Raw genomic sequence first — 115,343 nt, forward strand, 5'->3', positions numbered from 1 at the left:
GCGGGGGTGGGTTGTTGTTGTGTTTTGGCGGGGGCCCCCCGCCCACGGGGGGGGGGCGCGCGCCACCCACCCCGGTTCCTACCCCCCGGGGGGGGGCCCCCCGGGGGGGGCCCCCCCCGACACTCCGGAAAGCCACCGGGGAGACAGGTCCGCCCCCTGTCTCCCCGGTTCTCGTGTCTTGGCCGCCGGGTTCCGTGACGGCACGGAGCGTCCCGGCCGATACGGAACGTCCGGCGCGGCCGGGCCGGCCGGACCCACCCGCACCGACCGCACACCGCGTATCGGTCGCATGTGAAGGGGCGCCCCCTCTCGGAGGGGGCGCCCCTTCACGTCCGACAGATCCGAAGCTATGCCACGTTGACCCGCTGGCCGGGCGGAGCCGCCTCCAGCCAGGCGAGAAACCCGGTCAGCGCGTCCTCGCTCATGGCCAGCTCCAGACGGGTCCCGCGGTGGAGACAGCCGAGCACCACGGCATCGGACAGGAGCGCCAGCTCCTCTTCGCCCTCGGGCATCCGGCGGGCGATCACCTCGATCGCGGAACGCTCCAGGATCCGGCGCGGACGGAGCGCGTACGAGAAGACCCGGAACCAGTCGACCTGGTCACCGCTGTACCGGGCGACCCCGTACACCCAGCCCTTGCCCGAGAGGTCGGGCTCCTCCGGTACGTTCCACCGCAGGCTGCAGTCGAAGGTCCCACCGGAGCGCTGGATCAGCCTCCGGCGCAGACCGAAGACGAAGAGTCCCAACAGGACCAGGGCGACGACCACTCCGCCCACCCACAACGCGAGGAACATCTCCACCGACCTCCTCGCGTCGTCGAGTAACGGATACACCAGAACTTCACAGGCATCTGCATCGCCTCAGCCGCGGCACGGTCCGGAGGGGTCTCCAGGCCGTGCCGCGGCTGAGGGTAAAGCTACGTCGTCGCGGTGCGCTAGCGCACCGCCACCGCGCGCAGTCGCACTTCGGCGCGCCGCTCGGCAGCGGCGTCCGTCGCCTCCTTCGCGCGCTCCAGCGCACGCTCGGCGCGCTGGACATCGATCTCGTCCGCCAGCTCCGCGATCTCCGCGAGCAGCGACAGCTTGTCGTCCGCGAACGAGAGGAAACCGCCGTGCACCGCGGCGATCACGGTTCCGCCGTCGCTCGTGCGGATCGTCACCGGGCCCGATTCCAGCACACCCAGAAGCGGCTGGTGACCGGGCATGACGCCGATGTCGCCGGACGTGGTGCGCGCGACGACCAGGGTGGCCTCGCCGGACCAGACACTGCGGTCCGCCGCGACCAGCTCGACGTGCAGCTCAGCAGCCAAGGGTGGCTCCTCGGGTCACCACCCGGCCGCGCCGGCCGGGTGTTGGGTCAATTCTAAGGGGCGTGGTGAGGGGGACGGGACGTGCCCGTCCCCCTCGGTGAGCCGTCGGCTCAGGAAACGCCGAGCTCCTTGGCGTTGGCCTTGAGGTCCTCCAGGCCACCGCACATGAAGAACGCCTGCTCCGGGAAGTGGTCGTACTCGCCGTCGCAGATCGCGTTGAACGCGGCGATCGACTCGTCGAGCGGGACGTCCGAACCGTCCACGCCGGTGAACTGCTTGGCGACGTGGGTGTTCTGCGACAGGAAGCGCTCGACGCGACGGGCACGGTGGACGACCAGCTTGTCCTCCTCGCCCAGCTCGTCGATACCGAGGATCGCGATGATGTCCTGGAGGTCCTTGTACTTCTGGAGGATCCCCTTGACGCGCATGGCGGCGTTGTAGTGGTCCTCGGCGATGTAACGCGGGTCCAGGATCCGGGACGTGGAGTCCAGCGGGTCCACGGCCGGGTAGATGCCCTTCTCGGAGATCGGACGGGAGAGAACCGTCGTCGCGTCGAGGTGGGCGAAGGTGGTGGCCGGGGCCGGGTCGGTCAGGTCGTCCGCGGGGACGTAGATCGCCTGCATCGAGGTGATCGAGTGACCACGCGTCGAGGTGATGCGCTCCTGCAGCAGACCCATCTCGTCGGCCAGGTTCGGCTGGTAACCCACCGCGGACGGCATACGGCCGAGCAGGGTGGACACCTCGGAGCCGGCCTGGGTGTACCGGAAGATGTTGTCGATGAAGAAGAGCACGTCCTGCTTCTGCACATCGCGGAAGTACTCCGCCATGGTCAGACCGGCCAGCGCCACACGAAGACGCGTGCCCGGCGGCTCGTCCATCTGACCGAAGACGAGCGCCGTCTTGTCGATGACGCCGGAGTCGGTCATCTCCTCGATGAGGTCGTTGCCCTCACGGGTACGCTCACCGACGCCCGCGAACACCGACACACCGTCGTGGTTGTTGGCGACGCGGTAGATCATCTCCTGGATCAGAACGGTCTTGCCGACACCGGCACCACCGAACAGACCGATCTTTCCACCCTTGACGTACGGGGTGAGGAGGTCGATGACCTTGACGCCGGTCTCGAACATCTCGGTCTTGGACTCGAGCTGGTCGAAGTTGGGCGCCTTGCGGTGGATCGCCCAGCGCTCGGTGACCTCGGTCTCGGCCTCGGGCTTGTTCAGGATCTCACCGAGGGTGTTGAAGACCTTGCCCTTGGTGATGTCGCCGACCGGGACGGTGATGCCGTCGCGGGTGTCCGTCACCGGGGCCTGGCGGACCAGGCCGTCGGTGGGCTGCATGGAGATGGCACGGACCATGCCGTCACCGAGGTGCTGCGCGACCTCGAGGGTCAGCGTCTTGAGCTTGCCCTCCTCGGCCGGGTCGGCGACCTGGACGGTCAGCGCGTTGTAGATGTCCGGCATCGCGTCGACGGGGAACTCCACGTCGACGACCGGGCCGATGACCCGGGCGACGCGGCCCGTGGCAACGGCCGTCTCAACTGTCGTCGTCATTACTTGTCACTCCCCGCGGTCGCGTCGGCCAGCGCGCTGGCACCACCGACGATCTCGCTGATTTCCTGGGTGATTTCGGCCTGGCGGGCCGCGTTGGCGAGCCGGGAGAGCGTCTTGATCAGCTCTCCGGCGTTGTCGGTCGCCGACTTCATCGCGCGGCGGCGGGCGGCGTGCTCGGAAGCAGCGGCCTGGAGCAGCGCGTTGTAGATGCGGCTCTCGACGTACCGCGGAAGCAGGGCGTCGAGGACGTCCTCCGCCGACGGCTCGAACTCGAAGAGCGGCAGGATCTCGGCCTTGCCGTCCTTCTCCTTCTCGGCACCGAGGCTGAGCGGCAGCATCCGGTCCTCGACCGGGTTCTGCGTCATCATCGACACGAACTCCGTGAAGACGATGTGCAGCTCGTCGACGCCGCCCTCGGCGGTGTCCTTGGTGACCGCCTCGATGAGCGGGGCGGCAGCACGCTTGGCATCCGCATAGGTCGGGCTGTCGGTGAAGCCCGTCCACGAATCCTCGATCTTGCGCTCGCGGAATCCGTAGTAGGCGACACCCTTGCGGCCGATCACGTACGTGACGACCTCCTTGCCCTCACCGCGCAGCCGCTCGGTCAGCCGCTCCGCGGCCTTGATGGCGTTGGAGGAGTAACCGCCTGCCAGACCGCGGTCGCTCGTGATGAGCAGGACCGCGGCCCGCGCCGGGTTCTCGGACTCGGTGGTCAGCGGGTGCTTGGTGGTGGAGCCGGTCGCCACCGCCGTCACCGCGCGGGTGAGCTCGGTGGCGTACGGCGTCGACGCCGCCACCTGACGCTGCGCCTTGACGATGCGCGAGGCGGCGATCATCTCCATCGCCTTGGTGATCTTCTTGGTGGCGGTGACGGAGCGGATGCGGCGCTTGTAAACGCGAAGCTGAGCGCCCATCGATCAGCCCTCGCCCAGGAGCTTGCCGTCCGAGGTCTCGAACTGCTGCTTGAACGCGGCGACGGCGTCGGCGATCGCCTGCAGCGTGTCGTCGGACATCTTGGCGCCCTCGCGGATGCTGGTCAGCAGGTCCTTGCGCTCGCGGCGCAGGTAATCCAGCAGCTCGGTCTCGAAGCGGCGGATGTCCTCGACCGGGACGTCGTCCATCTTGCCGTTGGTGCCGGCCCAGATGGAGACGACCTGCTCCTCGACCGGGAACGGGCTGTACTGCGGCTGCTTCAGCAGCTCGACCATGCGCTTACCGCGCTCCAGCGACGCCTTCGAGGCCGCGTCCAGGTCGGAACCGAAGGCGGCGAACGCCTCCAGCTCGCGGTACTGGGCGAGGTCGACGCGGAGACGGCCGGAGACCTGGCGCATCGCCTTGTGCTGGGCGGAACCACCGACGCGGGAGACGGAGATACCGACGTTCAGGGCCGGACGCTGACCGGCGTTGAACAGGTCGGACTCCAGGAAGCACTGGCCGTCGGTGATGGAGATGACGTTGGTCGGGATGAACGCCGACACGTCGTTCGCCTTGGTCTCGACGATCGGGAGACCCGTCATCGAACCGGCGCCCATGTCGTCGGAGAGCTTCGCGCAACGCTCCAGCAGACGCGAGTGGAGGTAGAAGACGTCGCCCGGGTAGGCCTCGCGGCCCGGCGGACGGCGCAGCAGAAGCGACACGGCGCGGTAGGCGTCGGCCTGCTTCGAGAGGTCGTCGAAGATGATCAGGACGTGCTTGCCCTGGTACATCCAGTGCTGACCGATGGCCGAACCGGTGTACGGCGCGAGGTACTTGAAGCCGGCCGGGTCGGACGCCGGGGCGGCGACGATGGTCGTGTACTCGAGCGCTCCGGCCTCTTCGAGGGCACCGCGCACGGAGGCGATGGTGGAGCCCTTCTGACCGATGGCGACGTAGATGCAGCGGACCTGCTTGTTCACGTCGCCCGAGCGCCAGTTGTCGCGCTGGTTGATGATCGTGTCGACGGCCAGCGCGGTCTTGCCGGTCTGGCGGTCGCCGATGATCAGCTGACGCTGGCCGCGGCCGATCGGCACCATGGCGTCGACGGCCTTGTAGCCGGTCTGCATCGGCTCGTGCACCGACTTGCGGACCATGACGCCAGGGGCCTGCAGTTCGAGGGCGCGGCGGCCGTCGGTCGCGATCTCGCCGAGACCGTCGATCGGGTTGCCGAGGGGGTCGACGACGCGGCCGAGGTAGCCCTCGCCGACGCCGACGGAGAGCACCTCGCCGGTGCGCTGCACCGACTGGCCCTCCTCGATCCCGTCGAACTCGCCGAGGATGATCGCACCGATCTCGCGCTCCTCGAGGTTGAGGGCGAGACCGAGGGTGCCGTCCTCGAACTTCAGCAGCTCGTTCGCCATGGCCGAGGGAAGACCCTCGACCTTCGCGATGCCGTCGCCGGCAACGCTGACCGTACCGACCTCCTCGCGCGAGGCCGCGTCCGGCTTGTACGACTGGACGAAGTTCTCCAGTGCGTCCCGGATCTCCTCCGGCCGGATCGTGAGCTCCGCCATCTGGGTTCCCTGCTCTCCTTGTTGGGCCCGAAGTTTCTTAAGGGGGTCTGGGGGCCGACCCCCAGGAATCTTCTGCAGTTTCTGCACGGCCCAACCGGGCCGCTGGTCTTGCTCTGGTTCTTCTGTTGCGTCGGCTCGTCAGCCGGCCATGCGACGGCTCGCCTCTGCAAGGCGGTCCGCGATGGTGCCGTTGATGATCTCCTCACCGACCCGCACCTCGATCCCGCCGAGGACCTCGGGGTCCACGTCGAGGTTCAGGTGCATGGGCCGACCGTAGATCTTCGTCAGTGCCGCACCGAGACGCTGCTTCTGCCGGTCGCTGAGCGGCACCGCCGAGGTGACCACGGCGACCATGCGGTCCCGACGCTCCGCGGCGAGCTTGGAGAGGGACTCGAGTCCCGCTTCCAGGCTACGTCCCCGCGGCTGGGTGACGAGGCGCGTGATCACGCGCTCGGTGGCCGGCCGGGTCCTGCCGCCGAGCAGGCTGCGCAGCAGCTGGCTCTTGGCGGTGGCGGACGCGGACCGGTCGGTGAGCGCGGCACGCAGCTCCTTGTCGGAGGCGACGATCCGGCCGAACCGGAACAGCTCGTCCTCGACGTCGTCGAGGTCTCCGCCGCGCTGAGCGGCGGTGAGGTCCGCGATGTTCGCCAGTTCCTCGACCGCGTCGACCAGGTCGCGCGACTGCGACCAGCGGGAGCGGACCATGCCGGAGACCAGGTCGACGGTCTCGCCGCCCACCTGACCGCTCAGCAGTCGTCCGACCAGCTCAGCCTTGGCCTCGCCGGCCTGCGACGGGTCGGTGAGGACCCGTCGCAGGGAGACCTCGCGCTGGAGCAGCGCCGTCACGGCGGCCAGCTCGTCGGCGAGCTTCGCCGCGTCGACCGACGTGTTGTCGGTCAGCGCGTCGAGACGCTCACGTGCCGCAGCCAGTGCCTCGCGGCTCGCGCCGTTCATCGGACGGCCTCGGCCTTCGCGTCGGCCTTCGCCTCGAGCTCGTCGAGGAAGCGGTCGACGGTGCCGCTCTGCCGGGCGTGGTCCTCCAGGGACTCCCCGACGAGCTTGCCGGCCAGCTCGACGGCGAGCGTGCCGACGTCCTGGCGCAGCGCCGCGGCCGCGGCCTTGCGGTCGGCCTCGATCTGGGCGTGCCCGGCAGCGATGATCTCCTCACGCTGCCGCTGGCCCTCGGCCCGCATCTCCTGCAGGATCACGGCGCCCTGCTCCTGCGCCTCCTGGCGCATACGAGCGGCTTCGTGGCGGGCCTCGGCGAGCTGAGCCTTGTACTGCTCAAGCACGCTCTGGGCCTCGGTCTGGGCCGCATCGGCCTTTTCGATACCGCCTTCGATGGCCTCGCGGCGCTCTTCCAGAACCTTGTTGATGTTCGGGAGGAGCTTCTTGGCGAGGAGACCGAAGACGATGAGGAAGGCGATGAGGCCGATGACGAGCTCGGGGATCGGCGGGATGAGAGGGTTTTCCATCTCGGCCGCGACCGTAAGCATCTGGCTCACGTCATTGCCTTTCGTCTAGTGGACTGATCGTGGATCCGAAGATCACTGGCCGTAGACGAACGGCATGACCAGACCGATGAGGGCGAGCGCCTCACAGAAGGCGAAGCCGAGGATCTGGTTGGCGCGAATGAGACCGGCCGCCTCGGGCTGACGGGCCAGGGCCTGGGTGCCGTTACCGAAGATGATGCCGACGCCGACGCCGGGACCGATGGCGGCGAGGCCGTAACCGATGGAGCCGAGGGAGCCGGTGACGGCAGCAAGGGTCTGGGACATGCCAGTTCTTCCTTCTCTTTCACGGACCGGTGGGGGTTGGCCACCGGACGACTAAGGGTCGGGTGCGGGGGGCTCAGTGGTGCTCGGCGAGCGCACCCTGGATGAAGGTGCAGGTCAGGAGCACGAAGACGTACGCCTGAAGTGCCTGGATGAAGAGCTCGAAGGCGGTCATCACGATGACCATCACGAAGGAGACGCCCGCGTAGGCGATCCCGATGCCGTTGAGCAGGTACCAGCTGGCGATCGTGAACAGCAGCAGCAGGGTGTGGCCTGCGAACATGTTCGCGAAGAGTCGCACTGCGTGGGTGAAGGGCCGGACCAGCAGGTTCGAGAAGAACTCGATGAGCATGGCCAACGGAAGCACCGGGCCGAGCGACTTGTCGTACCCGGTGAAGTTCTTGAAGGCGCCGACGAAACCGTGACGCTTGAAGGTCAGGCTGACCCACAGGATGTAGACGATCGCCGCCAGCACGATGGGGTAGGCGATGATCGACGTCACCGGGAACTGTGCCACCGGGATGATCGACCAGAGGTTCATCATCCAGACGAAGAAGAACAGCGAGACGATGAGCGGAACGTACTTCTCGCCCTCGCGCTTGCCCAGCGTCTCGTAGACGATGCCGCGACGGATGAAGTCGTAGCCGGCCTCGGCGACCATCTGCAGCTTGCCGGGAACGACCTTGGGCTTGCGGAAGGCGGCCCAGAAGAAGCCGACGACGATGATCGAGCCGAGCAGGGCCAGCAGCATCGGCTTGTTGAAGTACAGGTTGCTGTCCGCGTCGCCCCAGAGGGGCTCGAACAGGAACGAGTGCAAGCCGGGTGCCGGGAAACCACAACCATCGAAGATGTGGCAATCGGTCTCGAAGGCGAGCACCTGTGTCGGGTCAGCACTCACCGCGGGCTCCTTCAGCGTGGCGCATAGGTACGGCAACCTCGTTGTGTCGGCGCGGCGCGCAGCCGCGGTTCGGCACTGGACTGGTGTTACGGATGTGTGAGCGGCAGTCAGGCATTGAGCCTCGCGATCGAGCAGGCGTCAGCTCACATGCCCGCGCCCGCAATGCCGCAGTTGGAACCGGACGATAGCAGGGTCTTGAACCCACGCTTATCCCGCCCCTACCCTTCACGACTTCGACCCGGCGTTCTCGGGCTTCTCGCTCTTGTCGGACTCGGGTTCGACGTAGAGGATCTTGGCCTTCATGTGCGCACGCGCCTGTGCGCCGATCCACACCAGAGTCGCCGCGACCAGGGTGATCGCGAAGGACTTCGGATTGAACACCGTGGTGTTCTTGAATGCGGCGACGAAGATGAACAGCAGGAGAAGCTGAGCCGTGTAAAGCATCAGCCCCATCGCCTGGAAGAGCTGAGGCAGGGACCGGGCGGTCCGCTGCAGGACCACGAGCCCGATCCCCATGAAGAGGATCACCACGAGCGTCCCCACGACCGCACCGAGGGCTCCCTTGCCACCCGCGACAACGCCGCTGATCGCGGCGGCGACGGCGCCGGCGGCAGCGGTGGGTACGGCGGTCTGGAGGAGAGTCCGGGCGTCGTTGGACGGCATGGGGCAGCTCCGCTTGCAGGGGATGGGTCGGTGTGTCGTCACGGACGAGCGTAGGGCCCGGTCCGAGTCGACGACTCGGGCCGTCGGACCGTGGTACTCAAGTCCTTCAACTCCGCCACCGGGCTTAGTGAACGGTATCACAAACTATTTGATGAGGTCTTTACTAAGGCCTGTGCTTGCTGTCACACGTGAGAGTGAAATCGCGCGTGTGAGCGCCACTGGCGCCAAATCATCCTGTAATGAGCAGGTTCACGCCCGCACTCAAAAGCAACATTCCTACCATCAATCGCGGGACGGCTACTTTCAGTCAACCTCAACGTGCCCCGATCCCCATCGGCACCCCGTCGCCGCACCGACGGCCGCCCCGATCTCACGCAGCTGCTTCACTGACGCAAATAAGCCTGGTAGGAGACTCCCGGGGAGAGGACGGTCGGTGCGCCCTGGTGCACACAGGGCCACATTCAGCCGTTCCAAGTCAATGCCTGGTCGACGCCCGCGACTCCTGATGCGGCTGTGGCACGTCGCCCCTCAGCGGGAGCGCTCCTCCATGCGCTGGGGCGAAGGGCACGAACGAGCGCCGAGCGCGGTCGCCCCGTTGACGCCGGACACCCCTGTGGCGACGGTGGCGGGCCGCTCCCGGCCACATCGGTCCGTCTCCCCCATCTGCCCTTCCGAGGGCCGCTGTTGGGCCTTCCCGGCCGCTGTGGCCGCTTCGTGCGACGCCTTCTCCGCGCGACCATGGCGGTGCCGACGGTAGCGGGGCGGCAGGAAGCGCTCCGCCCAGTACGGCGCCCGGGGCGTGAAGCGCGGCATCAGCAGCAGGACGAGGCCCAGCGTGCTCAGTCCCATGATCACCAGCACGATCCACAGGGACGCCGAATGCACGGAATAGCCGACCGCCCCGAAAGCGATCAGCGCCGACCAGAAATACATGATCAGCACGGACCGGCTGTGCGAATGACCGATCTCCAGCAGCCGGTGGTGCAGATGCCCGCGGTCCGCGGCGAACGGCGACTGGCCGTTCCAGGTGCGCCGCACGATCGCCAGCACCAGGTCCGCGGCCGGGATCGCGATAATGGTCAGCGGCAGCAGCAGGGGAATGAAGACCGGCAGCATCGCGTGGGTGGCCTCGCGCTCGCTGCCCGCGAAGAGCGTCATCGTGTCCGGGTCGACCTGACCGGTGACGGAGATCGCCCCGGCCGCCAGCACCAGCCCGATCAGCATCGATCCCGAGTCGCCCATGAAGACCCGGGCCGGGTGCATGTTGTGCGGCAGGAAACCCAGGCACATGCCCATCAGGATCACGGTGAACAGCGTCGCGGGGGCCGCCGCCTCGATCATGTGCCCGTACCAGAGCCGGTACGTGTACAGGAAGAACGCGGCCGAGGCGATGCACACCATGCCCGCCGCGAGCCCGTCCAGGCCGTCGACGAAGTTGACCGCGTTGATGGTGATGACGACCAGGGCGACCGTGAGCAGCGTGCCCTGCCACTGGGTGAGCGCGACCGTGCCGATGCCGGGGATCGGCAGCCACAGGATCGTCAGGCCCTGGAGCACCATCACGGCGGCGGCGATCATCTGGGCGCCCAGCTTGATCAGCGCGTCGATCTCGAACTTGTCGTCCAGGACACCGATCAGCCAGATCAGCGCCGCCCCGGAGAGCAGCGCCCGCGGCTCGTCGGACTGCTGGAAGACCCAGTCGAGGTTGTGGAGATGGGCCGCGACGATCAGGCCCGCGCACAGTCCGCCGAACATGGCGATGCCGCCGAGCCGCGGTGTCGGTTCCCGGTGCACGTCGCGCGCGCGGATCGCGGGCATCGCCCCGGCCGCGATGGCGAACTTGCGCACCGGGCCGGTCAGCAGATAGGTCACCGCAGCCGTGACGCAGAGCGTCAGCAGGTAATCACGCACGGGCTGCCCCACAGATTTCTACGGCCATCTCAGCCCACACCTTAGACGGTCCGGAAGATCCGATTCCTGGTCGAGGACATCTCGGGCTCATGGTCGAGGACACCCCCGGACGGGCCGATGGTTCCTCGTTCCGCCCCCGTCGCCGGGCCCGCCCGGGCCGGACCGGACGCTTCCCGGTCAGGCCGGACCGGCCGGTCCGGAGGGTCCGGGGCCGGGGCCGGCGGCCCGCGTGCCGGACGGGTAGGGCGGGTGCGCGCGGGCCAGCTCCCGGACCTCCGCGCGGACGTCCGCCGCCGCGCCCTCCTCGCGCACCGCCGCCCCGAACAGGGCCGCCAGCCGTGCCATGTCGGCGTCGTCCATGCCCTGGCTGGTCACCGCCGCCGTGCCGAGCCGGATACCGCGGGCATCCCCGTACGGGAGCGCGCAGACGTCCAGGACCAGGCCCCCCGCCGCGAGCCGGTCCCGGGCGAGCCGCCCGTCGACGCCCAGCGGGGCCGGGTCCGCGACGATCAGATGGGTGTCCGTGCCGCCCGTGGTGACCTCGAAGCCCTCGGCCTCCAGACCGGCGGCCAGCACCCGGGCGTGCGCGACCACCCGGCGGGCGTACGCGGCGAACGCCGAAGTGGCCGCCTCCCCGAACGCGACGGCCTTCGCGGCGATCGTGTGCATCTGCGCGCCGCCCTGGGTGAACGGGAACACCGCCCGGTCGACCCGCTCGGCCAGCTCCGCGCCGCACAGGATCATCCCGCCGCGCGGGCCGCGCAGCACCTTGTGCGTGGTCGCGCAGACCACGTCGGCGTACGGCACCGGGCTCGGCGCCGCTCCCCCGGCGATCAGCCCCATCGGGTGCGCGGCGTCGGCGATCAGGTAGGCGCCCACCTCGTCGGCGATGTCCCGGAAGAGTTCGTAGTCCGGGTGTCGGGGGTACGCGATCGAGCCGCTGACGATCGCCTTCGGGCGGTGTGCGCGGGCCAGGGCGCGCACCTGCGCGTAGTCGATCAGGCCGCTCTCGGAGTCCACCCCGTAGCCGACGAACTCGAACCAGCGGCCGGAGAAGTTGGCGGGCGAGCCGTGCGTGAGGTGGCCGCCGTACGGGAGCCCCATCGCGAGCACCGTGTCGCCGGGGCGCAGCAGGGCGGCGTAGGCGGCGAGAACGGCGGAGGAACCGGAGTGGGGCTGGACGTTGGCGTGTTCGGCGCCGAAGAGGGCGGTGGCGCGGTGGCGGGCGACGCGCTCGGCGGCATCGGCGTGCTCGCAGCCGCCGTGGTGGCGGGCGTCGGGGTAGCCCTCGGCGTACTTGTTGGCGAGCGGTGAGCCGAGGGCGGCGAGGACCGCCGGGGAGGTGAAGTTCTCGGCGGCGATCAGCTGCAGGGTGCTGGACTGCCGGTCCAGCTCCGCGAGCAGCACGGCGGCGATCTCCGGGTCCTCCCGGAGCAGGGCGCCGAAGTCCTGCGGCAGGACCGCGTCGGCGGACGTGGGGTGTGCGGCGGGGGTGGTGACCGGCATCGAGGAGCTCCGGGCCTGGAGGGGGTGCGCTGGCGTCAGCTCCAATGTAGGTCCGTCACGGGCCCTCCGCCCGCTGTGCGGCGCCGCCGTGCGCCCGCCCGACCTCCCTGCGCATGTTCTCGCGTGCGGCCGTCGGAGCGGCGACCAGCGGCATCCGGAAGCAGGTGCGCACGGTACGTACGGCTCCCCACGGCGGGGCGGTGCGCCGGGGTCGTCGGTGCGTGGGTCAGTGCGCGGCCGGTACGCCGGTCAGCGCGGTGACGACCGGGTCCAGCGCCTGGTTGATCTCGTCGCCGATGGACCGGAAGAACGTGATCGGCGCACCGTACGGGTCGTTCACCTCGTCCGCCTCGACGGTGGGCGCCAGCAGCCAGCCGCGCAGCGCGGCGGCGGCGCGCACCAGTGCGCGGGCGCGCTCGACGACGCCCTCGTCGCGCGGGTCGGGCAGGGTGGCCGGATCTATGGCGCGGACCAGCCGGGTGAACTCCTTGAGCGTGAAGGTCCGCAGCCCGGCCGAGTGCCCCATCGAGATGACCTGCGCCCGGTGGTCGCGGGTGGCGGTGAGCACCAGGTCGGCGCGGATCACGTGCTCGTCCAGGAGCTCCCGGCCGACGAAGCCCGTGGGATCGGCGCCGAAGTCGGCGAGGACGATCTCGGCGTTGGCCTCCATGGGGGCGCCTTCGTGGCCCCAGGTGCCCGCGCTCTCCACGATCAGCCCGCCCAGCAGCGGATCGCCGAGGCGGTCCACCAGGGCGTGCCGGGTCAGCCGCTCGGTGATCGGCGAGCGGCAGACGTTGCCGGTGCTGACGTGGAGGATGCGGAAAGTGTCGGCCCGCCCCGCTATGCCACGCCCCTCAGGGGCGGTCAATTCGCCACCTCGAGGTCGGGTACCACCTTGCGGAGTTCCTCGACGGAGACCGCGCCGGCGCGCAGCAGTACGGGGACCTTGCCGGTCACGTCGACGATCGACGACGGCACGATGCCGGGTGTCGGTCCCCCGTCGAGGTAGACGGAGACGGAGTCGCCGAGCATCTCCTGGGCGGCGTCGCAGTTCTCGGGGGCGGGGTGGCCGGTGAGGTTGGCGCTGGAGACGGCCATCGGGCCGAACTCGGTGAGCAGCTCGATGGCGACGGGGTGCAGCGGCATCCGGATGGCGACGGTGCCGCGGGTGTCCCCGAGGTCCCACTGCAACGACGGCTGGTGCCGGGCGACGAGCGTGAGGGCGCCCGGCCAGAAGGCGTCGACGAGCTCCCACGCCTGCTCGGAGAAGTCGGTGACGAGACCGTGCAGCGTGTTCGGGGAGCCGATCAGCACGGGGGTGGGCATGTTGCGCCCGCGGCCCTTGGCGGCGAGCAGATCGGCGACGCCCTCGGAACTGAAGGCGTCCGCGCCGACGCCGTACACGGTGTCGGTGGGCAGCACGACCAGTTCGCCGCGGCGGACGGCCGACACGGCCTCGCGCAGCCCCGTCGTACGGTCGGTCGCGTCGTTGCAGTCGTATCGCCGTGCCATCAGCCGGCCTCCTCAAGCATGTACGGATATGGCGGGTGCGGGGCGTGCGTGCGGGCGCCGCCGGTCGCGGCCCGGCCGCGGGTGCGGGTGGCGCCGGTCACGGCATGGCCTTGCGGGCGGTGGCGAAGCGCGGACGGTTGTTGAGGTCGGGGTGGTCGGCCGCGTCGGCCCAGCCGCGCTCCTCGGCGAAGATCCACGGCACCTGGCCGCCCTGGGTGTCGGCGTGCTCGACGACGACGAGGCCGCCCGGGCGCAGCAGGCGGTGCGCGGTGCGCTCGATGCCGCGGATGGTGTCGAGGCCGTCCTCGCCGGAGAACAGGGCCATCTCCGGGTCGTGGTCGCGGGCCTCGGGGGCCACGTACTCCCATTCGGTGAGCGGGATGTACGGCGGGTTGGAGATGACCAGGTCGACCTGGCCGTCGAGTTCGGGGAGGGCGGTGAGGGCGTCGCCGTGGTGGACGGTCACCCTGGACCCCTCGGCGTTCTTCCGGGTCCACTTGAGGGCGTCGTCGGAGAGTTCCACGGCGTGCACCCGGGAACGCGGCACCTCCTGGGCGATGGCCAGGGCGATGGCGCCCGAGCCGCTGCACAGGTCGACGACGGTCGGCTCGACGACGTCCATCGCGCGCACGGCGTCTATCGCCCAGCCGACGACGGACTCGGTCTCCGGGCGGGGGACGAAGACGCCGGGCCCGACCTGGAGCTCCAGATAGCGGAAGAAGGCGCGGCCGGTGATGTGCTGGAGCGGTTCGCGGGCCTCGCGGCGGGCGATCGCCTCCCAGTAGCGGGCGTCGAAGTCCGCGTCCGGCACACGGTGCAACTCGCCCCGCTTGACGCCGTGCACGAAGGCGGCGAGCTCCTCCGCGTCGAATCTCGGTGAGGGCACACCGGCGTCGGCCAGCCGCTGGGTGGCCTGGGCCACCTCGGCGAGCAGCAGGTTCATCGCGGTACTCCGTACGGGGTCACGGGCGGGGCGGGCTTTGCTGGGGCCGGCCGACGCGTCGGGAGGTCGACGTGTGCGGCCGGTCCTATGCTGCGGCGAGCTTCGCGGCGGAGTCGGCGTCGACACACGCCTGGATCACCGCGTCCAGGTCGCCGTCGAGCACCTGGTCCAGGTTGTACGCCTTGAAGCCGACGCGGTGGTCCGAGATCCGGTTCTCCGGGAAGTTGTACGTGCGGATCTTCTCGGATCGGTCGACGGTGCGGACCTGGCTGCGGCGCGCGTCGGCGGCCTCGGCCTCGGCCTTCTCCTGGGCGGCGGCCAGCAGGCGCGAGCGCAGGATGCGCATGGCCTGTTCCTTGTTCTGGAGCTGGCTCTTCTCGTTCTGGCAGGAGGCGACGACACCGGTCGGCAGGTGCGTGATGCGGACCGCGGAGTCCGTGGTGTTGACGGACTGGCCGCCGGGTCCGGAGGAGCGGTAGACGTCGATGCGCAGGTCGTTGGCGTGGATCTCGATGTCGACCTCCTCGGCCTCGGGGGTGACGAGCACCCCGGCGGCGGAGGTGTGGATGCGGCCCTGGGACTCGGTGGAGGGCACGCGCTGCACCCGGTGCACGCCGCCCTCGTACTTCAGACGGGCCCAGACGCCCTGGCCGGGCTCGGTGGCGCCGTTGCCGCCCTTGGTCTTCACCGCGACCTGGACGTCCTTGTAGCCGCCGAGCTCGGACTCCGTGGAGTCGATGATCTCGGTCTTCCAGCCGACGCGCTCGGCATAGCGCAGGTACATCCGCAGCAGGTCACCGGCGAACAGGGCGGACTCGTCGCCCCCGGCGCCCGCCTTGATCTCCAGGAGCACGTCCTTGTCGTCGCTGGGGTCGCGCGGGACCAGCAGGAGGCGGAGCTTCTCGGTGAGCTCCTCGCGCTGCTGCTCCAGCTCCTTGACCTCGGCGGCGAAGTCGGGGTCGTCGGCGGCCAGTTCGCGGGCCGTCTCGATGTCGTCGCCGGCCTGCTTCCAGGAGCGGTACGTGGCGACGATCGGAGTCAACTCGGCGTAGCGCTTGTTCAGCTTGCGCGCGTTGGCCTGGTCGGCGTGGACCGCCGGGTCCGCGAGCTTCTTCTCCAGATCGGTCTGCTCACCGATCAGTTCCTCGACGGCCTCGAACATCTTCGGGCTCCTGGTTCCTTCACTCGGACGTGCCTGCTGGACGGCGTGCCGCCGTCCGGGCGGGGGTACGGGGACGTGTCGTACCCCGAGCCGGAAAACGCCGGTCTCGGCGCCCCCGGGAAGAGGGCGCCGAGAACCGGCGCAGTGGCTCGCTACTTGCTGGCGGAGCCGGCAGCCTTGCCGAAGCGGGCCTCGAAGCGGGCCACGCGGCCACCGGTGTCGAGGATCTTCTGCTTGCCCGTGTAGAACGGGTGGCACTCGGAGCAGACTTCGGCGCGGATGGTGCCGCCGTCGATGGTGCTCCGGGTGGTGAACGACGCGCCGCAGGTGCAGCTGACCTGCGTCTCGGCGTACGCGGGGTGGATGTCGCGCTTCAAGGGATTCTCCTAGGTTCGGGAGGGCACCGGGTCGGACGCACGGGATGCGTGTCCGTGAACCGGGGCCGACGGTCCAGTCTGCCAGGACCGGCCGCATCTCCCAAAACCGGGGGCGGCCCGCACCTATTCCCGGGCCCGTTCCCGCACCGGGGACGGGCCCGCGCGCCACCGACCGTCACACCGCATCACGACGCGTCACCGGTTCCGGCCCGCGGCGCGGCCGGGATCAGCGGACGACGTCGCCCGCGGTCCCCTTGTCACCGGCCGACTTCTCGGTGGCCGAGGCCGGGATCGGCCTGTCGCCCTTGAGCGCGTCCCAGACCTGCCGGGCGGACTCCTCCAGCGGTACGACGCGGTTCGGATCGGCCGGGTCGTACTGGACGGGCAGGGTCACCATGTGGACGTTCTTCGCGCCGAGCCCCTTGAGGCCGTTCGCGAAGGAGGCCAGTTCCTTGACCGATCCCAGGTCCGAGTCGGTCGTGACGGCCTTGGTGGCGGCGTCCGCGAGGTCGTACAGCTTCGTCGGGCTGGAGAACACCCCGACGCTCCTGACCTGTTCCATCAGCGCCTTGATGAACGCCTGCTGGAGCTGGATGCGGCCGAGGTCGCTGCCGTCGCCGACGCTCTTGCGGGTGCGGACGAGACCCAGCGACTGCTCGCCGTTCAGAACGTGGGTGCCGGGAGGGAGGTCGAGATGGCTCTTGGGGTCGTGGATCGCCGTGGTCGTGGTGATCTTCACGCCGCCCAGCTCGTCGATGAGCTTCTTGAACCCGGTGAAGTCGACTTCCAGGTAGTGGTCCATGCGGATGCCGGACATGGCCTCGACGGTCTTGACCGCGCAGGCCGGCCCGCCGACCTCGTACGCCGTGTTGAACATCGCGCGCCGCTCCCCCGCGACGAGCTGCCCGGAGGTGTCGCCGACGCAGTCGGGGCGGGTAACGAGGGTGTCGCGCGGGATGGAGACGACGGAGGCCGTCCGGTGGCCCTTGTCGATGTGCACGACCATCGCGGTGTCGGAACGGGCCGTGCCCTCGTCGGTGCCGTACGCGGCGTTCGCTCCGGAGCGGGAGTCGGAGCCGAGCACGAGGATGTCTTGGGAGCCGTTGTCGACGTTGTCGGGGCGGTCCTTGCCGAGCGCCGCGTTGATGTCGACGGCCTTGAGGTTGCCGTTGAGATCGAAGTAGGCGAGGGCGAGCCCGCCCCCGCCCAGGGCCAGGGCCCCCACCAGGGTCCAGGCGGCGATCACCGCCGTCCGGTGGCGGCGGGAAGGCTTCTTGCGGCGTCTGCCGGTGGCGCGTATTCGGATGCCGCTCCCGTTCTGCCCGCTCATCCTTCTCCTTCTGTTCCCGGCTCCTCGCGGCCACCCCCGGCAGCGGTGCGTGCGCACTGATTCGTTCTGCTGTGACGACTTGTCGCCACTTCACGTGACTCGTACGACGTCGCGGTACTTCGTACGACGTCGCGGCATGAAGAAGGGTTGCACAGCGGTTCGTCACATCCACGTGAGGAACAAGTCGGCACAAAGGCCACGCCCCACGTCGGCGAACGGCTGGTGATCCGGCGCTCACCTGCGGTTTCTCGCCCCGTGCAGCCGTCGTCGCGAACCCGGCCGTCACGTCCGTCGTGTGGCGAAGGTCTCGGACCGGCCGAAAGGACCGGATCGCGCACGGAGCGACGAACCGCGATCCGCGCGGCCGCGCGAAACAGGGCCGCCCCCGTCACCTCGGCGGTGACGGGGGCGGCCCTGTGAGCCTGCCGGTACGGTACGACGTCAGTCGTTGCCGTTGCCCGGAGCGGGCGTCGTCTTCTGGATCTGGAGCAGGAACTCCGCGTTGGACTGGGTCTTCTTCATCCGGTCCAGGAGGAGCTCGATCGCCTGCTGCTGGTCGAGCGCGTGCAGCACCCGGCGCAGCTTCCAGACGATGGCCAACTCCTCGCTGCCGAGCAGGATCTCCTCCTTGCGGGTGCTGGACGCGTCGACGTCCACCGCCGGGAAGATGCGCTTGTCCGAGAGCTTCCGGTCGAGCTTGAGCTCCATGTTGCCGGTGCCCTTGAACTCCTCGAAGATCACCTCGTCCATGCGCGAGCCGGTCTCGACGAGCGCGGTGGCCAGGATGGTCAGCGAACCGCCGTCCTCGATGTTGCGCGCGGCACCGAAGAAGCGCTTCGGCGGGTACAGCGCGGTCGAGTCGACACCACCGGACAGGATGCGTCCGGAGGCGGGGGCCGCGAGGTTGTACGCGCGGCCGAGGCGGGTGATGGAGTCCAGCAGCACGACCACGTCGTGACCCAGTTCGACGAGACGCTTGGCACGCTCGATGGCCAGCTCGGCGACGGTGGTGTGGTCCTCGGCCGGGCGGTCGAAGGTCGAGGAGATGACCTCGCCCTTCACCGACCGCTGCATGTCGGTGACCTCTTCCGGACGCTCGTCGACCAGGACGACCATCAGGTGGCACTCGGGGCTGTTGACGGTGATCGCGTTCGCGATCGCCTGCAGGATCATGGTCTTGCCGGTCTTCGGCGGGGCCACGATCAGCCCGCGCTGGCCCTTGCCGATCGGTGCGACCAGGTCGATGATCCGCGTCGTCAGGACGTTGGAGTCGGTCTCCAGGCGGAGCCGGTCCTGCGGGTAGAGCGGGGTCAGCTTCTGGAACTCCGGTCGGCCGCGGCCGGTTTCGGGCGCCATGCCGTTCACCGAGTCGAGGCGGACCAGCGCGTTGAACTTCTCGCGCCGCTCGCCGTCCTTGGGCTGCCGCACCGCACCGGTGACGTGGTCACCCTTGCGCAGGCCGTTCTTGCGGACCTGGGCGAGCGAGACGTACACGTCGTTCGGGCCGGGCAGGTAGCCGGAGGTCCGGATGAACGCGTAGTTGTCGAGGATGTCCAGGATGCCCGCGACGGGGATCAGGACATCGTCCTCGGAGACCTGGACCTCGCCCGCGAAGTCGTCGCGGCCGCGGCGGCCACGACGGTCGCGGTAACGGCCCCGACGGCCGCGGCGGCCGCCCGCCTCGTCGTCGTATCCGTCGTCCTGCTGGCCGCCCTGGCGCTGCTGGCGCTGGCCGCCCTGCTGTGCCTGGCCACCGCCCTGTCCCTGGTCGTCGGCCTTGCCGCGGCGGTCGCGCTGCCGGTCGCGGCGGTCCCCGCGCTCCTGGCGGTCGCCCCGCTCGCCGCGCTGGCCGCGGTCCTGTCGCTCGCCCCGACGGCCCTCGGCCGTGTCGGCGGCGGCCTCGGCGCGGTCCTCGTTCTTCGGCTCGGCGCTCTTGGGCTCGGCCTGCGTCTGGGCCTTGGCCTCGACGGCCGGCTTGCTCTCCGCCTTGGGCTCCGGGCTGCCCGCCTGGGCGGTGGCACGGCGCCGACGGCGCTCGCCCGCGGGCTGCTCGTCGCTGGCCGGCTGACCGGGGATGTCGATCTGCTGCTGGGTGGCGGCCTTCTCGGCGGGCGCGGCGTCCTCGCCGGTGCGGGCCTTGGACGTGGCACGGCGCTTCGGCTTGGTCTCGGCGTCGGCGGCGGGCGCGGCGGCCTTGGGCGCGGCGGCGGCTGCCTGCGCCTCCTTGATGACCTCGATCAGCTGGCCCTTGCGCATCCGCGCGGTGCCCTTGATGCCGAGGCCGGACGCGACCTGCTGCAGCTCGGCCAGGACCATGCCCTCAAGGCCGGTGCCGGAGCGGCGGCGCCGTGTGGTGGTGCCAGTGGCAGCACCTTCGGCGGGCGCGGCGCTGTCGACGCTCTTGTCGGCAGTCACGCCCATCAGATCGGTGGTGTCGCTCACGAAGGGTCCTTCCCTGGAGCGGACGTCGGCCTTCTGGCTCGGCGACCGGTTGTGCTGTCCGGCTGCGGTCTCTTCTGCTTGCGGACCGTGCCGGGGCGGTGGTCCGCCGGGGTACGGCGGAGAAATGAAGGTGTGCGGGGGTCCGGCGCGGGCATCCCCCTGCTCGGCCCACTCCTGGACGAGCGAGGGGTGTGTCGTGCCGGTTCCGGAGCGTGCACGAAACTGCTCAGGCAGGCTGCTCAGGCAGTTTGGGGAGGCTCCCGGAGAAAAGGTGGTCCCGGAAAGGGACACGGAGCAACGCGCCTCATGGACGTCGATTGCAGACTTGAGGTTAACACTACCGGCTCCAACAAACATTCCCCCTCTCACTCACCGGCAATCACTTCTCGGCCACCCGGCCCTCACCTCGCGGCTACGGGGCGAGTGGAAGCACACTCGCGCCAGGGGTGTCGAGCGTGAGCCGATTGGCGGCCCAGCCCTCGCCCGCCAGCCGTGCGACCTTGTCGGCCGCACCGTCCTCGACCAGTGCGAGCACGGTCGGCCCGGCACCGGAGATGACCGCGGGCACGCCGTCGGCGCGCAGTCGGTGCACGAGCTCCGCGCTCTGCGGCATCGCCGGGGCGCGGTACTCCTGGTGCAGCCGGTCCTCGGTGGCGGTGAACAGCAGCTCGGGGCGCCTGGTCAGCGCCTCGACGAGCAGCGCGGCACGCCCGGCGTTGAAGGCGGCGTCGATGTGCGGGACCGTGCGCGGCAGCAGTCCGCGGGCGGTCTCGGTCAGCACCGGCCGGTCGGGGACGAAAACCACCGGAACGATGGAATCCGCGGGATCCATCCTGATCGCTTGGGCCGATCCGCCGTCCGTCCACGCGAGGGTGAAGCCGCCGAGCAGGCAGGCCGCGACGTTGTCCGGATGTCCCTCGATCTCGGTGGCGAGATCGAGCAGCGCGGCGTCGTCGAGCCGGGTGTCGCCGCCGGTCGTCACCGCGCGGGCGGCGACGATGCCGGCGCAGATGGCCGCCGAGGAGGAGCCGAGGCCGCGCCCGTGCGGGATGCGGTTGGCGCAGACGATCTCCAGGCCGTGCGGCTGCCCGCCGAGCAGGTCGAAGGCCGTGCGCAGGGAGCGCACGAGGAGGTGCCTCTCGTCGCGCGGCAGGGTCTCGGCGCCCTCGCCCGCGATGTCGATGTGCAGTCCGGAGTCGGCCACGCGGACGACGACGTCGTCGTACAGCCCCAGCGAGAGGCCGAAGGCGTCGAAACCCGGGCCCAGGTTGGCGCTGGTCGCGGGGACGCGCACCCGGACGGCGGCGGCTCGGAAGGCGGGACCGGCCATCGGTTGGACGACTCTCCTTGTGAGGCGGCGGGGGGTGGTGAAGCGATTTCTCGGCGACGGCGGATGTCGTGGCGGCGGGGATGGGTTCCGGGGAGTGGATTCCGGGAGACCGACGGCCACAACGACCCCTGCACCGCGGCATATGCGGCGGGCGGGTTGACTACAGCTTATCGAAGGAAGGTTCTGTGGCGACATAGGGCGCACAGGAGGCGCACGATGCGTGTCGCCCATCTCCTGCGCGCTCTCGCCCTCGGAAAGGGACGGTTGGGCCGAATTCCCTCTCTGCGGCGACCGTCCCTCGCGTCGACGGCGCCCCGCACCGGGCCGTGCTCCCGCCCCGGGTGACCGGCGACCGGCCCGGCCGGAGGAGGCGGGCCGGTACCGGCGGGAGCGGCCGGGAGGCGGACCGACGGCCGGGAGAACGGGCCGGGCCCGTCGACCACCCGGCCCCGGCCCGCCCCCGGGTTCGTGCGGCGGCTCCAGGGCGTGTTGCGAAAGTCCCGTCCGGCCCGCGACGTCCTTCGGGCGGACGACGCCACTTCCGCAACCCGCCCTAGGCTAGGCCCAGCTTCTCGGCGGCGGTGGCCGCGTCGACCGGGACCGTGACCGGCTGCGGGGCGCCCGCGACGGCCCAGTCGGGGTCCTTGAGGCCGTTGCCGGTGACCGTGCAGACGATCTTCTGGCCGGGGTCGACCTTGCCCTGCTCCGCGGCCTTCAGCAGACCGGCGACCGACGCGGCCGAGGCGGGCTCCACGAAGACGCCCTCCTGGGAGGCCAGCAGCCGGTACGCGGACAGGATCTGGCGATCCGTCACCTCATCGATGAAACCACCCGATTCGTCCCGGGCGTTCAGCGCGAACTGCCAGGAGGCGGGATTGCCGATCCGGATCGCGGTGGCGACGGTCGACGGGTCCTTGACGACCTCGCCGCGGACGATGGGCGCGGAACCCGACGCCTGGAAGCCCCACATGCGCGGGGTGTGCGAGGCCATGCCGTCTGCGGCGTACTCCTTGTAGCCCTTCCAGTACGCGGTGATGTTGCCCGCGTTGCCGACCGGGAGGACGTGGATGTCGGGAGCGTCGCCGAGGGCGTCGACGATCTCGAACGCGGCGGTCTTCTGGCCCTCGATGCGGACCGGGTTGACCGAATTGACCAGCGCCACCGGGTAGTTGTCCGAAAGTGAGCGGGCCAGCGTCAGGCAGTCGTCGAAATTGCCGTCCACCTGGAGGATCTTGGCGCCGTGCACCAGCGCCTGCCCCATCTTGCCGAGCGCGATCTTGCCCTGCGGTACGAGGACGGCGCAGACCATGCCGGCCCGGACCGCGTACGCGGCGGCGGAGGCGGAGGTGTTCCCGGTGGAGGCGCAGATGACGGCACGCGCGCCCTCCTCCTTGGCGCGGGTGATCGCCATCGTCATCCCGCGGTCCTTGAACGAACCGGTGGGGTTGGCGCCCTCGACCTTGAGGTGTACCTCGCAGCCCGTACGCTCGGAGAGGACCTGGGCGGGAACGAGCGGCGTGCCGCCCTCACGAAGCGTGACGACCGGCGTCGTGTCCGTGACCGGGAGCCGGTCCCGGTACTCCTCGATGATGCCGCGCCACTGGTGGGTGCCCTTGCTGGTCATGGGTCCTTACTCCCCTTCAACACGCATGATGCTGGCGACACCGCGCACGGTGTCGAGCTTGCGCAGCGCCTCGACGGTCGCCGAGAGGGCGGCGTCGGGCGCGCGGTGGGTGACGACGACGAGGGACGCCTCGCCGCCGTCCTGTGCGGCGACGGCCGCGTCGACGCCGCTCGCGCTCCTGCCCTGCTGGCGGACGGTGTCGATCGACACGCCCTGCTCGGCGAAGACCGTCGCGACCTGGGCGAGCACGCCCGGCCGGTCGGCCACGTCGAGGCTGATGTGGTACCGCGTGACGACGTCGCCCATGGGGCTGACCGGCAGCCGCGTGTAGGCGGACTCGCCGGGGCCGGTGGTCTCTCCCAGCTTGTTGCGGCAGACCGCGACCAGGTCGCCGAGGACCGCGGACGCGGTCGGCGAACCGCCCGCGCCGGGGCCGTAGAACATGAGCTGCCCGGCCGCCTCGGCCTCGACGAAGACCGCGTTGTACGCCTCGCGGACGGAGGCCAGGGGGTGACTCAACGGGATCATCGCGGGGTGCACCCGCGCGGTGACGGAGTTCCCGTCGGCGGCGCGCTCGCAGATCGCGAGGAGCTTGACGGTGCAGCCCATGCGGCGGGCGGAGGCCATGTCGGCGGCCGTGACCTCGGTGATGCCCTCGCGGTGCACGTCACCGATCCTGACCCGGGTGTGGAAGGCGATACCGGCCAGGATCGCGGCCTTGGCGGCGGCGTCGAAGCCCTCCACGTCGGCGGTCGGGTCGGCCTCCGCGTAGCCGAGCGCGGTGGCCTCGTCGAGCGCCTCGGAGTATCCGGCGCCACTGGTGTCCATCCGGTCGAGGATGAAGTTGGTGGTGCCGTTCACGATGCCGAGGACCCGGTTCACCTTGTCGCCCGCGAGGGACTCGCGCAGTGGCCGCACCAGCGGGATCGCCCCGGCCACGGCAGCCTCGTAGTAGAGGTCCCTGCCGTGCTTCTCGGCGGCGGCGTGCAGTGCCGCGCCGTCCTCGGCCAGCAGCGCCTTGTTCGCGGAGACGACGCTCGCCCCGTGCTCGAAGGCGGTGGTGATGAGCGTACGGGCGGGCTCGATGCCTCCGATGACCTCGATGGCGACGTCGATGTCGCCCCGTTTCACCAGGGCCGTCGCATCGGTGGTGATCAGTGCGGCGTCGATGCCCTCACGCACCCTGGAGGGACGGCGGACGGCGACACCGGCGAGCTCGACCGGCGCGCCGATGCGCGCGGCGAGGTCGTCGGCGTGCGTCGTCATGAGGCGCGCCACCTCTGAGCCGACCACTCCACAGCCCAGCAGCGCCACCTTCAGCGGACGCGTACGCATCATCCGACCTCGATTCCTCAACCTCTGATATCTGGACCAGTCTCACTCAACGGACGGGAGTTTCTGTCATACGTCCGGATCCTGAGACATCTATTTCATCAGCCGACATCGAGACGCAGGAGATCTTCCTCCGTCTCACGCCTGACGATCACACGCGCCTGCCCGTCGCGCACGGCGACGACGGGCGGACGCAGGGCATGGTTGTAGTTGCTCGCCATGGAACGGCAGTACGCGCCGGTGGCGGGCACGGCGATCAGGTCGCCGGGCGCCAGGTCGGACGGCAGGAAGGCGTCCCTGACCACGATGTCGCCGCTCTCGCAGTGCTTGCCGACGACGCGGACGAGCATCGGTTCGGCCTCGGAGACACGGGAGACGAGCGCCACGCTGTACTCGGCGTCGTACAGAGCGGTGCGGATGTTGTCCGACATGCCGCCGTCCACGCTGACATACGTACGCAGCCCCTCCAGGGGCTTGATGGTGCCGACCTCGTACAGCGTGAACGCGGAGGGGCCGACGATGGCGCGCCCCGGCTCGACGGAGATCCTCGGGGTGGCGAGGCCGGCCGCCTCGCACTCGCGGGTCACGATGTCGCCGAGCGTCTTGGCGATCTCGTGCGGCTCGCGCGGGTCGTCGTCGGAGGTGTACGCGATGCCCAGCCCGCCGCCCAGGTCGATCTCGGGCAGTTCGACACCGTGCTCGTCGCGCACCTCGGCGAGCAGCCCCACCACGCGCCGGGCGGAGACCTCGAAGCCGGCCATGTCGAAGATCTGCGAGCCGATGTGCGAGTGGATGCCGATGAGTTCGAGCCCGTCGAGGGCGAGCGCCCGTCGCACCGCCTCGGCGGCCTCTCCCCCGGCCAGCGCGATCCCGAACTTCTGGTCCTCGTGCGCGGTCGCGATGAACTCGTGCGTGTGCGCCTCGACACCCACGGTCACCCGGATCTGTACGCGCTGCCGCTTGCCGAGCCGCTGAGCCACGTGGGCGACGCGGGCGATCTCCTGGAACGAGTCGAGCACGATCCGCCCGACACCGACGGTGACCGCCCGCTCGATCTCCGCGACGGTCTTGTTGTTGCCGTGGAAGGCGATGCGCTCGGCGGGCATCCCCGCGTCCAGCGCACAGGTCAGCTCGCCGCCGGAGCAGACGTCGAGGTTGAGGCCCTCCTCCTCGAGCCAGCGCACAACGGCCCGCGACAGGAACGCCTTCCCCGCGTAGAACACATCGGCGTCCGGCCCGAAGGCATGGGCCCAGGCCCGGCAGCGGGCCCGGAAGTCGCTCTCGTCGAGGATGTAGGCGGGGGTGCCGAACTCCTCGGCCAGCCGCGCCACTTCGATCCCGCCGACGGTGACGGTGCCGTCCGCGTTCCGGGCGACGGTACGGGACCAGACCTTGGCGTCCAGGGCGTTGAGGTCGGTGGGCGGGGCGGTGTAGTGCCCCTCCGGCAGGACATCGGCGTGGCGGGGCCCGGCGGGGTGTGCGGAACGGCTCATGGTGCTTGCTCTGCTCTCTCGGGTCTCTCAGAGGACTTCGGGTGCGCTGATGCCGAGCAGGGACAGGCCGCCTGCCAGCACCGTCCCGGCGGCCTCGGCGAGGGCGAGCCGGGAACGGTGGGCGGCCGAGGGTTTCTCGTCACCGGCGGGGAGCGGCGGGGCGCCGTCGTGGAAGTCGAAGAACGCCCGCGCGATCGCCTCCAGCTGCCGGGCGACCCGGTCGGGCTCCCGGTGCCGAGCGGCGGCGGCGAGCACGTCGGGATGGTCGGCGAGGAGCGCCGCGAGCGCGTCCGTCACGGCCTCCGCACGCTCCGCGCCCCCTGGCCGGGCGCCACCCCCGAGACCCTCGTACGCGGCGGTGAACCCCAGCTGCCGGGCGTTGCGACTAAGGGCCCGGGTGCGCGCGTACGCGTACCGCACCCGGAACAGTGGATTGCCCTCCCGCTGCGCGAGGAGCGCCTCGTCGCCGGTGTCCTGGGGCCGGTCGTGCGGGGCGGCCCGCAGCAGCGCCCAGCGCGCGGCGTCGTTCCCGAGCCGCGCGAAGAGATCGCGGTCGGCGGCGGGCACCGGCATCACGTGCAGCGCCTCCCCGCCCGCGGCCCGCGCGCCCACGGTCGCTCCCTGGGCCCGGAGCAGCCGCTCGACGACCTCGGTGACGACCAGGGCGCGCGCCTCCTCGACGGGCGCGAAGGACACGGTCGTACCGGCGAGGGCGTGCCCGTGCCCGTACTCCCGGCCGCTCCTCGCGATGTCCAGGACGAGGGCGCCGATCCGGTCGGCACCGTCCAGCAGGCTGAAGTTCAGGAAGCCGGGCCCCGTGACCTCGACCATGCCGATCCCCGGCACGCCCCGCACCCGCTCCCGGATGATCTCGGCGACGTCCCTGGCCGGCAGCGCGGCGGGCCGGGCCAGCTGGAGGGCGACGGCACAGGCGTAGTCCCCACGCCCACCGGGCCTGGTCCGCTCCACCCGCACGCGCGCGGGCACGGGCGCGCGCAAGGCGTCCTCGTCGACCGCGCGACGCACGGCGTGCAGCACGGCCCTGGAGAGATCGGCGGGGGTCACAGGACAAGCGTATGGGAGGAAGGGGGCCACCCCGCGACCCGGTTTCGCCATGCGGTCACCCGGCGGCGCTCTCCGCCCTCCCCGCCCCCTGTCTGCCGTCGGCCGCGGGCGGCTCCGCCCGGTCCGCCAACTCCGCCACGAGCCGAACCAGTTCGCTGGGCTCGAAGGGCTTCGCCAGGAACGCGTCCACCCCTGCGGCGACCCCGGTGTCCACCTCGCAGGGGGTGCAGGCACTGATGATCGCCAGGGGCAGATGTCTGGTCCGCGGATCGGAACGCAATCTGGTGGCGGTCTGCAGACCGTCCAGCCGGGGCATGACGACATCGAGAGTGATCACATCGGGACAGACCTGATGCACCAGATCCAGACACTCGACACCATCGGACGCGGTCACGACCTCGAAGCCCTCAAGCTCGAGATTGACCCTGATCAACTGCCGGATGACCTTGTTGTCGTCGACAACAAGCACGCGGCCACACGCGCCTGACACACTCCGAGAGTAGGTGCGGCGTAGGGGCTGCGTCCGGGTTTTGCCCATTTCCGCCCCCGGACGAGTGGTGCGAGCGTGGCCGGATGTGCGCCACCCCAGCCCCCTCCCCGCCTGCCGACCTGCACGGGCCCTCCTCAGAGCACGGAAATAGCTGTTCACGGACACCCCGTAGAAGCTGGTAGTGTTTCTCCCGTCGCCGAACAACACGGCGAAACGCCCCCGTAGCTCAGGGGATAGAGCAACGGCCTCCGGAGCCGTGTGCGCAGGTTCGAATCCTGCCGGGGGCACTTCGCAGGAAGTGCCGAAAGACCCCGTGATCAGCGGAAAAGCTGAGCGCGGGGTCTTGTTGTATGTGCAGGCGTGTGCCGTGCTCAGCGACCTTATGACAGGGGCCGCCGCCTGTTCGCGGCCTGGACCGTGGGGCATCGTCCCAGGTGGGAGCACGGAAGCGACGGACGACGAACGACGAAGTCCCTGGGACCGGTCCGTGAGCGACCTCGGTGGCGTCCACGCCCGCGTTGAGCCACGTGGAGAGCACGGGGTGCCGGAGGCCGTACGGAACGGTGGGTACTGTGCCCGGCCGGTGCGGTGTCCTGGCCCGTCACGTGACAGCCGCTTTCCCGACCGCGTGTCAGAGGTCGCGCAGGCGACTGGTCCGCGCCGACGCGGTGGGAGCAGTCGCCGGTGTGGAAAGGGCATCGACCTCTGTGTCGATGTCAACATCGGTCTGGACTCTACGGAACTGCTCGAAGGTCTCGATTTCCTGCTTCGTGAAGCCGTCCTCGCTCAGGCGAACCCCCAACGCGAGCAGTCGCATGGTCCGCTGGATGCGTACGGCATCCTGCGCGGCACCCCGATGGAGGGCCCGGTATGCCTTGGCGGCGGGACCACGCCAGCCGACCTCGATGGCGTCGACGATCTCGTCCATGCGTGTGACCTGTCGGCCAAGATACTCCTGCATATCATCCAGATCGTCCGCAAGTTTCTTCAGCTGCGACGACGTGTATGCGAGCTCGGGCTCACCACCATGCCGCCCCCTGCTCTCGAATCCTGTGCGGTGATCCGCGAACTCACCCTAGTGCCTCCCAGCACTGGCAACACGGTCACGTGCACCGTTCCACCCTGCTCACCCGGCCCCGGGGCCGCAGAAGCAGATGAGTACCGGTGCGTCCACCCGAAGCGCCATGGGGGCGACAGCCGCCTTCCTCGGCAAGGCGGATCCTGCGGGTCGGGCCACCAGGACCGCCCGCGCCCTCGCCGGGGCGGCGACATCGGAGCATCGTTCGTGCTTCGGGCCTCGCGGCCGGTCCCGCAGGAGACCTGTCGCGATTCGGCCGAATCCCGTGGCTCCATGCCCCATGCCCCAACCGGTGAGAAGGCCGTGCGATCCGTCGGACAGCGCCTAGTGGCTCGTCTCGCAGCGTTGGCCGGGTAATCGATGTGCCGCCCGGCGGTCAGCGGACTGTCTCCAGGACCTGCTTGGCGTTGGTCGTGGGACGTCGCCCGGGTTTGTTCGTCGGCCAGTCAGCATGGAGGAAAGCTGCCGCTTGCAGCGGATCAGCCGGACGACGGAGGATAGCTGCGGCGGGCGATCGTGGTGCTGATGTTCGCTCAGGGCAGCAGAGCGTCAAGGTCACTCCCCTGCTGAGGCAGGGGCGTTGAGCTGCCAGTTGCTTGATCGAGGCTGTCGTCGGGTGGCCGCCCTGCTCATCCGAGTTCAAAGGAGTGTTGCAACGCGGACCAGGTCAGCAACTGCACGAAGGCGGCTGTGCTGCGGCCAGGCGATCACCGTTGTCACAGGCGGAGCGTCCAGGACCGGCACCGCGGCGAGGTCCCGGCGCAGGTCGGTACTGGCTGACTCGGGAATGACCACGGTGGTACGGCCGAGCGCGATCAGCTGGAAGAGCTGTGTCAGGTTCCGTATCTCCGCGCCCGGTCCTTCGGGGTAGCTGCCGCCGGGACCGGGCCAGCGGGCCATCGGGAGCTCCGGCAGTCTGGTGACGTCGGCCATCCGGATCTGGGAGCGGATGGCGAGCGGGTGTGAGGCCGGCAGGATCGCGACCTGTCCCTCGGTGTACAGGGTTTCGGTGTCGAGCCCGGCTGCTGAGTCGAAGGGCAGGTGCAGCAGAGCCACGTCGGCTTGTTCCTCCTCCAGCAGCTGCCGGTGCTGGTGTGCCTCGCAGATCAGCAGATCGACGGTGGCTGCGCCGGGTTCCGTGGCGTAGGCGTCGAGCAGTTTCGTCAGCAGCTCGCCACCGGTGCCGGATTTGACGGCGAGGACGAGGCTGGGGTGTGCCTTGGCGGCCCGTTGGGTACGCCGCTCAGCCGCGGTCACTGCGCTGAGGATCTCGCGTCCTTCGGCCAGCAGCACGGTTCCGGCCTCGGTGAGCGTGACCTTGCGGCTGTTGCGTTCCAGCAGTGCGGTTCCGAGCCGCCGCTCGAGCTGGGTGATCGTGCGGGACAGTGGCGGCTGGGCTATCCCAAGGCGCTGGGCGGCCTTGCCGAAGTGCAACTCCTCGGCGACGGCGACGAAGTACCGCAGCTCGCGTATTTCCATGAGTCCAGGCTAAGGAGGCAGGCGGCTGATCGATACCGCTCGGGTATCGCTGCACTACCGAGAGGGTGTTGGTGCCCGGCTGCAGCGCAGGCATGCTCGTTTTCATGAGCGAGAAGACGATCGCGCTGGTCACTGGCGCGAACAAGGGAATCGGGTATGAGATCGCGGCCGGGCTGGGTGCGCGGGGCTGGAGTGTCGGTGTCGGCGCCCGGGACGAGCAGCGCCGGAAGGACGCTGTGGCGAAGTTGCGTGCGGCTGGTGCTGACGCGTTCGGCGTGCCTTTGGACGTGACCGACGCCGGGAGCGTGGCCGCCGCAGTCCAACTGATCGAGGAGCGGGCAGGACGGCTGGACGTACTGGTCAACAACGCTGGCGTTGCCGGCGGCTGGCCGGAGGAACCGACGACCATCGACCTGGAGACCGTGCGGCGACTGCTGGAGACCAACGTCCTCGGCGTCATCAGGGTCACCAACGCGATGCTGCCCCTGCTGCTCCGTTCGGCGCACCCGCGGATCGTCAACCAGTCCAGCCACGTCGGCTCCCTGACACTGCAGACCACGCCCGGCGTGGACCTCGGGGGGATCAGCGGGGCGTACGCGCCGACGAAGACCTACCTCAACGCCGTCACCATCCAGTACGCCAAGGAGCTGAGCGGCACCAACGTCCTGATCAACAACGCCTGCCCCGGTTATGTGGCCACCGACCTCAACGGATTCAGCGGGACGCAGAGCCCCGAGCAGGGCGCGGCGATCGCCATCCGGCTGGCGACCTTGTCGGACGACGGCCCGACCGGCCAGCTGTTCGACGACAGCGGCGTCGTACCCTGGTGACCTGACCTTGGATGCGTTCCTCGTCGATCAGGCCGTGGCCGCCCGTCCGCCACGTGCATCCAGCAAAGATCGCTGTCGGTGGGCATTGTCACGCAGCCTTGGCCGGGTAATCGGTCCACTGGCGGATCGGTGACTCGGGCGCGAAACGGATCTTCGGTTCGGCGTGGGCGTTGCGCCAGCGGATGTAGGCGGCGATGGCGGCGTTCTGTTCGGCGTGGGTGCGGTGGTCGGTACCGTTGAGGGCGAAGTAGCGCAGGGCGGCGAACTCGGACTCGATCCAGTTCAGCCAGGAGCCGTAGGTCGGCAGGAAGATCAGTTCGACGTCGTGGTCGGCGGCCCAGGTGCGGACTTCGGCGTGCTTGTGCGGGGAGAAGTTGTCCAGCACGACGTACAGCTTCTCCCCGGGCCGGCGTTGCCGCAGGGTCTTGAGCAGGCCGAGGAACTCGCGCCACCGTTTGCGTGTGCGGATCCGGTAGGAGATCTTGCCGGTGGCCAGATCGAGGGCGGCGAGCATGTGCATCACGCCGCCGTAGCGGTTGTAGGTGGCCCGCAGCCGACGGGGTCTGCCGGCCGGACGCCAGGCCTTGCCCTTGCGCGGCATCAGGTTGAGCGGGCCGAACTCGTCGACGCAGATCACCCGCCCGTCGGCCGGCGGGGTGTCGTACTAACGCCAGGATCCGGTGCATCTTGGTGATGAAGTCCGGGTCGGTGGAGGCCTTCCAGGTGGTCGTGGTCTGCCAGGAGACCTTGCCCTCGCGCAGGATGCGCCGCAGGGTCTCCCGGCTGATCCGCGGCACGCTGTGCCGGCCGACGAGGTGGTCGGCGAGCTTACGACCTCGTCCACGATGGGCAGCGGCATCGCGGTGTCCGGGACCTCCGCCTCCGGCGTTGTCGTCAGTCACCGACGCTCCGCGTCGACTCCCTCCTCCGCCTTGGATTCGAAGGCCCCAGACGCCGCTCCTTCCTCCACTGCCCATCGTGGACGAGGTCGTTAGTCAGGCTTCAGGTGGCGAAGCCCGTGATGCCCCAGTCGGCGGGGGACGTCCGGGCGATCAGGCGGATGTGCTCACGTACCCGCTCACTGATCACCGGTCGGCGTCCCCCGCTCCATTTTGGGTCCAGAGCATCGAACCCGCGCTCGTTGAAGGCGTGGATCACGTCGCGGACGTAGTCCTCGCCGACCTGCATCAGCGAAGTGATGTCCTTGACCGTCTGGCCCTGGGCGGACATCAGCACCACGATCGCCCGCCGCAGCCGTATCGGATCCTTCGACGACCGGCTGATCCGCTGCAGCCTGCGGCCCTCCTCCATGCTGACCGCCCGGACGAACACACTCGGTCGACGCCCCACGCCCACCTCCAAGATCAGGTCCTGGAGACAGTCTGCCGACCGCCGGACAACACGTCGATTACCCGGCCAACGCTGCGAGACGAGCCACTAGAGTGAACGCCCGTACGCGGAGAGACGCGGACGAACGGCGCGACGAGCGGGGCTCAGGTTGGGGAACGCCGATCCGGACGTCCCGGAGGACGACCTCACACGGACCGACGAACGACCTCGACGGGATGGAAAGGCCAGCAACACGTGTCCGTCGACCAAACGTCCTGGGACGCCGCGGTACGCCACCTGTACGAGGACGCGTACGCGTACATCGTCACGGGCCCTCGTCGCCACGAGGACTGGACGTTCGATGTCCTCGCAGTGACGGCCCGGGTCCCAGACCCCCGGGGGTGGGCCCGGGTCGACGACGCGGAGCACAACCCGGAGCGCGAAGGATTCCCCACCTACCCTTTCGCCGTCCACCCCCGGAGTACGTCGCACAGCGCCTCCACGAGATCGACCGGGACAGTGCCGAGAACCTACTCCTGGCCCTCACGGAAGAAGGCTGCACCCTGTCCAACCTCAGGTACTTCACCGAATCCCCCGACGAACTGCGGGCGATGGCGCGCACGGTCCTCGCGCGGTATGGGGACGAGGCCACCTATCACACCAACGTCTACAAGCCCGACACCGCGCGCGGCACCCTGGATTTCACGACGTCGGGCCGGTCGTACAACCCTCTGAGCGTCTACACGGAGGACTGCGGTCTGATCACCGTCTCGGACACCGAGGTGGGCCTGTTCTGGAATTTCGCCGACTACTGATCCCGTACGAGCGCAGCTCCTGAACCAGGTGACTTCGAGAGGATGCCCCCGTGCTCACCCGTTCCGCCTCCTACCCCGACCGGGAAACCGCCCAATGGGCCACCCAGCAGGTGGTGACCGCCAACGAGCAGGCCGTCCACCGCTGGCTCGCCCAGGGCACCCGGGCCCGCCTCACCATCGAGGCCGCCTGGCCCTCACGCGAGGAACCCGTGGGCCGGGTCCAGCTGGAGGCCGAGCTGCTGGCGGGCCGCGGGCCCGTCGACGTCCGCGCGGCGCGCGTGGTGCTGCGCCGCGAGCCGTCCAGCCCGCACGGCTTCGTCGTCCACACGACCGTCCCGTTCTACCTGTAGGGGCCGCACGCACATGTCCATGAAGCCTCTCGAACACGACCGTCGGTACGGCGAACTGGACCAGGTGATGCGCGCGTACCTGGGGCAGCCGACCGACGACACCCCGGAGCGGCGCAGCCGCGCGCTGGACGCGTACCTCCGTCACACCTGGCACACCCACCCCTCGGCCATCGCGGAGGCGGAGCGCCAGCTGCGCGAGTACAGCCGCAACCCGCCGGGCCGTATCCGGCACAGCCTGGGCGAGTTCTACGCGATCCCGGACACCGGGATGGCCCAGTCGGAGATCGGCGACTGGCTGATGGTGCTGGCCGACCATCTGAAGAAGAGCATCGAGGAAGGCGACGTCCCGGAACCGTCGTCGCCGCAGACTCACTGGGAGTGGCATGCGCGGTTCCCGGAGACCGCGCAACTGCTCGGCGGCTGCTTCTCGCAGGACATCGTCGACGAGTTCCCCGACCACGACGCCGCCCTCGCCGACTACGCGCACCTTCGGCGCGTTCGTCCAGGCCCTACGGGAACACGCGGGCCTGAGCCGCGAGGAGTTCGGCCGCCTGGTGCGATTCTCGAAGCACACGGTCGCCTCGATCGAGCAGGGCAGGCGCATGCCGGACGACGACTTCGTGGAGCGGGCCGAGGCGGCGCTTGGCAACACGGGGGCGCTGCGGAAGGCTGCGCCGCATCTGTCGCGGCAGGCGGGGCTGGCGAGTTGGTTCCGGCAGTGGGCGCGTTGGGAGAAACAGGCCGTGACCCTGTGGACCTACGAGTGTCGAGTGATCCCAGGTCTGCTCCAGACGGAGCGCTACGCCCGAGCCGTCACGCAAAGCGTGCCCCCTGTGAAAGACGAGGAGCAGGTGGCCAAGCAGGTAGCAGCCAGACAGGAACGCCAGCACCTCTTCGACCGAAGGCCCCCAATCTCCTTCAGTTTCATCATGGAACAGGCCCTCATCGAGCGTGGCACCGGTGGTCCCGAAGTGATGCGAGAGATGCTTGACCACCTACTTGAGTGTTCGTCGCAGTTCAACGTCGAGTTGCAGATCATGCCGCGCTATCAGCCCGACCACGCGGGCTTCGACGGGCCGTTGATGCTTCTTGAGAAACAAAACCACAAGTGGTGTGGCTATGCGGAGGGGCAGCGAAGCGGATTTCTCATCACTGACCCCAAGGAGGTCAGCATCACGCTCCAGCGGTATGCGAAACTGCGCTCGCAGGCTCTAACCCCCGAAGACTCCAGGAGCCTGCTGAGGCAAGTGCGAGGAGCGCTATGAGCAGCATCCGTGAACGAGTGTGGTTCAAGAGCAGCTACAGCGGATCTGACGGAGACGCCTGCATCGAGGTGGCGATGTCCTGGCACAAGTCGAGCCACAGCGGCTCCGAAGGCGATGCATGCGTCGAAGTTGCGGCCTGCCCTTCCGCCGTCCACGTCCGTGACTCCAAGGATCTGAGCGTCCCCGAGCTTGTCCTGTCCCCCATGGCTTGGGAGAACTTCGTCGCGTACGCGGTCCGGGCCTGACCGTCGAGCAAACGACAGAACGCCCCACGCCGGTCGGTATCCGGCGCGGGGCGTTCTGTCGTTTGCTCGGTGGTAGGCGACGCCCACCCATCCTGCGGTTCCTCGTCGGCTTCGTCGTCCTGGTGCCGGTCACGGCACTGGAGCGCCTGCCCTGGTGGTCCGGCTCCTCGTCCTCGTGCGCTGCCGGGTCGACCAGTGCGGGCGTCTGAGCGGGGTCCCCACGCCGGGCGCGGTGGCTAGGACGGGTACGGGGAGCTGCGGCCCGACCGAGCCCGGTTCAGAGCCCGTGTTCGTCCATCAGCCGCATCAGGTTGCGCTTGCGCCTGTGGGCGGTGCGCAGGGCGGTCACGTACGCGGCGAACTCGTCCGGTGTGTCCAGGCGGCGGTGGCAGTCGCGCATGCTCAGCAGCAGGCCGACGAGCCGTTCGTAGATCGCGTTGCCCGTCTGCCGGGTGAGCGGTTCGGCCAGGCGCAGGTAGACGTCGAGGGCGTCGGAGGGGCGGTCGGGGCGGGCGTGGTCGGCGAGGGCGAGCCACTGGTGGTCATGGGCGCCGGTTTCGGTGGCGGCCTGCCAGGCGGCGTCGATGTCCTTGTCGTCGAGCAGCGCGTCGACCAGGAGGGAACCGCTGTGACGCCCCGGCCGTCGTTCGGCGTCCGCGCGCAGCAGGGCCAGTGCGCGCTCGCGCTCGGCCGGCCAGCCGTCGGCGGTCCGGGCGGCGGCGCGCAGGTGCTGGTAGGCCCGCAGGGTGCGGTGGGCGTCGAAGTGGTCTCGGCGCAGGGCGACGGCGTCGGCGAGCCGGTCCGCCTGTGTGTAGCGGGCGGCGAGATAGTCGACGAGGGCGGTGTCCAGGTCCGCGGCGTACCCGGTGTCGCGGATGCCGCGTTCCGCCCACTCCAGGGCCTCGGCGGGCCGTCCCGCGGTGTCCAGTTCCCGGGCGATGGTCAGGTGGGTGGAGCCGTCCGGGGCGAGGTCGGCCGCGTGCACGGCGATCACCATGTCAGCGTCGCCTCCCGCCTTGGCCAGACGTTCCATCAGGTACTTCTCCGCCCAGCCGGTGCGGTTGGACCGCCAGGCCTCCACCGCGTGTCTCCGCAGGGCCGTCATCCCCTGTTCACCGAGGACGTCCTCGTAGTCGAGCGGATCGATGTCCGTGAAGCCGCCGTCGTCGTGGAGCGCGTGCTCGACGAGCCAGTGCGCGAGTTCCTCCGGGTCGGGGTCGGCCGCGCGGCATGCGTCGTGGTGGGCGTCGGCAAGGGCTGCGCCGACCTGCCCGAGCCATCCGTCGGAGTCGTCGACGTTCTCCGCCGCCCCGGCCAGCAGCCGGATCGCCTCCCCCGCCAGGGTGATCGCGTCGGCGGCCCGGCCGGAGCCGGAGAGTTCCCTGATCGCGGACGCCGCCTGTCCGGCCTGATCGGCGTAGGCACGGGCGGCGGCGTACTCGACATAGCCGTACTGTGCGAACGGACCGATGTCGAGCAGCTCACGGATCCGGGACCGGGCCCAGGCCAGGTCCCCTCGGCTGCTCGCGACCCGCAGTTCCAGACGGCGCCGGAACTGCCGGTCCTCGGCGATCCGGTCGCGTACGAGTTCGAGCAGTTCTTCCCTGGACAGGTCGGACAGCCAGCCGTCCAGGGTCTGCGCCCGGCTCCGGGCTGTCTTCCGCTGCTTCGGCAGGCTCGCCGACCGGGCGAGCAGGCTCAGGCCGAGTGCGACCAGGTGTTTGCAGAAGTTGCCTTCCAGGCCGTACGGGCAGTCGCACTCACCGGCCAGGCCGCGAGGTCCGTCCAGCGTCAGTTCCACCTCGTACCGCTCCGTGCCGTGGACGGTCGCGGTGGCCGAGACCTCACCGACCTCGATCCCGGACACCGAGTCGAGATATCCGGTCCCGCGCTCGAAGGAACGGGCGCCTGCCAGCGCCCTGAGGTTCGCCTCGGTAAGACTCTTCGCAACTCTTCCCACGTCTGCTCCGGTCCTGGTGCTCGTCCTGGGTGTCAGCCTACGAAGGGCAGGGACGCAGAGGGGTGCCTTTGGCCCCACAAGTAAAGCGGACCCGAGGGACACCGCGACTTCATGTCCGGGGTGCGACGGACAGGGTTCCTCGACGGGCCCGGCCCCGGGCCGACCGGGCTACGCGTCCGTGCCCTCCGGGCCGCCGTTGCCGATCTGTTCGGCCCGCAGCGCGAGGTCCTGGAGCACGTCGGCGGAGGTCACGTCCGTCTGTCCGGAGTCGTGCACCTGGGCGAGCATCGCGAAGGCCAGGGTGAACGCGCCGACCAGCTGTTCCACCGCGCCACCGACCTCGCGGCCGACGAGGGTCGCGACCTCTTCGATGGTGGCGTCCTCGGGGATCGTGATCCGGGGCATCGTCTCGTTCAGAAGCGCGGTCACCACGGTCGAATCGGCTTCCACGTCGTCGCGGTCCCCACTCTCCTCGAGCAGCCGGCGGATCTCGCCCGCCTCCGTGAGGATGCCCACCACGCGCTTCACCACTTCGCTCTGCTCCATGCCGTGAGCATAGGCGCGGGGGCACGCTGTGCGGGGGCGCTCGCCTGTATGCCGTACGGGAAGTCGGGTGCGCGGCGTCGTTCGTGACCGCGTTCGGCGTATCGCACCTGAAGGGGCGTCGGCGTGTCATGGGTGTTCCGTGGCTCCAGGTGGGCGGGAGCGCCCGGACCCGGTCACGCTTCCCCGGGCCGGTCCCGGGGAAGGTCCGGCCTCCGCCCTGTCCGGTCCCGTCGCCGTCCCGGCCCGTCTGTTTCCGTCTCGGTCCCGGCCTCCGTCCAGTCGTGTCCCGTCCGGTCCCGGGCCGGTCGCGCCCGGGATTCGTGGGCGGCCTATCGTGACGGCCATGTCTGGAACACACGTGGCACGGCGGGTCGGCAAGGCATTGATGGTGACGGTGCTCACGACCGCCCTGTCCCATCTGTTGTTGTCCGACGGGCTGTCACTTTCCCAGTGGCAGCAGGCCGCCGCGAGCGTCGGCGGGGATCTCGGGGGTTCGGGCGACACCGCGTTCTCGGCGGCCGTGGTCAACACGCTGCTGGCCATGCCGGCCGTGCTGTGGCTGGGGATGCGGCTGTTGCGGGAGCGTCGCGTCTATCTGACCGTGATCGTCGGGGCGGTCGGGTGGTTCTTCACCGTCGGCCAGTACATCGACAGTCTGAGCGAGCGGCCGAGCATGGTGATGCCACTCGGAATGCTGGCCGTGTTCGTCGCGGTGACCGCGCTGTCTTCCGTAATCCTGCGCCCGCGGGGCGAGTGAGGCCGGACGGCGTCGGCACACACTTTTTGCTGGTACGTCCGGCTTCTTCCCGTCCGCTGCGGCGGGCTCCCCCGCCGCAGCGCCGGTCGCCCCTGACATCCGCACGGGCGGACGGAGAAAGGCGGCGGCCTTCACACCGGTCTTCGTGACGGCCTTCGGCTCACGCCGAAGCACGTTTGCGCGCAGTCGTGCTCTTCGCCGCCGACTTGGTGCCGGACTTCGCGGTGGACTTCGTCGTCGGTGTCTTGGCGGTCGTCGACTTCTTCGCCGTCGACCGTGAGGCGGTCTTCTTGGCGGGTGCCCTGCCCGTCGTGGACTTGGGCTTCTTCGCGGCCGCCTTCTTGGGGGGTGCCGCGGCCTTCTTCCTCGCTCCGGTGCCGCCCGACTTCTTGCGGCCGGTGAGCGAGGTGACCTCGGCCATGGAGCCCTCCGCCGACTCCTCGCCCGGTTCGCGTTCCTCGGCCGGCGTCGCCTCCCCGCGGGCCTCCTTGGCCTCCCGGACGCTCTTCTCCAGTGCGGCGACCAGGTCGACGACCTTGCCGCCGGAGGCCTCGGCCTTCGCGGGCTCCAGGGTCCGGCCCTCGGCCTTCGCCGCGATGAGTTCCTCGACGGCCTCCCGGTAGTCGTCGTGGAGCGATTCCATGTCGACCTCGCCGAGGGTGTCCATCAGCGCGTCGGCCAGGTCGAGCTCGGCGTCGCGCACCGTGACGTCGGCCTCGGGGGCAGCCCCCTCGGGACTGCGGATCTCGTCCGGCCATAGCAGGCCGTGCATGGCGATCACGTCGTCGACCACCCGCAGCATGCCGAGCCGTTCCCGCCCGCGCAGCGCGTACTTCGCCACGGCCACCTTCCGGCTCCTCTTCAACGCCTCCCGGAGCAGGGTGTACGGCTTGGCCGCCGGGACGCCGTTGGCGGAGAGGTAGTACGCCGCGTCCATCTGGAGCGGGTCGATCGAGGTCGCGGGCACGAAGGCGACGATCTCGATCGTCTTGGCGGTGGGGAGCGGGAGCGAGCCGAGCTCCTCGTCGGTGATCGGGATCATCGAGCCGTCGGCGTCCTCGTACGCCTTGCCGATCTCGGCGGCGCCGACCTCCTCCCCGTCGATCTCGCAGACCTTCCGGTACCGGATCCGCCCGCCGTCGGAGAGGTGGACCTGGCGGAACGAGATCGAGTGGCTCTCGGTCGCGTTGACCAGCTTGATCGGGATGCTGACCAGCCCGAAGGAGATGGCGCCGTTCCATATGGATCTCACTGTTCGCCCCTTGTGTGCGCATGAGGTCTGGATGGATGCGTTGAATACGTACGAGCCCCGCTCGATGCCCGCCCTGTGCCTGTATGCACGGAAACCATGTGACTCTTATCGTATGACGCCGATCACAGAGGTGGAGGGGCGACGGCTGGCGCTCAGCAATCTCGACAAGGTGCTGTATCCGGCCACCGGCACCACCAAGGGCGAGGTGCTCCACTACTACGCGACCGCGGTGGCGCACCCCCTGCTGGCCCATCTGCGCGACCGGCCCGTGTCCTTCCTGCGCTATCCGGACGGGCCCGACGGGCAGTGCTTCTTCACCAAGAATCCGCCGCCCGGTACGCCGTCCTGGGTACGGACCACTCCGGTGCCGCACCGCGAGGACGAGCAGGCCAGGCAGGTGGTCGTGGACGACCTGGCCTCGCTGATGTGGGCGGCCAACCTCGTGGTGGAGTTCCACACCCCGCAGTGGCGCGCCGGGGCGCCCGGGACCGCCGACCGGATGGTGTTCGATCTGGACCCGGGGGCGCCCGCGACCGTGGTGGAGTGCTGCGCGGTGGCGCGGTGGCTGCGCGACCGGCTGGCCTCGGACGGGCTCCTCGCCTGCGGGAAGACCTCCGGGTCGAAGGGGCTGCATCTGCTCGTGGCGGTGGAGCCGACCCCCGCCGAGCAGGTGTCGGCCTACGCGAAGAAACTGGCCGTCGAGGCCCAGGAGGCGCTTCCGGACCTGGTGGTCCACCGGATGACCCGCGCGTTGCGGCCGGGAAAGGTGTTCATCGACTTCAGCCAGAACGCGGCGGCGAAGACGACCGCCACCCCCTACACCTTGCGCGCCCGCCCCGAGCCGACCGTCTCCGCACCCGTCACCTGGGAGGAGATCGAGGAGTGCCGGGCGCCCGGAGAACTGGTCTTCCTGGCAGGTGACATGGCGGCCCGGCTGGCACGGCACGGCGATCTGCTCGGGCCGCTCAACGACCCCGGACGGGCTCGGCCGCTGCCGACGAGGGGCTGAGGGCGCTCTCCGGCCCCGGCGGCTGTCGCCATGCCGCTGCCCGCCATGTCCGTGCTCGTGTCCCCGCCCGTGTCCGTGCTCGTGTCCGCGCCCACGTTCACGCTCGTGTCCGCGCCCACGTTCACGCTCGTGTCCGCGCCCACGTTCACGCTCGTGTCCGCGCCCACGTTCACGCTCGTGTCCGCGCCCATGTTCGCGCCCGTGCCCACACCCCTGTCCTTGCCCCTGTCCTTGCCCGTGTCCATGTCCGCGACCGTGCCCGTGCCCCGCTTCTCCCGTCCCCCAGCCTCTCCCGCCCCGACTCGTTGTGGTTTTCTTGACCAGCCACGATCAAGCGTGTGCGACGGCGGCGGAACGGAGACCCGCTGCGGACGCGCACACCACCGGGCCCGGTGGCAGCCGTACCGACCGTTCGGCACGACCACAGGAACGGAAGTGATCACGCGCGTGCGCATTCCCCGTCCGCGGACCGGCCGACGGGGGGCGGACGGCCGGTGGCAGCCGTTCGCGGCCGGCGTCCGACGGGCAGCCGGCCATGGTCCCGCGACCGGCGGGGCCGGACACCGGAGGAGAACGTTCCGCCCGGCGGTCCGATAGCGCATGACGAGAACTTTGTCATGTCCGTCAGGAAAAGAACGCATGCAGAGGGCACACGGTCGGACCGTGGTGCACACTCTGGCAGACACTGCTTCGTGTGAATCGCGTGGGGAGGCGAGGGCGTGTTCGCAGGGATCGACGAGGTCGACTGGGCCTCGATGGAGCATGCCTACGGGCCTGCCGATGACGTACCGGCGATGCTGCGGGGGCTCGCCTCCGACGATCCGGTGGTACGCGAGACGGCACTGGACGGCATGTACGGGGCCGTGCACCACCAGGGCGAGGTGTACGCCTGCACCCTGGCCTGCATTCCGTTCCTCTTCGAGCTGATCGTGGATCCGGACGTCCAGGACCGGGGCAGCGTCGTGGAGCTGCTCACCAGCATCGGCGGCATCGATCTGGGCGAGGACGACGAGGACGAGATCGCCGAGGAGGAGATCGAGGGGGCGGCGAACTACGCGATGGCGGCGACCGCCGTCACCGCGGGGTCCGGGGTGTTCTGCGAGCTGATGGCGGACGAGGACCCCGGGGTGCGGCTCGCCGCGCCGCTGGCGCTCGCCGGGCTCCACAGCCACCCGTCGCGGGTGCTCGCGCTGCTGCGGGAGCGGCTGCCGGTGGAGCCGTCCGAGGAGGTACGGCTCGCGCTGGTCGAGGCGGCCGGGCGGGTCGCGCTGCGGCACCGTTCGCTGGCCGGGGAGGCTTCGGTCTGGCTGACCCGGCTGACCGGCGAGGGGTTCTCGCCCGGGCTGCGCCTCGCCGCGCTGGCCCAGTTGGCGCGGTGCGCGCCGGACGCGCTGCCGGGCGATGTCGTACGGGTGGTGACGGGCCTGCTGCGGCAGCTGCGCCAGGCCCCCGCACGGCGCTCGGCCCCGAGCGCCTACGGCACGGGTGAGCCCCGGCCCGGCCCGGCCGCCGATGTGATCGCGGCCCTCGACGCACACCCCGAGGTGTCCGGCGCCGGGGAGCCGCCGACGGAGGAACGGGCCGCGCCCGCGGCCCGGCTGGGCCAGGCCCGGGCGCTGTCCGGCGAGGAGGTCCCGGCCCGCTCCGCGCCCTGGACCGCGGATCTGCTGCGTACGCTCCACACCGGCCTCGACGACCGGGTCGCCGAGCGGACGGCGCTGCTGACCGATCAGCTGCGCAGCCCCGACCACCAGCAGCGGATCGACGCGCTCCGGATGAGCAGTGCGCTGATCCGGGTCTGGCGGGGGTCCTACGACGAGCTGGTCCGGCTGGTCGGCGAACAGCTCGCCACGCCCGAGCCCCGGCTGGCCGGCGCCGCGGCCCAGGTGCTGGAGGACCTCTTCGGGCTGGCCGCGCCCGCCTCGGACGCGCTGGCGGCGCGGGTCGCGGCGGATCCCGCCTCGTGGGTACGGGACTGGCCCAGCGGTCCCCCGGCGCTCGGCAGCGCGGTGAAGTCGCTGGCCCGCCTCGGCGACCCCCGTGCCGTACCGGCGCTGGCCGCGGCCCTGGAGCGGCGCGAGATACCCCACGACGTGGGGTTCGTCATCGGCTTCCTGGGGCCGGCGGCGGCCCCGCTGGCGGGGGTGCTGCGCCGCAGGCTGGGCGAGGTCCGGCTGGACGAGGCGGCGTACGACCGGGCGAGCCCGCTGCTGATGGCCCTGACCGCGATACCCGCCGACGAGGCGGTGCCGGAGGTGCTGCGGGTGCTGCGCGGCGCCCCGGCCTACCGGGGCGAGTGGCTGCGCACGGCGGCGCTGCGGGCGCTCGGTTCGTTCGGGCCCGCCGCGCGTGCCGCCGTACCGGATCTGCGCGTGCTGCTGCGCGACCCCGGGGCGGTCTCGGCGGTGGAGGCCGTCGAGGCGGCCCAGGCCCTGTGGGCGGTCGACGGGGACACCGACGCCGTACTGCCGGTGCTGACCGAGGGGCTGCGGGCGGGACGTGTCCACGAGATGCGCGCCGCCGTCAATGCCCTGGCCGGACTCGGGGCGCGGGCGGCGACGGCCGCGCCCCGGCTCCGTGCGCTGCTCCACCACGAGGAGTTGTGGCTGCGGGTGGACGCGGCGGCCGCGCTGTGGGAGGTTTCGGGGCGGCCCGAGGAATCCGTTCCGGTGCTGCTGGCGGCCTGGGAACGAAGCCGTCAGTCCCGGGTCCGCGTGGCGCGGTGCCTGGCGCGGATGGGGGCCGCCGGTGCCGGGCCGGACGCGGCGGGGATGCTGCGCGCCGAACTCGCCTCCGTACGCCGCCACAACGCGATGGACGGCGCCTTCGGCAGCCACGACACATACGACGACGAACAGCTGCTGACGTTCTGTCGGCAGGCGCTTTTGGGCGACACGGGGAAGGGACCCACGAAGTGATCATCTTCGGTACGCGGGGATATCTGTACCAGCTGGCCGTGCTGACGCTGGTCTGCGGCTGGTGCGGCAATCCGGCCGCGCACACGCTGCGCAAGCGGGTCACCAAGTTCACGCTGTTCTTCGTGCCGCTGTTCCCCTTCTCGACGAAGTTCGCGACGCAGTGCACGTTCTGCGGCGGGGAGCAGCAGATACCGAAGGAGCAGGCGGAGCAGCTGCTGGCACAGCACGCGGCCGCGCAGCAGGGCAACCCGTTCGGGCAGGCGCAGGGGTGGGGGCAGGCGCAGGGGCAGGGACACCCGGGGTACGCGCCGGGCGGGCCCGAACAGAACCCGTACCAGAACTGAGACCGACCACCTGCCGTACCGGCGGCCTCGGTGATCAACACGTCACGGTCCGCGTTCCACGGCCCGGATTCCGTTCATGGAACACCGACTTCCGGTCACAATCCGGTCAAGCCCGCTTCACCGTCACTTACTCCGCCGCATCCGGTCTGACAACATCACCGGAAGGTCTGAGGCGAGGGTGACAGCAGAGGCTTGGGGGAAGCCGAGTGACGACGTATGGGGGGCGTTTCGCGGCGCGTTCGGGGCATTCGGGGCGTGCCGCGCTCGTCCTGGCGAGGGCGCGCGCGCATCGCCCGTTGATCATCGCTGCGCTCGTCACCGTCCTGCTGACCACGTCCGTGCTGGCGGCCCTGGCCGCCTACTCGACCGCGATCGGCGACGCGGCCCTGCGCCACTCGCTGGCCGAGCCGCGCAACGCCGCCGATGCCGCGCTGGTCGTCAAGGCCGAGGTGGCGGCCGATCGTCGCCGGGCCGCCGACACCGCCGTACGCGACGGAGCCCGCCGGATCTTCGACGGGCTGCCGGTGACCGTGCGGACGCTGGTGCGCTCCGGCCCGTACGCCCTGCCCGCAACCACCCGGCCCGGCGACAGGCCCGACCTCACGCACTTCGCGGCGCTCGACTCCACGCAGGTGCGGATCAGCGAGGGGCGCCTGCCACGCGCGGGCGCGCCGGAGGTCGAGGTGGCGATGCCCGAGACCGCCGCGCGGCGGCTGCGACTGGCGCCGGGCGCCCGCCTCACCGTCACCGACCGGCTCGACGGGCCGCCCGTGCGGATCCTCGTCACCGGCGTGTACCGGCCCGTCGACCCGGCCTCCCCCTACTGGCTGCTGGACGAACTCGGCGGTCGGGGCGTACGGACGTCCACCTTCACCACCTACGGCCCCCTGCTAACGACGCCCTCCGTCGTCACCGGCGACCGGGTGAGCGCCGGAGGGTCGGCGTGGCTCGCCTCCGCCGACTTCGCCCGCCTCACCGCCGACCGCATCGGCGCCCTGCGCACTTCCGCGCGCACCGGCCCGGCCACCCTGCTCGAACTGCCCACCGGAGACGACAGCAAGGGCGGTACGGTCGGCGGGACGACCACGAGCACCGCCCTCCCCGAGGTCCTCGACCGCGTCGAGCGCTCCCTGCTCGTCTCCCGCTCCACCCTCCTGATCGTCGCCCTCCAGCTCGCCCTGCTCGCGATCTGCACGCTGCTGCTCGTGGCCCGGCTGCTCGCCGCCGAACGCACCGGCGAGACCCGACTGCTGCGCGCCCGCGGCGCCTCCCGTGCCACCCTCGCCGGCCTCGCCGCCCGGGAGGCACTGCTGCTGGCCGGGCCCGCGCTGCTGATCGCCCCGCTGCTGGCGGGCCCGCTGATCCGGCTGCTGGCCGGGCAGGGGGCGCTGGCCCGGCTCGGGCTGGAGCTGGAGGTGCCGGCCGACGGACGGCTCGGGGTATGGCTGACGGCGGCCGGCGTGGCGCTGGGGTGCGCGCTCGCGGTGACCCTGCCGGCGGTCGCGGCGACCGGCTTCCGCGCGTCCCGCGCCCGCGCCCTGCCCGCTCCGCTGCGGGCCGGGGCGGACCTGGGGCTGGTGGCGGTGGCCGGGGTCGCCTACTGGCAGCTGGCCCGCCGCACCTCGGGCGCGGTGAGCGCGGACACGACCGGCGCCCTGGGCATCGACCCGCTGCTGGTCGCCGCGCCCGCCCTCGCGCTGCTGGCCGGCGCGGTCCTGACGCTGCGTCTGCTGCCGTTGGCCGCCCGGCTCGCCGAGCGCCGGGCGACGGGCGGGCGGGGGCTGGCCGCGGCGCTGGCCGGCTGGCAGCTCAGCCGCCGCCCGGGGCGCGGCGCCGGTCCCGTGCTGCTGCTCGTCCTGGCCGTGGCACTCGGCGTACTGGCGATCGGCCAGGGCTCCTCGTGGGAGCGCTCGCAGGACGACCAGGCCGACTTCGCGGCGGGCGCTCCGGTGCGGGTCCTGGGCACCGACGGCGGCGAGCTCGGCCGTACGCAGGATTACGCGGCCGTGCCCCATGTGCGCGAGGCCGTCCCCACCGCGCGGACGACCCTGCCGCTGTCCGGGCGCCGCACGGCGACGGTGCTGGCGCTGGACACCGCGCGTGCGGCGGACACCGTCCTGCTGCGCCCCGACCTGGCGCCCGCCCCGATGAAGCGGCTGCTGGCGGGGATGGGTCCCGGTGAGTCGGCGGGCGCGCGCGTGCCCGCCGGGGCGACCCGACTGACGCTGACGGCGACCCTGGCCGGTTCGGCACGGGGCACGAAGAGCACGGCGACCGTGACCCAGACGCTGGAGGACGAGCACGGCGTCCCCTACCCGTTGCCGTCCGGCGAACTCCCCGCCGACGGGCGCCCCCACCCGCTGTCCGTCGAACTACCGAGCAACCACGGGCCGTTGACGCTCACCGGGGTGGAGCTCGTGCTGCCCGTGCCGCCCCTCCGAGCCGAACAGCAGACCCTGACCCTCGACGCCCTGACCGCGACAACCGCCGCCGGCACGGAACGGCGAGTGCCCCTGCCGGCGTCCTGGACGGCGGCCTCCGGCACCCACGGGCCGGGCTCGTCCGGCTCCAAAACCGCGCCGACCCGCCCGCGCGTCCGCCCCGCCGCGCACCCGACCGTGGTGTACGACACGGGCTACGTCCCGTCCTACCAGCCCTGGCTCAGGCCGTCACTGACACTGCGCATGCAGGTGACACAGCCCAGGACCACCGCGGTGGCCGCCCTCGCCACCGACCGCTTCCTCGCCTCCACCGGCGCCCGGCCCGGTCAGACGATGGACATCGCCTTCGACGGGCAGAACGTGCCCGTGCGGATCGTGCGCGCCCTGCGGCAGCTGCCGACGACCCAGGGCAGGGAGCAGGACGGCGACGGCGGCGCCGTGCTCCTCGATCTGCGCGCCGTGAACCGGGTCCTCCAGGCGCGCTACGGGGCCGCCGTCACGCCCACCGAGTGGTGGCTGCGGCCGGACTCGCCGTCGGACGGCGCGGGCATCGCCACCGCTCTGCGCGCCCGGCCCGACCTCGATCCCGGGCAGATCGTCGTGCGCGACGAGATAGCCGCCGAGCTGCGCGACGACCCGTTCGGGGCGGGACCGGAGGCCGCGTTCACCGCGGCGGCCGGGGCGGCGGCGGTCCTGGCCGCGCTCGGGTTCGCGGTGAGCGCGGCAGGGGCACTGCGGGAGCGGAACGCCGAGTTCGCGGTCCTGCGTGCGCTGGGCGCCCCACGCCGCCGGCTGGCCCGCGCCGTCGCGGCCGAGCAGGGCGTCCTGGTCGCACTGGCGCTGGCCGTGGGCACCGGCCTGGGCATCGCCCTGACCCGCGCAGTGCTGCCGCTCATCGTCCTGACCGGCGAGGCCGCCCGCCCGGTGCCGGATCTGCTGGTGGCACTGCCGCCGCTGCGGGTGGCCGCCCTGCTGGCGGCCGTGGCCGCCGTCCCGGTCGTCGTCGTGGCGCTGCTGGCGGTGCGCCAGGCCGATCCGGTGCGGGTGCTGCGGGAGGGGGAGTGACATGGTGATCCCGTTCAGGCGTGCGGAACGTGCCGCCGCCCCCTGGGTCCGCACCCGTCTGCGGTCGGCTCCCGGTGCCGCGCTCGCCCTCGCGCTGCTGGTGGCGGTGACCGCCTGCCTGGCCGCCGCGTTCCCGCGCGCGCTGGAGCGGTACGAGGACGCGGGCCTGCGCCGCTCCGTCGAACAGACGCCCGCCTCCCAGCGCGTGGTCCATCTGTCCGCCCCGGCGCCCCTGACGGTGGAACTGTCGCAGGAACAGCGCGAGCAACTCATGCGCCCCGACACCATGAAGCACGACTACGACAGCATCCTCGGCACGGTCCGGCGCCCCTTCGTCCCCGACCTCGGCCAGTCGTCGTACGGCGTGACCACTTCCGTGAACCACGAGGTGCCCGACCCCTGGCTGCCCCGGCCTAGCGGGCTGCCCGCCCGGGTCGCCCTCGTCGCGCAGGCGGGCCTGGCCGACCACGCCCGGCTGCGCGAGGGCCGTATGCCCCGCGCGTCCGGCACGGTCACCGCGACGACGCCCGAGGTGGAGGCGGCGGTCAGCACGGACACCGCCAAGAGCCTGCGCATCGAGGTCGGGTCGGTCCTGCACGTCCCCGGCGCGGACCAGAGCACGCTCACCGTCCGGGTCACCGGCATCGTCGCCCCGCGCGACCGGGACGGCGCCTACTGGGCGGCGGACCCCCTGCTGCGCACGCCCGCGCTGACGCGGATTTCGCCCGCCGACCCCGACTCGCCCCGGTACTGGCTCGGCACCCTGCTGCTGGCGCCCGAGGCCGCCCCCGTGCTCCTGGGCGTCGAGGAGCTGCCCAAGCGCTACTGGCGGCTGGCCCCCGCCCCGAACACCCTGAACCAGCGCGACCTGGGCGCCCTCGAATCCGCGGTCGCCTCCCTGGAGTCGGGCCCCAGTCTCCAGCAGGTGCGCGAGCGCGCCGACCTCCTCACGGGGGCCTCCACCGACCTCGACGACGTGCTCGCCTCCTACTCCCGCCTGCGCTCCGGTGTCTCCACACTGATCTCGATCGCGGCGTTCGGCAGCGGTACGGTCGCTGTCGTCGTCCTGGCGATGGCGGGCGGACTGGCCGCCGACCGCCGCCGCACCGAACTGGCCCTGCTGCGCGCCCGCGGCGCCTCGTTGCCGGGTCTCGCCACCCGTCTGCTCGCGGAGACGGCGGTGGTCGCCGTCCCGGCCGGGGCGCTCGGCCTGGCCGTGGCGATGTGGGTCCTCCCCGGCGCCCGGGCCCTGCCCGCGGTCCTGGCCGCCCTCGCGGTCACGGTCGTCGCCTGCGCCGCCCTCCCGCTGCGCGCGGCCGCCGTCCACCGGCATGTCCACGTCCCCGCGGTCCGCCAGGACGTGACGTCCATGCGGCCGTCCCGGCGACGTACGGTCGCGGAGCTGACGCTGGTGACGGTGGCCGTCGGCGCGGTGGTGACCCTGCGGCGGGAGGGCACGTCCGGCGGGTCCGGCGATCAGCTGATCTCGGCGGCGCCCGTGCTGGTGGGGATGATCACTGCGCTGCTGCTGGTCCGCCTCTATCCCCTCCCCCTGCGTGGCCTGGCCGGTCGGGCCGGGCGGCTGCGCGGGGTGGTGAGCCATCTGTCCCTGGCCCGGGCCGCCCGCGGTTCCGCGTCCGCGGTGCTGCCGCTGCTCGCCCTGCTCACCGCCCTCACCACGGCCGCGTTCGGCGGCTCGGTCCTGGCGGGCATCGGCGAGGCCCGGGACCACGCGGCGCTCCTCGCCGTCGGGGCCGACGCCCGACTGGAGTCGGCGGTGCGTTCCCTGCCCGCGGGGCTGCCCGACCGGGTGCGCCGGGTTCCCGGCGTGCGGGCGGCGACGGCGGTGAGCGTCGCGTACCGGACGAAGCCGAACGACGGGCGTCAGGCGGTGCCGGTGGTGGGCGTGGATCCCGGCGGCTACGCGGAGCTGACGAGACGGACGGGGCTCGGTGCCTTCTCCGAAGAAGTGCTGAGGAAGGACCGGGGCGGCCCGGGGACCGACGCCGCGCTGCCCGCCGTGGCCTCCCCGGGCATGGCGGACGCCCACGGCTCGGATCCGTTCCCCGTCAGCACGGAGGACGGCAGCACCGTCACCGTCCGTATTGTCCTCGTCCGGGACATCACTCCGGCCGTGCTGGGCGCCGACTTCCTGGTGGTGGACCGCTCCGGCCTCGGCGCCACGGCGGCCACGCCGACGACGCTGCTGGTGACGGGCCCGGACGTGGACGGCCGTGCCCTGCGCGAGACGGCCGGGGACGCGGTGTCGGTCCACCTCCGCGCCGACGAGAGAGCCCGGTACGTGGACTCCCCGCTCCAGTCCGGTGTGGAGCGCCTCTACACGGCGGCGGTGGCGGCAGGCGCCGGCTACGCCGTGCTCGCACTGCTCCTGTCACTCCTGCGCGCCGCTCCCGAGCGCCTCGCCCTGCTCGCCCGCCTCCGGACCATGGGCCTCACCCGTTCGCAGGGCCGCCGCCTGCTCGTCCTGGAGTCCCTGCCCCAGGCCGTGCTCGCCGCGGCGGGCGGCGTCCTGACCGGTTGGGCAACGATCCGTCTGCTTTCCCCCGGCATGAACCTGACCGCAGTGGCCCTACCGCTCTGGGCCGCGCCCCTGGAACAGACCCCGCTGCGCACCGACGCCTGGTCGCTGACGGTGCCGGCGCTGGTCGTGGTGGCGGTGACGGTGGGGATCGCCGGCGTACAGGCGTGGTGGGCGGGGAGGCGAGGAGCGGTGCGGGAGTTGAGAGCGGGTGACACGAAGTGAGAAGGGCGGCGCGCCCCGTCCCCGGCGGCCTCGGTGCCAGGTCCTGGGGGCTCCGGCTGTCCCGGCCCCCGACCCCGGCGGACCCGGCTGTCCCGGCCCCCGACCCCGGCGGACCCGGCCTCCGTTCCGGCGGCCTCACCCGCACGCCGCGGCCCCGGCGCGCCCCCGGCCGGCCGCGGCCCCCCATCGACCAAGGAGCCCGATGACGACGAACCCCACCCTCGCCGAACTGGCCGACAAGGCGACCGCCACCCGCGACCGGCCCGCCTACGGCCACGACGCCCTCATCACCTGCGACCGTCTGGTCCGCATCTTCTCGGTGGAAGGCGTGGAGGTGCAGGCCCTCCAGGGACTCGACCTGCTCGTCCGCGAGGGCGAACTCATGGCCCTGGTGGGCGCCTCGGGCAGCGGCAAGTCCACCCTGATGAACATCCTCTCCGGCCTGGACACCCCCACCGCCGGGGCGGCCCAGGTGGCCGGCCACAACCTGCTGGCCATGACCGCGAAGGACCGCCTGTACTACCGGCGCAAGGTGGTCGGCTTCATCTGGCAGCAGACCTCCCGCAACCTGCTGCCGTATCTCACCGCGGCCCAGAACGTCGCCCTGCCCCTCCAGCTGGCCGGCGGGCGTCGGCGCTCCCGGGCCCGCGCCGAACGTGCCCTGGAACTGCTGGAGTTGCTCCAGGTCGCCGACTGCCGAGGCCGCCGCCCGCACGAGATGTCCGGCGGTCAGCAGCAGCGGGTCGCGATCGCCGTGGCCCTCGCCTGCGATCCGGCGGTGCTGCTCGCCGACGAACCCACCGGCGAGCTCGACTCCCACACCGCCGAGCAGATCTTCGCCGCCTTCCGCACGGCGAACGAGGAGCTGGGCACCACGATCGTCATCGTCACCCATGACCGCGCCGTGGCCACCGAGGTCCGCCGCACGGTCGCCATCCGCGACGGCCGCACCTCCACGGAGGTCCTGCGCCGCAGCGAGGTCGACGAGACCACCGGCAACGAGACGCTGGTGGCCCGCGAGTACGCCATGCTCGACCGGGCGGGCCGCCTCCAGCTGCCCGCCGAGTACACGAGTGCGCTCGGCATGCGCGACCGGGTGGCGCTGGATCTGGAGCAGGACCACATCACCGTATGGCCGGACGACAGCGGGCACAGCTGATCGTCGGCCGTGACCGGACAGCGGTGCACGGGCCGCCGACGACCCCGGCCCCGGCCCCGGCCCCGGGTGACGAGGAGCAGGTCGGGGGAGGCCGTCGACGCAGTCCTGACAGGCGATGGCTCGGCCTACTCCCCCGTCTCGTCCCGTATCTCCCCGTCGCGCAGTTCCAGCACCCGGTCGGCCAGGTCGAGCAGCGTCGCGTCGTGCGTGGCCACCAGCGCGGTGACCTGTTCGCTGCGCACGACCGCACGCAGCAGTTCCATCACGGCATGGCCGGTCTCCGCGTCCAGCTGCCCGGTGGGCTCGTCGGCGATCAGCAACGAGGGGTTGTTGGCCAGGGCGCGGGCGATGGCGACCCGCTGCTGCTGGCCGCCGGAGAGCTCGCCGGGCCGCTGGGCCGCGTGGTCGGCGAGGCCCACCAGGGACAGCAGCAGCTCGACCCGCTCCTCGCGCTCCCGTACGCCGGCACGGCGCATGCGCATCGGCACGCCCACGTTCTCCGCGGCCGTCAGGATCGGGATGAGGCCGAAGGACTGGAAGACGAAGCCGATCCGGTCCCGGCGCAGCGCCAGCAGGCCGTCCTCGCCGAGCTCCGACAGGTCCAGACCGTCCACGGTGACCCGGCCCCGGTCCGGTGCGTCGAGCCCTCCGACGACGTTCAGCAGGGTGGTCTTCCCGGAACCCGAGCGCCCCTTGAGCGCGACGAGCTCACCGCGGGGGATGTCGAAGGAGACGCCGCGCAGGGCATGGACGGCGGCGGCTCCCTGGCCGTACGACTTGTGGACGTCCTCGACGCGCACCATGGTCCCCGCGACAACCTGGCTCATGTGTCCTCCCTTGATCCCCCGTGGGCCGGTCGTCAGTATCGCGGCCTTCCGCCCGGCCCTCAATGCTTCTACGGCCCTTCACCCGCCGCGGGACCGATCCCCGAGGGGAGACGCATCGGCCGAGGTCGCGGAGTTCCTTCGGTGCCCCATGTCCTCCGGAGGGCCCATGCCGCGGGCGAGCTGTCGGTCCATGTGCCGAACCTTCCGGGCGAGGACCCGGGAGCCCACGCGCGACCGGCCGGACCCCGCACCCGTCCGTGCGAACCCGCCACCGTACGCGTCGCGAACTCGTCACCGTCCGTACGGAAAACGGGGGTCGCCGTGCGCGCGACGGCATCGATCGGAACCCCCTGTACCGCACCCGTACACAGCCAGTACTAAATAGGAATAAACGACTTCCCTCCGCATAAGGTCTAGTGCTGTGGCCGGAAAGGTTTGCCGGGTGGCTCGCGGCGTCCGGTGCGGTGCGTCGCAAGGCGGAGGATCGCCCTCGTACGGGACGTACTCGGGTGATGCGACAACGCGGCGAGGTGCCGTGCCGGGCGTCGCAAGCCGGTGGACCTTTCCGGTCGCAGCACTAGGGGCATGGGCCAAGGGAAGGGAGCGTGACATGCGTCCGCGTCGCCGCGTGCGGTGCCGTACGGCGTCGGCCCTCGGGGCCGCCGCCGGTGCCGTGCTGCTGGCCGGCTGCGGTGCGGGGGGCGGGCTGCGGAGCAACGGACCGGCCCCGCAGGCCGTCGGGCCCGCCCGGCTCTGGCCCGAGCTGCCGCCCGCCTCCGCCGCCCCGTACGACTACGGCGAGGGCGAGACCGCGCGCATCCCGGGGATCGAGGTGCCGGACGGCGACGTGCACCGGCTGGACCCGGTCGCGGTGGTGCGGGCCGGGCTGAAGGCGCGCTCCGAGCGGTCCGGCGGCGCGAAGGACCTCCCCGCCGAAACCGTCCGCCGCCTCGACACGTGCCGCGAGGAACCGGCCTCCTGTCCGGTGCTGCGCCCCTACTTCCGCGATCTGACCGGGGACGGCAAGGACGAGATGGTGCTGGGCATCCGGTTGCCCGACCAGCAGATCTCCGTACGCGTCTACAAGCCGGAGGCGGGCGGTCTGACCCGGATCCTGTCCACCGCGGACGCCGTGATCAGCATCGAGCTGGCCGGGCGGGACCTGATCACGCGGGTGCCGTCGGCCATCCGGGGGTACGAGTACCGCACCGCCTGGTCCTGGGACGACCGGCAGCGCGCCATGCTGCCCACACGGGACGAGATCCTGCGGATGCCCTCGCCCCGTGCGCCGCGGACCCCCGTCGAGACCGGCCCGCCGAGCCCGGTCCCGGACACCACCGCCACCCCGTCGGCCGGCGCCACCGCGGAGCGGCGATGAGACCGTACGGCCTCCGGCGGGGTGCGGCGGCCCGGCGTCATGGATCCGGCGGACGGACCGGTACGGGGCCGCGGCGCCTGCGGATCCCGGCCTGGACGGCGACGCTCACTTGGAAGTCGGCCGTCTTCATCACGGTGATGTGCTGCGCCCTCGCCGCCCTGCTCAGCGTGCTGGTGCACGGGGAGGTGACCCGCACGACCGTTGCCGAGGCCCGCGAGAAGGCGCTGTTCCGGCTTTCGGAGGTCACGACCGCGTACGAGGCGGGCGAGGCGCTGCCGCCGGGCTCGGGGATCGATCCGCCGGGGCTGCCCCCCGCCCTGCGCACGCTGGCCGCCCGGGGCGAGCGCGGCACGCTGGTCGCCGACCGCGACGGGCGTCCGGCCATGTGGGCGGCCGCCCCGGCCGACGGCGGGACACTGGCCACGACGGTCGACTACGGCCAGAGCGTCCGCACGATCAACGCGCTCGACCGGGCGATCGTCGGCTCCTCGCTGCTCGCCACGGGCGCCACCCTGCTCGTCGGCGCGTTCGCCGTCACCCGGGTCACCCGGCGGCTGCACCAGACGGCCCGGGTGGCCGGCCGGATCAGCGCGGGCGACCTCGACGCCCGGGTCGACGACCCGCGCACGGCGCACCCCTCGCGTCCGCAGGACGAGGTGGCGATCGTCGCGGGCGCGCTGGACACCATGGCCTCCACCCTCCAGCGCAAGCTGCTGGCCGAGCAGCGTTTCACCGCCGATGTGGCGCACGAACTGCGCACCCCGCTCACCGGTCTGACGGCCGCCGCCGAACTGCTGCCGCCCGGACGGCCGTCCGAGATGGTGCGCGACCGGGTCAGCGCGATGCGGGCCCTGACGGAGGACCTGCTGGAGATCTCACGGCTCGACGCCCGTACGGAACAGGTCGAACTCGACGTGTTCGAACTCGCGCCGCTCATCGAGCGCGTGGTGCGCGCGTCCGGGACGAAGACCGAGGTCCGCCACGGGAAGACCGCGACGGGGGCGGGCGCCGGTACGGCGGCCGGGGCCGCGCGGCGGCGGGAGCACACGCCCGCGCGGCTGCCCGTGCCGGTACGGGTCGAGACCGACAGACGGCGGGTCGAGCGGGTGCTGGGCAACCTGATCGCCAACGCGCACAAGCACGGCCGGCCCCCGGTGCTGCTGACGGTGGACGGGCCCACGGTGACCGTACGTGATCACGGGCCCGGCTTCCCGGAGTACCTGCTGGACGGCGGCCCGCAGCGGTTCCGTACCGAGAGCGGCGGCAAGGGGCACGGCCTGGGGCTGACCATCGCCGTCGGGCAGGCCGCGGCGATCGGCGCGGAGCTGACCTTCGCCAACGCCCCGGACGGCGGCGGCGCGGTGGCACGCCTGACGCTCCCGGAGTACGCACGGCCGGACGACGACGGGACGTGTGCCCGAGCGTCGGAGAGGGAAACGGCGGACCGCGTACGGCGGCCGGACGGCGACGAAGCCGCGCGCGCACGGCGGCCCGACGAGGCGACGGCACGGGACGGGAACGCGAGAGCGCAGGACGGGAACCCCGGCTGACGCGCCCTGGTGGACGGGCTTCGCACGCCGGGCCCGACCGCCGGGCCCGGCTGCCATGCCCGACCGACGCGCACGGCCGACCCGCACGCCCGACGATCCCGGCCGCCGTGCCCGGTCGGCGTCCCCGGTCGGCGTCCCCGGCTGACATTCCCGCTATGACATAAGGGAAATAGCCCCCGCATCTTGCTACGTTGCGTGGCATGACCGTAACGACGGCGGACACACCCCCGCCCGCTCTGCGTCTGCCCAAGCGGCGCGGGGTCGAGTTACTGCTCCTCGTCGGTGCCGTCCTCGTCCCGGTCTACGGCTACGCGGCCGTCGGGCTGGCCAGGAACGGTGCCGTCCCGCCCGACGTGGCAGGATACGGCGGCGGGCTCGGCCTGCTCGCCCTCCTCGCCCATCTCGCGGTCCGCTTCCGCGCCCCGTACGCCGATCCGCTGCTCCTGCCCATCGCCGTACTGCTCAACGGGCTGGGGCTGGTGCTGATCTACCGGCTCGACCTGGAGACCCCGAAGGACCAGGCCGCACCCACCCAGCTGGTCTGGTCGACGCTCGGCGTGGCGCTGTTCATCGCCGTGGTCGTCTTCCTGCGCGACCACCGGGTGCTCCAGCGCTACGCCTATCTCTCGGTCGCCACCGCGCTGGTCCTGCTGATCCTGCCGATCTTCTTCCCCCCGGTGAACGGGGCCAAGATCTGGATCCGGGTCGGCGGACTCTCCTTCCAGCCCGGCGAGTTCGCCAAGATCCTGCTCGCCGTGTTCTTCGCCGCGTACCTCGCCGCGAACCGCAACGCCCTCGCCTTCACCGGCCGCCGCATCTGGAGGCTCCAGTTCCCCACCGGCCGGGTGCTCGGCCCGATCGTGGCGATCTGGGTGCTCAGTGTCGGCGTACTGGTCCTGGAGCGCGATCTCGGCACCTCGCTGCTCTTCTTCGGCCTGTTCGTGATCATGCTGTACGTGGCGACCGGCCGGACCGGCTGGATCGCGGTGGGCCTGCTGCTGGCCGCGGTGGGCGCGTTCGTCGTCGGCTCCCTCGAACCGCATGTGCACAGCCGGGTCCAGGACTGGCTCGACCCGTTCGCCACCATCGCCGCCGGACGGGGACCCAGCCAGCTGGCCCAGTCGCTGTTCGCTTTCGCCGCGGGCGGGATGCTCGGCACCGGGCTCGGGCTCGGCCACTCCATCCTCATCGGCTTCGCCACCAAGTCGGACTTCATCCTGGCGACCGCGGGCGAGGAACTGGGCCTGACCGGGCTGACCGCGATCTTCCTGCTGTACGCGCTGCTCGTGGCCCGCGGCTACCGCGCCGGGCTGGCCCTGCGCGACCCGTTCGGGCGGCTGCTGTCGATCGGTCTCGCCTCGATCCTGGCCCTCCAGGTGTTCGTGATCGCGGGCGGGGTGATGGGGCTGATCCCGCTGACCGGCATGGCGATGCCCTTCCTCGCGCAGGGCGGATCGTCCGTCGTGACCAACTGGATCATCGTGGCGCTGCTGATCCGGCTCAGTGACCAGGCCCGCCGCCCTCAGCCCGCCCACGCGGAGACCGGGGTCATCGCGGCGGAACCGAAGGACCCGGCACCCGGGCCGAAGGGCACCGGGCCGGGGCCGAAGGGCGGGGGCGCGGCGCCGGGACCGAAGGGCACGACACCCGGACCGAAGGACGTACCGTGATCCGCTGCATCCGCCGTGCCGCCGCCCTCTGTCTCCTGCTGCTGGTGGCCCTGCTGCTGAACGCGGCGCGCATCCAGGTCTTCGAGGCCGACAGCCTCGACGAGAACCCCGCCAACCGCCGCCTCACGATCACCCGTTACAGCCAGGCGCGCGGCGACATCCTGGTCGGCGGGACGTCCGTCACCGGCTCCAGGAACACCGGCGAGCAGCTCGCGTACGAACGCACGTACCGCGACGGCCCCGTGTACGCGCCGGTGACCGGCTACGCCTCGCAGACGTACGGCACCACCCTGATCGAACACGCCGAGGACGGTGTCCTGTCCGGCACCGACTCGGCGCTCGCCCCGTTCCCGTTGTGGAACGAGATCACCCGGAGCCGGCAGCCCGGCGGCGACGTGGTCACCACGATCGACGCCACGATGCAGCGCGCCGCCTACGAGGGGCTCGACGGGCGACGGGGGGCGGTCGCCGCCGTCGAGCCCTCGACCGGCAGGATCCTGGCCCTGGTCTCGACCCCTTCGTACGATCCGGGGCTGATCTCCGGCACCGGTCCGTCCGTCACCGACGCCTGGCGGCGGCTGAACGCGGACAAGGGCCTGCCGATGCTCAACCGGGCGATCCGGCAGACCTATCCGCCGGGTTCCACCTTCAAGATCGTGACCGCGGCGGCGGCGCTCGACGCGAACGTGGTCGTCGATCCCGACGCCGGGACCGACACCCCGTCGCCGTACGTGCTGCCCGGTACCCGGACCACGCTCCCCAACGAGGCGGAGGACTGCGAGAACGCCTCGCTGGCCGAGGCGATCCGGGTCTCCTGCAACACCGTGATGGCCGAACTGGGGGTACGGGTCGGTCTGGACGGCATGGTCGACGCGGCACGGCGGTTCGGCTTCGACGACACCGGGCTGCGGATCCCGTCCGGGGTGGTCAAGAGCAACTTCGACACCGAGATGAGCGACGACCAGCTGGCGCTGTCGTCGATCGGGCAGTTCGACACGACGGCGACCCCGCTCCAGATGGCGATGGTCGCCTCGGCCGTGGCGAACGGCGGCGACCTCAAGTACCCGTATCTCGTGGACCGTACGACCACGAAGAACGGCTCGGTGGTCCGCCGGTACGACCCGCGCACCTACCGGCGGGCGATGAACCCGCGTACGGCGATGCTGCTGCGCGAGATGATGGTCGACGTCGTGGAACGCGGCACCGGCTCCAACGCCGCGATCGACGGCGTGACCGTGGGCGGCAAGACCGGCACCGCGCAGCACGGCATCGACAACTCGGGCCTGCCGTATGCCTGGTTCATCTCCTGGGCGCAGTCGCCGGACTCGGGCCGCCCGGCCGTCGCGGTCGCCGTGGTCGTGGAGGACGCCGCCGCCCACCGGGCCGACATCAGCGGCGGCGGCAGCGCCGCCCCGATCGCGCGTTCCGTGATGGAAGCCGCCCTGGGCATCCTGCGAGACTGACCGCGCGGCGAATACGGGGACCGCGCGGCGAATACGGTCCGCGTGGCGGATACGGGGGTGACCGCGTGACGGGCATGACCGGTACGGGCGATGCGGGCGCGGTGGTCTCGGCGCTGGAGCGGATCGGGCGGGACGACCCGCGTCTGTCCGCTTTCGTCGAGGTGTGGCACGAGCAGGCGGTCGCGGACGCGGAACGCGCCGCCCACCTCCCGCTGGGCGCCCTGCCGTTCGCCGTCAAGGGGCGGGCCGGGATCCGCTCGTACGCCGCCCGACGGCTGATCGCGGCCGGTGCGGTGCCGGTCGGCTCGACCTCGGTCCCGGGCCCCGGCACGCCCTGGCAGACATGGGGGCTGGGCGCACACGGCCGCACGGTCAACCCGTGGCGGGCCGACCGCACCCCGGGCGGGTCCTCGGCGGGCTCGGCGGTGGCGGTCGCGGCGGACATGGTGCCGCTGGCCACCGGGAGCGACGGGGCGGGGTCGGTACGGATCCCGGCGGCGTGGTGCGGGGTGTTCGGCCTGAAGACGACGAACGGTCTGCTGCCCTCGCCCGACCGGACCGGGCTCGCCTCCGCCGGGGTGCTGACGCGCTCGGCGGCCGGGGCCCTGACGTACCTGCGCTGCGTACTGGACGCGAACCGCGGCCGGGGCCCGGAGGGCCTGCCGGGCGTCCCTGGCGGACACCGCCACCGCGTCCCCGAGGCGGACCCGCAGGCGGCGCCCGCCCTCCCGGTCCCGGCCGTCTTCAGTCCGGACCTGGGATACGCGGACATCGAACCGGAGGTCGCGGCCGTGGTCCGGCGCGCCGTGGACCGCCTGGTGGCGGCCGGCGTGGTGCGGTTGACGGACCGCACGTGCGACCTGCTCGATCCCCGGGAGGCATGGCAGGAGGTCCGGGGCGGGGAGCCTTCCCCCCGCACCCGCGAACTGCGGCGCGAGAACGACCGCCGACTGGACGCGCTGTTCGCCGGCGTGCCGCTGCTGCTCAGCCCGACCACCCCGAACCGTCCGCACGGCCACGGCGGTCCCGGCGAGGTCTACTCGACCGCCCTGACCTGGGCGTTCAACCTCAGCGGACATCCCGCCGCGACCATACCGGCCGGTTTCACGACGGACGGCTGCCCGGTGGGTCTGCAATTGGTCGCGGAGTACGGGGCGGACGTCTCGCTGGTCGAAACGGCCCGTGCGGCACAGGACGCGCTGTCCACCGTGCGGTCATGACACACGCCGTCCGGTCCCGGCGGACGGCGTACATCCATTATGGCCCCGGAGAGGGCCCCGTTCCGTCGTGCCGTCGGATGATCTCGCTCCGATTTTCGCGCCCTACCGTGGCCGCATGACTGTTCTTCACTTACGCGATCACGGTGGCGGCTTTGACGGCGGGCCGGTCCTTCTCCTCCTGCACGCCGCCTCGCGCTCCCTCGCCGACTGGGACGCCGTGGTGCCGCACCTCGGCCCCGGTCACCGGGTGCTCGCCGTCGACCTGCCCGGGCACGGCCTCGGCACCACATCGTCGTGGTCGTTCGACGCGGTGCTGGACGACCTGGACGAAACGCTGAACGCCCTGGGGATCGTGGACCCGGTGGTCCCGGTCGGGCACTCGCTGGGCGGGATGGTGGCGGCCTCGTACGCCGTCGAGCGGCCGGGCCGCGTGCCGGGAGCCGTGAACCTGGACGGCTTCTGGTGGGGCACGCCCGCGCAGTACCCGGGGATGGACCCGGACGAGGTGGCGCGTCGGCTGGCCGACATCGGGGCCATGGCGCGGGCCTCCGCGGGGCTGCGGATGCCCGCGGAATACGTGGAGCAGCAGGCCGCGTACAGCGTGGGTCTGGGCATTCCGTACGAGCGGGCCAAGGCGTCGTTCCGCGCGTCCGTGCGCGAACTCCCGGACGGCGGGTGGCAGTTGCTGCCGGAGCGGGAGTGCGCCCTGGAGATGCTGGACGCCATGGACGCCCTTGATCTCTTCGCCCTGTTCCGCCGCGTCCACTGCCCGCTGCTGCTGGTCCGGGCCCTGCACCGGGTACCGGCGACCCCCGGCATGGAGTGGCTGGACGAGATGACGGAGGCGTACGGGCACGGCCTGGCCCGGGACCTGGCGGAGCTGGCGGCCGAACGGGCGGGCGTCACCGTCGAGGGCATCGAGGCGACACACGCGATGCTGCTGGAGGCCCCCGAGCGGGTGGCGGAGCTGGTACGGGGGTTCGTCGCGCGGCTCTGAGCCGGTGAAGGCGGGGGCGGCGGCCCCGGGCGCCCAACGGGCCCGCGCGTTCCGCGGGGGCGGGCGCCGCCCCCGGCCGGCACGCCGGAGGCCCGCCCTCGCTACTCCGCCGGCGTGCTCGACGCGCCGTGCGCCACCGCCTCCTCGACCTCGGCGACCCGGGCGCTCTCCTCCGCCGCGAAGCGTTCCCGGTCCAGTCGCTCGGCAAGTTCCTCGTCCTGGGTCATCAACAGGTCCAGGTTGGTGTCGCCGAGTTCGAGGACGCCCATGTCCACGTACGCCTGCTGGAGCCGTTCGCCCCACAGCCCGATGTCCTTGACGCACGGCACGATCCGGCTGAACAGCAGCCTGCGGAAGAGCTGGAGGAACGGCGAACGCTCGGACAGTTCGTGCGCCTCCTCCTTGCCCATGCCGAAGTTCTCCAGCACCTCGACGCCCCGGAGCCGGTCCCGCATCAGGTAGCAGCCCTCGATGACGAACTCCTCGCGCTCACGGCGCTCGGCATCGCTCAGCTGCTTGTAGTAGTCGCGCAGCGCCATCCGCCCGAAGGCGACGTGGCGGGCCTCGTCCTGCATGACGTAGGCGAGGATCTGCTTGGGCAGCGGCTTGTCCGTGGTGTCGCGGATCATGCCGAACGCGGCCAGGGCGAGTCCTTCGATGAGAACCTGCATGCCGAGGTACGGCATGTCCCAGCGGGAGTCGCGCAGGGTGTCGCCCAGCAGCGCCTGGAGGTTGTCGTTGACCGGGTAGAGCATCCCGATCTTCTCGTGCAGGAACCGGCCGTATATCTCCGCGTGCCGGGCCTCGTCCATGGCCTGGGTCGCGGAGTAGAACTTCGCGTCGAGGTCGGGTACGGACTCCACGATCCTGGCCGCACAGACCATGGCGCCCTGTTCACCGTGGAGGAACTGGCTGAACTGCCAGGAGGCGTAGTGCTTGCGCAGTTCGCCCCGGTCCTTGTCGGTCATCTTCGCCCAGTGCGGCGTGCCGTACAGGGTCAGGGCGTCGTCGGGCGCGCCGAGCGGGTCGAAGGGGTCGACCTCCAGGGACCAGTCGATGCGCTTGTTGCCGTCCCACTGCTTGTCCTTGCCCTTCTGGTAGAGGGCGAGCAGGCGTTCACGGCCGTCGTCGTAGTCCCAGCTGAAGCGGGCGGCGCCGGTGGCGGGCACCTGCCACAGCAGTGCGTCGGGGGCGGTGGTGTACAGGTCGAGCGTCGACATGGACGGCTCCTCACGCCTCGCGTACGTAATCCGTCACGTTCCTTGCCTGTCACATCGGTTGGCAGGTTCACACGCTGATAGACACCGGGTCAACAAGTTGCGCGCAAGGGATTGACGACTTTACTGACAAGCAGTCTCATAAAGAGTGACCGCCGGTAACGCCGACCGGTCACCCCGGCCGCCCCCATCTCCGCCCTCGCCCCGATCCCCCCATTGTCGCCTTCATCCCTCTTGTCGTCCTTGTGAGAGGCACCCCAGCCATGACTCCAGTGACCGAACGTGACGTGCGGCTGCTCCGCGACGCGATCGGCCCGCTCCGGGACCGCGAACAGATCGCCGCGCGCCTGCTCGACTCCTCGGCCAAGCACTCCTTCGATCCGGACAAGGAGCTCGACTGGGGCTCGCCGCCCGAGGCGGGCAAGTGGCACTGGCCGCCCGAGCTCGTCTCGCTCTACGACACCCCGCTGTGGCGGGGGATGTCCGAGGAGCAGCGGCTCGACCTGTCCCGGCACGAGGCGGCGTCGCTGGCCTCGCTCGGCATCTGGTTCGAGATCATCCTCATGCAGCTGCTGGTCCGGCACATCTACGACCGGCCGGTGACCAGCGACCACGTCCGCTACGCGCTCACCGAGATAGCCGACGAGTGCCGGCACTCGATGATGTTCGGCCGCATGATCAAGTGGAGCGGGGCGCCCGACTACCCCGTACCACGCGTCTATCACAACCTCGCGCGGGTGCTGAAGACCGTCTCCACCACGCCCGGCTCGTTCGCGGCGACCCTGCTCGGCGAGGAGATCCTCGACTGGATGCAGCGCCTGACGTTCCCGGACGAGCGCGTCCAGCCGCTGGTGCGCGGCGTGACCCGGATCCACGTGGTCGAGGAGGCGCGGCACGTCCGGTACGCGCGCGAGGAACTGCGCCGCCAGATGGTGACCGCCCCGCGCTGGGAACGCGAACTGACCCGGCTCAGCTGCGGCGAGGCGGCCCGTGTCTTCTCCGTCTGCTTCGTCAACCCGCAGGTGTACGAGAACGTCGGCCTGGACCGCCGCGAGGCCGTCGCGCAGGTGAAGGCGAGCCGCCACCGGGCGCAGGTCATGCAGAACGGCGCGAAGCGGCTGACGGACTTCTTCGACGACATCGGGGTGCTGAACGGGCTGGGACGCAGGCTGTGGCGGAGCTCCGGCCTGCTGGCCTGAACGGGGACGGACCCGGCGGGGCCCCTCCGGGTCCATCGACCCGGACCCGGGACGAAGGACCCGGGGCCCACACCGGTCCGGTCACCGGGACCGGTCACCGGGGTCGGTCGCGGATCGGGCGCCCGGATCCGGTCGCGGTCGCATCGCTCGCGGTCGGGTCGCTCGCGGCCGGTCCCCGTGCGGCAGGGCTCGCTTACGGCCTCGTCCACGATTGTCAGCGGCGTCGCGGTGTCCGGGACCTCCGCCTCCGGCGTTGTCGTCAGTCACCGACGCTCCTTCCCCGAGCTCTCAGCTGCTTTCGAGCAGGGGAGACCCATCCGACTCACTCCTCCGCCTTGGATTCGAAGGCCCCAGACGCCGCTCCTTCCTCCACTGCCAATCGTGGACGAGGTCGTTAGGCTTCCTCGTATGACCTCTGCCGCCCCGCCGAATCGCGCGTACCGAAGGCTCAGCGTCGAGGAACGCCGCTCCCAGCTCCTCGCCGCGGCGCTCACCCTGTTCGCCCACCGGGCGCCCGACGAGGTGTCGCTCGACGAGGTCGCGGAGGTCGCGGGGGTCTCCCGCCCGCTGGTGTACCGCTACTTCCCGGGCGGACGGCAGCAGTTGTACGAGGCGGCGCTGCGGTCCGCCGCCGAGGAACTGATCCTGTGCTTCAACGAGCCGCCCGCGGGCCCGCCCACGGTACGAGTGCTGCGGGTACTGGACCGGTATCTGGCCTTCGTGGACGAGCACGACACCGGGTTCAGCGCGCTGCTGCGGGGCGGCAGCGTCGTGGAGACGTCCCGTACGACGGCGATCGTGGACGAGGTGCGGCGGGCGGCGGCCGAACAGATCCTGCTGCACCTGGGCCGGGGCGACGAGGGCCCGGGGGCCGGGCCCCGGCTGCGGATGATGGTGCGCACCTGGATCGCCGCCGTCGAGGCGGCGTCCTTGATCTGGCTGGACGAGGGCAAGCGGCCCGCCGCGTCCGAGCTGCGCGACTGGCTGGTGGACCAGCTGATCGGGATGCTGGCCACGACGGCGGCGACGGATCCGGAGGCCGCGGCGGCGGTGGCGGCGCTCCTGTCGCTGGAGGACGGGGCGGGCCCGGCCGGGCGGCTCGCACAGCGGTTGCTCCCGGTCGTCGGCGGGGCGGCCCACCTGCTGCCCGAGCGCTGACCGGCCGCTCCCGGCGCATCGAGGGTTCCCGGGGGTCTGCCGGCCGTTCCCGGAACGTCGGGGCGTGGAGGCATCGGGGCGTCGGCGGCACCGCGGCGTCCCGGGAGCCGGCCGGTGGGTGAGACTGGGGATGTGCGAAGCGAGAACACACCCTTCACCGGCGGCCCGCTGGACGGGCGGGTCCTGCCCGTCCTGGTCGGCCCGACCGGTCATCCCCCCAAGTGGTACGAGGTCCCGGTGCCGGACGCCGACGGGGGTCCCGCCACCGTGCACGCGTACCGCAGGGCGCCGGCCGGTCATACCAAGCGGCTGGGGATCCAACGCGGCTGGGTGTACGAGTACGTCCTCGAGGGACGGACGCGGCACAGCCCCAAGTGGCCTTGGTCGAAGCCGAACTGAGGCGGAGGTCCCAGACGCCGCGACGCCGCTGCCCATCGTGGGCGAGGTCGTAAGATCGACGCTCTGGTGCCGGGCACGGTCAGCGGTCAGCGGTCAGCAAGGGGGTGCGCCATGGAGGCGCTGCGTCAGGACGATCCACGTCGCATCGGACCGTACGCCTTGCTGGCGCGGCTCCGGGAGACCGCGAGCGCCGTGCAGTACCTCGCGCACGGGACGCCCCCCGGTGGTTCCGGGCCGGCCGCGAACGGCACGGAACCGGCCGTCGTGGTCACCGCCGCCCGCCCCGAACTCGCCGTACTGCCCGCCTTCCGGCGCCGGTTCCAGGCGGAGGCCCGTACAGCGGCCCTGCTGGCCGCGGACGGGAACGGGGAACGGCCGGGGCCCGGCTCCCCCGTCGACGGCACGGACGGCGAACTGCCCTGGACGGCCGCCCCCTACGTGCCCGCCCTGACGCTCGCCGACGCCATCGAGGTCTCGGGCCCGCTCCCCGAACAGGCCGTACGGATACTCGGGGCGGGCCTCGCCGAGACCCTCTCCCGGGTCCACGCCACCGGGGCCGTGCTCCAGGGGCTGGCTCCCCGGACGGTGCTGCTGGCGGAGGACGGCCCCCGGCTCACGGCGTTCGGCCCGCTGGGCGCCGCGGCCGCCGCCGAGGCCCGGCCCGGCGGGCAGTTGTCGGTACGGCTCGGCTACCTCACCCCCGAGCAGGTCGAGGGCGAGGAACCCGGCCCCGCTTCCGACCTCTTCGTGCTCGGCCTGCTGCTGGCGTACGCGGCGACCGGCACGACCCCGCTCGCCGACGGCCCGGCCGCCGAGGGCGCCGAACGCATCGCCCGCACGGATCCCGAACTCGGCGCGGTACCCGAGGAGTTGCGCGGCCCGATCGCCCGCTGTCTGGCGAAGGACCCCGCCGACCGGCCCGACGCGGGGGCGGTGGCCTCCGAACTGGCCCCACAGGGATCGGCAGACCTGACGAAGGACGGCTGGCTGCCGGAGCGTCTGGCGGCTGCTGTGAAGCAACAGTCGCTTCGGGTACGGGAGTTGAGCGCGACCGGTCACCTGCCGGAATCTCCGGCCGCCGAACCGACTCCGCAGGCCGCCCCCGGCTCCGCTCCTGCCTCTGCCCCCGCCGCGGAATCCCCTGTCGCCGCGGACACCGGTACCACGCAGCTCGGGAACATCGCGCGCCGCGTGCCGACGACCGACCAGGCCACCACCCAGCTGTCCGTCCCGCAGGAACTCACCGGCGCCCCCGCGTCGCCCGCGCCCCCCTCCCCCGCGCCGACGCCCGCACCGGCCGCCGCGCCCGCGCCGCCCCTTCCGGCGGCACCCGTTCCGTCGGCGCCGCTCCCGCTCGCGGCCCCCGCGGCATCCCCCGCCTCTCCCGCCTCCGCCGTCCCGTCCGCCTCTCCCGCCCGGCCCGGCGTCGACCGGCGCGGCCTGTTCATCGGGCTCGCGGCCGGTGTCGCGGGGCTGGCGGTCGGTGGCGGCGGGGCGTTCGCGCTGGCGTCCGACGACGGAGCGACGGACGATCCCAAGCCCGCACCGAGCCGGGCCGTCGTGGCGGGGCTTCCGCCGCGCCCGCGTTGGGTGTACCGGCATCCGGCGGCCGAGCCGTCCCCGCTCGCCGCCGCCCTCTGGAACGACCGGCTGCTGGTGCTGACCGACGAGAACGGGGCGACCGCTGTCGACCTGCGCACCGGGCGCCGCCTCTGGGCGAGCCCGGAGGCGGCCGAGGGCCACACCGTGCTGCCGGCCGGGAAGGACCTCTGCTTCGTCGCCGCCCCGGGGGAGTTCCTGTGGCTGTCCGCGAAGGACGGCAAGGTCGTGCACCGGGAGGCCCACGCGGAACGGGTCCCCGGCGCTCCGGACCTCGCGGTCGCGGGGGTCGTGGGCGCGTCCGGGCCCGTGGTCTGGTTCACCGGCTCGCACAAGGTCACCGTCAAGGCCCCGCCCCCGAAGAAGGGCAAGAAGCGCGGCAAGGACCGTCAGGTCGTCAACTCCTACCTGTTCGCCCACGACGTCGTGCGCCGCGCGGAGCTGTGGCGGACCCCGGTGCCGACCGGGCGCGGCCCCGCCGCCCCCGCCTACCGGGTGATCGCGGTCCGGGAGAACGACGTCGTCGTACGCCAGACCCCGGCCACGCTCACCCCCGCCGACGTCGGGGCGGCCAAGGGCAAGGCAATCTTCCGGAGCTTCGACCGGAAGACCGGTAAACAACTGTGGGCCAGGGCGATCGGCGCGGTCGCACCGGCCGGCGCGGCATCGGGCGACGAGCAGGGGCTGCTGTACGCGGCGGTCGGCGACGGCCTCCAGGCGTTCGAGACGCCCACGGGCAAGCCGAAGTGGACGCTGAACGGCACCAGCGGCGCCCCGTACGGCACCCCGGTCGTCAGCGGCACGCTGCTGCACACCAGCAACCTCGGCCAGGAGGTGAGCGCGGTCGAACGGGCGACGGGCCGGCTCCGCTGGCGTCGCTCGACGGAGGCCGTCCCCGGCAGCGCCGCACCCGCGGTGACGGTCAGCACGACCGGCAGGACGCTGCTGGCCTCGGACGTCTCCCAGGTCACCGCCTTCGCCGCGCAGGACGGACGGCGGCTGTGGAAGTTCCAGGACATCGGGGCCCAGGAGCCGGACGGTCCGACGATCACCGCCCCGTACCGCGTGCTGGCCACCGACGGCACCGCGATCGTCCAACGGGACCGGGTCTTCTACGCCTTCCCCGTCGCCTGAAGCCCGCGACCGAAGGGGTCCACCGGGAGGCCCGCGGCGTGCCGACGCGTCGGCACGCACCAGCCGCCCTCCGGGTGAACCGGCATGCCGCCACACCGCACGGGTCCTTGCATTCCCTCGGCATCGAGTAACCGTATTGACCGTTGCGCCCACTTACGGGGTGGTTTCGTGCTGCACCCGTGCCCGGAGGTGATGTCGTGTCAGGCGGATTCCCGCGTGCGATGTGCACCGCGTTCCTCTCCACGCTCGTCGTGGCCTGGTCCGCGACCGCGGCCCAGGCGACCCCGGGGCCCCTGGCGGGCAGCGCGGAGAGGCCGCCCGGCGACCCCAGGACGCCGGTTCCGGCATCGGCGTCCGTACCGGCACCAGCACCGGGACCGGGCCGGGGCGGTGCCGCGCAGCTCCTCACCCAGTTGCAGAAGCTGTACCAGCAGGCCGAGGAGGCCACCGAGGCGTACAACGGCACCGCCGCGGAGCTGAAGAAGCGCGCGGCGCAGGCGAAGAGGCTCGACGCCTCCCTCGCCACCGCGCGGGCCGCCCTGGCCCGGAGCCGCGAGGAGGCGGGGCAGCTGGCCCGGGAGCAGTACCAGGGCCGGTCCGACCTCTCCTCGTACGTGCGGCTGCTGCTGTCCCGCGACCCCGAGCACTTCCTGGACCAGGAGCACATGGTCCGGCGTATGGCGGCCGGACGGGCGGCGACGGTGCGGCGGCTCACGGCGGCCGAGAAGCGCGCCGACGGGCTCGCGGCCGAATCCCGCAAGGTGCTGGACCGGCAGAAGGTCCTGACCGCGCAGCGGAAGAAACAGCGGGACACCGTGCGCTCCCGCCTCGAAGCCGTCCAGAAGAAGCTGGCCACGCTGTCGGCCGCACGGCTCACCGAACTGTCCCGGCTGGAGCGGGAGGGCACGGCGAGGGCCCAGGACGCCCTGGTCGCGTCCAGGGCGCTGCCCGCCGCCGGAGCACCTTCCTCGGCGGGCGGCGAGGCGGTGCGGTACGCGATCGAGCAGGTCGGCAAGCCGTACGTGTGGGGCGCCGAGGGCCCCGACTCGTTCGACTGCTCCGGTCTCACCTCGTGGGCGTGGGCGAGGGCGGGCCGGCCCATCCCCCGGACCTCGCAGGAACAGTGGCGGCAGCTGGCCAGGGTGCCGCTGAAGGCGCTGCGCCCGGGCGACCTGGTGATCTACTTCCCGAAGGCCACTCATGTGGCGCTGTACATCGGCAAGGGCCTGGTGGTGCAGGCCCCCCGGCCCGGCACACGGGTGAAGGTGTCGCCGGTGGCGTCCAATCCGCTGCTGGGTGCCGTACGGCCGGACCCGGGCAGCGCGCCGCTGGCCGCGTACGCGCCCCCGCCGCTCCCCCGGGGCGCGACCGCGGGCTCGGACACCGGCTACGGCTCGTCCTCCGCACCTGCTGAATAGGCCCCGGCGCAAACGGCACGGCCCGTAGGCGGCCCGGGCCGGGCGCCGTCGGTGATCCGACGGACGCCCGGCCCGGACCGTCGTGGTCAGACCACCGACGCGGTGCCCGCCACCTCGGCCAGGTAGGCGTTGGTCTTCTCCGGGTCGAAGAAGAAGTTCTCGAAGTCCGCCGGGTTGTTGAAGCCGTTGGCGAACCGGTTGGCGATCGCCTGGAACCGGTTGCCCGCGCCGAGCAGGTTCAGCACGTGCTCCGGCGGGACGCCGAGCATCGCGTTGGTCCACTTCACGACGTGCTGCGCGGTCTCCCAGTAGCGGTCGAACGTGGCCTGCATCCAGGTCTCGTCGAACGGCCGGTCGCCGTGCTCAAGGATCGAGTCCAGGTACGAGTTGGCGCACTTGGAGGCCGAGTTGGAGCCCTGGCCGGTGATCGGGTCGTTGGCGACGACGACGTCCGCGACGCCGAGCACCAGGCCGCCGCCGGGCAGCCGGCCGATCGGGTTGCGGACGGTCGGGGCGTAGCGGCCGGCCAACGTGCCGTTCGCGTCGGTCAGTTCGACCTTGGTGGCGCGGGCGTACTCCCACGGCAGGTACCGCTCCATGAGCTCCAGCGTCTTGGCGAGGTGCTCGGAGGGGTCCTTGATGCCCTGGAACACGTCGATCGGACCGCCGGGGACGCCCTCCCAGAAGAGGATGTCGGCACGGCCGGACGTGGTCAGGGTCGGCATCACGAAGAGTTCGCCGACGCCGGGGACCAGGTTGCAGCGGACCGCGTCGAACTCGGGGTGCTCGGGGCGCGGGCCCATGCCGTGGACGTAGGCGACGGACAGGGCGCGCTGCGGGGCGTCGAACGGGGAGCGCGAGGCGTCCCGGGCGAACATGGAGACCAGCTCGCCCTTGCCGGCCGAGACCAGCACCAGGTCGTAGGTGCGGGAGAAGTAGTCCAGGTCGGAGACGGCCGCGCCGTGGATGACGAGCTGACCGCCGCGCTGGGCGAACGTCTCCATCCAGCCGGCCATCTTCACGCGCTGGTCGACGGACTGGGCGAAGCCGTCCAGCTTGCCGACCCAGTCGACGGCGCGCGAGGAGTCGGGGGCGGCGACCGAGAGCCCGAGGCCCTCGATGCGCGGGGCCTGCGACTCCCAGAAGTTGAGCTGGTAGTCGCGCTCGTACTGGAGCGCCGTGTGGAACATGCACTGCGTCGACATGACCCGGCCGGAGCGGATCTCGTCGGCGGTGCGGTTGGACATCAGGGTGACTTCATATCCCTTGGACTGCAGTCCGAGGGCGAGCTGGAGGCCGGACTGCCCGGCCCCGACTATGAGTATTCTCCGCATCGCGGTTCTCCGATGTTCTGCGTGACTGTCGCACGGAAGGACCGGCCGGGGCGGCCGGCCGTCCCGTCAGGGGGTGGCGTCCAGGGCGTGACCGACGAGGGCGAGCAGCGACTCGACGACGGTGATCCTGTTACGCGCGTCCATGATCACAACAGGCACGTGCGGAGGGATGGTCAGGGCCTCCCGGACGTCCTCCGCCTCGAACTCCGTTGTTCCCTCGAAGTGGTTGACAGCGACGATGTACGGCAGGCCGCAGCTCTCGAAGTAGTCGAGCGCGGGGAAGCAGTCGGCGAGGCGGCGGGTGTCGGCGAGCACGACCGCGCCGATCGCCCCGCGCACCAGGTCGTCCCACATGAACCAGAAGCGCTGCTGGCCCGGGGTACCGAAGACGTACAGCACGAGGTCGTCGGCAAGCGTGATGCGGCCGAAGTCCATCGCGACGGTCGTCGTGAGCTTGTCGGGCGTCGCGGTGAGGTCGTCGGTGTCCTCACTGGCCTGGGTCATCATCGCTTCGGTCTTCAGCGGGGTGATCTCGGAGACCGACCCCACGAAGGTGGTCTTGCCCACGCCGAAACCGCCCGCGACCACGATCTTGGTGGCGATGGGTGCCCGGGTGTGGTCCAACTGCCAGGACTGCAGCGATTCCTCTGCCTGGTCCACGGCGCCCGGCCGGCGCGGGGCGAAGAGCGACGTCTCAGAGACGACGGAGTCCATCGAGCACCCTTTCGAGCAGTGCGCGGTCGGGCTGCCCGGCGCCGTGGCCGGTCCCGTACACGCGGATCTTTCCCTGGTCGGCCAGGTCGCTGAGCAGGACCCGGACCACGCCGAGCGGCATCTTCAGCAGGGCGGAGATCTCCGCGACCGTACGCATCCGGCGGCAGAGCTCGACGATGGCCTGGAGCTCCGGCATCAGACGGGGCTGCTTGCCGTTGGTCAGCTCGCGGCGCTCCTCGGGTGCTTCGAGCGCGGCCACGAAGGTCTCGACGAGCAGGACGTGGCCGAAGCGGGTGCGTCCGCCGGTGAGCGAGTACGGGCGGACCCGCGCGGACCTTCGGTCGGACCCGCGGACCGGGAGCCTGCGGGCGGGTTCAGCGGCGGACGTCACTGGGTGCTCTCCATCGATTTGCGCAGCTCACTGCGGAGTTCGGGGGTGAGTACGTGTCCGGCTCGGCCGACGAACAGCGCCATGTGATAGGCGATGACGCTCATGTCGCAGTCCGGGGTGGCGTGCACACCGAGCAGCGAGCCGTCGCTGATCGACATGACGAAGACGCTGCCCTCGTCCATGGCGACCATGGTCTGCTTGACCCCGCCACCGTCCATCAGCTTCGCGGCGCCCTGGGTGAGACTGCCGATACCGGAGACGATGGTGGCCAGGTCGGCGCTGGACCCCTTGGGCCCGTCCTGCCGACCGGTCGCCCGGGCGTTCAGATGGCCGGGGTCGGAGGAGAGCAGCATGAGCCCGTCGGACGACACGACGGTGACCGAGTGGACCCCTGGCACCTCCTCCACCAGATTGCTCAGCAGCCAGTGAAGGTTCCGGGCCTCGGTGCTCAGCCCGAATGTGCTGGGCGCAGTCAACTGCGTGCCTCCTCGACTGTGTCCCCCGTCTCATCGGTTCGGTCGTTGGTACGGTCGGCCGGCCCGCTGTGGTCGGTGTGCGGGGTGCGCCCGGCGGGTACTGCGGTCCCGGGGAACGAACCGGTCGCCGGGGCCGTGGCGAGTTCCGCCTCGACGTCGCGGCGGCCGTCCTTGGCGCCTTGGTGGAAGCCGCCGAGCCGACGGCGCAGCGCGTCCTTGTCCAGGCTGCCCTTGCGCTCGGTGGTCTGCGCCGTGCTGGGCTTGACGACCCTCGGGGTGCGCTTGGGCAGCCCCTTGTCCGTGATGGTCTCCTGATGCGGCTGCTCCGGCCGGCGGGGGGCCGGCACGGTCTCGGCGGCGGGTGCCGGTGCGGGCGCCGCGTGCGGCTCGGGGGTGCCCGTCGGGGCGTACGGCTCGGGGGCTCCGTCGGCGGTGCGCTCGTGCCGGTCGGGCCCGATGGCGTATGCGTCCGCGTCCGCGGCGGCCGGAGCGGGGGCGGGGGCGGCACCTGTGGCGTACGGGTCGGCACCGACGCCGTACGGGTCGGTGACGGTGAGATACGGGTCGGGCGCCGTGGTCGCGGGGGCGTCCGTGGCCTCCGGGGCCGCCGGGAGCCGGACCTGCATCGTGATCTCGGACTCGGCCTCGACCGCCCCGGCGGCCGGGGCGGAAGCGGGCGCGGGATCCTGCGGGCCGGGGACGGCGGGGGCCTCCGGGGCCGGGGTGTGGTCCGCGGACCGGTCGGCGGTGTGGTCCGTGCCGCGTTCGGCGGTGTGACCGATGGCGTGGTCGAGGTCGGGCGCGGGTTCGGCCGCGGCTCCGGACGCGCGGATGGCGCGCTCGGCGGCGGCGATCAGCGGGTCGTCGCCCGACCCACCGGGCGTGGTGCGTCCGGGCAGCGCGTTGGAATTGGCCTCGGCGACCGATCCGGGCAGGTTGAGCCCGGGGCCGTCCCCGGCGACCTTCACCGGGGGCGGCGTGGCGACCGGCGGCGCCTTCGGCAGCAGGGACGTGGGCAGCACGACGACCGCGGTGATCCCGCTGCCCGTGTGGTCGCGCAGCTGGACCCGTACGCCGTGGCGCGCGGCCAGCAGGGCGGTGACGTGGAGGCCGAGCCCCGCGTCGGGCATCCCCTTGTCGTCCCGCCCCGTCGAGTCGAACAGGGCGGGGTCGGCGAGCCGGGTGTTGAGGTCGGCCATCCGCTCGGGGGACATCCCGATGCCCTCGTCCTGGACGGAGAGCATCACCTCACCGGTCTCCAGCAGCCAGCCGGAGAGCTGGACCTGGGAGTCCGGGGGCGAGAACGAGGTCGCGTTCTCCAGGAGTTCGGCGACGAGGTGGCTGAGGTCGTCGGCGGCGAAGCCGGCGATCTGCGCGTGCGGCGGCAGGGACTGGATGGTGACCCGTTCGTACCGCTCGATCTCGGAGACGGCGGCGCGCGCCACGTCCACCAGCGGGATCGGGTTCGCGTGCCCGTGCCCGTGCTCGGCGCCCGCGAGAACCAGCATGTTCTCGCTGTGCCGTCGCATGACCGTGGCCATGTGGTCGAGCTTGAAGAGGGTGGACAGCCGCTCCGGGTCCTGCTCCCGCTCCTCCAGGCTCTCGATGACACCGAGCTGACGCTCGACGAGACCGAGCGTGCGCAGCGAGAGGTTGACGAACGTGTGGTCGACGGTGTCCCGCAGCCGCTCCAGCTGGGCGGTCAGATCCGCGGTGAGGACCTGGAGTTCGGCGCGCTGGCGGGTGAGCGCCTCGCGTCCGGCGATCAGTTCGGACCGTTCGGCCTGGAGGCTCTCGACCCGGCCGTCATGCTCGCCGTGCAGGGCCCGGAGCCTGCCGTGGAGGGTGTTGACGGACTGTACGACCTGGGCGAACTCGTCGTTGCGGCCCTTGTAGCGGATGGGCTCGGCGGTGGCGGGCTCGGCCGCGAGGCGGGCGGCTCCGATCCGCAGGACGGCGAGCGGCTGGGTGAGGGTGCGGGCCACGGCCGTCGAGACACCGACCGCGATCAGCAGACAGCCGCCGAGCAGCGCGATCCTCAGTTCGAGCGCGGTGACGTCGTCGTCACGGAGCTGTTCGAGGCGCCGGACCTGTTCGGTGCCGAGAGCCGACTCGACGCCACGCATCCGGTCGACCCGGGCGGACAGCGCCTCCTCGACCTTCTTGGCGCTGGTCCCCTGCTCGGACTCGGACAGCTCGGGCCGGTCGGTGAGGGAGTCGAGGTACTTCTCCGCCTTGGAGACCTCGGGCCCGGTCACGGTGGTGGACAGCTTGTCGCGGGTGGCGGAGCCCGCGCTCTGGTCGAAGTCGGCGAGCGAGGCGAGTTCGGCGACCCGGGCCTGCTGGGCGGCGGCGCTCAGTGCGTCACGGGTGCGGTCGTCCTTGCCACCGGCCCCGCCCTGGCCCTGCACGGGCAGGCCGGTGACGGGGTCGATCTGCGGGGCCGCGTCCGCCCGGGGCACGGAGAGGGCGGCGACCAGCAGCCCGCGGGTGGCGGACGCCTGCTCGGTGGCCCGGCCGAGAGCGAGCGGGGCGCGGGTGGCGCCGGCGGCGCGCGGCGGAATCTTCTCCGTGAGTTCGGCGGCCACGCCGTGGAGCCTGGCGATGATCTCGGAGTACGCCTGGTGGGCCTCCAGCGCCGTGCCCTTGCCACCGAGCACGTCGCGGCGCAGGGACGGAATGGTGGCGAGGTCGCGGCGCAGCGCGGCGGGGGCGGCCGACCTGATCTCGTCCACCTGCCGGTCGACACGGGCGCCGGAGTCGCCCTTCTTCCCCCCGGACTTCCCGTCACGGCCGGCCGCGATGCGGGCGACGGCGTCGTCGCGTTCGTCCGCGAGGGCGTGCGCGAGCGCGATCGACTGCTGGTTCAACTCGGCGAGGGTGACCAGCCGCTGCGACTCGTTCAGATCGGCGGAGACGCCGAGGATCGCCGGGGCGCCCGCGGCGATGACGGTGACTCCGACGACCGCGACACCGGCGACCAGCCGGCTGCGCACACGCACGGCTCGTCGGGTGCTCGCACTCTCGGCGGGCGCCGGGGGCGTCACCCCGGAACCGCTGTTCTTGCCGCCCTTGCTCCGAGGCCGCTTCTTCTGCACCGGTGCTCGCAATCTTGACTCGTCCGCCCTTGAAGCAGAGGTGACGCGCGGTCACGTGTGAGCGAGCGCCCCGACCCCTGGTACGGCTTCCGACCATTCCAGTGCTTTTGAGAAGGGGGCGCGCATCAACCGCTCCGCCACCCGAACGAGTGAACATCACTCCAGAGTTGACGAACAAGTCTCCCCCGGAAGCCCCCCGGCCACACCTGGTCCGTCGGCTGGAACTTCGGTCCAGGCTTTGGCAGGATGCCCGCCCGCACGCGGCACGGAGCCTCCGCTTCCGCTCGGCGCACGCCCCTGACCTGCTGGTATAGGCCAATTTCGGCCATGTGCAGGGGCCGTGAAGACGTCGTGCAGACTGACCGCATGCGCATCGAACTCGCCACCGCCGCCGGTTGCGCCGACCGCCCGAACGAGGACTGGGCCGCCACCGCCCTGCCCGCCTCCGGCCAGGGCGGAACACTGGTTCTGCTCGACGGGGTGACCCCGCCGCCGGGCGATGACGGCTGCGTTCACTCCGTCCCCTGGTTCACCGCTCGACTGGGCGGCTCACTGCTCGAACTGTCCGGTTCGCGCCGGGATCTGAGCCTCCAGGAGATCCTGACCGAGTCCATTCGGCGCACTGCCGAGGCCCACGGCCCTCCGTGTGACCTTTCTCACGTACGGACGCCACAGGCGACGGTCGCCATGGCGCGCTGGGGCGAACAGGAGATCGAGCACTTGGTGCTCTCCGATTCCGTGCTGCTGTTCGGTATGTCCGACGGGACCGTACGCCCTCTTGTCGACGACCGCCTGGATCGGCTACCGCCGGGCTCGCTGGCCGACGCGGCGACCGTGGACGCACGGTTGCGGAACAAGGAGGGCGGCTTCTTCACCGCCGCGGCCGACCCCTCGGTGGCGGCCCGCGCGATCACCGGGCGCACCCCGCTCGCCGACGTACGGACGGTGGCGGCACTGACCGACGGCGCGACCCGCTGGACCGAGACGTTCCACGAGGGCGACTGGGCGGACTGCCTCGCGGTGCTCCGCGAGGAGGGACCGGAGGCACTGATCGGCCGGGTCAGGGCACTGGAGGACGCGGACACGGATCGCGTGCATCTGCGCCGCGCCAAGAAGCACGACGACGCGACGGCGGTCTGCGTGACGCTGTGACGGCATGCCGTGCGGGACGGGGCGGGACCAGGCGGGGCGGGACGGGGCGAGAACGCGCCGGGCGCACACACCCCACGTATCGCGTCACGCCCCATGCCCGCCCGCACCCGCCGTCCGGCCCCGGCCACGCACGGCAGAGCACCGACGACACACGGGCAGAGGCCGCGGCGACACACGAACAGGGCGCAGACCGGGGTGACAAGCGACGGGGCGCAGGCCAGGGGCGGCACGTGAGCGGGGCGCAGACCGGGCGCGGCCCGGCTCAGTCCTCGGCGCGGGCGTTCAAGTGGTGCAGCAGTCGGGCCAATTCGGCGACCTCGTCCCGGTCCCAGTCGGCGAGCTTGCGCACATAGCGGTCACGGCGGGCGTCGCGGACACTGCGGTAGCGGGCCAGCCCCTCGTCGGTGAGGTGGACGAGGGAGGCCCGCCCGTCGGCCGGATCGGGCTCGCGCGCCACCAGTCCGAGGCTCTCCAGGGCGCGCAGTTGACGGCTCACGGTCGCCTTGCCGACGCCGAAGTAGGCCGCGAGGTCGGTGGCCCGCTGCCGCCCGGCGGACTCCAGCCGTACGAGCAGGCCGTAGGCGGCGGGCTCCAGTTCGGGATGGACCTCGCGCGCCATCTCGCCGGAGTTGGCGCGCGCCCGGCGCAGGAAGACGGCCAACTCCCGCTCCAGAGCGAGGAATGCGTGGTCCACACCACTTTCGCTGGTCGCGCCGCGTTCGCCACCGCTTTCGCTCCCGTGCACGTCAACACCCCTCATGAGCTTTTCCAACGCTGAAAGTTTCTTCCGCCGCCGGTCATCACCGCAGCTCGACCAGTATTTCGCAGGCCTAGACCACCGGCGGCGCCCAGGCCCTCTTCCGAAGCACGGGTCTACGTGCGTAGCGTCACGTCTGGCATGTTCACACCATGACATGCCGACAGGGGGTGCGCCCGGCTCCCCCTGGATCAGCACGTCCCCCCACCAACGCCTCGGAGGCAGTCACATGCCGGTGCTCAGATCCGGATCCGGAACATCCCGCCGCTCGCGCTTCGCCGCCGCGGGAACCCTGCTCGCAGCCCTTTCCCTCCTTCTCACCCTGCCCGGCGCGGCGAGCGCCACGGGCTCCCCCGACGCCGCCGCCCGCAAGCCCGCCCGCGGCACGGCCACGATGGGCATGGGCGTCGTCGCCCACGACGGCCAGGGCGGACTGCCCCGCGACACGCGCGCCGTGCAGACCGAAGGCGTGGACGTCAGCGGCCATCAGGGCAACGTCGACTGGGGCACGCTCTGGAACAGCGGCGTGAAGTGGGCCTACGTCAAGGCCACCGAGGGCACGTACTACACGAACCCGTACTTCGCGCAGCAGTACAACGGCTCGTACAACATCGGCATGATCCGGGGCTCCTACCACTTCGCCACCCCGAACACGACGAGCGGAGCCACGCAGGCCAACTACTTCGTGGACCACGGAGGCGGCTGGTCGCGGGACGGCAAGACGCTGCCCGGCGTGCTCGACATCGAGTGGAACCCGTACGGCGACCAGTGCTACGGGAAGAGCCAGTCGGCCATGGTGTCCTGGATCCGCGACTTCGTGAACACGTACAAGGCGCGCACCGGACGCGACGCGGTCATCTACACCGCGACCAGTTGGTGGACGACCTGCACCGGCAACAACGCGAGCTTCGGCGCCACCAACCCGCTGTGGGTGGCGCGCTACAACAGCACGGTCGGTGAACTCCCGGCCGGCTGGGGCTTCTACACGATGTGGCAGTACACCTCGTCCGGCCCGTACGTGGGCGACCACGACCGCTTCAACGGCGCCTACGACCGTCTGCAGGCCCTCGCGAACGGCTGACCCGGGCCCCACGCCGCGAGCGAGACCCCACCGCGAGCCGCCGAGACCGCGACCGGCGCGACCCATCGAGCCGCTGAGCCGCGCCCGCCGCACCCGTCCGGCGCGCCCGCACACCGCACCGTTCCACCCGGCCGAGCCCCTGGTGACCACCCGTCACCGGGGGCTCCGCCCTTTCCCGCTCCCCACTGCCCCCACCTCCCCAGCCTGTATACATACCGTGTATACACCATATGTATAGTCCGTTCCGCCGCGCATCGCGTGCCCGGCCGAGCTACGGAGGAGTGACCCGCCTTGTTCTTGAAGACGAAGTCGACCGGTACGACGTTGGCCGCCGCCCTTGTGACGGCACTCACCCTGACGCTGGCCGGTTGCTCCTCGGACACCACCGCGCCCTCGGACGCGCGCGCCGACGCGGGCTCCGACGCCAAGGGCACCTTCGGTCCGGTGGACTGCCGCAAGGCGAAATGCATAGCCCTGACCTTCGACGCGGGGCCGGGCAAGGACACGCCGCGCCTGCTCGACATCCTCAAGGAGAAGAAGGTGCGCGCGACCTTCTTCCTGCTGGGCAAGAACCACGTCAGGAAGTACCCGGACACCGTGCGCAGGCTCGCCGCCGAGGGCCACGAGGTGGCCAACCACACCTGGACGCACGGCATCCTGACGGAGCAGAAGCCGGCCGCCATACGGACCGAGCTGGAGAAGACCCAGGACGCCATAGCGGAGATCACCGGGAAGAAGCCGCGCCTGATGCGCCCGCCGCAGGGCCGCACCGACGAGACCGTCGCGGAGATCAGCAAGGAACTGGGGCTGGCCCAGGTGCTGTGGAGCGCCACCGCCAAGGACTACTCGACGACGGATTCGGCGCTGATCGAGAAGCGCATCCTGGACCAGGCGAGCAAGGACGGCATCATCCTGCTGCACGACATCTACGACGGAACGGTGCCCGCCGTGCCGGGCATCGTCGACACGCTGAAGGAGCGGGGCTACACCTTCGTCACCGTCCCCCAGCTGATGGCCCCCGCCGAGCCCGTCCCGGGGACGGTCTACCGCCCCTGACGAGGAGCGGGTACCCCGAGTCCCGCCCCCGGGGCGCGCGGAACGGCCCGCCCACCCGTCGTGGCGGGGAGGCGGGCCGTCCGTACCGGTCGCGTGCGTGGCGCCACGTCCGTCACGCCGTGGCGGCTACGCCGCGGCCGGGATCCTCTCCCCGGGCCTGGCGGCCGAGGCGGGCGCGAGGGCGATCTCCAGCACCTGGCGGACGTCCGTCACGGGGTGGACCTCCAGGGTGTCCAGGACCTCGGCCGGGACGTCGTCCAGGTCGGCCTCGTTCCGCTTGGGGATCACCACGGTGGTGATCCCGGCCCGGTGCGCGGCCAGCAGCTTCTGCTTCAGGCCGCCGATCGGCAGCACCCGCCCGGTCAGCGAGACCTCGCCGGTCATCGCCACGTCCGTGCGGACCAGCCGCCCGGAGAGCAGCGAGGCCAGGGCCGTGGTCATCGTGATGCCCGCGCTCGGACCGTCCTTGGGGACCGCGCCCGCCGGGAAGTGGATGTGCACGCCGCGGTCCTTGAGGTCCGCGACCGGCAGTTCCAGTTCCGCGCCGTGCGACCGCAGGAAGCTCAGCGCGATCTGCGCGGACTCCTTCATCACGTCGCCGAGCTGCCCGGTGAGGGTCAGCCCGGACGCCCCGGTCTCCGGGTCCGCCAGCGACGCCTCGACGAACAGCACGTCCCCGCCGGCCCCGGTCACCGCGAGTCCGGTGGCCACGCCCGGCACGGCGGTGCGGCGCTCGGCCGGGTCCTGGGCGGACTCGGGCACATGGTGCGGGCGTCCGATCAGTCCGCGCAGATCCGCTTCGATGATGGTGAACGGCAGCTCACGGTCGCCCAGTTCGTGCTGGGCGGCGACCTTGCGCAGCAGCCGGGCGACGGCGCGTTCCAGGTTCCGTACGCCCGCCTCGCGGGTGTACTCGCCGGCCAGCGCGCGCAGCGCGGACTCGTCGAGCGTCACCTCGTCCGCCTTCAGACCGGCCCGCTCCAGCTGGCGCGGGAGCAGGTGGTCGCGGGCGATGACGACCTTCTCGTCCTCGGTGTAGCCGTCGAGCCTGACCAGCTCCATGCGGTCGAGCAGGGCCTCCGGTACGGCTTCGAGGACGTTGGCCGTGGCGAGGAAGACGACGTCGCTCAGGTCGAGTTCCACCTCCAGGTAGTGGTCGCGGAAGGTGTGGTTCTGCGCCGGGTCGAGGACTTCGAGGAGGGCGGCGGCCGGGTCGCCCCGGAAGTCGGAGCCGACCTTGTCGATCTCGTCGAGCAGGACGACCGGGTTCATCGAACCGGCCTCCTTGATCGCGCGGACGATCCGGCCCGGCAGCGCGCCGACGTAGGTGCGCCGGTGGCCGCGGATCTCCGCCTCGTCCCGCACACCGCCGAGCGCGACGCGGACGAACCTGCGGCCCATGGCGTGCGCGACGGACTCGCCGAGCGAGGTCTTGCCCACGCCCGGCGGCCCCACCAGCGCCAGCACGGCACCGCCGCGCCGCCCGCCGACGACGCCGAGACCGCGGTCGGAGCGCCGCTTGCGGACCGCCAGGTACTCGATGATCCGTTCCTTCACGTCCTGGAGGCCCGCGTGCTCCGCGTCCAGGACCTGCTGGGCTCCGCGGATGTCGTAGGCGTCCTCGGTGCGCTCGGTCCACGGCAGTTCGAGGACCGTGTCGAGCCAGGTGCGGATCCAGGAGCCCTCGGGGCTCTGGTCGGAGGCGCGCTCCAGCTTGTCGACCTCCTTGAGCGCCGCCTCGCGGACGTGCTCGGGAAGGTCGGCGGCCTCGACGCGCGCCCGGTAGTCGTCGGACTCGTCCTCCGGGTCGCCGCCCAGCTCGGCCAGCTCCTTGCGTACGGCGTCGAGCTGGCGCCGCAGCAGGAATTCGCGCTGCTGCTTGTCGACGCCCTCCTGGACGTCCTTGGCGATGGACTCGGCGACGTCCTGTTCGGCGAGGTGTTCGCGGAGCCACTCGATGGCGAGCCTCAGCCGGGCGACCGGGTCCGCGGTCTCCAGGAGCCGTACCTTCTGGGCGGTGGTGAGGAAGGGCGAGTAGCCGGAGTTGTCGGCGAGCGCGGAGAGGTCCTCGATCTGCTGGATCCGGTCCACGACCTGCCAGGCGCCGCGCTTCCTCAGCCAGCTCGTGGCGAGCGCCTTGTACTCCTTGACCAGCTCCGCGGCGATTCCGGGAGCGGTGCCTCCCCGGCCGGGCTCGTACGAGGGCGAGGAAGGATCGGGGGCGGTCTCGTCGACCCGTGTCCCCTCCACCCAGAGCGCGGCACCCGGCCCGCTGGTCCCGGCCCCGATCCGCACCCGGCCCCGGCCGCGGATGAGCGCGCCCGGATCCCCGTCCGACAGCCGCCCCACCTGCTCGACCGTGCCGATGACACCGGTGCCGGTGTACGTCCCGTCGATCCGGGGCACCAGCAGCACCTCGGGCTTGCCGCCGCTCTCGCGGGCCGCGGCCTGAGCGGCCTCCACGGCGGCCCGCACATCGGCATCGGACAGCTCCAGAGGCACCACCATCCCGGGCAGCACGACCTCGTCGTCGAGCGGCAGCACGGGAAGGACGAGCGGAGTGACCGCGTTGGACTCGGTAGCCATGATCTCCCCTTCAGCAGTCAAGTTGAGCTATGCAGACTCAATGCTTCTGAGTCCGGCATTGTTCCGCGAGCCCTGTTCGCCGTGAGCGATCAGACGGAAGCCGTCCGCCACGGCCGCGCCGTCCGTCCGGGCCGCCGCTGGCACCGCGCTCGACAGCCGCCCTTCGCGACCTGAGAGGATCCCGGAACCACACGGATACGCAGGGGGAAGCATGGCTGTTCTGGTACTGGTCGGGATCCTGGCGCTCGCCGTCGGCGGATGCGTCTGCGTCGTGTGGGCCGCCCGTGGCGGACCGCGCTGGACCCGCGGCGTGGCACACGTGACGCTCGCCGCGGGCGAGCTGGTGCGCCGCTCCCAGAAGAACGGACACGGAGGCGGGGGCCGGGGCGGCGACGACGACGGCTGAGCGGCGGTCGGGACTCCGGATCGCGCCTCCCGCACGCTCGTCCCGACTGCCCCGTGACCGTGCGCCTTCCGCGCACTCAGCCCGGACTTCCGCCCCCGCGCCCGGCCCTGCGCAGGAGCGGCCGGCAGGCCACGCCCAGCAGCAGCGCCAGCGGGTGCCCCCAGTCGGCCAGGGGGTCGGCGAGCCGGAGGAGATCGTTCAGCAGTATCGCGCCGACCCCGCCGAGCACCAGCGCCCGCAGCCACGGCGTGAGCAGCCCGGCGAGTGCGCCGACGCTCGCCATCAGCCCGAAGCTGATGCCGTAGTCGAGCCGGTGCAGCGAGGACCTCGGCAGGTGTCCGGCCACCACGGACAGGCCGACCGGAATCTCCGTGGCGAGCGTCGCCACGACATGGCCGAGCAGGAACACCCCGGCGGTGCGCCACCCGCCGATGCGGCGTTCCAGGGCGGTCAGTACGAGGGCGAAGCCGAAGACGTACGGGGAGGCGAACCCGTCCACGACCCACAGGGCGCTGGCGCCCAGCACGAGCAGCGGGGTCCGGGCGAGGTGCGCGACGTCCGTGCTCGACGCGCTCAGCACCTCGTCGACGGTGCGCGGATCGGCGTACGTCATGAGGAGGGACGTGGCGGCCAGCACCAGCAGGTACCCGAAGGTGAAAGGGGTGCCGGTGGGGGTCGGCAGCAGGCACGCCCACCGGGCCCGGCTCGGCGCGGACGCGACGGCCGCCGACGAACCCGGGAAGGAGGAGGCAGTCATGGCCGCGGGGGCGGTGACGGCGGCACGGACGGGCACACGGTCCGCCGGTTCCTCGGTACGGCGCTGGCGCGGTATGCCGTCGCCCCGCGGCGCCGCTCCCCGCCCCTCTCCGCGGCCAGGCTCGTCGCCCCGTGCGCCGCGCCATTCTTCGTCCCGCGCGCCGCGTGCGGCCCTTCTCCGTTCCGCCCCCCGAGACGACGCCGGCAACGTCCCACCCTCCGCGATCGCCCCGTACCGTCATGGCCCGGCCGCGGACAGGCGTCGCGCCCGGCCCGGCCCGCGGACAACCGGAACACATCCCTCCGACCTGCCCGACAGTGCACGCTACCCCGGACCGGCACGGCGACACCCCGGACACGGGACCGGAGGCCGGTTGGCCGCGGACCGTGCCGACCGGCCAGGATGGCGGGGACCCCGTCCGTCCGCCATCGGAGATCCGTACCATGCCCGACAGCATCGGCCCCGACGCCCACGCCCCCGTCACGCTCGACCGCCGCGAAGGCCCGTACGGCGAGGTGGTACTGCGAGGACGTGGGGACGACTTCGAGATCATCGCCAACGGGTGCTTCCTCATGGACACCTCCGACGGGCGCTCCGAGCGGCTGCTGATCGACGCGGCGCTGGCCGCGCTGCCCGACGACCGCCCGGACCCGGCGGTGCTCATCGGCGGGCTCGGTGTCGGCTTCTCGCTCGTCCGGGCCGCCGCCGAACCCCGGTGGGGACGGATCGCCGTCGTCGAGCGGGAGCAGGCGATCGTGGACTGGCACCTGAAGGGTCCGCTGGCCCGGATCTCCGGCGCGGCGCTCGCCGATCCGCGCACCGAGATCCTTACGCGGGACCTCGTCGCATACCTGCGGACGGCTACGGACCGTTATGACGCGCTGTGCCTGGACATCGACAACGGGCCGGACTGGACGGTCACCGAGGACAACACGAGCCTGTACTCCCCCGCCGGTCTGGCGGACTGCCGGGAGCGGCTGACACCGGGCGGGGTTCTCGCGGTGTGGTCCGCCCAGCCGTCCGCCGACTTCGAACAGGCCCTGCGGAATGCCGGATTCAGCGGCGTACGTACGGAAGAGGTCCGCGTTGCCCGAGGTGTTCCCGACGTGGTGCATCTCGCGATCCGGACCGCCTGAGGAAGCCCACCGGCCCCGCTCGCCCCCGGACACCCGGGGGCCAAGCGTCACAAGGCCGACACTCCGCCACTCCGCCGCGCCTCGGCTGTTACACCCTGCGTAGCCGAGAACAGCCCGCTGCCCTTACGCTGCTGAACGGTGACGGGATCACCCATGAAATCCACAAGCAAAGACCGCGCGTCCGGGGGAATGGCCCCCCTGAGGACGGGCAGGGGCGGGGCGATGGAACAGACACACACCACCCACAACGGCGTCGCGGCCACCCCGGGCGCTCAGCGCCGGGTGCTGGTGGTCGAGGACGACGCCACGATCGTCGAAGCCATTTCCGCCCGGCTGCGGGCCGAGGGCTTTCTGGTGCAGACGGCACTCGACGGGCCCGCGGCCGTGGACGCGGCCGAGGCGTGGCAGCCCGATCTGATGGTCCTCGACATCATGCTCCCCGGCTTCGACGGCCTGGAGGTCTGCCGCCGGGTGCAGGCCCAGCGGCCGGTGCCGGTGCTGATGCTGACCGCCAGGGACGACGAGACCGACATGCTGGTCGGGCTGGGCGTCGGCGCCGACGACTACATGACCAAGCCGTTCTCGATGCGCGAGCTCGCGGCCCGGGTGCACGTCCTGCTGCGCCGGGTCGAGCGGGCGGCGCTGGCCGCGGTCACGCCGCGCAGCGGCATCCTGCGGCTGGGCGAGCTGGAGATCGACCACGCGCAGCGCCGGGTCCGGGTGCGCGCCGAGGACGTCCATCTCACGCCGACCGAGTTCGACCTGCTGGTCTGCCTGGCGAACACGCCGCGGGCCGTGCTCTCCCGCGAGCAGCTGCTGGCCGAGGTCTGGGACTGGGCGGACGCCTCCGGCACCCGTACCGTCGACAGCCACATCAAGGCGCTGCGCCGGAAGATCGGCGCGGAGCGGATCCGTACCGTGCACGGTGTCGGCTACGCGCTGGAGACCCCGGTCCCATGACCCGGCCCGGTTCGACCCGGTCCGGATCGGCCCGGCCCGGCACCTCCCGGCCCGGTTCCGGACTGCGCCCCTTCTCGATCAAGGCCAAGCTGGGCACGCTCGTGGTGGTCTCGGTGTTCATCACCACCGGGCTGCTGATGGTGGCGCTGCGGACCAGGACCGAGCTGCGGTTCATCACGGTGTTCTCGGTGATCGCGACCCTGTTGATCACGCAGTTCGTGGCGCACGGCCTGACGGCGCCGCTGGACGAGATGACGACCGTGGCCCGGTCGATCTCGCACGGCGACTACACCAGGCGGGTGAGCGGCGCCGACCGGCGCGACGAGCTCGGCGACCTGGCCCAGACGATCAACCGCATGGCGGACGACCTGGAGGCCGTGGACCGGCACCGCAAGGAGCTGGTGGCGAACGTGTCGCACGAGCTGCGCACGCCGATCGCGGCATTGCGGGCGGTGCTGGAGAACGTCGTGGACGGGGTGTCCTCGGCCGATCCGGAGACGATGCGGACGGCCCTGAAGCAGACCGAGCGGCTCGGCAGGCTGGTGGAGACACTGCTGGACCTGTCCCGGCTGGACAACGGGGTGGTGACGCTGAAGGCGAGCCGCTTCGAGGTGTGGCCGTACCTGTCGGGGGTGCTGAAGGAGGCGAACAGCTTCGCCGCCGCGCACCGCCGTCTGTCCTCCGGTTCGGGGAACCACAGCCGCAAGGACGTGGCCCTGGCGCTGGACGTGTCGCCGCCCGAGCTGACCGCGTACGCGGACACGGAACGGCTGCACCAGGTGGTGGCCAATCTGATCGACAACGCTGTCAAGCACAGCCCGCCGCACGGCCGGGTCCAGGTACTGGCCCGGCGCGGGGACGGGCCGGAGTCCCTGCACCTGGAGGTGCTGGACGAGGGACCGGGCATTCCGGAGTCGGAGCGGTACCGCGTCTTCGAGCGTTTCAACCGCGGCGAGGTGTCCTCCCCGCACGGTCCCGGCAGCGACGGCGGTACGGGGCTGGGCCTGGCGATCGCCCGCTGGGCGGTGGATCTGCACGGCGGACGCATCGGCGTGGCCGAATCCGCTCGCGGTTGCCGCATCCGCGTCACTCTTCCGGGGGTATCGCAACCGCGAGGTTGACATAGAGTTCGAACCGGAAGGGCACGTTCTGCGTGCTCGCTTTCAGGGGTACGGTCCAGGGGGGCCGTAGCCGCGGCCCCGCGTACCCGTAGTGCAGCGGAACCAGGCTTGTTTCCCGCCAATCCCTGTGCCGAAACCCGCCTTTCGATGTGACTTGCGCGACGAAGGGCGGCCCGGCCTGCATGGAACGGCCCGGGAGGCGTAGCCTTGATTTCCGCTGTCCATCACCTTGTGAAGCGGAAGAGGGCGGTTGCCGCCGTGTCGTCTCAGTCCCCCAGTAACTCGAGCATCTCGACCGATCAAGCCGCCCCGGGTACCGACCCGGCTGCCGCCTTCGGCCCCAACGAGTGGCTCGTCGACGAGATCTACCAGCAGTACCTCCAGGACCCGAATTCGGTCGATCGTGCCTGGTGGGACTTCTTCGCCGACTACAAGCCGGGGGCGTCCGGCACGGCGGACAAGCCCGTTCCCGGCACCCCGGCCGCCGCCGCACCGGCCGCCGCATCCCAGGCCGCCCCGGCCCCGGCTCCCGCCGCGAAGGCTCCGGCGGCCCCCGCGCCCGCGGCCCCGGCCCCCGCGCAGGCCGCCCCGGCCGCGCCCGCCGCACCGGCGAAGCCCGCCCCGGCCCCTGCCGCCCCGGCCCCCGCCGCGAAGGCCCCGGCCCCGGCCAAGCCCGCCGCCGCGCCGGCCACCGAGGCCGCCGAGGGCCCGGAGTACGTGACGCTGCGCGGTCCGTCGGCCGCCGTCGCGAAGAACATGAACGCCTCGCTGGAGCTGCCGACGGCCACGTCCGTGCGCGCGGTCCCGGTGAAGCTGCTGTTCGACAACCGCATCGTCATCAACAACCACCTCAAGCGCGCCCGGGGCGGGAAGATCTCCTTCACGCACCTGATCGGCTACGCGATGGTGCAGGCCCTCAAGGCCATGCCGTCGATGAACCACTCCTTCACGGTGAAGGACGGCAAGCCGACCCTGGTCAAGCCGGAGCACGTCAACCTCGGTCTGGCCATCGACCTGGTCAAGCCGAACGGCGACCGCCAACTGGTCGTCGCGGCCATCAAGAAGGCCGAGACGCTCAACTTCTTCGAGTTCTGGCAGGCGTACGAGGACATCGTCCGCCGCGCCCGCAGCGGCAAGCTCGGCATGGACGACTTCACCGGCGTCACCGCCTCGCTGACCAACCCCGGCGGCATCGGCACCGTCCACTCGGTGCCCCGCCTGATGCCCGGACAGGGCCTCATCATGGGCGTCGGCGCCATGGAGTACCCCGCCGAGTTCCAGGGCACCTCCCAGGACACCCTGAACAAGCTGGGCATCTCCAAGGTCATGACCCTGACCTCGACGTACGACCACCGCGTCATCCAGGGCGCCGCGTCCGGCGAGTTCCTGCGCATCGTCTCCCAACTGCTGCTCGGGGAGAACGACTTCTACGACGAGATCTTCAAGTCACTGCGCATCCCCTACGAGCCGGTCCGCTGGCTCAAGGACATCGACGCCTCGCACGACAACGACGTGACCAAGGCGGCGCGGGTCTTCGAGCTGATCCACTCCTACCGGGTCCGCGGCCACGTCATGGCCGACACCGACCCGCTGGAGTACCGCCAGCGCAAGCACCCCGACCTGGACATCACCGAGCACGGCCTCACCCTGTGGGACCTGGAGCGGGACTTCGCGGTCGGCGGTTTCGCCGGCAAGTCGCTGATGAAGCTCCGCGACATCCTCGGTGTGCTGCGCGAGTCGTACTGCCGCACCACCGGCATCGAGTTCATGCACATCCAGGACCCGAAGCAGCGCAAGTGGATCCAGGACCGGGTCGAGCGCACGAGCACCCCGCAGCCGGAGCGCGAGGAGCAGCTGCGCATCCTGCGCCGGCTGAACGCCGCCGAGGCCTTCGAGACGTTCCTGCAGACCAAGTACGTCGGCCAGAAGCGGTTCTCGCTGGAGGGCGGCGAGTCCGTCATCCCGCTGCTCGACGCGGTCATCGACTCCGCCGCCGAGGCCCGCCTCGACGAGGTCGTCATCGGCATGGCCCACCGCGGCCGGCTGAACGTGCTGGCGAACATCGTCGGCAAGTCGTACGCGCAGATCTTCCGCGAGTTCGAGGGCAACCTCGACCCCCGGTCGATGCACGGCTCCGGCGACGTGAAGTACCACCTGGGCGCCGAGGGCACCTTCACCGGCCTGGACGGCGAGCAGATCAAGGTCTCGCTGGCCGCCAACCCCTCGCACCTGGAGGCGGTGGACCCGGTCCTGGAGGGCATCGTCCGCGCCAAGCAGGACGTCATCAACAAGGGCGGCACGGACTTCACGGTCCTGCCCATCGCGCTCCACGGCGACGCGGCCTTCGCGGGCCAGGGCGTCGTCGCCGAGACGCTCAACATGTCGCAGCTGCGCGGCTACCGCACCGGCGGCACCGTGCACGTGGTGATCAACAACCAGGTCGGCTTCACCGCCGCCCCGGAGTCCTCGCGCTCCTCGATGTACGCCACGGACGTGGCCCGCATGATCGAGGCGCCGATCATCCACGTCAACGGCGACGACCCCGAGGCCGTGGTCCGGGTCGCCCGGCTGGCCTTCGAGTTCCGGCAGGCGTTCAACAAGGACGTCGTCATCGACCTCATCTGCTACCGCCGCCGCGGTCACAACGAGGGCGACAACCCGGAGTTCACCAACCCGCAGATGTACACCCTGATCGACAAGAAGCGCTCGGTGCGCAAGCTCTACACCGAGTCCCTCATCGGTCGCGGCGACATCACCCTGGAAGAGGCCGAGCAGGCGCTCCAGGACTTCCAGGGCCAGCTGGAGAAGGTCTTCGCGGAGGTCCGCGAGGCCACCTCGCTCCCGGCCCCGGCGCACACCACCGAGGCCCAGCCGGAGTTCCCGGTCGCCGTGAACACCGCGGTCTCCTCGGAGGTCGTGAAGGTCATCGCGGAGTCCCAGGTCAACATCCCCGAGCGGATCACCGTCCACCCGCGTCTGCTCCCGCAGATGCAGCGCCGCGCCGCCTCGGTGGAGAGCGGCACGATCGACTGGGGCATGGGCGAGACCCTGGCCATCGGTTCGCTGCTGATGGAGGGCACCCCGGTCCGGCTCGCCGGCCAGGACTCCCGCCGCGGCACCTTCGGCCAGCGTCACGCGGTCCTCGTCGACCAGGTGACCGGCGAGGACTACACCCCGCTGCTCTACCTCTCCGACGACCAGGCCCGCTACAACGTCTACGACTCGCTGCTCAGCGAGTACGCGGCGATGGGCTTCGAGTACGGCTACTCGCTGACCCGCCCGGAGTCGCTGGTCATCTGGGAGGCCCAGTTCGGTGACTTCGCCAACGGCGCCCAGACCGTCGTCGACGAGTTCATCTCCTCGGCCGAGCAGAAGTGGGGCCAGACCTCCGGCGTCACGCTGCTGCTGCCGCACGGCTACGAGGGCCAGGGCCCGGACCACTCGTCCGCCCGCCCGGAGCGCTTCCTCCAGCTGTGCGCGCAGAACAACATGACGGTCGCCATGCCGACCCTGCCGTCGAACTACTTCCACCTCCTGCGGTGGCAGGCGCACAACCCGCACCACAAGCCGCTGGTCGTCTTCACCCCGAAGTCGATGCTCCGCCTCAAGGCGGCCGCGTCGAAGGCGGAGGAGTTCACCACCGGCGGCTTCCGCCCGGTGATCGGCGACGACACGGTGAAGCCGGAGGACGTCCGCAAGGTCGTCTTCTGCGCCGGCAAGGTCTACTACGACCTGGAGGCCGAGCGCGCGAAGCGCGGCGCCACGGATGTCGCGTTCATCCGTCTGGAGCGCCTGTACCCGCTGCCGGGTGCCGAGCTCCAGGCCGAGATCGCCAAGTACCCGAACGCCGAGAAGTACCTCTGGACACAGGAGGAGCCGGCCAACCAGGGTGCCTGGCCGTTCATCGCCCTGAACCTGATCGACCACCTGGACCTGGCCGTCGGTGCCGACGTCCCGCACGGTGAGCGCCTGCGCCGCATCTCGCGGCCGCACAGCTCCTCCCCGGCGGTCGGCTCGGCCAAGCGCCACCAGGCCGAGCAGGCGCAGCTGATCGCCGAGGTCTTCGAGGCCTGACCGGCAGAAGCACGCACGGGGGCCCGGTCCCGCGAGTCGATCGCGGGGCCGGGCCCCCGGCGTGTGCGGGCTCTCGGCGGGTACGCGGACGAGCCCGGTGCCGCACCGGCGCGCGGTTCAGATCATCTGGGGTTCGAAGTCCCAGTACGGGCGGTTGCGGGAGCGGGCCGAGACCGTGTGGACGTGCTGGGGGCCCAGGGTGGTCTCCAGGTCTCCCAGCGCCTCCGTCTCGATCTTGTCCGCCCGCTGCCGTTCCCGCAGGCCGCGCAGGTCCGCGGCGTGGGCGATCCGGGCGGACAGGGTCAGCGGATGCGTCCGGCCGAGGACCTCGACGGCCCGGGCGACGACCGTTTCCGTGAGGGCGGCGGCGGACTCCGGGTCCCCCACCAGATTGCGCAGCGCCGAGGCGTTGATCGCGCAGCCCAGTGTCCAGGGGTGGTTCTCCCCCACGGCCCGGGTCATGCCGGCGAGCGCCTCCTCCAGGAGCGCGTGCGCGTGGTCCCGCTCGCCCACGTTGCGCAGGATCAGCGCGTGGTTGGCCCGGGTCCCCGCCACGTAGGGGTGCTGGTCGCCGAGCATGGCCACGTATCCGGTGACGACCCGTGCGCTTATGGCCCTGGCCTGGTCGATGTCGGCGTGCTCGCGGGCGAAGAAGCTCTGGCCGGCCGCGAACATCATCGTCAGCGGGTCGTTCTCGCCCAGGACGCGTTCGGCCCGTTCCAGCACCCGGGTGAAGAGTTCACCGGCCCTGCCGCGGTCTCCCGAACGGTACTGGCTGAGCGCGAGGTTGTGTTCGGCGCGCAGGGTCTGCGGGTTGTCGGCCCCCATGACCAGCCGGTGCACCCGGACGCTCTGGTTCTGGAGCGACAGGGCTTCGCCGTACCGGCCGAGCAGCCGCAGGTCGGTGGCGTAGTTGATCTCCGAGTAGAGCGTCCAGCTGTGGCGCGGGCGCAGCAGCCGGCGCCGGGCGTCCAGGGTCTGCCGGTTGAGCTCCAGCGACTCCTCGTACCGGCCGAGCAGGCGCAGCGATACGGCCAGGTTGTTCTGCGCGTTGAGGGTGCGCGAGTCCTGGTCGCCCAGGAGTTCGCGGTAGGCGCCGAGGATCCAGCCGGAGATCTCCATGGCCTCGTCGTACCGTCCCAGTCCGCGCAGGTCGGCGGCGAGCCCCCCGGCGGCCCGGAGGTGTTCCAGGTCCCGGGGGCCGCGTTCGGCGCGCAGGTGGTCGACCGCGGCCCGCTCGATGGCCTCCGTCTCGGCGTACTCTCCGACGGCCCGCAACAGGTTGGCGTAGTGGTACCGGAGGTCCCAGAGCCTGGGATGGTCCTCGCCGAGGAGTTCCCGCCAGGTCTCCATGGCGCGTGCGCCGAGCTTGATCCCGGCCCGGTACTCCCCGGAGAGGTACATGTAGCGCAGGCAGTTGAGCACCAGGGTCTGCACCGAGGAGTCGGTGCTCCTGAGCACGTCGGCCCACTTCAGGTGCGGGGTGATCTCGGCGTAGGCGGGCCACAGCCGGGTGTCGGTGGGGCGGCCGGGGTCGGCTGCGGCGAGGGCCCGGCGGACCACGTCGATGAACTCCCGGCGGTCGCTCTCCGGCATGTCCTTGCCGATGATCTGGTGGACCATGCGGTGCATGTAGAGGGCTTCGCCGGACGACGCCTCCTCACCGGCCGTCTCGTGGGACTCCAGGCGGACCACGGAGTACTGGCGGAGCTGGGCGATCGCCCTGTTCCACAGCAGCGGGTCGTTCATCAGTCCGGAGATCTGTTCCGGCAGTTCGCCGGGCGGCATCTCCCTCAGCAGCCGTACGGGGATGGAGCCCGGCGCGAAGAAGCTGCACAGGCGCAGCAGGTCGACGGACTCCGGGACGGTGTCCCTGAGCTTGTTCAGCAGTATTGACCAGGCGGTCTGGAAGGCGAGTGGAAAGTCCGCGGAGACCTTGACGACGTCCTGGTCGATGCCGCCTTCGAGGAGTCCGATGTACTCCTCCACCGACATGTCGGAGTCGTTGAGCCAGCCGGCGGTCTGGTCGAGGAGGAGCGGCAGGTCCTCCAGTGCCTCGGCGAGCTGGCCGGCCTCGGACTGGGTCAGCCGCGGGGCGCGTCGGCGGATGAAGGCGACCGACTCGTCGCGGGCGTAGACCGGGACCCCGATCAGGTTGCTGTTGTGCTCGCGCCACTCCCGGTTGCGGGAGGTGATCAGGACGTGGCCGGGGCCGGTCGGCACCAGGTCCCAGATGTGTTCGGGTTCGTCGGCGCCGTCCAGGACGAGGAGCCAGTGGGAGTGCGGTTCGCCGCGGCGCAGGGCGTCGCGTACCGCGCGCAGCCGTTCGCCGTACTCGGCGCCCGTGGACAGGCCCAGTTCGGGGGCGAGTTCGGCGAGTTTCTGGCGGTAGAGGGCGCGGCGGTCGGCGGGCACCCACCAGACGGCGTCGTACTCGGAACTGAAGCGGTAGACGTACTCGGCGGCCAGTTGGGTCTTGCCGACGCCCGGCATCCCGTGCAGGGCCACGACCCCGGCGCCGGGCCCGGCGTCCTGGAGGGTCTGGTACGTCCTGCTGAGGAGTTCGTCGCGGCCGGTGAACCGGGTGTTGCGCCGCGGCACCCCGCCCCACACCTCCGGGGTGTCCGCCGGATACCGCGGCCCGGGCCTGGCCTCGACCGCGTCCGGCAGCGGGTCGGTGGGCCGTCCCAGGCGTACGAGGAGCCGTCGTTCGGCCTCGTCGGCGCCGACGTTGGTCAGATCGGCCGCTGCGAAGACGGACGTGGCGCCGGGCAGCGCGGACGTGGTCACGCGCACGGCGGCGAAGCGGTCGGGGTCCGGCGCGACGACCTCGCGCAGGGCCCTGTTCCACTCCGCGGTGCTGCGGGGGCCCAGCTGGAAGTACCAGTCGCTGAGGATCAGCAGGACGTCGCCGCGCGACAGCGTCAGATCCCGCAGCGACTCCTCCAGCGCCGCCTCCACCGGGGGGTCCCAGCGCTGTTGGACGACGATGACGCCACGCCGCTCCAGACGGTCCGCGATCCACGCCGCCCAGGCGCGGTTGAAACCGGCGAAACTGATGGTGACGGTCTGCGCGCCGATCGCCCCAACTCCATTACCCGTTGCGGGCATTCAACCATCTCCCTGCCTCGGTACAGGACCTGTCAACATACACCGGGGCCAGAGCGCCCCGGCCGGAATTCACGGTGACTCCCGCGGATGACGCGGGCCGTTCCTCTGCTGCCATATCACCTTGGCGGTGGCCACGTACGCCTGCGCGCGCGCCGAATGACCCGCGGGGGGCGGACAATCGTCCAGTCGGTGGTAGAGCGCGATCATCTCGTCGACGAGCACCCGGCCCTCACGGGTCAGCGCCGCCGATCCGGCCAGCACCGGCAGTACGGCTCCGACCTGTTCGCGGCAGCGGGCGTGTTCGGTCCAGGCGAGGTCCCGGTGGGTGACACGGCGGGCCCGGAGCGCGAGCCGCTGCCAGTGGTCGGCGAGCGCGAGGTGCGAGTAGGCGCCCTGGAGGAGGCCGTCGAAGGGCCTGGGATCGGGGCGCCAGGGGGCGAAGTGGCGCGGTGTCGCATCCTCGTGGTGCAGCGGTGCGAACGCGGCGAGCGCGGACAGTTTGGTGTGCTGGAGTTCGTGGACGAGCGTGGCGGCGAACCGGGCGGGGTCGGCCGGTCTGCTGCTGAGGACCGCCCCGAACGCCTCGCGGCGGGTGGCGCTGCAGTGTGCCGCGCTCCCGCCCGCGGGCCCGGAGCCGGGCGGCCGGCCGAGCGGCACCAGACAGCGCAGCAGCACGGCCGTCTCGGTCAGCCGGTGTTCGCCGCCCATGCGGAGCAGGGACGGCACCCGCGACCAGGACTCGGCCCATGCCTTGCGCTCGTGGTCGTCGAGGTGGGGCGCGGCGCGCAGCCCGTGGTGCCGGAGCCCGCTGTCGTCGGTGCGGTACGGGTCGACGTCGTCCAGGGGCACGGGAGCGGCGCCGGGCCGTACGGGAGGCAGGGCGAGCACCGGGAGCCAGCGCGGGTCGGCCGCGCCGGTCGTCGCGTCGTGGTGCACATGGACGGTGAGGGGCGCGCTCCAGGAGATGTGACGGCACGTCAGTTCGTCCTGCGCGAAGTCGAGTTCGACTAGGCCGGACGGGGTGCGCAGGGCACCCAGGGTGGGCAGCGACAGGAGTCCGTCGTGGGCGGTGAGCCGGGTCGTGAACGCGGTTGCGGAACGGATCGCGGCCGCGGCGGCCAGGGCGCTCAAGTGGTCGAGGTCGGCCCGGAGCCCGGCGCCGGCGACGTCGGTCGCGGGGGCGGAGAGGCCGCGCAGGCAGCGTTGTGCCCAGGGGCCGGTGAGGGGGTGGAGCAGGACGGCCCGCACGGCGTTCCGGTCGGCGCGTTCCGCCGTCTCCAGCAGCGCCCAGTCCCGCCGCAGCCGGTCGAGGGCCCGGGGCGGGCAGAGCGCGGCGGGGGCGTCCTCGGCCGCGTCGAGCAGGGCACGCACGAGGAACAGCCGGCGGGTGTCCTGGTCGCGTGCGAGGGCGTGGAGAGTACCGGGGTCGCCTTCCGTACGGCCGAGCCGACGCAAGGCGTGGTCCGGGAGTGGGGGGCTCATCGGTGTGCTCCTGCGGTCGCTTCGGACAGCCGGTCCGCGATGTGGCGCACCAGCCGTTCGAGATCGGCACAGTAGACGGACGGGTTGGCGAAGCCGTTGTCCGCCCGGTAGCGGTGTGCGTAGTGGCCGCCGCCGCAGACGGTCAGCAGCGGGCAGGCGCGGCAGGCAGGGGCGAGCGCCTCGGCGCCCGCCTGCCGAGCGACGACACCGGGGTGGCGCAGGGCGTCGTCGAAGGTGTGGCGGAAGACGTCGAGACCGGTGGCGGCGGCGGTGTCGTAGGCCGACTTGAGGGAGTCGACCTGCTCGATCGTCCCGTCGGTCTCGACCACGATCGCGTCGACGGGGTCGAGACCGAGGGACTCGGTGGCGGCGGGCAGGCCCAGCAGCAGGGCCACGCACTCCTCGAACAGCCGGACCCTGGTCTCGCGCCGCCCGGCCCGCCACCAGCGGTCGAAGACGGTGGCGAGCCAGTCGCCGTACGGGGTCGGCCGGTTCGGGCCGGGGCCGGGGACGGTGCGGGGCGTTTTGGTGGCGGGCAGGCCCGGTGGGGGGTTCGTCCAGTTGCCGTGCGGCAGCAGCAGGTCCAGGGACGGCGGGCGCAGGGACAGCAGCGACTCGTACGTCTCGACCGGATCGGTGCGGGGGTCGACGACGGTGAGGATGCCCGCGTACGCGTCGGGGTGGCGGTCGGCGAGGAGCCTGGCGCCGCGTGACGCGGCGGGCCAGGAGGGGCGTCCGGCGTGGTCGACGCGCAGGGTGTTGTGGGCGGCCAGGCCTCCGTCGAGGCTGACGCCGACGCTGATGCCGTGCCGGGCGAGCACGCTCACGCGGGCGTCGGTGAGCAGTGTCGCGTTGGTCTGCACGGTGGCGTGCACGGAACAGTCCGCCGGGGTGAGCTCACGGACGTGGTCGGCGAGGGCGGCGAGGCGGCCCGCACCCGCGAGGAGCGGCTCGCCGCCGTGCAGGACGAGTGCGATGTCGCGCAGTGCGTGGGCCGCCGCGTGTTCGGCGATCCGGTCGGCGGTGCGGTCCAGTACGGCGGCCGGGGCGACGGCCGGGCGGGCGCGCCAAGTCCGGTCGGGGCCCTCGTAGAGGTAGCAGTAGCGGCAGGCCAGGTTGCACCGGCCGTGCACCTTGACGATGAACTGCCGGAACGGGAAGGGTCCCCGGCCCGCCGCGGCGGTGTCCGCGCACCGGGAGGAGCACCGCGTCACCTGTCGAGACACGTCGGCACCCCCGTGCTGCGTGGCGCGGGGCCCGCCCCCGCTGCCGACCCGGGAGGGGTCTGCCCGGCCCGCCGCGCGGGCAGACCCGGTCCGGGCCACGACGTCCCGTCCGGCCGGGTCCCGGGCCGGATCCGTACGGCCGGTGCCCCGGCCCGCGGGGCCCGGCGGCCGGACGTCTCAGAACGCGCTGGTGAATCCCCAGAGCGTCTCCCGTGGCTGCCCGGCTCGTCCGCGCAGATCCGCGACCACCTCGCGGAGCACGGGGTGGTCCAGCGTCCGCAGCGTCTCCAGATCGAGCTCCAGCAGCTCGGGCAGCGCGCCCGGACCACCGGGCACCTCGTCGGATGCCGTGTCGGACGCGCCGTCGGCCGGTGCGTCCGGCGCTCCGACGCCGGGCCGGCCGTTTCCCGTCGGCTCGTTCATCATGCCTCCCCGTGTCCCCGTGGTTCCCTGTGTTCCCGTGGTTCCCCGTGCCGGTCCGGTGGTCCCGGTGTCCTGCCGGTGGTTCCCCGTGTTCCCGCCGCACGTGCCCTCGCGACGGACCCGCGGGGATCCGCTCGTCGTCGAGCGCGTCCCGTCGGGTCCGTGTCCCTGACATCGGTGCGTGTGACCGCGTCGCGGCGGTGTCCGTCCGCCTCGGCCGTCACCGCGGTGGCCACCCGCCGTCGTACCCCGTTCGTGCCGTCGGCGCCGGTGCGGGACGAGTGCCCGCACGGGCTGCTTCTGTACCGATGCCCCGCACGGACCGGCCTACGCCTTCCTGGGCGGACCGGCGACCGGCGTCCGTCGTACGCCGGTCGCAGACGGCGCGAAGAACGGTGGCCGGAGAGCGGCCGTCGCGGCGGGCGGCTGCGTCGGCGTTCCGGCGCGGCGGGCAGCTGCGTCGGCGTTCCGGCGCGGCGGGCAGCTGTGTCGGCGTTCCGGCGTGGCCGGGGCCGGGGTCAGCGCTCCAGCTCCGCCAGCCGTGCCGCCGTCTCCTCGCCCGCGGCGCCGCCGCCGTCCGGCAGTCCGCGCCATTCCCGGCGGGCCGACCGGTAGGCCTCGCGGGCGGCCCTGGGCCGGCCGGCCCTCTCGTACGTCGTACCCCGCCAGTGGTGGGCCGTGGCGCACCACTCGACTGCCTGACGCCGCTGTTGCGGGTGGACCGACTCCTCCGCCGCAGTGCCGGCCGCTTCGGCCGCGCCCCGGAACGCCTCGGCCGCCTCGTCGAGCCGGGTGGGGCGCCCCAGCACCCGGGCGGCGTCGAGGTGGGCCAGGCCCAGTTCCAGCCAGCACTCCGCCGCCGACAGCGTTTCGGTCGCCTCCCTGGCGGCGAGCCCGAAGAGGTGCTCGGCCTCCCGCAGATCGACCCGGTCCTCGGTGGCGCGGTGCCGCAGCATCAGCGCACGGCCCAGCATCAGCAGCCGCTCGGCCTGGCGCGCGTCCCCCGCCGCCGTCTCCGTACGGCAGTCCCGCAGCACCCTCACCGCCGCCCCGATGTGCGCGCGCCCGTCCGGCAGCCGGGCCCGGCGCAGCAGGGTTCCTCCCCACTCGGCGAGCAGATCGGCGTGGGCCTGCGAGTCGCGCGGCACACCGCGCGCGGCACGGGCGAACCGGTCGGCCGCCTCGACGAGTTCGTCCGGGTCCCCGGTGTGCTCGTACCGCGCGACGTGCACCCGGGCGGCCCGGGTGAGCAGCGAGGCCCGCAGCCGCTGCTCCCGCGCGGTCTCCAGGGCCTGCTCGACCAGCGTCGCCGCCTCGTCCGGCTCCGCGCCGGAGCCGAGCAGGGCGTCCACCAGGTCCAGCACGATGCGCGTCCCGGTGCCCAGGGTGTGCCGGCCGCCGCCCTGCCCGAACGCCGTGCGCAGGGAGCGGGCCGCCTGGGCGGCGTAGACCCGGGACTGTTCGGTGTCGACGGTGGCCCCGGAGAGTTTGAGCAGCGCACGGCCGTGTGCCAGCGGCAGGGCGGCGGGCCGGTTCTCCTGGTCGGGCCAGGCGTCGGCGAAGGCCTCCAGCATGCCGCACGCGGCCTGGAGCGAGGAGGCGTCACCGTCGAGCCGCCACTGCGACTCCAGGGCCCGGACCCGTTCCAGCGTGAGCCGGAGGGCCTCGGCCGGTTCCAGTCCCGGGGCCGAGCAGGCGGCCGTGTACTCCCGGTCGGCGCGGCGCAGCAGTTCCAGGGCGCCTCGCCGGTCACCGCGCGCCCTCCGGTCGTCGGCTGCGACGTGCAACACCTTGGCCAGAGCCGCCCGTTCGTGTACGGCGCCGGGGTGCGCGGCGGCCCGTTCGGCGGCGTACTCCGCCTCGCGGAGCAGCTCCGCGTCGCCCTGGACCTCCCACAGGCGCAGGAGGCAGCGCGAGTACTCCGCCCACAGCGCCGGGTCGGCGCCCGGCCGGCTCTCGCGCTCGGTGGCACCGCGCAGCAGCTGCACGGCGTCGATCAGGTACTGGACCATGCCGTCCGAATCGAAGTGCCGCAGCAGGACGCGGGCGCTCTCCACGGCCGCGTTCGGTGTCCGCGGGACGGTATCGGGCCGGTTCCGGTCGGTGTCGACGGCGAACTGCTCGGGCAGCGGCATGAATCGCTCCAGTACGCGGACCGCGACCTCGGCGAAGGGGTGGGGCACGCGTGGCCCGCCGCGCCCGCCGTGCTCGTCCCCTTCCTCGATCCCGTCCTCCGGTCCGGTCCGGCCCCCGGTTCCGTGTCCGGGCGGTCCGGGGGTGCGGGTGAGCCGCACCGGCCCGTTCCTGCCCTCGCCGAGCTGGGCGAAGGCCAGCGCGGGGAAGTTCGGCCCGCCCCTGCCGAACCGCTGCTCGATGTACTGCGAGCAGTGCTTGAGCACGAGCAGCGCCTCGTCCCGGCCGAGCGGGCCGAGCAGCGACTCGCGGACGCCGGGCGCGAACTCGTACCACTGGCCGGCGGCCTCTCCGTCCGTCCCGGCGGCGTCTCCGGTCCTCACCCGTGAGAGCAGTCCGCTCAGCAGGACCTCGGCCAGTTCCGAGGGACCGGAGTTCGGCAGCATGGTGCGCTGCACCAGTTGCATCACCGGCAGATACAGCGGGGCGGCCGCGAGGTACACGGCGAGCTGTCCGGCGGCCGGGGAGGCCGTCGAGCGGAAGCGGCTGACCAGCTGGAGCGAGGACAGGGCGTCGCCGGGGCGCTGCACGGCCGCCGGGGGCTGGTCGGCCCGCACCCAGCCGACGGCGCCGGACACCTGCCCCGCGCCGGTGCCCGAGAGCAGCTTCGCCCAGGCCGCCAACGCCCCTTCCACGGGCGGGAGCACGGGTACGGGAAGTGCGCCGGGGTGCACGGCAGGGCCCGCCCCGGCATGCTCCGTGACCTTGAGGACGGTGGTTCCGGCCGGCCCGTCGCCCCGGGACAGGGAGCCGTAGGTCACCGGCAGCCGGGTGCGGTTCCACATCCGCTGCGGCAGGGGCTGGAGCACGGCCGTCGGCGCCTGGCCGGCCAGGTGGTGCAGCAGCCGGTGGGCCCGTCCGCCGCGCCAGAGCGGGCCGGCGCAGTCGCTGACCACGAGGGTGACGCGACGGCCGGTGGGGTCGCTCAGCCGGTCCGCGGAGCTCAGCGGCGCCGCGGCCGGGTCCGGGCTGCGGCTCACCACGGCGGCCCCGTCCGGCCCCTGGTGCAGATAGCGCGTCCAGACGTCCCTGAAAGCACCCAACTGACCGAACAGATCCTGGAGTTCACCGAACAGCCGGTCCCACACCAGCATCGAGGACGAGGCGTCCATGACGCACTGGAGCAGCGACTCGCCCCGGGACGCGCCGCGGAAGACCGGGATGATCAGCCCTCCGGCCCGGGCACTGCGTTCGACGGTCTCCGCCTCGTCGAGGAAGTGACGCATCGGGGGCGCGGCGGGGCGGTAGCGCTGCAACGGCCTCAATGCCCGCTGGAGTTCGAGCGGCGCGGGAAGGGCGGGGGCTGCGGGAACGCCGAGGGCGAGCGTTCTCGTCCGGCCACCGGGGGCGGTAGCGGTTCCGCGTCCGGGCGGACGGTCGCCGTCGCGGCCCGGGGCGCGGGAGGCCGCGCGGGGCACGGGGTGGAGCGGAACCCGGCGGTCCGCGTCCCCGGGGTAGCGCCGGTCCGCATCCCCGTCGCCGTCCGGCGGGAGGCCGGCCTCGTGGCCCTCCGGTACGGCCGGGCCGGGGCGTCGCTCCGGCCGGTCCGCCCGGTCCGGGCCGACGGGCGGCGGCGGTACGGCCGCGCGGTCGCCCTCGACGCCGTCGTCCTCGTCCGGCGCGTCGGGGTGGCGGGTCCAGCGGGCCAGCCAGAGGGCGTCGCAGAGCTGCTCGGCGTCGGGGTCGAGCCCGGCACCGCGCAGCCGGGCGACGAACGCGGACAGCAGCCCGCCGTCGCCCGTGGACGCACCGTCTTCCGGCGGCGCACCACCGCCGCCCGCCGGCGCGCCGTCGAACCGTGCCGCACCGTCCGGCCGTGCCTCGTCACCGGACGACGACACGTCCTGCGGCTGGCGCGCGTCGCCCGGCCGCGGCACGCCGTCCGGCCGGTGCATGCCGTCCGGCCGCGACGGCGCGCCACAGGCCTCCGTCGCGTCCTCGAAGCCCACCGGGTCCCGGGGGCCGTCGTCGGGGCGGCGTCCCCCGCTCTCAGGTCCGTGCCGCGCCCCGCCACCGGACATCGGCATCACCTCGGCCGGTCGAGTCGCTGGATGAGCAGGTCGGCGAGGCGGTCCCGGCCCGCGGGCGCCGCCGCGTCGGTGAGGTAGATCGCGTTCAACAGCTGGTCCGTGGCCAGGAGTTCGCTGCGGGAGCGCTCCAGGAAGTGGGCGATGAGATCGTCCCCGGCGCGCGCCGCCTCGTCGCCGAGATGGGCGCGTACGAAGGTGGCGAGACGCTGGTGGTCGGGGCGTCCCAGCTCCAGATGGACGCAGCGACGCATCAGGGGTGCCGGGAAGTCCCGCTCGCCGTTGCTGGTGAGGACCACGAACGGGAAGGCCCGGCACTGGACCCGGCCGCCCTTCACCCTCACCTTGTTCCCGTCGTCGTCGAGGACCTCCGCCTGGCCGTCGGGCAACCGGTCCACGATCCGTTCCAGCTCCGGAATGCCGAACTCGCCCTCCTCCAACACGTTGAGCAGGTCGTTCGGCAGGTCGATGTCGCTCTTGTCGAGCTCGTCGATGAGCACGACCCGCGGTCGGTCCGAGGGCATGAGCGCGGTTCCGAGCGGGCCGAGCCGGATGTAGCTGCCGACGTCCTCCACGGCCCCGGCACCGGATGCCCCGGCCCCCGCGCCGTGCGCGGCGATCTGCACGTCCTGGAGCCGGGCGATCGCGTCGTAGCGGTACAGCCCGTCCTGGAGCGTCGAGCGGCTGACGATGGGCCAGCGCAGCACCCGGCCCAGCCCCAGCTCATGGGCGACGGAGTGGGCGAGGGTGCTCTTCCCGGCGCCGGGACTCCCGGTCACCAGCAGCGGGCGGCGCAGATAGAGCGCCGCGTTGATCATCTCCAGCTCCTCGGCGCCGGGCCGGTGGAGCTCGGCGATGTGCCGGTGGCCGCCCAGACGGCGGTCCGCTGACCCGTCCGATCCGGCCGGACCGTCGGCGTTCTCTCCGTCGCTCCCGTCCCGCCCGTCGGCGGCCGGGGCGCCGCGGCTCGCGAAGTCCCGCCAGGGCGGCGGGGGCGGCAACCGGTCGATGCCCTCGTGCGGTTCGCCGGCCCCTCGGTAGATGAGCCACTCGCTGGGTTCACTCATAGCGTGTTCCTCGTCGTCACTCGTCCGCCAGGGGCAGCTGTCGAACGTGCTTCACGGTAGCGATCCGGGCCACACCCCGTAAGGGGCTGGGCCGCTTCCGTCATGCCCCCGAAGGGTGGGCCGGCCATCACGGCGCCTCGAAGTAGAGTTCGTCGCCCGGCAGTTGGTGCCGCGGGTCGTCGTAGAGCAGGGCGACCCCGTCCGACCAGTACGCCTCCGTGCGCCCCGCGTGCACCCCTCTCCTCAACTCGTGCATCGCCTTCGGAAGACGATCGGCCGTACGGGCCTCGGCGACGGCGTCGGCGGCGCGCCGGTGGAAGTCGGTGCAGACCGCGGTCCGTTCGTCCGGCCGGCGCCGCCGCCACAGGGCCAGCCCGTACCCCGCGTCGAGCAGCCGTCCCAGGCCGGTCGTGCTCTCCGGTCCGGGTCGGTCGCCGTATCTGCACAGCACCGGAACGGTCTCGTAGGCCAGTTGGCGCATCTGGGCCACCACCGGTACGGGCATCCGCATCCCGTCCTCGCAGTCGACGACGGCGGCGCGCATCGGGGCGGTCATGGCGCGGTTCCAGCGGGCCTCGCGCTCGGCCGGTCCGCCGTCGGTCCCCGCCGTGCCGCCACCGGTGCCCGCCGCGCCCCGGTCGAGGGGGCGGACGACCACCGGACGGAGCACTCCGAGCGGCCTCCCGTCGGGCCGCGTCCGCCATTCGTCGACCCCCAGCCCCATGAGGGCCGGATCCACCGCCACATGGAGGACCGCCGGGTCGTCCGGCTCGTCGCACCGGCGGAACGCCTCCGCGAGCGGGCTCGCGAGCCGGTCGGGCAGGGCGTGCAGCGCGGTGCCCCGGCTGTCCTCGGCCACGGGCCGGAAGTCCCCGGGCCTCGGCACGACCGCGACCCGCCAGTCGTAGAGGTCCGGTTCCCAGTGCCGCGACTCCAGCCGCAGCAGGACGAACGGGGCGTCGTGCGGCCTGGCCGGCTCGGGCGCCGGCGCGGGGGCACGGGAATGCTCGCGGCCGGTGGGGGTCCGCCGGTCGTTGTACCGGAGTCCGACGAGTTCATGACGGAACTTCCGGGAGAGGCGGTCGTCCGCCACCCGCTTCACCCATTGCCACAGGGCCCCCTCGGCGTCCGGGGTGGACGGCAGTACGTAGGGGCGCTCGGCGGACAGGGCGCTCATGCAGTACCTCAGGATCAGTTCCAGCGCGCCGTCACCGCCCCCCGGGGCGTCGTACAGCGTGCCGAGTCCGTCGCGCCAGCCGCGCGGGGCCGCGTGGTGCTCGCGCGGGTGGGTGTCCGGGAGCTCGTCCAGGAGATCGAGGAGGCCGCGGGTGCTGAGCGGGGGAGGGAGTTCGGCGAGCCGCCCGAGCAGATCGACGCGCTGCTGGGGGCTGAGGGCGAGCCCCGCCCCGGCGCCCAGCTCCCGCTGGAGGTCCGCCCAGGTCCGCTCGGTGCCGACCGGGCTGGTGTGCCGGTCGGCGTGGTAGCGGTCGTGGGCGTGGAACAGCGCCTGGTACGGGTCGTCGGCCTCGCCCGCCACCGTTCCGGGCGGCACGGGCAGGGTGCGCAGCCGCTCGACGCCGATCGAGGTGCCGCCCGTGGTGCCGTCGGAGCGGGACTTGAGCACGCCGACGACCTCGCCGCGCGCCAGGTCCACCACGGGTCCGCCGGACAGGCCGGGGTACATCCGGTCGCCGTCGAGCCGCATCTGTTCGTCGTCCTCGGCCCAGTCCCCGAAGGTGCCCATCACCTGGCACCGCCCGCTGAACCGGGTCAGCTGCCCGGATCCTCCGTCGGTCCAGCCGGTGTAGAGGACCGAGCCGCCGCCGAACATGCCCGCCGGGCGCTCGGTGACGTACACACAGGGGTGCTCGACGGGGCGCAGCAGCCGGATCAGCGCGAGGTCGGGGGCGGGCCAGCCGCCCGGCGCGGTGCCCCGCGTGCCGCCGGGGCCGGGTGCGGCGCGCCGGTCCTCGGGCATGGCGGCGACCACGGCGCCCTCGACCGTCGTCTCGGCGCCGCCCGGGTCCGGCTTGAACACCACGCTCACCCGACGCCCCTCCCCCGCCATGGCCACGTGCGCGCACGTGAGGACCCAGCTCGGGGCGACGAAGAAGCCGCTCCCCAGGAAGCCCCGGTCGGATCCGTCAGGCGCATACCCGGGCTCCGGGCGGTGGATGCGCACGGTCGCCGCCATCACGAGGCCCGTGAGCGCACGGTACGTGCTCTCGGAACGGCCCCCCGCGCCCCTGCCCGGCGGCTGGGTCATGAGCGGTCCCCGCCGTCCGGCCCGGACGCGCCCGGACGCATCGGTGCGCCGGTGGACGCCCCGGGCACGGGCGGGGGGTCGGCCGGCATCGGCGGAGCGGGGCGGGGCGGGGTCGGCCGAGACGTCCGCGCCGCGGGCGGGGGCACGGGCGGCGTCCCGGCAGCCGTGCCCCCTGGCGCCCCTCCCGCTCCCTGTGCGCCGCCCTGCGCCGGGCTCGCCGGTTCGACGGGCGGGCCGCCGCCGTGCCAGGTGAGCGTGACCGTGATGCCGCCCTTGGCCTCGCCGTCCGCGAGAAGACCGACGACCTTGCCCGCCTTCGCGGTGAGCTCGATGCCGAACTCGACGCTCACCTCGTCGGGCCGCACCGCGCGCAGTGGCTCGGCCAGCGAACGCGCGACGCTGGTCACGACGGCGTTGAGACTTTCGACGCGGGCCTGCACCTGGTCGACGAAGTCCGCGTAACCGATGTCCGTGAACGCCGGCCCCCGCGCGGGCCGCGTCAGCTCCTCCGCTCCCGAGACACGCGCCCAGACCGGCGTGCCGTCCGGCATCTCGATGCGCGCGATACGAGCCCCGCTATCGGTCATGAAAACCCCCCGATTCCCAACTACCCGCAGGCTAACGGCAGTACGCGACCCACGCGAGGTCCGTGGACCAGGACGCCGGGGCGTCGTGCGACGGTTCTGAGAGGGCCCGCGCGGCCCCCGCGAGCCTTCGCCGACGGCGTGCTCCCGGCCGTCGCGGGGCTGTCACCAGGCATTAGGCTTGCCGCATGTACTTCACCGACCGCGGTATCGAGGAACTGGAGAAGCGCCGGGGCGAGGAAGAGGTCACTTTCGAGTGGCTCGCCGAGCAGCTTCGTACGTTCGTCGACCTCAACCCCGACTTCGAGGTGCCGGTCGAGCGCCTCGCCACCTGGCTGGCCCGTCTCGACGACGAGGACGACGACGAGTAGCCGGGGACGGGCGACGGAGGCGGGCGACCGGGACGCGTAGCCGGCCGTCCCGGCCCGTCGGACGCCGGTCGACGGACGGCAACCGCGGGTCGGTGGACCGGGCGGACTGGCGTCGGGCGACCGGACGGACCGGGTTCCCGGAATCGTCCGCGCCCCGGCGTCACGGACCAGACCCTCCGGCCTCCCGCCGAACCGGCCGTACGCGAGGCCGAGCGCCCCGTGCGCCGTCAGCAGGCCGCCCGCGAAGACCCGGCCCCCGCGAAGACCCGGCCACCCCTGCGCCCCCGGCGCTCCGCAGGACGAGCGGCAGTCCCGCCGCCGACCGGGCGCCGCCCGGCACCCGGGTTCCGGGGCCGCGCACCCGGGAGCGAGAACACCGCTCCCGGCCCCGTCGAGACCCTCACCCTTTCGCGCCCGCCGCCCTCGACGACGGTTCCGCCCCGGGCAGCCCGTCGGCCACCGTCCGGAGCCGGTCCGTGGACGCGCCCGACTCCAGCCGGACGGCAGGGCCGCCCCGATGCGGGCGAGCACGGCGACACCCCGAGCAACCGACTGCGGGCATCGGCGTCCGGGGCGGGTCGGGCCGACCCGACGAGCGTTTGGACGTCCAGGACGGGGTCCGGCCCCAGACGCTCGGCGAGCGTACGCATGGCCTCGTCCTCACCGGCGGGCGTGCCGTTCGCGAACCACACCTGCCCGACCGGCCGCCGGCCGCCGGAACCCGGACCGAGGACGTGCCCGGCGCGGTCGCCGTCCCACCGCACGGCCAGGACCGGCCAGGAGGAACCGGCCGCGAGGGCCGCGGCCCGGTCCGCCGCGCCCCGGTCGACCGGCTCTGCGGCCGCCCCGGCCGCCCGGCCCGTCGCACCTGCCGCCCTGCCTCCCCGACCCACCCCATGCATCCCACCGGTCCCGTCCGCCTGGTCCGTCCCAACCGTCCGGCCCGTTTCCCCGCCCCGGCCTCCCCGAATGCCCCAGCCGCCCCGGCCGTCCCACACGTCAGGACATATCGCCCGATTCCAAAGCGATGAGGCCGCCACGCGACCCCGCGCGCGCCCGCACCCCGCATCCGCCCTCTCCCCCGGCCTCCCTTGACTTCCTGGAGCCGCGATATATCGTGACAACCAAGAGACGCGATATGTTGCGTCATTCCGCGTTAGCCGGGAGGCCAGATCCATGCCTGTGTCGACATGGGCCATCGCCGAGCCCCAGAAACTGACCTTCGACGCCCCGGTGACCTCGCTCGACGTGCGCATCGTCGGCGGCGCCGTCAACGTCGTCGGCACCGACGAGCCGACCGCCCGGCTGGAGATCTCCGAGATCGAGGGCCCGCCGCTGATCGTGACCCACGAGGACGGCGCGCTCACGGTCGCGTACGAGGGCCTGCCGTGGAACGACTTCCTCAAGTTGTTCGACCGCACCAGCTGGAACCGCCGCGCGGTCGTGTCCCTGGCCGTACCGGCCGGGTCGGCGGTGGCGGTCGGCGTGGTCGGCGCCGGGGCGGTGGTGTCCGGGATCGACGGACGCACGGAGGTACGGGGCGTCAGCGGCGACACCACGCTCGTCGGACTCTCCGGCCCGATCCGGGCCGAGACGGTGTCGGGCAACGTGGAGGCCCAGTCGGTCACCGGCGAGCTGCGCTTCCACACGGTCTCGGGCGATCTGACGGTCGTCGAGGGTGCCGGGACCTCGGTCCGGGCGGACTCGGTCAACGGCAACATGGTGCTGGACCTGGATCCGTCGGGGCGGCCCACGGACGTCCGGCTGACCACGGTGTCCGGCGAGATCGCGATCCGGCTGCCGCATCCGGCGGACGCGACGGTCGAGGCGAACACCGCGAGCGGCACCGTGTCCAACGGCTTCGAGGACCTGCGGGTCAGCGGCCAGTGGGGCGCGAAGAAGATCACCGGCACCCTCGGCGCCGGGACCGGGAAGCTGCGGGCGACGACGGTGTCGGGATCGATCGCCCTGCTGCGCCGCCCGGCACCCGAGGACGACCCGCACGACTCCGGCCCGTACGACTCCGAGCCGACCACCGCGGAACCTCCCGCCACGGAGCCGACCGCCTCCGGTCCGACCGCCACCGAGCCGACCGGAAAGGTGCTCTGACATGCCACCCGTATTCGCCCACGGCCGCCTCCGCCTCTATCTGCTGAAGCTGCTCGACGAGGCCCCGCGCCACGGATACGAGGTGATCCGCCTCCTGGAGGAGCGTTTCCAGGGCCTGTACGCGCCGTCGGCGGGCACGGTCTATCCGCGGCTCGCCAAGCTGGAGGCCGAGGGGCTCGTCACGCATGCCACCGAGGGCGGGCGCAAGGTCTACTCGATCACCGACGCGGGCCGCGCCGAGTTGGCGGGCCGGACCGGTGAACTGGCCGATCTGGAGGAGGAGATCAGGGACTCCGTCTCCGAACTGGCCGCCGAGATAAGGGACGACGTGCGCGGCGCGGCCGGCAAGCTGCGCAGCGAGATGCGCGCCGCGGCGCACGAGACCAGACAGGGTCGTGCCGGTTCCACGGACCGCAAGGGCGACCGGGACTTCCCGTTCGGCGAGTTCGCGGACCTCGGCGACAAGGAGTCCTGGTCGTCCGTGAAGGAGGAGCTGCGCAGGGCCAAGCAGGAATGGAAGGAACAGGCCCGTCGCGCGAAGGACGAGTCGCGCCGAGCGCGCGAGGAGGCCCAGCAGGCCCGCCGCCAGGCCAAGGAGGCCCAGGACAGGGCGCGCGAGCAGATGCAGAACGCCGCCCGCCAGGTGCAGGAGCACTTCGCGCGGGGCGACTGGCCCTCCGGCGTACGGGAAGGACTGGCCGAGATCACCGGACAGTTGGGCACATTCGCCAGGACGGGCAGCTGGCCCCCGTACATCAAGCCGGAACCCGCGGGCGCCGACCCCGAGTGGGGACGGGAGTCCGTGGGCACCGGCGAGCCGGCCCGCGACCTGGAACGGCTGCTGGACCGGTTCCGCGACGACATCCGTGACGCCGCCCGCGACCACGGCGTCACCGAGGAGCAGCTCACGGAGGCCCGCCGCCATCTGTCGACGGCCGCGGCCCGCATCGGGGCGCTGCTGCGGAAGGACGACGGCGAGAAGGGATGAGCCGCCGGGAAGAGACCGGGGCCGGACGAGGGGCGACGGGCGCACGGCCCGCGGGCGAGTCCGACGGCCTGGCAGCCGGCGGGCGGGAACCGGCGGGCGAACGTCCGAGGGACGGGAGCGACGGCCGAGGGGCCCGCTCGGGCTCGGCCCGCCCTCCGCATCCGCCCCGCTCCCCCGTCCTCCCCGTCTTCCCCGTGCTCTCCGCGTTCCCCGCCTCCTCCGTGCAGCGCACGATCCACCGTCTCGTACGTCGCGCCGTGGGCGGCGAGGACATCGGCGGCCACGCCGGGGCGGGCGGTGAGCGGCAGGAGAATGTGCTCGTCGCCGATGCGCCGGTCCTGCCGCCCCACCGCGATCCGCAGCGCCCTCGCCAGGACGCCCTTCGCCCCGCGGCCGAACGGGCGGTGCCTCGGCCCGCCCGTTCGACCGGGCCGGTCCAGCACGCCCGTGCCGTGGGCCTCCTCGACACGGGCGACGATCGCGTCGGCATCGACGCCGGTACCGGCGAGCGCGTCCGCGTCGGCCCGGGTCGGTCCGCCGCGGCGGCGCGCGGCGGCCGGATCGGTTTCGACCGCCGCCCGTCGGCCGGCGAGGCCGAGTGACGCGGCGACGGAGGCGGCCCGGCCGCTTCGCCGGGCCGGCAGTCCCGGCAGCAGGGGTCCGTCCGTGACCGATGCGGCCCCGGCCCGTTCGGCGTGGGCCACGGCACCGGTCACGGCCGTACGGGCCTCCGTCGTGTCGGGAGGCGTTCTCAGCCGCGCCTCGCCGGGGCCACCGTGACCGTGACACGGGAACCCGGCCGGGCCCGGACCAGCACCTCGCCGCCGTCCCTGCGCGCCTTGGCGTCACCGGTCACCGAGATCCGCCACGCCCCGGTGGCCGACGGCAGGGAGATCTCCGTGACACCGTGCCGACCCGCCGTGTAGGCGAGCCGGTAGAGGCCGGTGGCGTCGTCGTACGTGTCGGAACGGACGGTTCCGGCGACGGCGGGCGCGTACGGTGTGGCGGTGCGCTCCTTGTTCTTCGCGAAGGCGCCGGAGGCGTCCAGGGCGCAGTATCCGCCCCCGTAGCACCACACCCACCCGGCCCAGCCGGAGCTGTAGCGGCTCAGCGAGGACATCGCGTCCCGGTAGAAGCGGCCCATGTTCGGGAGCGTGTTGTTGAGCGGGCCCCATTCACCGACGACGATCGGGACGCGGTGCCGCGCCGGATACCGGGTGACGGCGGCCTCGTACGCCTCGACCCAGCCGGCCGACGGGTCGTAGTCGCCCCCCGCCTCCATCGCGGCGTTGTAGAAGTGCGGCGAGTAGACGGTCCGTCGGTCCGCCACGGCCCCCAGCCCGGTGGGGACGCCCTCACCGACGATGGGGGTGGGTTCGACGAACAGCCAGGTGGACCGGTCGACCGAACGGATCGCGCGGGCCAGCCTGTTGTACATCGGGGTGATCTGCCGGGCCTCGATGCGGCGGGCGGCCGCCGCCAGGTCCTCCCCCTCCCTCATCTCCCCCATCGGCTCGTTGATCAGGTCGTAGCCGAGGACGGCGGGGTGGTGCGCGTAGCGGGCGGCGAGCACCTGCCACATCCGCGCCTGGGCGCGCTGGAGGTCGGGGTCCTCGTAGAGATGGGTGAAGGCGCGCTGCACGGCGGGCTCGAAGTACTCGGAGAACCAGTCGTCGGGGTGCGGGGTGAAGGGCAGTCCGTCGGTGCGGGTCGCCCAGGCCGGGATGCCCCGGCTCCCGAACGCCGGGCCGAAGACGTCCTGGTGGGCGTCGATGAGCACCTGGATGTCGTACTTCCGCGCCCAGTCCAGGATCCGGTCGATCCGGCGCAGATACGCGGTGCTGTAGTGGCCCCGGCGCGGCTCCAGATCGTCCCAGAAGACGAGGAGGCGGGCGAGGTTGAAGCCCCTGGTGCGCAGATCGCGGAAGTGCTTCTCGGTGATGGCGGTCAGGGCCTGGTCGCCGCTGTTCGCCTTGTCCGCGACGTTCCAGCCGCGCAGGGTGAGGACACGCCCCTGGTCGTCGGTCAGGCGAGGGATGCCGTCGGCGGTCCGGTGGGAGCCGGGACGGTCCGGCGGAGCGGGGCGCGCGTCGGCGGCAAGGGCGAGCGCCCCCGCCACGAGCACGAACGAGGTGAGGACGGCGGTGACGGCCGAGGCAAGGACACGCCCCGTCCGCGTCCGGCTCCGTACGCCCGCCCGTCCCGGTGTTACCGCAGGTATCAGTTTTGGCATGCCCAGATAAGAGCAGGCCGCCCCGTACACCTCAAGAGCAGGTGAGCACGATTTTTCCGAACTGGCCGCCCGACGCCATCCGTTCGAACCCCTCGCGGGCCCGGTCCAGCGGCAGCACCTCGTCGATGACGGGCCGCACACCGGTCGTCGCGCAGAACGCCAGGAGGTCCTCCAGCTCGTCCTTGGAGCCCATGGTCGAGCCGACGACCTTCAGCTCCAGGAAGAAGATCCGGGTCAACTCGGCGTGCGAGGGCCTGTCGCCGCTGGTCGCGCCCGAGATCACCAGCGTGCCGCCGGGGCGCAGCGACTTCACCGAGTGGGACCACGTGGCGGCGCCGACGGTCTCGATGACCGCGTCGACGCGCTCCGGCAGCCGCGCACCGGGCTCGTGCGCCGCGACCGCGCCGAGTTCGACGGCGCGCTCGCGCTTGGCCGCGTCGCGGCTGGTGGCGTGGACCCGCAGCCCGGCCGCCCGGCCGAGCACGATCGCGGCGGTGGCGACACCGCCGCCCGCGCCCTGGACGAGTACCGAATCGCCGGGACGCACCCCGGCGTTGGTGAACAGCATCCGGTACGCGGTGAGCCAGGCGGTCGGCAGGCAGGCGGCCTGTTCGAAGGTCAGCTCCTTCGGCTTGGGCAGCACGTTCCAGCTCGGGACGGAGACCTGCTCGGCGAAGGTGCCCTGATAGCGCTCGGTGAGAATGGAGCGCGGCTCCTTCGGGCCGACTCCGTGCCCGGTCTGGCCGATGACGGAGTGTACGACGACCTCGTTGCCGTCCTCGTCGATCCCGGCGGCGTCGCAGCCGAGGATCATCGGCAGCTTGTCCTCGGCGAGGCCGACGCCGCGAAGGGACCAGAGGTCGTGGTGGTTGAGCGAGGCGGCCTTCACCTTGACGGTGGTCCAGCCGGGGCGCGCCTCGGGGGCGGGACGTTCACCCAGTTCAAGGCCGTCGAGGGGACGGTCGCGGTCGATGCGGGCTGCGTAGGCGGCGAACATGGCCCCGACGATAGGCCGGGGCGCGGGCCGGCGTAACCGGCCGCCGGTGTGACGCGCGCCGCGCAGCCCGGCACAGCCACGGAAACCCGGAGGGACCACGGGAAAGCGTGAAAAAGGGGCGGACGGGCAGCGGGCCCGCCCCAGACGCACCCCGCATCCGGGCACCCGTACCCGCACCGCCCCACCGCAGACCTCGGTGCCGGACCCAGGGCCGGGACCGCGACCACGGCCCGGCTCGAACCCGGCCCGAACGGCCTCGGTCCGGAACCGGGCCACGGCCCTGAACGGACCTCGGCCGAACGAGGCCCGGACCCGAACGGATCTGGGCCCCCGACCCGAACGCGTCCCGTACACCGGACCCGAACGGGCCGCGCCCCGGCCCGGACCTCAGCGCCGGGCCACGCCCTCCGCGCGGGCCGCGGCGGCCACCGCGGCCGTCACCGCGGGCGCCACGCGCTCGTCGAACGGCGACGGGATCACGTAGTCGGGGGCGAGCTCGTCACCCACCACGTCCGCCAGCGCGTTCGCGGCGGCGATCTTCATGCCCTCGGTGATCCGGGAGGCCCGGACCTGGAGGGCGCCCGCGAAGATGCCCGGGAAGGCCAGCACGTTGTTGATCTGGTTCGGGTAGTCCGAACGACCGGTCGCCACGACGGAGGCGTACTTGTGCGCGACGTCGGGGTGGACCTCGGGGTTCGGGTTGGCCATGGCGAAGACGAACGCGCCGGGCGCCATCGACGCGACGGCCGCCTCGGGCACCGTGCCGCCGGAGACGCCGATGAACACGTCCGCGCCGGCCAGCGCGCTCTCCAGCGGGCCGGAGATCCCGGCCCGGTTGGTGATCTCGGCCAGCTCCCGCTTGACGGCCGTCAGGTCCTCGCGGTCCCGGCTGACGACGCCCTTGCGGTCGGCCACGGCGACGTCGCCGAGCCCCGCCTCCAGCAGGAACTTCGCGATGGCGACCCCGGCCGCACCGGCGCCGGAGATGACGGCGCGCAGGTCACCGAGCTCACGGCCGGACAGCTTCGCCGCGTTGCGCAGGGCCGCGAGGGTGACCACGGCGGTGCCGTGCTGGTCGTCGTGGAAGACCGGGATGTCGAGCCGCTCCTGGAGCCTGCGCTCGATCTCGAAGCAGCGCGGCGCCGAGATGTCCTCCAGGTTCACGCCGCCGAAGGACGGCGCGAGCCGGACGACGGTCTCGACGATCTCGTCCGCGTCGGTGGTCGCGAGCGCGATCGGCACCGCGTCGACCCCGCCGAACTGCTTGAAGAGGATCGCCTTCCCCTCCATCACGGGCAGGGACGCCTCGGGTCCGATGTCGCCGAGGCCGAGGACCGCGGTCCCGTCCGTCACGACGGCCACGACCTGCGACTTCCAGGTGTAGTCATGGACCAGCTCCGGGTTCTCCGCGATGGCGCTGCACACCTTGGCGACGCCCGGCGTGTACGCGAGGGAGAGGTCGTCCTTGTCACGGACGGGAACGGTGGCCCGCACGGCCATCTTGCCGCCGCGGTGCAGGGCGAAGGCCGGATCGAACGGCTCGTCGGTGGTGCCGTTGCCGGTACTGCTGTCAGTGGTGCTGTCGCCGCGAGGATTGACGATCTCCGCTGCCATGGTGTTGACCCCTTAAGTCTTTCATCGTTTGAGGGTGGCCACTCCTGGTTGAGGAGGGGTGGGCGGGCACCGCGTACGCGCCCTGCGCCCGGCGGTTGGCCCGCCCCGGCAGGGGGGAGATACATACGCGCGGGGCGCGCCGCACACGCGCCCTGAGCCCCGGATGAGGGGTGTAAAGGTCTTTCTTACCGGACGGACCGCATTACGGACGAGTTCATGACCACGCGGTGACACGACTCATAGTCGGAAACCAGGACAAACTCAGTCGATCGACACACGACATCCACTGGCCCGGACACACCGGAGATCCTCCGGCACGCGAGGGGAGACTTCGCGGAAGGTCCGGCCCCGAAGGTCCGGTGCGACGAGATCCGGGGATCGCCCGTTATCTGATTTTGACATGCTCGGACGACTAAAAGCACTGGTCAGAGTGGCAAGATGCCCTCACTATCCAGAGCGACGACACCTGAGAACAGGTGTCGTTCATCGCTCGGCAATTCCCCCCTTCATCCGCTGGAGGATTCCGATCATGACCGCAAGCACCTTTGGCCGTACGGCCACGAAGTCCCGAATGGCGGCGGTCGGCACCATCGCGCTCGCCGGAGTCATGCTGCTGACCGCGTGCGGCGACCAGACCAAGAGCGGATCCAACAGTTCCGGCTCGACGAGGCCCGGCGGCACGGACTCCGCGGCCGCCGCGCTCCTGCCGCCGGAGATCAAGGCCAAGGGTGTCGTCAGGGTCGGTTCGGACATCGCGTACCCGCCGGTCGAGTTCAAGGACAAGTCGGGTAGAACGGTCGGCATCGACCCGGACATCGCCGCCGCGCTCGGCAAGGAGCTCGGCGTGACGTTCCAGTTCGAGAACGGCACGTTCGACACGCTGATCACGGGTCTGCGCTCCAAGCGCTACGACGCGGCGATGTCGTCGATGACCGACACCAAGGACCGCCAGAACGGCGTCGACTCCGAGACCGGGAAGAAGGTCGGCGAGGGCGTCGACTTCGTCGACTACTTCACCGCCGGGGTCTCGATCTACACCAGGAAGGGCGACGACCAGGGAATCAAGACCTGGGCGGACCTGTGCGGCAAGAAGATCGCCGTGCAGCGCGGCACCGTCTCGCACGACCTCGCCAAGTCCGAGGCGAAGAAGTGCCCGGGCGGGAAGACGATCGCGATGGAGACCTTCGACAACGATCTGGAGGCCCAGACCCGGCTGCGCAGCGGCGGCGCGGACGCCGGCTCCTCCGACTTCCCGGTGGCCGTGCACGCGGTGAAGACCTCGGGTGGCGGCAAGGACTTCGAGCTCGTGGGCGAGCAGGTCGAGGCCGCGCCGTACGGCATCGCCGTCGCCAAGGGCAACGACCAGCTGACCAAGGCGATCCAGGCGGCCCTGGACGCGATCATCAAGAACGGCGAGTACGGCCGGATCCTGGCCAAGTGGGGCGTGGAGGCCGGTGCGGTGACCAAGGCCGAGGTGAACGGCGGATCCTGACCGGTTCGGCGCTGAAAGGTTTCTTCCGTGACTGACATCAAGAAGACGGGCCCGGCCGACCGGCCACCCGTGCCCCCCGCCTCGTCGGCCGCGCCGCAGTCGATCAAGGCCATTCCGGTCCGGCACTACGGCCGGTACGTCTCCGCCGTCGTCGCCATCGCGGCGCTCGTCGCGATCGTCTACGCCTTCGGCCAGGGCCGGATCAACTGGGGCGCGGTACCGGAGTACTTCTTCGACGACCGCATCATGACGGGCGTCGGCAAGACCCTGCTGCTGACCGCCCTGTCGATGGTGATCGGCATCGCCGGCGGTGTCCTGCTGGCCGTCATGCGGCTGTCGAAGAACCCGGTGACCTCGTCGATCGCCTGGTTCTACATCTGGTTCTTCCGCGGCACCCCGGTCCTGGTCCAGCTGTTCGTCTGGTTCAACCTCGGGCTGGTCTTCGAGTACATCAACCTCGGGCCGATCTACAAGGACTACTGGTCGAGCTTCATGACGCCGCTGCTGACGGCGCTGCTCGGCCTGGGGCTCAACGAGGCCGCCTACATGGCGGAGATCTGCCGGGCGGGTCTGCTCTCGGTCGACGAGGGCCAGACGGAGGCGTCGCACGCGCTGGGCATGAGCCACGGCAGGACCCTGTGGCGGGTCGTGATCCCGCAGGCGATGCGGGTGATCGTGCCGCCCACGGGCAACGAGGTCATCAACATGCTCAAGACGACGTCCCTGGTGGCCGCCGTCCAGTTCTACGAACTGTTCAAGTTCGCGCAGGACATCGGGCAGTCGTCCGGCGCCCCGGTCGAGATGTACTTCCTGGCCGCGGCCTGGTACCTGATCATGACCTCGGTGCTGAGCGTCGGCCAGTTCTACCTGGAGCGGTACTACGCCCGCGGCTCGACCCGCAGCCTGCCGCCCACCCCGTTGCAGAAGGTCAGGGCCGTCCTGCTGTCCCTGGGCCGCCCGAAGGGAGGCGTGGCATGAAGGCCACCGCCATGGTGAAGGCCGAGGGCGTCCACAAGTCCTTCGGCGCCGCGCACATCCTCAAGGGCATCGACCTGGAGGTCGCCCCGCGCGAGGTCTTCTGCCTGATCGGCCCGTCCGGTTCCGGCAAGTCGACCTTCCTGCGGTGCATCAACCACCTGGAGAAGATCAACGCCGGACGGCTCTACGTCGACGGCGAGCTGGTCGGCTACCGCCAGAAGGGCGACAAGCTCTACGAGCTGAGGGACAGCGAAGTCGCCCTGAAGCGCCGGGACATCGGGATGGTCTTCCAGCGCTTCAACCTCTTCCCGCACATGACGGCGATCGAGAACGTCATGGAGGCCCCGGTCCAGGTCAAGCGCGAGGCGAAGGCCGTGGCGCGGGCCCGCGCCGAGCGGCTGCTGGACCGGGTGGGCCTGGCCGACAAGGCGGGGAACTACCCCTCCCAGCTGTCCGGCGGCCAGCAGCAGCGGGTGGCCATCGCCCGCGCCCTGGCCATGGAGCCGAAGCTGATGCTCTTCGACGAGCCGACGTCGGCGCTCGACCCGGAACTGGTGGGCGACGTCCTGGACGTCATGCGCTCGCTCGCGGAGGACGGCATGACGATGGTCGTCGTCACCCACGAGATGGGCTTCGCCCGCGAGGTGGGCGACGCGCTGGTCTTCATGGACAACGGCGTGGTGGTCGAGTCGGGCCACCCGCGCGAGGTCCTGACCAGGCCTCGGCACGAGCGGACGAAGTCGTTCCTGTCGAAGGTGCTCTGACCGGCCGGGACACCGAGGGAGGGCGGTGCGGGCCCGGCCGGGCCCGCACCGCCCTCTCTCGCGTCAGCACGGACGGAGCCGCGACGGCGCCACCACCCGCACCACCGGCACCGCCCGCCTCATTTGACGGCGAGCACCAAGGTGTCCGACGGCGACGCCCAGACGGCGCGTGCCTCGCCGAACCCCGCCTCGCGCAGGGTGTCGACGTGCCAGCGCACCGACGGCATGTCGCCGTCCGCGTGTTCGCCGTAGATCCTGTACCGCTCGGCGGTCGGCTCGG

Annotated in this window: 90 protein-coding genes, 1 tRNA gene and 3 pseudogenes (1 of these 94 cut by a window edge); 39 read left to right on the top strand and 55 right to left on the bottom strand. The window is 72.0% G+C overall.

The genetic code is table 11. The features are described from left to right. Window positions 1-347: 347 nt before the first annotated feature. From ACFYY6_RS05195 to ACFYY6_RS05315, 25 genes are all read right to left on the bottom strand, one after another. Complete coding sequence (locus ACFYY6_RS05195; RefSeq protein ID WP_351520213.1) at window positions 348-794, bottom strand: DUF2550 domain-containing protein; 447 nt, start codon at window positions 792-794, stop codon at window positions 348-350. Between the two features lie 140 nt (window positions 795-934). Further along, the gene (locus tag ACFYY6_RS05200; protein ID WP_073789163.1) at window positions 935-1,309 is read right to left on the bottom strand and encodes a F0F1 ATP synthase subunit epsilon; all 375 of its coding nucleotides are present in this window, start codon (window positions 1,307-1,309) and stop codon (window positions 935-937) included. A 110-nt stretch (window positions 1,310-1,419) separates the two neighbouring features. Next, complete coding sequence (atpD, locus tag ACFYY6_RS05205) at window positions 1,420-2,862, bottom strand: F0F1 ATP synthase subunit beta (RefSeq protein ID WP_351520209.1); 1,443 nt, start codon at window positions 2,860-2,862, stop codon at window positions 1,420-1,422. Next, a complete protein-coding gene (locus tag ACFYY6_RS05210; protein WP_351520208.1) occupies window positions 2,862-3,776 on the bottom strand; it encodes a F0F1 ATP synthase subunit gamma in 915 nt (304 codons plus the stop codon). The genes atpD and ACFYY6_RS05210 overlap by 1 nt, the downstream gene beginning before the upstream one ends. Window positions 3,777-3,779: 3 nt before the next feature. Further along, window positions 3,780-5,351 carry a F0F1 ATP synthase subunit alpha gene (atpA, locus tag ACFYY6_RS05215; protein WP_351520206.1) on the bottom strand — a complete coding sequence of 524 codons (1,572 nt, stop codon included), beginning with the start codon at window positions 5,349-5,351 and terminating at the stop codon, window positions 3,780-3,782. 138 nt (window positions 5,352-5,489) lie between these two features. Continuing rightward, window positions 5,490-6,305, bottom strand: coding sequence for a F0F1 ATP synthase subunit delta (locus ACFYY6_RS05220; RefSeq protein WP_351520205.1), 816 nt, complete (start codon window positions 6,303-6,305; stop codon window positions 5,490-5,492). Then, window positions 6,302-6,847 carry a F0F1 ATP synthase subunit B gene (locus tag ACFYY6_RS05225; RefSeq protein WP_386609182.1) on the bottom strand — a complete coding sequence of 182 codons (546 nt, stop codon included), beginning with the start codon at window positions 6,845-6,847 and terminating at the stop codon, window positions 6,302-6,304. Before ACFYY6_RS05225 ends, ACFYY6_RS05220 begins: the two co-directional genes overlap by 4 nt. Window positions 6,848-6,898: 51 nt before the next feature. After that, window positions 6,899-7,129: an ATP synthase F0 subunit C gene (gene atpE, locus ACFYY6_RS05230; RefSeq protein WP_250967599.1), complete on the bottom strand. Its 231-nt coding sequence runs from the start codon at window positions 7,127-7,129 to the stop codon at window positions 6,899-6,901. Window positions 7,130-7,202: 73 nt separating this feature from the next. Continuing rightward, complete coding sequence (gene atpB / locus ACFYY6_RS05235) at window positions 7,203-8,039, bottom strand: F0F1 ATP synthase subunit A (protein WP_351520212.1); 837 nt, start codon at window positions 8,037-8,039, stop codon at window positions 7,203-7,205. 210 nt (window positions 8,040-8,249) lie between these two features. Then, window positions 8,250-8,687, bottom strand: a complete 438-nt coding sequence (locus tag ACFYY6_RS05240; RefSeq protein ID WP_351520203.1) for a hypothetical protein — start codon at window positions 8,685-8,687, stop codon at window positions 8,250-8,252. Between the two features lie 528 nt (window positions 8,688-9,215). Then, window positions 9,216-10,610 (bottom strand): MraY family glycosyltransferase, encoded by a 1,395-nt coding sequence (locus ACFYY6_RS05245; protein WP_389191729.1) that lies wholly within the window; start codon window positions 10,608-10,610, stop codon window positions 9,216-9,218. Between the two features lie 165 nt (window positions 10,611-10,775). Beyond that, entirely contained in the window at window positions 10,776-12,104 is a 1,329-nt protein-coding gene (gene glyA, locus ACFYY6_RS05250; RefSeq protein ID WP_351520201.1) for a serine hydroxymethyltransferase, read from the bottom strand. Window positions 12,105-12,330: 226 nt separating this feature from the next. Next, window positions 12,331-12,972, bottom strand: coding sequence for a protein-tyrosine-phosphatase (locus ACFYY6_RS05255; protein ID WP_351520199.1), 642 nt, complete (start codon window positions 12,970-12,972; stop codon window positions 12,331-12,333). Further along, window positions 12,969-13,616: an L-threonylcarbamoyladenylate synthase gene (locus tag ACFYY6_RS05260; protein ID WP_351520198.1), complete on the bottom strand. Its 648-nt coding sequence runs from the start codon at window positions 13,614-13,616 to the stop codon at window positions 12,969-12,971. Before ACFYY6_RS05260 ends, ACFYY6_RS05255 begins: the two co-directional genes overlap by 4 nt. 97 nt (window positions 13,617-13,713) lie before the next feature. Further along, entirely contained in the window at window positions 13,714-14,559 is an 846-nt protein-coding gene (prmC, locus tag ACFYY6_RS05265; protein WP_351520197.1) for a peptide chain release factor N(5)-glutamine methyltransferase, read from the bottom strand. A gap of 85 nt (window positions 14,560-14,644) precedes the next feature. Continuing rightward, entirely contained in the window at window positions 14,645-15,721 is a 1,077-nt protein-coding gene (gene prfA / locus ACFYY6_RS05270) for a peptide chain release factor 1 (protein WP_351520195.1), read from the bottom strand. A gap of 152 nt (window positions 15,722-15,873) precedes the next feature. Beyond that, window positions 15,874-16,098, bottom strand: coding sequence for a 50S ribosomal protein L31 (rpmE, locus tag ACFYY6_RS05275; protein ID WP_351520193.1), 225 nt, complete (start codon window positions 16,096-16,098; stop codon window positions 15,874-15,876). 226 nt (window positions 16,099-16,324) lie between these two features. Further along, window positions 16,325-17,428 carry an LCP family protein gene (locus tag ACFYY6_RS05280; RefSeq protein WP_386609146.1) on the bottom strand — a complete coding sequence of 368 codons (1,104 nt, stop codon included), beginning with the start codon at window positions 17,426-17,428 and terminating at the stop codon, window positions 16,325-16,327. Window positions 17,429-17,869: 441 nt separating this feature from the next. After that, complete coding sequence (gene rho / locus ACFYY6_RS05285) at window positions 17,870-19,870, bottom strand: transcription termination factor Rho (protein WP_351520191.1); 2,001 nt, start codon at window positions 19,868-19,870, stop codon at window positions 17,870-17,872. A gap of 412 nt (window positions 19,871-20,282) precedes the next feature. Beyond that, complete coding sequence (thrB, locus tag ACFYY6_RS05290; protein ID WP_389191733.1) at window positions 20,283-21,200, bottom strand: homoserine kinase; 918 nt, start codon at window positions 21,198-21,200, stop codon at window positions 20,283-20,285. A 553-nt stretch (window positions 21,201-21,753) separates the two neighbouring features. Then, window positions 21,754-22,824: a threonine synthase gene (gene thrC, locus ACFYY6_RS05295; RefSeq protein WP_351520188.1), complete on the bottom strand. Its 1,071-nt coding sequence runs from the start codon at window positions 22,822-22,824 to the stop codon at window positions 21,754-21,756. Window positions 22,825-22,830: 6 nt separating this feature from the next. Beyond that, a complete protein-coding gene (locus ACFYY6_RS05300; protein WP_351520186.1) occupies window positions 22,831-24,162 on the bottom strand; it encodes a homoserine dehydrogenase in 1,332 nt (443 codons plus the stop codon). A gap of 95 nt (window positions 24,163-24,257) precedes the next feature. Further along, the gene (gene lysA, locus ACFYY6_RS05305; protein WP_389191736.1) at window positions 24,258-25,649 is read right to left on the bottom strand and encodes a diaminopimelate decarboxylase; all 1,392 of its coding nucleotides are present in this window, start codon (window positions 25,647-25,649) and stop codon (window positions 24,258-24,260) included. Window positions 25,650-25,676: 27 nt separating this feature from the next. After that, window positions 25,677-26,714, bottom strand: coding sequence for an ArgS-related anticodon-binding protein NrtL (gene nrtL, locus ACFYY6_RS05310; protein WP_351520183.1), 1,038 nt, complete (start codon window positions 26,712-26,714; stop codon window positions 25,677-25,679). Between the two features lie 55 nt (window positions 26,715-26,769). Next, window positions 26,770-27,252 carry a response regulator gene (locus tag ACFYY6_RS05315; protein ID WP_351520210.1) on the bottom strand — a complete coding sequence of 161 codons (483 nt, stop codon included), beginning with the start codon at window positions 27,250-27,252 and terminating at the stop codon, window positions 26,770-26,772. Window positions 27,253-27,419: 167 nt separating this feature from the next. Here ACFYY6_RS05315 and ACFYY6_RS05320 point away from each other — a divergent pair. Beyond that, a tRNA-Arg gene (locus ACFYY6_RS05320) sits at window positions 27,420-27,491 on the top strand. A 344-nt stretch (window positions 27,492-27,835) separates the two neighbouring features. Here the strand turns inward: ACFYY6_RS05320 and ACFYY6_RS05325 are convergent. Then, window positions 27,836-28,204, bottom strand: a pseudogene (locus ACFYY6_RS05325) (WXG100 family type VII secretion target); the annotation flags it as partial. A 717-nt stretch (window positions 28,205-28,921) separates the two neighbouring features. Beyond that, the gene (locus ACFYY6_RS05330) at window positions 28,922-29,761 is read right to left on the bottom strand and encodes a LysR family transcriptional regulator (RefSeq protein ID WP_351520179.1); all 840 of its coding nucleotides are present in this window, start codon (window positions 29,759-29,761) and stop codon (window positions 28,922-28,924) included. A gap of 92 nt (window positions 29,762-29,853) precedes the next feature. Here ACFYY6_RS05330 and ACFYY6_RS05335 point away from each other — a divergent pair, with 92 nt between their 5' ends. Further along, the gene (locus ACFYY6_RS05335; protein ID WP_389191739.1) at window positions 29,854-30,591 is read left to right on the top strand and encodes an SDR family oxidoreductase; all 738 of its coding nucleotides are present in this window, start codon (window positions 29,854-29,856) and stop codon (window positions 30,589-30,591) included. 88 nt (window positions 30,592-30,679) lie between these two features. On the opposite strand, the gene ACFYY6_RS05340 is transcribed toward ACFYY6_RS05335, so the two are convergent. Both ACFYY6_RS05340 and ACFYY6_RS05345 read right to left on the bottom strand, forming a co-directional pair. Beyond that, window positions 30,680-31,228 (bottom strand): IS630 family transposase, encoded by a 549-nt coding sequence (locus ACFYY6_RS05340; protein ID WP_389191742.1) that lies wholly within the window; start codon window positions 31,226-31,228, stop codon window positions 30,680-30,682. Window positions 31,229-31,593: 365 nt separating this feature from the next. Beyond that, the gene (locus tag ACFYY6_RS05345; protein ID WP_351628976.1) at window positions 31,594-31,941 is read right to left on the bottom strand and encodes a helix-turn-helix domain-containing protein; all 348 of its coding nucleotides are present in this window, start codon (window positions 31,939-31,941) and stop codon (window positions 31,594-31,596) included. A 590-nt stretch (window positions 31,942-32,531) separates the two neighbouring features. Here ACFYY6_RS05345 and ACFYY6_RS05350 point away from each other — a divergent pair. The 5 genes and pseudogenes from ACFYY6_RS05350 (at window position 32,532) to ACFYY6_RS05370 (ending at window position 34,595) form a co-directional block, all read left to right on the top strand. Next, window positions 32,532-32,735: a hypothetical protein gene (locus ACFYY6_RS05350; protein ID WP_351520171.1), complete on the top strand. Its 204-nt coding sequence runs from the start codon at window positions 32,532-32,534 to the stop codon at window positions 32,733-32,735. Between the two features lie 50 nt (window positions 32,736-32,785). Beyond that, window positions 32,786-33,085 (top strand): RNase A-like domain-containing protein, encoded by a 300-nt coding sequence (locus ACFYY6_RS05355; protein WP_351520169.1) that lies wholly within the window; start codon window positions 32,786-32,788, stop codon window positions 33,083-33,085. A gap of 13 nt (window positions 33,086-33,098) precedes the next feature. Continuing rightward, window positions 33,099-33,566: pseudogene (locus tag ACFYY6_RS05360) on the top strand (hypothetical protein); the annotation flags it as partial. Beyond that, window positions 33,469-34,350 carry a Scr1 family TA system antitoxin-like transcriptional regulator gene (locus tag ACFYY6_RS05365; RefSeq protein WP_389191745.1) on the top strand — a complete coding sequence of 294 codons (882 nt, stop codon included), beginning with the start codon at window positions 33,469-33,471 and terminating at the stop codon, window positions 34,348-34,350. The pseudogene ACFYY6_RS05360 and the gene ACFYY6_RS05365, both read left to right, overlap by 98 nt. Then, the gene (locus tag ACFYY6_RS05370) at window positions 34,347-34,595 is read left to right on the top strand and encodes a DUF397 domain-containing protein (protein WP_351520168.1); all 249 of its coding nucleotides are present in this window, start codon (window positions 34,347-34,349) and stop codon (window positions 34,593-34,595) included. The genes ACFYY6_RS05365 and ACFYY6_RS05370 overlap by 4 nt, the downstream gene beginning before the upstream one ends. 277 nt (window positions 34,596-34,872) lie before the next feature. Here the strand turns inward: ACFYY6_RS05370 and ACFYY6_RS05375 are convergent, their stop codons facing one another. Together ACFYY6_RS05375 and ACFYY6_RS05380 are read right to left on the bottom strand one after the other, a co-directional pair. Next, window positions 34,873-36,555 (bottom strand): SWIM zinc finger domain-containing protein, encoded by a 1,683-nt coding sequence (locus ACFYY6_RS05375; protein WP_389191748.1) that lies wholly within the window; start codon window positions 36,553-36,555, stop codon window positions 34,873-34,875. A 168-nt stretch (window positions 36,556-36,723) separates the two neighbouring features. Then, window positions 36,724-37,101: a hypothetical protein gene (locus ACFYY6_RS05380; RefSeq protein WP_199883119.1), complete on the bottom strand. Its 378-nt coding sequence runs from the start codon at window positions 37,099-37,101 to the stop codon at window positions 36,724-36,726. Window positions 37,102-37,444: 343 nt separating this feature from the next. Between ACFYY6_RS05380 and ACFYY6_RS05385 the strand changes: the two genes are divergently transcribed. Beyond that, window positions 37,445-37,858 (top strand): hypothetical protein, encoded by a 414-nt coding sequence (locus tag ACFYY6_RS05385; RefSeq protein ID WP_389191751.1) that lies wholly within the window; start codon window positions 37,445-37,447, stop codon window positions 37,856-37,858. 160 nt (window positions 37,859-38,018) lie between these two features. On the opposite strand, the gene ACFYY6_RS05390 is transcribed toward ACFYY6_RS05385, so the two are convergent. Further along, window positions 38,019-39,110, bottom strand: a complete 1,092-nt coding sequence (locus ACFYY6_RS05390; RefSeq protein WP_351628965.1) for a Ku protein — start codon at window positions 39,108-39,110, stop codon at window positions 38,019-38,021. A 112-nt stretch (window positions 39,111-39,222) separates the two neighbouring features. Between ACFYY6_RS05390 and ligD the strand changes: the two genes are divergently transcribed. The 6 genes from ligD (at window position 39,223) to ACFYY6_RS05420 (ending at window position 50,810) form a co-directional block, all read left to right on the top strand. Further along, entirely contained in the window at window positions 39,223-40,119 is an 897-nt protein-coding gene (ligD, locus tag ACFYY6_RS05395) for a non-homologous end-joining DNA ligase (RefSeq protein ID WP_351520162.1), read from the top strand. Between the two features lie 719 nt (window positions 40,120-40,838). Beyond that, window positions 40,839-43,037, top strand: coding sequence for a PBS lyase (locus ACFYY6_RS05400; RefSeq protein ID WP_389191753.1), 2,199 nt, complete (start codon window positions 40,839-40,841; stop codon window positions 43,035-43,037). Then, window positions 43,034-43,381 (top strand): zinc-ribbon domain-containing protein, encoded by a 348-nt coding sequence (locus ACFYY6_RS05405; RefSeq protein ID WP_389191756.1) that lies wholly within the window; start codon window positions 43,034-43,036, stop codon window positions 43,379-43,381. Before ACFYY6_RS05400 ends, ACFYY6_RS05405 begins: the two co-directional genes overlap by 4 nt. A 296-nt stretch (window positions 43,382-43,677) precedes the next feature. After that, window positions 43,678-46,887 carry an FtsX-like permease family protein gene (locus tag ACFYY6_RS05410; RefSeq protein WP_389191759.1) on the top strand — a complete coding sequence of 1,070 codons (3,210 nt, stop codon included), beginning with the start codon at window positions 43,678-43,680 and terminating at the stop codon, window positions 46,885-46,887. A gap of 1 nt (window position 46,888) precedes the next feature. Beyond that, window positions 46,889-49,651 (top strand): FtsX-like permease family protein, encoded by a 2,763-nt coding sequence (locus ACFYY6_RS05415; RefSeq protein ID WP_389191762.1) that lies wholly within the window; start codon window positions 46,889-46,891, stop codon window positions 49,649-49,651. Window positions 49,652-49,853: 202 nt separating this feature from the next. Next, complete coding sequence (locus ACFYY6_RS05420) at window positions 49,854-50,810, top strand: ABC transporter ATP-binding protein (RefSeq protein ID WP_351520156.1); 957 nt, start codon at window positions 49,854-49,856, stop codon at window positions 50,808-50,810. Window positions 50,811-50,935: 125 nt separating this feature from the next. Here the strand turns inward: ACFYY6_RS05420 and ACFYY6_RS05425 are convergent, their stop codons facing one another. Further along, window positions 50,936-51,637 (bottom strand): ABC transporter ATP-binding protein, encoded by a 702-nt coding sequence (locus tag ACFYY6_RS05425; RefSeq protein ID WP_351520155.1) that lies wholly within the window; start codon window positions 51,635-51,637, stop codon window positions 50,936-50,938. Between the two features lie 610 nt (window positions 51,638-52,247). Here ACFYY6_RS05425 and ACFYY6_RS05430 point away from each other — a divergent pair. From ACFYY6_RS05430 to ACFYY6_RS05455, 6 genes are all read left to right on the top strand, one after another. Then, the gene (locus ACFYY6_RS05430; protein WP_351524911.1) at window positions 52,248-53,015 is read left to right on the top strand and encodes a hypothetical protein; all 768 of its coding nucleotides are present in this window, start codon (window positions 52,248-52,250) and stop codon (window positions 53,013-53,015) included. Then, window positions 53,012-54,565 carry a HAMP domain-containing sensor histidine kinase gene (locus tag ACFYY6_RS05435; RefSeq protein WP_351524912.1) on the top strand — a complete coding sequence of 518 codons (1,554 nt, stop codon included), beginning with the start codon at window positions 53,012-53,014 and terminating at the stop codon, window positions 54,563-54,565. The genes ACFYY6_RS05430 and ACFYY6_RS05435 overlap by 4 nt, the downstream gene beginning before the upstream one ends. A 200-nt stretch (window positions 54,566-54,765) precedes the next feature. Next, window positions 54,766-56,235, top strand: a complete 1,470-nt coding sequence (locus ACFYY6_RS05440; RefSeq protein ID WP_351524913.1) for an FtsW/RodA/SpoVE family cell cycle protein — start codon at window positions 54,766-54,768, stop codon at window positions 56,233-56,235. Further along, the gene (locus ACFYY6_RS05445; protein ID WP_351524914.1) at window positions 56,232-57,698 is read left to right on the top strand and encodes a penicillin-binding protein 2; all 1,467 of its coding nucleotides are present in this window, start codon (window positions 56,232-56,234) and stop codon (window positions 57,696-57,698) included. The genes ACFYY6_RS05440 and ACFYY6_RS05445 overlap by 4 nt, the downstream gene beginning before the upstream one ends. A gap of 74 nt (window positions 57,699-57,772) precedes the next feature. Beyond that, window positions 57,773-58,918: an amidase family protein gene (locus tag ACFYY6_RS05450; protein ID WP_389191844.1), complete on the top strand. Its 1,146-nt coding sequence runs from the start codon at window positions 57,773-57,775 to the stop codon at window positions 58,916-58,918. A gap of 115 nt (window positions 58,919-59,033) precedes the next feature. Further along, complete coding sequence (locus tag ACFYY6_RS05455; protein ID WP_389191765.1) at window positions 59,034-59,915, top strand: alpha/beta fold hydrolase; 882 nt, start codon at window positions 59,034-59,036, stop codon at window positions 59,913-59,915. A 101-nt stretch (window positions 59,916-60,016) separates the two neighbouring features. Here the strand turns inward: ACFYY6_RS05455 and ACFYY6_RS05460 are convergent, their stop codons facing one another. After that, window positions 60,017-61,135 (bottom strand): ferritin-like domain-containing protein, encoded by a 1,119-nt coding sequence (locus tag ACFYY6_RS05460; RefSeq protein WP_389191768.1) that lies wholly within the window; start codon window positions 61,133-61,135, stop codon window positions 60,017-60,019. Between the two features lie 260 nt (window positions 61,136-61,395). Between ACFYY6_RS05460 and ACFYY6_RS05465 the strand changes: the two genes are divergently transcribed. The 5 genes from ACFYY6_RS05465 to ACFYY6_RS05485 all read left to right on the top strand — a co-directional run bounded on the left by ACFYY6_RS05465 (window position 61,396) and on the right by ACFYY6_RS05485 (window position 68,039). Beyond that, on the top strand, window positions 61,396-62,331 hold the full coding sequence (locus tag ACFYY6_RS05465; RefSeq protein ID WP_351628941.1) for a diiron oxygenase: 936 nt from the start codon (window positions 61,396-61,398) through the stop codon (window positions 62,329-62,331). Window positions 62,332-62,739: 408 nt separating this feature from the next. Beyond that, a complete protein-coding gene (locus ACFYY6_RS05470; RefSeq protein ID WP_389191771.1) occupies window positions 62,740-63,489 on the top strand; it encodes a TetR/AcrR family transcriptional regulator in 750 nt (249 codons plus the stop codon). 132 nt (window positions 63,490-63,621) lie between these two features. Beyond that, window positions 63,622-63,888: a hypothetical protein gene (locus tag ACFYY6_RS05475; RefSeq protein ID WP_351524919.1), complete on the top strand. Its 267-nt coding sequence runs from the start codon at window positions 63,622-63,624 to the stop codon at window positions 63,886-63,888. Between the two features lie 111 nt (window positions 63,889-63,999). Further along, window positions 64,000-66,621 (top strand): PQQ-binding-like beta-propeller repeat protein, encoded by a 2,622-nt coding sequence (locus ACFYY6_RS05480; RefSeq protein WP_389191774.1) that lies wholly within the window; start codon window positions 64,000-64,002, stop codon window positions 66,619-66,621. Window positions 66,622-66,818: 197 nt separating this feature from the next. Further along, entirely contained in the window at window positions 66,819-68,039 is a 1,221-nt protein-coding gene (locus ACFYY6_RS05485) for a C40 family peptidase (protein ID WP_389191777.1), read from the top strand. Between the two features lie 86 nt (window positions 68,040-68,125). On the opposite strand, the gene ACFYY6_RS05490 is transcribed toward ACFYY6_RS05485, so the two are convergent. The 5 genes from ACFYY6_RS05490 to ACFYY6_RS05510 all read right to left on the bottom strand — a co-directional run bounded on the left by ACFYY6_RS05490 (window position 68,126) and on the right by ACFYY6_RS05510 (window position 74,052). Then, the gene (locus tag ACFYY6_RS05490) at window positions 68,126-69,373 is read right to left on the bottom strand and encodes a styrene monooxygenase/indole monooxygenase family protein (RefSeq protein ID WP_351628931.1); all 1,248 of its coding nucleotides are present in this window, start codon (window positions 69,371-69,373) and stop codon (window positions 68,126-68,128) included. Window positions 69,374-69,439: 66 nt separating this feature from the next. After that, window positions 69,440-70,087: an ATP/GTP-binding protein gene (locus tag ACFYY6_RS05495; protein ID WP_351520786.1), complete on the bottom strand. Its 648-nt coding sequence runs from the start codon at window positions 70,085-70,087 to the stop codon at window positions 69,440-69,442. Next, complete coding sequence (locus ACFYY6_RS05500; RefSeq protein WP_351520787.1) at window positions 70,068-70,478, bottom strand: DUF742 domain-containing protein; 411 nt, start codon at window positions 70,476-70,478, stop codon at window positions 70,068-70,070. Before ACFYY6_RS05500 ends, ACFYY6_RS05495 begins: the two co-directional genes overlap by 20 nt. After that, window positions 70,475-70,954, bottom strand: coding sequence for a roadblock/LC7 domain-containing protein (locus ACFYY6_RS05505; RefSeq protein ID WP_073781928.1), 480 nt, complete (start codon window positions 70,952-70,954; stop codon window positions 70,475-70,477). Before ACFYY6_RS05505 ends, ACFYY6_RS05500 begins: the two co-directional genes overlap by 4 nt. After that, entirely contained in the window at window positions 70,951-74,052 is a 3,102-nt protein-coding gene (locus tag ACFYY6_RS05510) for a nitrate- and nitrite sensing domain-containing protein (protein WP_389191780.1), read from the bottom strand. The genes ACFYY6_RS05505 and ACFYY6_RS05510 overlap by 4 nt, the downstream gene beginning before the upstream one ends. A gap of 366 nt (window positions 74,053-74,418) precedes the next feature. On the opposite strand from ACFYY6_RS05510, the gene ACFYY6_RS05515 reads away from it, so the two are divergent. Further along, complete coding sequence (locus tag ACFYY6_RS05515) at window positions 74,419-75,204, top strand: hypothetical protein (RefSeq protein WP_351520790.1); 786 nt, start codon at window positions 74,419-74,421, stop codon at window positions 75,202-75,204. 262 nt (window positions 75,205-75,466) lie between these two features. Here ACFYY6_RS05515 and ACFYY6_RS05520 read toward each other — a convergent pair whose 3' ends face one another. Next, a complete protein-coding gene (locus ACFYY6_RS05520) occupies window positions 75,467-75,964 on the bottom strand; it encodes a MarR family winged helix-turn-helix transcriptional regulator (protein ID WP_386609179.1) in 498 nt (165 codons plus the stop codon). 226 nt (window positions 75,965-76,190) lie between these two features. Between ACFYY6_RS05520 and ACFYY6_RS05525 the strand changes: the two genes are divergently transcribed. Further along, on the top strand, window positions 76,191-77,042 hold the full coding sequence (locus ACFYY6_RS05525) for a lysozyme (RefSeq protein ID WP_351520793.1): 852 nt from the start codon (window positions 76,191-76,193) through the stop codon (window positions 77,040-77,042). Window positions 77,043-77,333: 291 nt separating this feature from the next. Next, the gene (locus ACFYY6_RS05530) at window positions 77,334-78,098 is read left to right on the top strand and encodes a polysaccharide deacetylase family protein (protein WP_388648183.1); all 765 of its coding nucleotides are present in this window, start codon (window positions 77,334-77,336) and stop codon (window positions 78,096-78,098) included. 126 nt (window positions 78,099-78,224) lie between these two features. Here ACFYY6_RS05530 and lon read toward each other — a convergent pair whose 3' ends face one another. Continuing rightward, window positions 78,225-80,684, bottom strand: a complete 2,460-nt coding sequence (gene lon, locus ACFYY6_RS05535; protein WP_351520797.1) for an endopeptidase La — start codon at window positions 80,682-80,684, stop codon at window positions 78,225-78,227. Between the two features lie 211 nt (window positions 80,685-80,895). On the opposite strand from lon, the gene ACFYY6_RS05540 reads away from it, so the two are divergent. Further along, window positions 80,896-81,090: a hypothetical protein gene (locus tag ACFYY6_RS05540; protein ID WP_351520798.1), complete on the top strand. Its 195-nt coding sequence runs from the start codon at window positions 80,896-80,898 to the stop codon at window positions 81,088-81,090. Between the two features lie 76 nt (window positions 81,091-81,166). Here ACFYY6_RS05540 and ACFYY6_RS05545 read toward each other — a convergent pair whose 3' ends face one another. After that, window positions 81,167-81,883: a rhomboid-like protein gene (locus ACFYY6_RS05545; protein WP_386609180.1), complete on the bottom strand. Its 717-nt coding sequence runs from the start codon at window positions 81,881-81,883 to the stop codon at window positions 81,167-81,169. A gap of 407 nt (window positions 81,884-82,290) precedes the next feature. On the opposite strand from ACFYY6_RS05545, the gene ACFYY6_RS05550 reads away from it, so the two are divergent. The 4 genes from ACFYY6_RS05550 (at window position 82,291) to ACFYY6_RS05565 (ending at window position 89,138) form a co-directional block, all read left to right on the top strand. Beyond that, window positions 82,291-82,983 (top strand): spermidine synthase, encoded by a 693-nt coding sequence (locus tag ACFYY6_RS05550; RefSeq protein ID WP_351520801.1) that lies wholly within the window; start codon window positions 82,291-82,293, stop codon window positions 82,981-82,983. Window positions 82,984-83,205: 222 nt separating this feature from the next. Continuing rightward, window positions 83,206-83,943 carry a response regulator transcription factor gene (locus tag ACFYY6_RS05555; protein WP_073781918.1) on the top strand — a complete coding sequence of 246 codons (738 nt, stop codon included), beginning with the start codon at window positions 83,206-83,208 and terminating at the stop codon, window positions 83,941-83,943. Continuing rightward, complete coding sequence (locus ACFYY6_RS05560) at window positions 83,940-85,064, top strand: ATP-binding protein (protein ID WP_351520803.1); 1,125 nt, start codon at window positions 83,940-83,942, stop codon at window positions 85,062-85,064. Before ACFYY6_RS05555 ends, ACFYY6_RS05560 begins: the two co-directional genes overlap by 4 nt. A 258-nt stretch (window positions 85,065-85,322) precedes the next feature. Then, window positions 85,323-89,138 (top strand): multifunctional oxoglutarate decarboxylase/oxoglutarate dehydrogenase thiamine pyrophosphate-binding subunit/dihydrolipoyllysine-residue succinyltransferase subunit, encoded by a 3,816-nt coding sequence (locus ACFYY6_RS05565; RefSeq protein WP_351520805.1) that lies wholly within the window; start codon window positions 85,323-85,325, stop codon window positions 89,136-89,138. 117 nt (window positions 89,139-89,255) lie between these two features. Here ACFYY6_RS05565 and fxsT read toward each other — a convergent pair whose 3' ends face one another. The 8 genes from fxsT to ACFYY6_RS05605 form a co-directional block, all read right to left on the bottom strand. Beyond that, window positions 89,256-92,249: an FxSxx-COOH system tetratricopeptide repeat protein gene (fxsT, locus tag ACFYY6_RS05570; protein WP_389191783.1), complete on the bottom strand. Its 2,994-nt coding sequence runs from the start codon at window positions 92,247-92,249 to the stop codon at window positions 89,256-89,258. Window positions 92,250-92,318: 69 nt separating this feature from the next. Then, complete coding sequence (locus tag ACFYY6_RS05575) at window positions 92,319-93,731, bottom strand: aKG-HExxH-type peptide beta-hydroxylase (protein WP_389191786.1); 1,413 nt, start codon at window positions 93,729-93,731, stop codon at window positions 92,319-92,321. Next, window positions 93,728-94,945, bottom strand: a complete 1,218-nt coding sequence (locus tag ACFYY6_RS05580; protein WP_388648719.1) for an FxsB family cyclophane-forming radical SAM/SPASM peptide maturase — start codon at window positions 94,943-94,945, stop codon at window positions 93,728-93,730. The genes ACFYY6_RS05575 and ACFYY6_RS05580 overlap by 4 nt, the downstream gene beginning before the upstream one ends. A gap of 189 nt (window positions 94,946-95,134) precedes the next feature. Beyond that, window positions 95,135-95,380: an FxSxx-COOH cyclophane-containing RiPP peptide gene (fxsA, locus tag ACFYY6_RS05585; RefSeq protein WP_389191789.1), complete on the bottom strand. Its 246-nt coding sequence runs from the start codon at window positions 95,378-95,380 to the stop codon at window positions 95,135-95,137. A 518-nt stretch (window positions 95,381-95,898) separates the two neighbouring features. After that, a complete protein-coding gene (locus ACFYY6_RS05590; RefSeq protein ID WP_389191792.1) occupies window positions 95,899-99,594 on the bottom strand; it encodes an SAV_2336 N-terminal domain-related protein in 3,696 nt (1,231 codons plus the stop codon). A gap of 5 nt (window positions 99,595-99,599) precedes the next feature. After that, window positions 99,600-100,667, bottom strand: a complete 1,068-nt coding sequence (locus ACFYY6_RS05595; protein WP_388648197.1) for an AAA family ATPase — start codon at window positions 100,665-100,667, stop codon at window positions 99,600-99,602. A 127-nt stretch (window positions 100,668-100,794) separates the two neighbouring features. After that, a complete protein-coding gene (locus ACFYY6_RS05600; protein WP_389191795.1) occupies window positions 100,795-102,933 on the bottom strand; it encodes a trypsin-like peptidase domain-containing protein in 2,139 nt (712 codons plus the stop codon). Then, a complete protein-coding gene (locus ACFYY6_RS05605) occupies window positions 102,930-103,520 on the bottom strand; it encodes a CU044_2847 family protein (RefSeq protein WP_351520813.1) in 591 nt (196 codons plus the stop codon). Before ACFYY6_RS05605 ends, ACFYY6_RS05600 begins: the two co-directional genes overlap by 4 nt. 185 nt (window positions 103,521-103,705) lie before the next feature. Here ACFYY6_RS05605 and ACFYY6_RS05610 point away from each other — a divergent pair, with 185 nt between their 5' ends. From ACFYY6_RS05610 to ACFYY6_RS05620, 3 genes are all read left to right on the top strand, one after another. Next, window positions 103,706-103,888 carry a DUF6104 family protein gene (locus ACFYY6_RS05610; RefSeq protein WP_019075209.1) on the top strand — a complete coding sequence of 61 codons (183 nt, stop codon included), beginning with the start codon at window positions 103,706-103,708 and terminating at the stop codon, window positions 103,886-103,888. A 1,176-nt stretch (window positions 103,889-105,064) separates the two neighbouring features. Beyond that, window positions 105,065-105,997, top strand: coding sequence for a DUF4097 domain-containing protein (locus ACFYY6_RS05615; protein ID WP_388648201.1), 933 nt, complete (start codon window positions 105,065-105,067; stop codon window positions 105,995-105,997). Window position 105,998: 1 nt separating this feature from the next. Continuing rightward, window positions 105,999-106,985 carry a helix-turn-helix transcriptional regulator gene (locus ACFYY6_RS05620; protein ID WP_351520816.1) on the top strand — a complete coding sequence of 329 codons (987 nt, stop codon included), beginning with the start codon at window positions 105,999-106,001 and terminating at the stop codon, window positions 106,983-106,985. A gap of 197 nt (window positions 106,986-107,182) precedes the next feature. Here the strand turns inward: ACFYY6_RS05620 and ACFYY6_RS05625 are convergent. From ACFYY6_RS05625 to ACFYY6_RS05640, 4 genes and pseudogenes are all read right to left on the bottom strand, one after another. Continuing rightward, window positions 107,183-107,740 (bottom strand): annotated as a pseudogene (locus ACFYY6_RS05625) (Clp protease N-terminal domain-containing protein); the annotation flags it as partial. After that, window positions 107,737-109,218, bottom strand: coding sequence for a cellulase family glycosylhydrolase (locus ACFYY6_RS05630; RefSeq protein ID WP_389191797.1), 1,482 nt, complete (start codon window positions 109,216-109,218; stop codon window positions 107,737-107,739). The gene ACFYY6_RS05630 and the pseudogene ACFYY6_RS05625, both read right to left, overlap by 4 nt. A 31-nt stretch (window positions 109,219-109,249) precedes the next feature. Further along, window positions 109,250-110,215 (bottom strand): zinc-binding dehydrogenase, encoded by a 966-nt coding sequence (locus tag ACFYY6_RS05635; protein WP_351520820.1) that lies wholly within the window; start codon window positions 110,213-110,215, stop codon window positions 109,250-109,252. 387 nt (window positions 110,216-110,602) lie between these two features. Continuing rightward, window positions 110,603-111,829, bottom strand: coding sequence for an NADP-dependent malic enzyme (locus tag ACFYY6_RS05640; protein ID WP_351520822.1), 1,227 nt, complete (start codon window positions 111,827-111,829; stop codon window positions 110,603-110,605). A gap of 529 nt (window positions 111,830-112,358) precedes the next feature. Between ACFYY6_RS05640 and ACFYY6_RS05645 the strand changes: the two genes are divergently transcribed. The 3 genes from ACFYY6_RS05645 to ACFYY6_RS05655 are packed head-to-tail and all read left to right on the top strand — an operon-like array spanning window position 112,359 to window position 115,063. Then, on the top strand, window positions 112,359-113,321 hold the full coding sequence (locus ACFYY6_RS05645) for an ABC transporter substrate-binding protein (RefSeq protein ID WP_351520824.1): 963 nt from the start codon (window positions 112,359-112,361) through the stop codon (window positions 113,319-113,321). Between the two features lie 27 nt (window positions 113,322-113,348). Continuing rightward, window positions 113,349-114,299, top strand: coding sequence for an amino acid ABC transporter permease (locus ACFYY6_RS05650; RefSeq protein ID WP_351520826.1), 951 nt, complete (start codon window positions 113,349-113,351; stop codon window positions 114,297-114,299). Further along, window positions 114,296-115,063, top strand: a complete 768-nt coding sequence (locus ACFYY6_RS05655; RefSeq protein ID WP_351520827.1) for an amino acid ABC transporter ATP-binding protein — start codon at window positions 114,296-114,298, stop codon at window positions 115,061-115,063. The genes ACFYY6_RS05650 and ACFYY6_RS05655 overlap by 4 nt, the downstream gene beginning before the upstream one ends. Window positions 115,064-115,182: 119 nt before the next feature. Here the strand turns inward: ACFYY6_RS05655 and ACFYY6_RS05660 are convergent, their stop codons facing one another. Beyond that, window positions 115,183-115,343: the final stretch of a class I SAM-dependent methyltransferase gene (locus ACFYY6_RS05660; protein ID WP_351525375.1), read on the bottom strand. The gene runs 529 nt beyond the window's last position; only the last 161 of its 690 coding nucleotides appear in the window; its start codon lies off the right edge, out of view; the stop codon is at window positions 115,183-115,185.

This window comes from Streptomyces sp. NPDC001750, assembly GCF_042892615.1.
GTDB lineage: Bacteria > Actinomycetota > Actinomycetes > Streptomycetales > Streptomycetaceae > Streptomyces.

What these genes read in the sequence shown, in the direction of transcription:
- ACFYY6_RS05195 (WP_351520213.1), bottom strand. Translation starts at nt 794, where the DNA reads ATGTTCCTCGCGTTGTGGGTGGGCGGAGTGGTCGTCGCCCTGGTCCTG.
- atpD (WP_351520209.1), bottom strand. Translation starts at nt 2,862, where the DNA reads ATGACGACGACAGTTGAGACGGCCGTTGCCACGGGCCGCGTCGCCCGG.
- ACFYY6_RS05210 (WP_351520208.1), bottom strand. Translation starts at nt 3,776, where the DNA reads ATGGGCGCTCAGCTTCGCGTTTACAAGCGCCGCATCCGCTCCGTCACC.
- atpA (WP_351520206.1), bottom strand. Translation starts at nt 5,351, where the DNA reads ATGGCGGAGCTCACGATCCGGCCGGAGGAGATCCGGGACGCACTGGAG.
- ACFYY6_RS05220 (WP_351520205.1), bottom strand. Translation starts at nt 6,305, where the DNA reads ATGAACGGCGCGAGCCGCGAGGCACTGGCTGCGGCACGTGAGCGTCTC.
- ACFYY6_RS05225 (WP_386609182.1), bottom strand. Translation starts at nt 6,847, where the DNA reads ATGCTTACGGTCGCGGCCGAGATGGAAAACCCTCTCATCCCGCCGATC.
- atpE (WP_250967599.1), bottom strand. Translation starts at nt 7,129, where the DNA reads ATGTCCCAGACCCTTGCTGCCGTCACCGGCTCCCTCGGCTCCATCGGT.
- ACFYY6_RS05240 (WP_351520203.1), bottom strand. Translation starts at nt 8,687, where the DNA reads ATGCCGTCCAACGACGCCCGGACTCTCCTCCAGACCGCCGTACCCACC.
- glyA (WP_351520201.1), bottom strand. Translation starts at nt 12,104, where the DNA reads ATGCCGGTCACCACCCCCGCCGCACACCCCACGTCCGCCGACGCGGTC.
- ACFYY6_RS05260 (WP_351520198.1), bottom strand. Translation starts at nt 13,616, where the DNA reads ATGGCACGGCGATACGACTGCAACGACGCGACCGACCGTACGACGGGG.
- prmC (WP_351520197.1), bottom strand. Translation starts at nt 14,559, where the DNA reads ATGAACCTGCTGCTCGCCGAGGTGGCCCAGGCCACCCAGCGGCTGGCC.
- prfA (WP_351520195.1), bottom strand. Translation starts at nt 15,721, where the DNA reads ATGTTCGAGGCCGTCGAGGAACTGATCGGTGAGCAGACCGATCTGGAG.
- ACFYY6_RS05280 (WP_386609146.1), bottom strand. Translation starts at nt 17,428, where the DNA reads ATGAGCGGGCAGAACGGGAGCGGCATCCGAATACGCGCCACCGGCAGA.
- thrB (WP_389191733.1), bottom strand. Translation starts at nt 21,200, where the DNA reads ATGGCCGGTCCCGCCTTCCGAGCCGCCGCCGTCCGGGTGCGCGTCCCC.
- thrC (WP_351520188.1), bottom strand. Translation starts at nt 22,824, where the DNA reads ATGACCAGCAAGGGCACCCACCAGTGGCGCGGCATCATCGAGGAGTAC.
- ACFYY6_RS05300 (WP_351520186.1), bottom strand. Translation starts at nt 24,162, where the DNA reads ATGATGCGTACGCGTCCGCTGAAGGTGGCGCTGCTGGGCTGTGGAGTG.
- lysA (WP_389191736.1), bottom strand. Translation starts at nt 25,649, where the DNA reads ATGAGCCGTTCCGCACACCCCGCCGGGCCCCGCCACGCCGATGTCCTG.
- ACFYY6_RS05315 (WP_351520210.1), bottom strand. Translation starts at nt 27,252, where the DNA reads ATGGGCAAAACCCGGACGCAGCCCCTACGCCGCACCTACTCTCGGAGT.
- ACFYY6_RS05330 (WP_351520179.1), bottom strand. Translation starts at nt 29,761, where the DNA reads ATGGAAATACGCGAGCTGCGGTACTTCGTCGCCGTCGCCGAGGAGTTG.
- ACFYY6_RS05335 (WP_389191739.1), top strand. Translation starts at nt 29,854, where the DNA reads ATGCTCGTTTTCATGAGCGAGAAGACGATCGCGCTGGTCACTGGCGCG.
- ACFYY6_RS05350 (WP_351520171.1), top strand. Translation starts at nt 32,532, where the DNA reads ATGGCGCGCACGGTCCTCGCGCGGTATGGGGACGAGGCCACCTATCAC.
- ACFYY6_RS05365 (WP_389191745.1), top strand. Translation starts at nt 33,469, where the DNA reads ATGCGCGGTTCCCGGAGACCGCGCAACTGCTCGGCGGCTGCTTCTCGC.
- ACFYY6_RS05370 (WP_351520168.1), top strand. Translation starts at nt 34,347, where the DNA reads ATGAGCAGCATCCGTGAACGAGTGTGGTTCAAGAGCAGCTACAGCGGA.
- ACFYY6_RS05380 (WP_199883119.1), bottom strand. Translation starts at nt 37,101, where the DNA reads ATGGAGCAGAGCGAAGTGGTGAAGCGCGTGGTGGGCATCCTCACGGAG.
- ACFYY6_RS05385 (WP_389191751.1), top strand. Translation starts at nt 37,445, where the DNA reads ATGTCTGGAACACACGTGGCACGGCGGGTCGGCAAGGCATTGATGGTG.
- ligD (WP_351520162.1), top strand. Translation starts at nt 39,223, where the DNA reads ATGACGCCGATCACAGAGGTGGAGGGGCGACGGCTGGCGCTCAGCAAT.
- ACFYY6_RS05415 (WP_389191762.1), top strand. Translation starts at nt 46,889, where the DNA reads ATGGTGATCCCGTTCAGGCGTGCGGAACGTGCCGCCGCCCCCTGGGTC.
- ACFYY6_RS05420 (WP_351520156.1), top strand. Translation starts at nt 49,854, where the DNA reads ATGACGACGAACCCCACCCTCGCCGAACTGGCCGACAAGGCGACCGCC.
- ACFYY6_RS05425 (WP_351520155.1), bottom strand. Translation starts at nt 51,637, where the DNA reads ATGAGCCAGGTTGTCGCGGGGACCATGGTGCGCGTCGAGGACGTCCAC.
- ACFYY6_RS05430 (WP_351524911.1), top strand. Translation starts at nt 52,248, where the DNA reads ATGCGTCCGCGTCGCCGCGTGCGGTGCCGTACGGCGTCGGCCCTCGGG.
- ACFYY6_RS05435 (WP_351524912.1), top strand. Translation starts at nt 53,012, where the DNA reads ATGAGACCGTACGGCCTCCGGCGGGGTGCGGCGGCCCGGCGTCATGGA.
- ACFYY6_RS05440 (WP_351524913.1), top strand. Translation starts at nt 54,766, where the DNA reads ATGACCGTAACGACGGCGGACACACCCCCGCCCGCTCTGCGTCTGCCC.
- ACFYY6_RS05450 (WP_389191844.1), top strand. Translation starts at nt 57,773, where the DNA reads ATGACCGGTACGGGCGATGCGGGCGCGGTGGTCTCGGCGCTGGAGCGG.
- ACFYY6_RS05455 (WP_389191765.1), top strand. Translation starts at nt 59,034, where the DNA reads ATGACTGTTCTTCACTTACGCGATCACGGTGGCGGCTTTGACGGCGGG.
- ACFYY6_RS05460 (WP_389191768.1), bottom strand. Translation starts at nt 61,135, where the DNA reads ATGTCGACGCTCGACCTGTACACCACCGCCCCCGACGCACTGCTGTGG.
- ACFYY6_RS05465 (WP_351628941.1), top strand. Translation starts at nt 61,396, where the DNA reads ATGACTCCAGTGACCGAACGTGACGTGCGGCTGCTCCGCGACGCGATC.
- ACFYY6_RS05470 (WP_389191771.1), top strand. Translation starts at nt 62,740, where the DNA reads ATGACCTCTGCCGCCCCGCCGAATCGCGCGTACCGAAGGCTCAGCGTC.
- ACFYY6_RS05480 (WP_389191774.1), top strand. Translation starts at nt 64,000, where the DNA reads ATGGAGGCGCTGCGTCAGGACGATCCACGTCGCATCGGACCGTACGCC.
- ACFYY6_RS05490 (WP_351628931.1), bottom strand. Translation starts at nt 69,373, where the DNA reads ATGCGGAGAATACTCATAGTCGGGGCCGGGCAGTCCGGCCTCCAGCTC.
- ACFYY6_RS05495 (WP_351520786.1), bottom strand. Translation starts at nt 70,087, where the DNA reads ATGGACTCCGTCGTCTCTGAGACGTCGCTCTTCGCCCCGCGCCGGCCG.
- ACFYY6_RS05515 (WP_351520790.1), top strand. Translation starts at nt 74,419, where the DNA reads ATGCGCATCGAACTCGCCACCGCCGCCGGTTGCGCCGACCGCCCGAAC.
- ACFYY6_RS05520 (WP_386609179.1), bottom strand. Translation starts at nt 75,964, where the DNA reads ATGAGGGGTGTTGACGTGCACGGGAGCGAAAGCGGTGGCGAACGCGGC.
- ACFYY6_RS05525 (WP_351520793.1), top strand. Translation starts at nt 76,191, where the DNA reads ATGCCGGTGCTCAGATCCGGATCCGGAACATCCCGCCGCTCGCGCTTC.
- lon (WP_351520797.1), bottom strand. Translation starts at nt 80,684, where the DNA reads ATGGCTACCGAGTCCAACGCGGTCACTCCGCTCGTCCTTCCCGTGCTG.
- ACFYY6_RS05540 (WP_351520798.1), top strand. Translation starts at nt 80,896, where the DNA reads ATGGCTGTTCTGGTACTGGTCGGGATCCTGGCGCTCGCCGTCGGCGGA.
- ACFYY6_RS05550 (WP_351520801.1), top strand. Translation starts at nt 82,291, where the DNA reads ATGCCCGACAGCATCGGCCCCGACGCCCACGCCCCCGTCACGCTCGAC.
- ACFYY6_RS05555 (WP_073781918.1), top strand. Translation starts at nt 83,206, where the DNA reads ATGGAACAGACACACACCACCCACAACGGCGTCGCGGCCACCCCGGGC.
- ACFYY6_RS05560 (WP_351520803.1), top strand. Translation starts at nt 83,940, where the DNA reads ATGACCCGGCCCGGTTCGACCCGGTCCGGATCGGCCCGGCCCGGCACC.
- fxsT (WP_389191783.1), bottom strand. Translation starts at nt 92,249, where the DNA reads ATGCCCGCAACGGGTAATGGAGTTGGGGCGATCGGCGCGCAGACCGTC.
- ACFYY6_RS05575 (WP_389191786.1), bottom strand. Translation starts at nt 93,731, where the DNA reads ATGAGCCCCCCACTCCCGGACCACGCCTTGCGTCGGCTCGGCCGTACG.
- fxsA (WP_389191789.1), bottom strand. Translation starts at nt 95,380, where the DNA reads ATGAACGAGCCGACGGGAAACGGCCGGCCCGGCGTCGGAGCGCCGGAC.
- ACFYY6_RS05590 (WP_389191792.1), bottom strand. Translation starts at nt 99,594, where the DNA reads ATGTCCGGTGGCGGGGCGCGGCACGGACCTGAGAGCGGGGGACGCCGC.
- ACFYY6_RS05595 (WP_388648197.1), bottom strand. Translation starts at nt 100,667, where the DNA reads ATGAGTGAACCCAGCGAGTGGCTCATCTACCGAGGGGCCGGCGAACCG.
- ACFYY6_RS05600 (WP_389191795.1), bottom strand. Translation starts at nt 102,933, where the DNA reads ATGACCCAGCCGCCGGGCAGGGGCGCGGGGGGCCGTTCCGAGAGCACG.
- ACFYY6_RS05605 (WP_351520813.1), bottom strand. Translation starts at nt 103,520, where the DNA reads ATGACCGATAGCGGGGCTCGTATCGCGCGCATCGAGATGCCGGACGGC.
- ACFYY6_RS05610 (WP_019075209.1), top strand. Translation starts at nt 103,706, where the DNA reads ATGTACTTCACCGACCGCGGTATCGAGGAACTGGAGAAGCGCCGGGGC.
- ACFYY6_RS05615 (WP_388648201.1), top strand. Translation starts at nt 105,065, where the DNA reads ATGCCTGTGTCGACATGGGCCATCGCCGAGCCCCAGAAACTGACCTTC.
- ACFYY6_RS05620 (WP_351520816.1), top strand. Translation starts at nt 105,999, where the DNA reads ATGCCACCCGTATTCGCCCACGGCCGCCTCCGCCTCTATCTGCTGAAG.
- ACFYY6_RS05630 (WP_389191797.1), bottom strand. Translation starts at nt 109,218, where the DNA reads ATGCCAAAACTGATACCTGCGGTAACACCGGGACGGGCGGGCGTACGG.
- ACFYY6_RS05635 (WP_351520820.1), bottom strand. Translation starts at nt 110,215, where the DNA reads ATGTTCGCCGCCTACGCAGCCCGCATCGACCGCGACCGTCCCCTCGAC.
- ACFYY6_RS05640 (WP_351520822.1), bottom strand. Translation starts at nt 111,829, where the DNA reads ATGGCAGCGGAGATCGTCAATCCTCGCGGCGACAGCACCACTGACAGC.
- ACFYY6_RS05645 (WP_351520824.1), top strand. Translation starts at nt 112,359, where the DNA reads ATGACCGCAAGCACCTTTGGCCGTACGGCCACGAAGTCCCGAATGGCG.
- ACFYY6_RS05655 (WP_351520827.1), top strand. Translation starts at nt 114,296, where the DNA reads ATGAAGGCCACCGCCATGGTGAAGGCCGAGGGCGTCCACAAGTCCTTC.